111 protein-coding genes and 3 tRNA genes (1 of these 114 running past the window's edge) are annotated in these 112,850 nt (G+C 57.8%); 57 read left to right on the top strand and 57 right to left on the bottom strand.

All coding sequences use genetic code 11. The features are described 5' to 3' along the window. From ACIPY9_RS16390 to ACIPY9_RS16380, 3 genes are all read left to right on the top strand, one after another. Positions 1-133 carry the 3' portion of a 4a-hydroxytetrahydrobiopterin dehydratase gene (locus ACIPY9_RS16390; protein ID WP_400703317.1) on the top strand. 224 nt of this gene lie to the left of the window's left edge, so only the last 133 of its 357 coding nucleotides appear in the window; its start codon lies off the left edge, out of view; the stop codon is at positions 131-133. Positions 134-534: 401 nt separating this feature from the next. Further along, a complete protein-coding gene (locus ACIPY9_RS16385; protein ID WP_400703314.1) occupies positions 535-714 on the top strand; it encodes a hypothetical protein in 180 nt (59 codons plus the stop codon). Between the two features lie 150 nt (positions 715-864). After that, positions 865-2,076, top strand: coding sequence for an MFS transporter (locus tag ACIPY9_RS16380; protein WP_400703311.1), 1,212 nt, complete (start codon positions 865-867; stop codon positions 2,074-2,076). Between the two features lie 6 nt (positions 2,077-2,082). Here the strand turns inward: ACIPY9_RS16380 and arfB are convergent, their stop codons facing one another. From arfB to ACIPY9_RS16245, 27 genes are all read right to left on the bottom strand, one after another. Beyond that, complete coding sequence (arfB, locus tag ACIPY9_RS16375; RefSeq protein ID WP_400703308.1) at positions 2,083-2,496, bottom strand: alternative ribosome rescue aminoacyl-tRNA hydrolase ArfB; 414 nt, start codon at positions 2,494-2,496, stop codon at positions 2,083-2,085. A gap of 217 nt (positions 2,497-2,713) precedes the next feature. Then, positions 2,714-3,358, bottom strand: coding sequence for a CGNR zinc finger domain-containing protein (locus ACIPY9_RS16370; RefSeq protein WP_400703305.1), 645 nt, complete (start codon positions 3,356-3,358; stop codon positions 2,714-2,716). A gap of 49 nt (positions 3,359-3,407) precedes the next feature. Beyond that, on the bottom strand, positions 3,408-4,055 hold the full coding sequence (cysC, locus tag ACIPY9_RS16365) for an adenylyl-sulfate kinase (RefSeq protein WP_400703302.1): 648 nt from the start codon (positions 4,053-4,055) through the stop codon (positions 3,408-3,410). An 8-nt stretch (positions 4,056-4,063) separates the two neighbouring features. After that, a complete protein-coding gene (locus ACIPY9_RS16360) occupies positions 4,064-5,266 on the bottom strand; it encodes a nitrate/nitrite transporter (RefSeq protein ID WP_400703299.1) in 1,203 nt (400 codons plus the stop codon). A gap of 20 nt (positions 5,267-5,286) precedes the next feature. After that, complete coding sequence (locus tag ACIPY9_RS16355) at positions 5,287-6,057, bottom strand: class I SAM-dependent methyltransferase (protein WP_400703296.1); 771 nt, start codon at positions 6,055-6,057, stop codon at positions 5,287-5,289. A 9-nt stretch (positions 6,058-6,066) separates the two neighbouring features. Next, on the bottom strand, positions 6,067-7,203 hold the full coding sequence (locus ACIPY9_RS16350; RefSeq protein ID WP_400703293.1) for a hypothetical protein: 1,137 nt from the start codon (positions 7,201-7,203) through the stop codon (positions 6,067-6,069). Continuing rightward, positions 7,200-7,925 (bottom strand): SDR family NAD(P)-dependent oxidoreductase, encoded by a 726-nt coding sequence (locus ACIPY9_RS16345; protein ID WP_400703290.1) that lies wholly within the window; start codon positions 7,923-7,925, stop codon positions 7,200-7,202. The genes ACIPY9_RS16350 and ACIPY9_RS16345 overlap by 4 nt, the downstream gene beginning before the upstream one ends. A 15-nt stretch (positions 7,926-7,940) precedes the next feature. Beyond that, complete coding sequence (locus ACIPY9_RS16340) at positions 7,941-8,669, bottom strand: sulfotransferase family protein (protein ID WP_400703287.1); 729 nt, start codon at positions 8,667-8,669, stop codon at positions 7,941-7,943. After that, positions 8,666-9,745 carry a transaldolase family protein gene (locus ACIPY9_RS16335; protein ID WP_400703284.1) on the bottom strand — a complete coding sequence of 360 codons (1,080 nt, stop codon included), beginning with the start codon at positions 9,743-9,745 and terminating at the stop codon, positions 8,666-8,668. The genes ACIPY9_RS16340 and ACIPY9_RS16335 overlap by 4 nt, the downstream gene beginning before the upstream one ends. 171 nt (positions 9,746-9,916) lie before the next feature. Continuing rightward, on the bottom strand, positions 9,917-10,636 hold the full coding sequence (locus tag ACIPY9_RS16330; RefSeq protein ID WP_400703281.1) for an HAD family hydrolase: 720 nt from the start codon (positions 10,634-10,636) through the stop codon (positions 9,917-9,919). Between the two features lie 413 nt (positions 10,637-11,049). Continuing rightward, positions 11,050-11,125, bottom strand: a tRNA-Lys gene (locus tag ACIPY9_RS16325). 63 nt (positions 11,126-11,188) lie between these two features. Further along, on the bottom strand, positions 11,189-11,863 hold the full coding sequence (queC, locus tag ACIPY9_RS16320) for a 7-cyano-7-deazaguanine synthase QueC (protein WP_400703278.1): 675 nt from the start codon (positions 11,861-11,863) through the stop codon (positions 11,189-11,191). A 16-nt stretch (positions 11,864-11,879) separates the two neighbouring features. Further along, positions 11,880-12,527, bottom strand: coding sequence for a 7-carboxy-7-deazaguanine synthase QueE (gene queE, locus ACIPY9_RS16315; protein WP_400703275.1), 648 nt, complete (start codon positions 12,525-12,527; stop codon positions 11,880-11,882). Positions 12,528-12,698: 171 nt separating this feature from the next. Next, the gene (gene ybgF / locus ACIPY9_RS16310) at positions 12,699-13,514 is read right to left on the bottom strand and encodes a tol-pal system protein YbgF (RefSeq protein ID WP_400703272.1); all 816 of its coding nucleotides are present in this window, start codon (positions 13,512-13,514) and stop codon (positions 12,699-12,701) included. 6 nt (positions 13,515-13,520) lie between these two features. After that, a complete protein-coding gene (pal, locus tag ACIPY9_RS16305) occupies positions 13,521-14,018 on the bottom strand; it encodes a peptidoglycan-associated lipoprotein Pal (protein ID WP_004879156.1) in 498 nt (165 codons plus the stop codon). Positions 14,019-14,070: 52 nt separating this feature from the next. Then, positions 14,071-15,372: a Tol-Pal system beta propeller repeat protein TolB gene (tolB, locus tag ACIPY9_RS16300; RefSeq protein WP_400703268.1), complete on the bottom strand. Its 1,302-nt coding sequence runs from the start codon at positions 15,370-15,372 to the stop codon at positions 14,071-14,073. Continuing rightward, a complete protein-coding gene (gene tolA, locus ACIPY9_RS16295; protein ID WP_400703265.1) occupies positions 15,369-16,424 on the bottom strand; it encodes a cell envelope integrity protein TolA in 1,056 nt (351 codons plus the stop codon). The genes tolB and tolA overlap by 4 nt, the downstream gene beginning before the upstream one ends. Continuing rightward, positions 16,424-16,888 carry a protein TolR gene (gene tolR / locus ACIPY9_RS16290; protein WP_400703262.1) on the bottom strand — a complete coding sequence of 155 codons (465 nt, stop codon included), beginning with the start codon at positions 16,886-16,888 and terminating at the stop codon, positions 16,424-16,426. Before tolR ends, tolA begins: the two co-directional genes overlap by 1 nt. A 14-nt stretch (positions 16,889-16,902) precedes the next feature. Then, complete coding sequence (tolQ, locus tag ACIPY9_RS16285) at positions 16,903-17,598, bottom strand: protein TolQ (RefSeq protein WP_400703259.1); 696 nt, start codon at positions 17,596-17,598, stop codon at positions 16,903-16,905. After that, positions 17,588-18,055 (bottom strand): tol-pal system-associated acyl-CoA thioesterase, encoded by a 468-nt coding sequence (gene ybgC / locus ACIPY9_RS16280; RefSeq protein WP_400703256.1) that lies wholly within the window; start codon positions 18,053-18,055, stop codon positions 17,588-17,590. The genes tolQ and ybgC overlap by 11 nt, the downstream gene beginning before the upstream one ends. Positions 18,056-18,191: 136 nt before the next feature. Next, positions 18,192-19,250 carry a Holliday junction branch migration DNA helicase RuvB gene (gene ruvB, locus ACIPY9_RS16275; protein WP_400703253.1) on the bottom strand — a complete coding sequence of 353 codons (1,059 nt, stop codon included), beginning with the start codon at positions 19,248-19,250 and terminating at the stop codon, positions 18,192-18,194. Further along, on the bottom strand, positions 19,251-19,859 hold the full coding sequence (gene ruvA, locus ACIPY9_RS16270; protein ID WP_400703250.1) for a Holliday junction branch migration protein RuvA: 609 nt from the start codon (positions 19,857-19,859) through the stop codon (positions 19,251-19,253). A gap of 115 nt (positions 19,860-19,974) precedes the next feature. Beyond that, positions 19,975-20,499 carry a crossover junction endodeoxyribonuclease RuvC gene (gene ruvC, locus ACIPY9_RS16265; RefSeq protein ID WP_400703247.1) on the bottom strand — a complete coding sequence of 175 codons (525 nt, stop codon included), beginning with the start codon at positions 20,497-20,499 and terminating at the stop codon, positions 19,975-19,977. 131 nt (positions 20,500-20,630) lie between these two features. Continuing rightward, entirely contained in the window at positions 20,631-21,377 is a 747-nt protein-coding gene (locus tag ACIPY9_RS16260) for a YebC/PmpR family DNA-binding transcriptional regulator (protein ID WP_400703244.1), read from the bottom strand. Positions 21,378-21,487: 110 nt separating this feature from the next. After that, a complete protein-coding gene (aspS, locus tag ACIPY9_RS16255) occupies positions 21,488-23,263 on the bottom strand; it encodes an aspartate--tRNA ligase (RefSeq protein WP_400703241.1) in 1,776 nt (591 codons plus the stop codon). Between the two features lie 278 nt (positions 23,264-23,541). Further along, positions 23,542-23,889 (bottom strand): ribbon-helix-helix domain-containing protein, encoded by a 348-nt coding sequence (locus ACIPY9_RS16250; RefSeq protein ID WP_400703452.1) that lies wholly within the window; start codon positions 23,887-23,889, stop codon positions 23,542-23,544. A gap of 391 nt (positions 23,890-24,280) precedes the next feature. Continuing rightward, positions 24,281-24,754, bottom strand: a complete 474-nt coding sequence (locus ACIPY9_RS16245; protein ID WP_400703238.1) for a Dps family protein — start codon at positions 24,752-24,754, stop codon at positions 24,281-24,283. A gap of 459 nt (positions 24,755-25,213) precedes the next feature. Here ACIPY9_RS16245 and ACIPY9_RS16240 point away from each other — a divergent pair, with 459 nt between their 5' ends. Then, entirely contained in the window at positions 25,214-25,819 is a 606-nt protein-coding gene (locus tag ACIPY9_RS16240) for a cold shock domain-containing protein membrane protein (RefSeq protein ID WP_400703235.1), read from the top strand. 67 nt (positions 25,820-25,886) lie between these two features. Here ACIPY9_RS16240 and ACIPY9_RS16235 read toward each other — a convergent pair whose 3' ends face one another. Together ACIPY9_RS16235 and ACIPY9_RS16230 are read right to left on the bottom strand one after the other, a co-directional pair. Continuing rightward, the gene (locus ACIPY9_RS16235) at positions 25,887-26,093 is read right to left on the bottom strand and encodes a SlyX family protein (RefSeq protein WP_400703232.1); all 207 of its coding nucleotides are present in this window, start codon (positions 26,091-26,093) and stop codon (positions 25,887-25,889) included. A gap of 2 nt (positions 26,094-26,095) precedes the next feature. After that, positions 26,096-26,521 carry an HIT domain-containing protein gene (locus ACIPY9_RS16230; protein ID WP_400703229.1) on the bottom strand — a complete coding sequence of 142 codons (426 nt, stop codon included), beginning with the start codon at positions 26,519-26,521 and terminating at the stop codon, positions 26,096-26,098. A gap of 957 nt (positions 26,522-27,478) precedes the next feature. On the opposite strand from ACIPY9_RS16230, the gene ACIPY9_RS16225 reads away from it, so the two are divergent. The 3 genes from ACIPY9_RS16225 (at position 27,479) to ACIPY9_RS16215 (ending at position 31,730) form a co-directional block, all read left to right on the top strand. After that, on the top strand, positions 27,479-28,816 hold the full coding sequence (locus ACIPY9_RS16225) for an OprD family porin (protein WP_400703226.1): 1,338 nt from the start codon (positions 27,479-27,481) through the stop codon (positions 28,814-28,816). Between the two features lie 171 nt (positions 28,817-28,987). Further along, positions 28,988-30,703 (top strand): proline--tRNA ligase, encoded by a 1,716-nt coding sequence (locus tag ACIPY9_RS16220; protein WP_400703223.1) that lies wholly within the window; start codon positions 28,988-28,990, stop codon positions 30,701-30,703. A 64-nt stretch (positions 30,704-30,767) separates the two neighbouring features. Continuing rightward, positions 30,768-31,730 (top strand): hypothetical protein, encoded by a 963-nt coding sequence (locus ACIPY9_RS16215; protein ID WP_400703220.1) that lies wholly within the window; start codon positions 30,768-30,770, stop codon positions 31,728-31,730. Between the two features lie 28 nt (positions 31,731-31,758). On the opposite strand, the gene dinB is transcribed toward ACIPY9_RS16215, so the two are convergent. Beyond that, the gene (dinB, locus tag ACIPY9_RS16210) at positions 31,759-32,820 is read right to left on the bottom strand and encodes a DNA polymerase IV (RefSeq protein ID WP_400703217.1); all 1,062 of its coding nucleotides are present in this window, start codon (positions 32,818-32,820) and stop codon (positions 31,759-31,761) included. Between the two features lie 245 nt (positions 32,821-33,065). Between dinB and ACIPY9_RS16205 the strand changes: the two genes are divergently transcribed. The 4 genes from ACIPY9_RS16205 (at position 33,066) to ACIPY9_RS16190 (ending at position 37,886) form a co-directional block, all read left to right on the top strand. After that, positions 33,066-33,142 (top strand) — tRNA-Met (locus ACIPY9_RS16205). A 186-nt stretch (positions 33,143-33,328) separates the two neighbouring features. Next, a tRNA-Met gene (locus ACIPY9_RS16200) sits at positions 33,329-33,405 on the top strand. 573 nt (positions 33,406-33,978) lie between these two features. After that, on the top strand, positions 33,979-36,546 hold the full coding sequence (gene mprF / locus ACIPY9_RS16195) for a bifunctional lysylphosphatidylglycerol flippase/synthetase MprF (protein WP_400703449.1): 2,568 nt from the start codon (positions 33,979-33,981) through the stop codon (positions 36,544-36,546). Next, on the top strand, positions 36,546-37,886 hold the full coding sequence (locus tag ACIPY9_RS16190; protein ID WP_400703214.1) for a virulence factor family protein: 1,341 nt from the start codon (positions 36,546-36,548) through the stop codon (positions 37,884-37,886). The genes mprF and ACIPY9_RS16190 overlap by 1 nt, the downstream gene beginning before the upstream one ends. A gap of 64 nt (positions 37,887-37,950) precedes the next feature. Here ACIPY9_RS16190 and ACIPY9_RS16185 read toward each other — a convergent pair whose 3' ends face one another. After that, a complete protein-coding gene (locus ACIPY9_RS16185; RefSeq protein WP_400703211.1) occupies positions 37,951-39,846 on the bottom strand; it encodes a potassium transporter Kup in 1,896 nt (631 codons plus the stop codon). 258 nt (positions 39,847-40,104) lie between these two features. On the opposite strand from ACIPY9_RS16185, the gene rimO reads away from it, so the two are divergent. The 5 genes from rimO to tsaA all read left to right on the top strand — a co-directional run bounded on the left by rimO (position 40,105) and on the right by tsaA (position 44,147). Then, the gene (rimO, locus tag ACIPY9_RS16180; RefSeq protein ID WP_400703208.1) at positions 40,105-41,451 is read left to right on the top strand and encodes a 30S ribosomal protein S12 methylthiotransferase RimO; all 1,347 of its coding nucleotides are present in this window, start codon (positions 40,105-40,107) and stop codon (positions 41,449-41,451) included. A 97-nt stretch (positions 41,452-41,548) separates the two neighbouring features. Further along, positions 41,549-41,980, top strand: a complete 432-nt coding sequence (locus ACIPY9_RS16175) for a GNAT family N-acetyltransferase (protein WP_400703205.1) — start codon at positions 41,549-41,551, stop codon at positions 41,978-41,980. Between the two features lie 205 nt (positions 41,981-42,185). Next, positions 42,186-42,896, top strand: a complete 711-nt coding sequence (locus ACIPY9_RS16170) for an rRNA pseudouridine synthase (RefSeq protein ID WP_400703202.1) — start codon at positions 42,186-42,188, stop codon at positions 42,894-42,896. Positions 42,897-42,964: 68 nt separating this feature from the next. Beyond that, positions 42,965-43,426, top strand: coding sequence for a DUF1456 family protein (locus ACIPY9_RS16165; protein ID WP_400703199.1), 462 nt, complete (start codon positions 42,965-42,967; stop codon positions 43,424-43,426). Positions 43,427-43,439: 13 nt separating this feature from the next. After that, positions 43,440-44,147 (top strand): tRNA (N6-threonylcarbamoyladenosine(37)-N6)-methyltransferase TrmO, encoded by a 708-nt coding sequence (tsaA, locus tag ACIPY9_RS16160; protein ID WP_400703196.1) that lies wholly within the window; start codon positions 43,440-43,442, stop codon positions 44,145-44,147. A gap of 48 nt (positions 44,148-44,195) precedes the next feature. On the opposite strand, the gene fpr is transcribed toward tsaA, so the two are convergent. Continuing rightward, on the bottom strand, positions 44,196-44,975 hold the full coding sequence (gene fpr / locus ACIPY9_RS16155) for a ferredoxin-NADP reductase (protein ID WP_262204218.1): 780 nt from the start codon (positions 44,973-44,975) through the stop codon (positions 44,196-44,198). Positions 44,976-45,098: 123 nt separating this feature from the next. On the opposite strand from fpr, the gene ACIPY9_RS16150 reads away from it, so the two are divergent. Beyond that, positions 45,099-46,025 (top strand): LysR family transcriptional regulator, encoded by a 927-nt coding sequence (locus tag ACIPY9_RS16150; protein WP_400703193.1) that lies wholly within the window; start codon positions 45,099-45,101, stop codon positions 46,023-46,025. Between the two features lie 14 nt (positions 46,026-46,039). On the opposite strand, the gene ACIPY9_RS16145 is transcribed toward ACIPY9_RS16150, so the two are convergent. From ACIPY9_RS16145 to ACIPY9_RS16135, 3 genes are all read right to left on the bottom strand, one after another. Further along, entirely contained in the window at positions 46,040-46,408 is a 369-nt protein-coding gene (locus ACIPY9_RS16145; protein ID WP_400703190.1) for a diacylglycerol kinase, read from the bottom strand. 71 nt (positions 46,409-46,479) lie between these two features. Next, positions 46,480-47,127, bottom strand: coding sequence for a response regulator transcription factor ErdR (gene erdR, locus ACIPY9_RS16140; protein ID WP_400703187.1), 648 nt, complete (start codon positions 47,125-47,127; stop codon positions 46,480-46,482). Between the two features lie 199 nt (positions 47,128-47,326). After that, positions 47,327-48,037 carry a tRNA-uridine aminocarboxypropyltransferase gene (locus ACIPY9_RS16135; protein ID WP_400703184.1) on the bottom strand — a complete coding sequence of 237 codons (711 nt, stop codon included), beginning with the start codon at positions 48,035-48,037 and terminating at the stop codon, positions 47,327-47,329. A gap of 221 nt (positions 48,038-48,258) precedes the next feature. Here ACIPY9_RS16135 and ACIPY9_RS16130 point away from each other — a divergent pair, with 221 nt between their 5' ends. Together ACIPY9_RS16130 and ACIPY9_RS16125 are read left to right on the top strand one after the other, a co-directional pair. Then, positions 48,259-48,678: a quorum-sensing-regulated virulence factor family protein gene (locus ACIPY9_RS16130; RefSeq protein WP_400703181.1), complete on the top strand. Its 420-nt coding sequence runs from the start codon at positions 48,259-48,261 to the stop codon at positions 48,676-48,678. Between the two features lie 211 nt (positions 48,679-48,889). Continuing rightward, on the top strand, positions 48,890-49,966 hold the full coding sequence (locus ACIPY9_RS16125; protein ID WP_400703178.1) for a TIGR00730 family Rossman fold protein: 1,077 nt from the start codon (positions 48,890-48,892) through the stop codon (positions 49,964-49,966). 30 nt (positions 49,967-49,996) lie between these two features. On the opposite strand, the gene hrpA is transcribed toward ACIPY9_RS16125, so the two are convergent. Both hrpA and fadD1 read right to left on the bottom strand, forming a co-directional pair. Next, a complete protein-coding gene (gene hrpA / locus ACIPY9_RS16120) occupies positions 49,997-53,908 on the bottom strand; it encodes an ATP-dependent RNA helicase HrpA (RefSeq protein WP_400703175.1) in 3,912 nt (1,303 codons plus the stop codon). Between the two features lie 171 nt (positions 53,909-54,079). Beyond that, complete coding sequence (fadD1, locus tag ACIPY9_RS16115) at positions 54,080-55,771, bottom strand: long-chain-fatty-acid--CoA ligase FadD1 (RefSeq protein WP_400703172.1); 1,692 nt, start codon at positions 55,769-55,771, stop codon at positions 54,080-54,082. Positions 55,772-56,166: 395 nt separating this feature from the next. Here fadD1 and ACIPY9_RS16110 point away from each other — a divergent pair, with 395 nt between their 5' ends. Further along, entirely contained in the window at positions 56,167-57,111 is a 945-nt protein-coding gene (locus ACIPY9_RS16110; RefSeq protein ID WP_400703169.1) for a lysophospholipase, read from the top strand. 39 nt (positions 57,112-57,150) lie between these two features. Further along, positions 57,151-57,621: a MaoC family dehydratase gene (locus tag ACIPY9_RS16105; protein WP_025261438.1), complete on the top strand. Its 471-nt coding sequence runs from the start codon at positions 57,151-57,153 to the stop codon at positions 57,619-57,621. Positions 57,622-57,939: 318 nt separating this feature from the next. On the opposite strand, the gene ccoM is transcribed toward ACIPY9_RS16105, so the two are convergent. The 3 genes from ccoM to ACIPY9_RS16090 form a co-directional block, all read right to left on the bottom strand. Continuing rightward, complete coding sequence (gene ccoM / locus ACIPY9_RS16100) at positions 57,940-58,050, bottom strand: cytochrome c oxidase subunit CcoM (RefSeq protein ID WP_025261439.1); 111 nt, start codon at positions 58,048-58,050, stop codon at positions 57,940-57,942. A 143-nt stretch (positions 58,051-58,193) separates the two neighbouring features. Next, on the bottom strand, positions 58,194-58,352 hold the full coding sequence (locus ACIPY9_RS16095) for a hypothetical protein (RefSeq protein WP_400703165.1): 159 nt from the start codon (positions 58,350-58,352) through the stop codon (positions 58,194-58,196). Between the two features lie 94 nt (positions 58,353-58,446). Continuing rightward, positions 58,447-58,785, bottom strand: a complete 339-nt coding sequence (locus ACIPY9_RS16090) for an aspartate-semialdehyde dehydrogenase (protein WP_400703162.1) — start codon at positions 58,783-58,785, stop codon at positions 58,447-58,449. A gap of 216 nt (positions 58,786-59,001) precedes the next feature. Here ACIPY9_RS16090 and rapA point away from each other — a divergent pair, with 216 nt between their 5' ends. Next, positions 59,002-61,848, top strand: a complete 2,847-nt coding sequence (rapA, locus tag ACIPY9_RS16085) for an RNA polymerase-associated protein RapA (protein ID WP_400703159.1) — start codon at positions 59,002-59,004, stop codon at positions 61,846-61,848. Positions 61,849-61,894: 46 nt separating this feature from the next. On the opposite strand, the gene ACIPY9_RS16080 is transcribed toward rapA, so the two are convergent. Then, complete coding sequence (locus ACIPY9_RS16080; protein ID WP_400703156.1) at positions 61,895-63,268, bottom strand: spinster family MFS transporter; 1,374 nt, start codon at positions 63,266-63,268, stop codon at positions 61,895-61,897. Positions 63,269-63,499: 231 nt separating this feature from the next. Here ACIPY9_RS16080 and ACIPY9_RS16075 point away from each other — a divergent pair, with 231 nt between their 5' ends. Beyond that, positions 63,500-65,812 carry a putative bifunctional diguanylate cyclase/phosphodiesterase gene (locus tag ACIPY9_RS16075; protein ID WP_400703153.1) on the top strand — a complete coding sequence of 771 codons (2,313 nt, stop codon included), beginning with the start codon at positions 63,500-63,502 and terminating at the stop codon, positions 65,810-65,812. A 30-nt stretch (positions 65,813-65,842) separates the two neighbouring features. Here the strand turns inward: ACIPY9_RS16075 and ACIPY9_RS16070 are convergent, their stop codons facing one another. Then, complete coding sequence (locus tag ACIPY9_RS16070) at positions 65,843-66,148, bottom strand: DUF2288 domain-containing protein (RefSeq protein WP_400703150.1); 306 nt, start codon at positions 66,146-66,148, stop codon at positions 65,843-65,845. A gap of 330 nt (positions 66,149-66,478) precedes the next feature. Between ACIPY9_RS16070 and ACIPY9_RS16065 the strand changes: the two genes are divergently transcribed. The 7 genes from ACIPY9_RS16065 (at position 66,479) to ACIPY9_RS16035 (ending at position 74,084) form a co-directional block, all read left to right on the top strand. Further along, positions 66,479-67,606: a branched-chain amino acid ABC transporter substrate-binding protein gene (locus ACIPY9_RS16065; protein WP_400703147.1), complete on the top strand. Its 1,128-nt coding sequence runs from the start codon at positions 66,479-66,481 to the stop codon at positions 67,604-67,606. Positions 67,607-67,822: 216 nt separating this feature from the next. Then, positions 67,823-68,752: a high-affinity branched-chain amino acid ABC transporter permease LivH gene (gene livH, locus ACIPY9_RS16060; RefSeq protein ID WP_221608281.1), complete on the top strand. Its 930-nt coding sequence runs from the start codon at positions 67,823-67,825 to the stop codon at positions 68,750-68,752. Beyond that, a complete protein-coding gene (locus tag ACIPY9_RS16055) occupies positions 68,749-70,005 on the top strand; it encodes a high-affinity branched-chain amino acid ABC transporter permease LivM (protein ID WP_400703143.1) in 1,257 nt (418 codons plus the stop codon). Before livH ends, ACIPY9_RS16055 begins: the two co-directional genes overlap by 4 nt. Continuing rightward, positions 70,002-70,769 (top strand): high-affinity branched-chain amino acid ABC transporter ATP-binding protein LivG, encoded by a 768-nt coding sequence (gene livG / locus ACIPY9_RS16050; protein WP_400703140.1) that lies wholly within the window; start codon positions 70,002-70,004, stop codon positions 70,767-70,769. The genes ACIPY9_RS16055 and livG overlap by 4 nt, the downstream gene beginning before the upstream one ends. After that, positions 70,770-71,471, top strand: coding sequence for an ABC transporter ATP-binding protein (locus ACIPY9_RS16045; protein ID WP_400703137.1), 702 nt, complete (start codon positions 70,770-70,772; stop codon positions 71,469-71,471). Positions 71,472-71,676: 205 nt separating this feature from the next. Next, entirely contained in the window at positions 71,677-72,369 is a 693-nt protein-coding gene (locus ACIPY9_RS16040) for a COG3650 family protein (protein ID WP_400703134.1), read from the top strand. 98 nt (positions 72,370-72,467) lie between these two features. Next, a complete protein-coding gene (locus ACIPY9_RS16035; protein WP_400703131.1) occupies positions 72,468-74,084 on the top strand; it encodes an NAD(P)/FAD-dependent oxidoreductase in 1,617 nt (538 codons plus the stop codon). A gap of 60 nt (positions 74,085-74,144) precedes the next feature. Here the strand turns inward: ACIPY9_RS16035 and ACIPY9_RS16030 are convergent, their stop codons facing one another. Next, positions 74,145-75,242 carry a PLP-dependent cysteine synthase family protein gene (locus ACIPY9_RS16030; RefSeq protein ID WP_400703128.1) on the bottom strand — a complete coding sequence of 366 codons (1,098 nt, stop codon included), beginning with the start codon at positions 75,240-75,242 and terminating at the stop codon, positions 74,145-74,147. 253 nt (positions 75,243-75,495) lie between these two features. Between ACIPY9_RS16030 and nhaA the strand changes: the two genes are divergently transcribed. Continuing rightward, positions 75,496-76,671 carry a Na+/H+ antiporter NhaA gene (gene nhaA / locus ACIPY9_RS16025; RefSeq protein ID WP_400703125.1) on the top strand — a complete coding sequence of 392 codons (1,176 nt, stop codon included), beginning with the start codon at positions 75,496-75,498 and terminating at the stop codon, positions 76,669-76,671. 64 nt (positions 76,672-76,735) lie between these two features. Here the strand turns inward: nhaA and ACIPY9_RS16020 are convergent, their stop codons facing one another. The 5 genes from ACIPY9_RS16020 to dinG all read right to left on the bottom strand — a co-directional run bounded on the left by ACIPY9_RS16020 (position 76,736) and on the right by dinG (position 82,596). After that, entirely contained in the window at positions 76,736-77,200 is a 465-nt protein-coding gene (locus ACIPY9_RS16020; protein WP_400703122.1) for a glycine zipper 2TM domain-containing protein, read from the bottom strand. A 149-nt stretch (positions 77,201-77,349) separates the two neighbouring features. Next, entirely contained in the window at positions 77,350-77,997 is a 648-nt protein-coding gene (gene pdxH, locus ACIPY9_RS16015; protein WP_400703119.1) for a pyridoxamine 5'-phosphate oxidase, read from the bottom strand. A 79-nt stretch (positions 77,998-78,076) separates the two neighbouring features. Next, positions 78,077-79,054 (bottom strand): OmpA family protein, encoded by a 978-nt coding sequence (locus tag ACIPY9_RS16010; protein WP_400703116.1) that lies wholly within the window; start codon positions 79,052-79,054, stop codon positions 78,077-78,079. Between the two features lie 158 nt (positions 79,055-79,212). After that, positions 79,213-80,361, bottom strand: coding sequence for a serine hydrolase domain-containing protein (locus ACIPY9_RS16005; protein ID WP_400703113.1), 1,149 nt, complete (start codon positions 80,359-80,361; stop codon positions 79,213-79,215). Positions 80,362-80,451: 90 nt separating this feature from the next. Then, the gene (gene dinG, locus ACIPY9_RS16000; protein WP_400703110.1) at positions 80,452-82,596 is read right to left on the bottom strand and encodes an ATP-dependent DNA helicase DinG; all 2,145 of its coding nucleotides are present in this window, start codon (positions 82,594-82,596) and stop codon (positions 80,452-80,454) included. 107 nt (positions 82,597-82,703) lie between these two features. Here dinG and ACIPY9_RS15995 point away from each other — a divergent pair, with 107 nt between their 5' ends. Next, a complete protein-coding gene (locus tag ACIPY9_RS15995) occupies positions 82,704-83,168 on the top strand; it encodes a CopD family protein (protein WP_400703107.1) in 465 nt (154 codons plus the stop codon). Between the two features lie 38 nt (positions 83,169-83,206). Here the strand turns inward: ACIPY9_RS15995 and ACIPY9_RS15990 are convergent, their stop codons facing one another. Both ACIPY9_RS15990 and ACIPY9_RS15985 read right to left on the bottom strand, forming a co-directional pair. Next, positions 83,207-83,965, bottom strand: coding sequence for a collagen-like protein (locus tag ACIPY9_RS15990; RefSeq protein ID WP_400703104.1), 759 nt, complete (start codon positions 83,963-83,965; stop codon positions 83,207-83,209). Continuing rightward, entirely contained in the window at positions 83,958-84,233 is a 276-nt protein-coding gene (locus ACIPY9_RS15985) for a DUF1145 domain-containing protein (protein WP_400703101.1), read from the bottom strand. The genes ACIPY9_RS15990 and ACIPY9_RS15985 overlap by 8 nt, the downstream gene beginning before the upstream one ends. 210 nt (positions 84,234-84,443) lie before the next feature. Between ACIPY9_RS15985 and ACIPY9_RS15980 the strand changes: the two genes are divergently transcribed. After that, a complete protein-coding gene (locus ACIPY9_RS15980) occupies positions 84,444-84,941 on the top strand; it encodes a DUF6231 family protein (protein WP_400703098.1) in 498 nt (165 codons plus the stop codon). A 3-nt stretch (positions 84,942-84,944) separates the two neighbouring features. Then, positions 84,945-85,418 carry a YchJ family protein gene (locus tag ACIPY9_RS15975; RefSeq protein WP_400703095.1) on the top strand — a complete coding sequence of 158 codons (474 nt, stop codon included), beginning with the start codon at positions 84,945-84,947 and terminating at the stop codon, positions 85,416-85,418. A 94-nt stretch (positions 85,419-85,512) separates the two neighbouring features. Here ACIPY9_RS15975 and ACIPY9_RS15970 read toward each other — a convergent pair whose 3' ends face one another. After that, entirely contained in the window at positions 85,513-86,043 is a 531-nt protein-coding gene (locus tag ACIPY9_RS15970; RefSeq protein WP_400703092.1) for a hypothetical protein, read from the bottom strand. A gap of 102 nt (positions 86,044-86,145) precedes the next feature. Here ACIPY9_RS15970 and ACIPY9_RS15965 point away from each other — a divergent pair, with 102 nt between their 5' ends. The 9 genes from ACIPY9_RS15965 to ACIPY9_RS15925 all read left to right on the top strand — a co-directional run bounded on the left by ACIPY9_RS15965 (position 86,146) and on the right by ACIPY9_RS15925 (position 94,961). Continuing rightward, entirely contained in the window at positions 86,146-86,640 is a 495-nt protein-coding gene (locus tag ACIPY9_RS15965) for an LEA type 2 family protein (protein ID WP_400703089.1), read from the top strand. 62 nt (positions 86,641-86,702) lie between these two features. Beyond that, positions 86,703-86,903: an SEC-C metal-binding domain-containing protein gene (locus tag ACIPY9_RS15960; protein ID WP_117166060.1), complete on the top strand. Its 201-nt coding sequence runs from the start codon at positions 86,703-86,705 to the stop codon at positions 86,901-86,903. 107 nt (positions 86,904-87,010) lie between these two features. Continuing rightward, positions 87,011-87,655 carry a glutathione binding-like protein gene (locus tag ACIPY9_RS15955; RefSeq protein ID WP_400703084.1) on the top strand — a complete coding sequence of 215 codons (645 nt, stop codon included), beginning with the start codon at positions 87,011-87,013 and terminating at the stop codon, positions 87,653-87,655. A gap of 317 nt (positions 87,656-87,972) precedes the next feature. After that, positions 87,973-90,447, top strand: a complete 2,475-nt coding sequence (locus ACIPY9_RS15950; RefSeq protein ID WP_400703081.1) for a penicillin acylase family protein — start codon at positions 87,973-87,975, stop codon at positions 90,445-90,447. 305 nt (positions 90,448-90,752) lie between these two features. Further along, positions 90,753-91,535 carry a transporter substrate-binding domain-containing protein gene (locus ACIPY9_RS15945; protein ID WP_400703078.1) on the top strand — a complete coding sequence of 261 codons (783 nt, stop codon included), beginning with the start codon at positions 90,753-90,755 and terminating at the stop codon, positions 91,533-91,535. An 85-nt stretch (positions 91,536-91,620) separates the two neighbouring features. Next, on the top strand, positions 91,621-92,349 hold the full coding sequence (locus ACIPY9_RS15940) for an ABC transporter permease (RefSeq protein WP_400703075.1): 729 nt from the start codon (positions 91,621-91,623) through the stop codon (positions 92,347-92,349). Then, positions 92,346-93,056, top strand: a complete 711-nt coding sequence (locus tag ACIPY9_RS15935) for an ABC transporter permease (protein ID WP_400703072.1) — start codon at positions 92,346-92,348, stop codon at positions 93,054-93,056. The genes ACIPY9_RS15940 and ACIPY9_RS15935 overlap by 4 nt, the downstream gene beginning before the upstream one ends. Before the next feature lie 12 nt (positions 93,057-93,068). Next, the gene (locus tag ACIPY9_RS15930; protein WP_400703069.1) at positions 93,069-94,187 is read left to right on the top strand and encodes a succinylglutamate desuccinylase/aspartoacylase family protein; all 1,119 of its coding nucleotides are present in this window, start codon (positions 93,069-93,071) and stop codon (positions 94,185-94,187) included. A gap of 9 nt (positions 94,188-94,196) precedes the next feature. Continuing rightward, positions 94,197-94,961 carry an ABC transporter ATP-binding protein gene (locus ACIPY9_RS15925; RefSeq protein WP_400703066.1) on the top strand — a complete coding sequence of 255 codons (765 nt, stop codon included), beginning with the start codon at positions 94,197-94,199 and terminating at the stop codon, positions 94,959-94,961. A 6-nt stretch (positions 94,962-94,967) separates the two neighbouring features. On the opposite strand, the gene ACIPY9_RS15920 is transcribed toward ACIPY9_RS15925, so the two are convergent. Both ACIPY9_RS15920 and dcd read right to left on the bottom strand, forming a co-directional pair. Beyond that, on the bottom strand, positions 94,968-95,183 hold the full coding sequence (locus ACIPY9_RS15920) for a hypothetical protein (RefSeq protein WP_400703064.1): 216 nt from the start codon (positions 95,181-95,183) through the stop codon (positions 94,968-94,970). A 112-nt stretch (positions 95,184-95,295) separates the two neighbouring features. Next, positions 95,296-95,862, bottom strand: coding sequence for a dCTP deaminase (gene dcd / locus ACIPY9_RS15915; protein ID WP_017126297.1), 567 nt, complete (start codon positions 95,860-95,862; stop codon positions 95,296-95,298). A gap of 319 nt (positions 95,863-96,181) precedes the next feature. On the opposite strand from dcd, the gene ACIPY9_RS15910 reads away from it, so the two are divergent. Then, positions 96,182-96,391: a cold-shock protein gene (locus tag ACIPY9_RS15910; protein WP_002554837.1), complete on the top strand. Its 210-nt coding sequence runs from the start codon at positions 96,182-96,184 to the stop codon at positions 96,389-96,391. Positions 96,392-96,553: 162 nt separating this feature from the next. Here the strand turns inward: ACIPY9_RS15910 and apbC are convergent, their stop codons facing one another. After that, a complete protein-coding gene (gene apbC / locus ACIPY9_RS15905; RefSeq protein WP_400703061.1) occupies positions 96,554-97,648 on the bottom strand; it encodes an iron-sulfur cluster carrier protein ApbC in 1,095 nt (364 codons plus the stop codon). Between the two features lie 165 nt (positions 97,649-97,813). Here apbC and metG point away from each other — a divergent pair, with 165 nt between their 5' ends. The 8 genes from metG (at position 97,814) to ACIPY9_RS15865 (ending at position 104,658) form a co-directional block, all read left to right on the top strand. Next, positions 97,814-99,856, top strand: coding sequence for a methionine--tRNA ligase (gene metG, locus ACIPY9_RS15900; RefSeq protein ID WP_400703059.1), 2,043 nt, complete (start codon positions 97,814-97,816; stop codon positions 99,854-99,856). 132 nt (positions 99,857-99,988) lie between these two features. After that, positions 99,989-100,567: an Rnf-Nqr domain containing protein gene (locus ACIPY9_RS15895; protein ID WP_400703056.1), complete on the top strand. Its 579-nt coding sequence runs from the start codon at positions 99,989-99,991 to the stop codon at positions 100,565-100,567. Further along, positions 100,564-101,574 carry an electron transport complex subunit RsxB gene (gene rsxB, locus ACIPY9_RS15890; RefSeq protein WP_400703053.1) on the top strand — a complete coding sequence of 337 codons (1,011 nt, stop codon included), beginning with the start codon at positions 100,564-100,566 and terminating at the stop codon, positions 101,572-101,574. Before ACIPY9_RS15895 ends, rsxB begins: the two co-directional genes overlap by 4 nt. Further along, positions 101,561-102,541, top strand: a complete 981-nt coding sequence (locus ACIPY9_RS15885) for an RnfABCDGE type electron transport complex subunit D (protein ID WP_400703050.1) — start codon at positions 101,561-101,563, stop codon at positions 102,539-102,541. Before rsxB ends, ACIPY9_RS15885 begins: the two co-directional genes overlap by 14 nt. After that, entirely contained in the window at positions 102,538-103,146 is a 609-nt protein-coding gene (locus ACIPY9_RS15880; RefSeq protein ID WP_400703047.1) for an RnfABCDGE type electron transport complex subunit G, read from the top strand. Before ACIPY9_RS15885 ends, ACIPY9_RS15880 begins: the two co-directional genes overlap by 4 nt. Beyond that, entirely contained in the window at positions 103,146-103,733 is a 588-nt protein-coding gene (locus ACIPY9_RS15875; RefSeq protein WP_400703044.1) for an Rnf-Nqr domain containing protein, read from the top strand. The genes ACIPY9_RS15880 and ACIPY9_RS15875 overlap by 1 nt, the downstream gene beginning before the upstream one ends. Then, the gene (gene nth / locus ACIPY9_RS15870; RefSeq protein WP_400703041.1) at positions 103,730-104,368 is read left to right on the top strand and encodes an endonuclease III; all 639 of its coding nucleotides are present in this window, start codon (positions 103,730-103,732) and stop codon (positions 104,366-104,368) included. Before ACIPY9_RS15875 ends, nth begins: the two co-directional genes overlap by 4 nt. A gap of 107 nt (positions 104,369-104,475) precedes the next feature. Beyond that, complete coding sequence (locus ACIPY9_RS15865) at positions 104,476-104,658, top strand: PA3496 family putative envelope integrity protein (protein ID WP_400703038.1); 183 nt, start codon at positions 104,476-104,478, stop codon at positions 104,656-104,658. A gap of 105 nt (positions 104,659-104,763) precedes the next feature. On the opposite strand, the gene ACIPY9_RS15860 is transcribed toward ACIPY9_RS15865, so the two are convergent. After that, positions 104,764-105,390, bottom strand: a complete 627-nt coding sequence (locus ACIPY9_RS15860; protein WP_025261490.1) for a response regulator transcription factor — start codon at positions 105,388-105,390, stop codon at positions 104,764-104,766. Between the two features lie 1,243 nt (positions 105,391-106,633). Here ACIPY9_RS15860 and ACIPY9_RS15855 point away from each other — a divergent pair. After that, the gene (locus ACIPY9_RS15855; protein WP_400703034.1) at positions 106,634-107,161 is read left to right on the top strand and encodes a helix-turn-helix domain-containing protein; all 528 of its coding nucleotides are present in this window, start codon (positions 106,634-106,636) and stop codon (positions 107,159-107,161) included. 326 nt (positions 107,162-107,487) lie between these two features. Here the strand turns inward: ACIPY9_RS15855 and ACIPY9_RS15850 are convergent, their stop codons facing one another. Together ACIPY9_RS15850 and ACIPY9_RS15845 are read right to left on the bottom strand one after the other, a co-directional pair. Beyond that, entirely contained in the window at positions 107,488-108,705 is a 1,218-nt protein-coding gene (locus tag ACIPY9_RS15850) for an argininosuccinate synthase (RefSeq protein ID WP_400703031.1), read from the bottom strand. Positions 108,706-108,832: 127 nt separating this feature from the next. Then, positions 108,833-109,741, bottom strand: coding sequence for an OmpA family protein (locus ACIPY9_RS15845; RefSeq protein WP_400703028.1), 909 nt, complete (start codon positions 109,739-109,741; stop codon positions 108,833-108,835). A 149-nt stretch (positions 109,742-109,890) separates the two neighbouring features. Between ACIPY9_RS15845 and pyrC the strand changes: the two genes are divergently transcribed. From pyrC to bfr, 4 genes are all read left to right on the top strand, one after another. Continuing rightward, positions 109,891-110,937, top strand: a complete 1,047-nt coding sequence (gene pyrC, locus ACIPY9_RS15840) for a dihydroorotase (RefSeq protein ID WP_400703025.1) — start codon at positions 109,891-109,893, stop codon at positions 110,935-110,937. Continuing rightward, positions 110,934-111,608: a ribonuclease T gene (gene rnt / locus ACIPY9_RS15835; protein ID WP_400703022.1), complete on the top strand. Its 675-nt coding sequence runs from the start codon at positions 110,934-110,936 to the stop codon at positions 111,606-111,608. The genes pyrC and rnt overlap by 4 nt, the downstream gene beginning before the upstream one ends. A gap of 190 nt (positions 111,609-111,798) precedes the next feature. After that, positions 111,799-112,017 (top strand): bacterioferritin-associated ferredoxin, encoded by a 219-nt coding sequence (locus tag ACIPY9_RS15830; RefSeq protein WP_400703019.1) that lies wholly within the window; start codon positions 111,799-111,801, stop codon positions 112,015-112,017. A 201-nt stretch (positions 112,018-112,218) separates the two neighbouring features. Beyond that, a complete protein-coding gene (gene bfr / locus ACIPY9_RS15825; protein ID WP_025261497.1) occupies positions 112,219-112,689 on the top strand; it encodes a bacterioferritin in 471 nt (156 codons plus the stop codon). Positions 112,690-112,850: the final 161 nt, after the last annotated feature.

Here is a 112,850-nt window from a genome sequence, read left to right as displayed (position 1 = left end):
AGGCCTGTTGACCGAATGGGGCAAAGTGACCGTGACCTGGTGGAGCCATTCGATCAAGGGGCTGCATCGCAATGACTTCATCATGGCCGCACGCACCGATGAAGTGGCCAGGAGCGCCGAAGGGCGTAAATGATGCCTTGCAGGGACATCCCGGCAACCGTTTGCAAGACACTGAAAAGCCGTTTTTGTTTCGTCCGTTGAGCGGTAAATTGCAAAAAATATCCGGATTGTCATTTTCAGTGCTGTATCCTGCGGAAGCTTTTTAAAGCACGGTTCAATCTGCAAATCCTTGCGAGGTGACGACGATGCATGAAATTCCAAACTTCCCCTTCCCAAGTCAACAGGAACCCAAGCAGTCTCCACTGGCCCAACAGGAACTTGGCCAGACTGCCGCAATGAAAGCAGCCTCCTCGGCTGAAGCCAGCCAGAAAGCCCGACGTAAAGACTGAAGGCGATTGTTTTCAGGCGTATCGAAAGCCGGTCGTTCCGGGTTTCAATACGCCTGAGAAACCACCGACACATAAAAGCAGGTCCATGACTGATTTCACCGAAAACGAGGCCAAGGCGCTTATAGGAGCCGCCGAGAAAATGATCGAGATGTGGGCACGCCTCAGCCCGGAAAAACAGAGCGCCCTGCTCGCACGCTTCGGCACCCAGGAAAACGCACTGGCGGCCCTGATCACCACGCAGCTCGTGACCCCGACTCACGGATAGCCACTGCCCTGCGCTTTATTTTGCTTTTATCCCCTGTAGATCCCCCTGGATCGCTATGATGGCGACTTCGAGAGCTTGCTAAGGATTTTGCCTGCGCCGATTTCATCATCCAGCCTCTCGTCAATCCGTCGCCAGAATGGACCGCTCCCCATGCCCCAGACACACAATGCTGCCCCGCAAGCGCCTCTCAAGGTCACCTTGCAGGTCGTTTCCATCGTTTTCTTCACCTTCATCGGTTACCTGAATATCGGTATCCCCCTCGCCGTCCTGCCGGGCTATGTGCACACCGACCTTGGGTTTGGCGCCGTTGCAGCCGGCCTGGTCATCAGCATTCAGTACCTGGCAACACTCGTCAGCAGGCCATGGGCTGGCCGCGTCATCGATAACCTGGGCAGCAAGAAAGCCGTGCAATACGGCCTGGCGGGGTGCGGTCTCAGTGGCATCTTCATGTTGCTGCCGATTGCCATGCCGGGATGGCCCGTCGCGAGCCTGGTCAGTCTGTTCATTGGCCGTATTCTTCTGGGCAGCGCAGAAAGCCTCGTGGGATCAGGTGCGATCGGTTGGGGCATCGGCCGTGTCGGAGCCTCTAACACTGCAAAGGTCATCTCCTGGAACGGCATCGCCAATTATGGCGCTCTGGCAATCGGCGCACCTCTGGGTGTGTGGCTGGTCAAGTCACTGGGCCTCTGGACCATGGGAGGCAGCATCATTGCCCTCAGCGTGATCGGGCTTGTGTTGACCTTGAAAAAGCCGGCTGCGCCCATCGTACATGGCGAACGCCTGCCCTTTACCCATGTGCTGAAGATGGTTTTCCCACACGGTATGGGCCTGGCCCTGGGCGCCATTGGCTTCGGCACCATCGCAACCTTCATCACCCTGTATTACGCCAGCAACAACTGGCCCAATGCGGTTTTGTGCCTGAGCCTGTTCGGTGCCTGCTTCATCATTGCCCGCCTGCTGTTCGGCAACCTCATCAATCGTCTGGGCGGCTTTCGAGTGGCGATTGCCTGCCTCTCGGTGGAAAGTCTGGGGCTGTTGTTGCTCTGGCTTGCACCGACGCCCGGCCTTGCCCTGGCTGGCGCAGCCTTGAGCGGCTTTGGCTTTTCTCTGGTATTTCCTGCACTGGGCGTGGAAGCCGTGAACCTGGTCCCCGCATCCAGCCGTGGCGCGGCCGTCGGCGCCTTTTCGCTGTTCGTCGATCTGTCACTGGGGATTACCGGCCCGCTGGCCGGCGCCATTGCGGCCGGATTCGGTTTTGTCTCGATCTTCCTCTTTGCGGCCCTTGCCTCTATGAGCGGCCTGGCCTTGAGCATCTATCTATACAGACAGGCGCAGGTCATGCGCGAGCAGAGAAACCAGTGAGCTTGCTCAAAAATCGACTTTTCCCCGCCCGGCCTTGATCGAACCCCGCTTGCTCTTGGCATCCAGGCGCCGCGTTCTGGACCCCAGCGTCGGCTTGGTCGGCCGGCGCTTTTTTTCGACCTTGCCGGCGCTGACGATCAACTCACTCAAACGCAACAACGCATCGGCCCGGTTCTGCTCCTGCGTACGGTACTGCTGCGCCTTGATCACAATCACACCCTCACCGGTAATGCGATGATCACGCAGCGCCAGCAGCCGCTCCTTGTAGAACGGCGGCAGCGACGAGGCGTTGATATCGAAGCGCAAATGAACCGCACTCGACACCTTGTTGACGTTCTGCCCACCCGCGCCCTGGGCACGAATGGCCGTCCACTCGATTTCCGAGTCAGGTAAATGGACGTTATTGGAGATGATTAACATCGGGCTCTCATGGAAAGTTGCAGAATCGGATCGCGCTTATCAGGACATCCTGCCATCGCAAGAGCTGACGACCGAACACATAAACTCATTCATGAAGGCTTGCGAAACATTGATAGCACGGACAGGCATCTCGATTGCCGACGTACAAGGGTGAGTTCTTCATGCATATCCAACAATGAGGCATTTGCTGGAAACGAGGGCAAGAAAACAAAGCCTCTTACAGAGCACCGCCAGCGTGTTTCAGCCGGTTGAGTTTCTCCCGGCTTCCACACACACTCATCTGGCACCATCGGCGCTGTTTGTTTTTGGAGCTGTCCAGAAACAGCCAGTCACACTCCAGCGAAGAACAGCATTTCAGGTGTTGCAGGTCAGGGCCAGTCAACAGGCTTTCGGCCTGAACCGCCAGACGCCCCACCAGCATCGTGGCCAGTTCATCAACCGTCGAGCAGTGCTTCCAGCCCCATGCCGGCAAACCGTTCTTGACCGTCAACACCCGCCAGGCATTGCCTCGTTCGAGTGCATCATTGAGTGGTTGCAACACCTCCGGGGTCACGGGTTGTTCTTGTGACAAGGCGTAGAAGATCCGGAACAGGCTTTCACGAAAATCCACGACCGATTTCAGGCACGGCTGGAACGGAAACACCGAATCCAGAATGGAGGATTTGTATGCCTCGTATTCGGCATGGGTGATCAATGAGGCATGTAACGCCCACTCAAAAAAGAACTGGAAGCTATTGAGCCTGTCCTGTGGTGCATCCAGGGACGAATTCGGACGGCGGCCGTTACAGGTATTGATGAAGTCCAACACCACAGCCCCGCCGATCAGGCGAATCATTTTTACAGCACTGAATGCGTGTGACATCCACCCTCCCCCAACTGCCGATTATGCGGTCAGGGGAGGATAACCTCTTTTACCCGGATGCAGGGCGTACGCTGTCCGAATCAGTAAAATCTGTCTGGGCACTGGAAATCCAGGTATGCACCTGCTGGACTGACTGCTCGATCGACAGCTCGTGGGTCTTCAGATGAATCTCCGGGAAGACAGGCACATCGTAGCCGGAATCAATGGCGGTGAAGTTCTGGATCAACCCCGCCCGGGCTTTCTTGTACAATCCCTTGGGATCTCTCGACTCCGCCGTATCCAGCGGAGCATCGACATAGACTTCCACGAAACGGTCGGTCCCGATAATGGAGCGGGCATAGTGCCTGCTTGCAACGGAAGGTGATATCAGCGCCACAATGACAATCAGGCCAGACTCCGCCATCAAACGGGCCACCTCTGCCACACGGCGTATATTTTCGTCTCTGTCGGAGTCTGTGAACCCGAGGTCCTTGCACAGACCGTTTCTGACCGAGTCGCCATCGATGATGTAGGTAAAACGGCCTGCTGCTCTCAACTCAACCGCCAGTGCATCGGCGATAGTCGACTTGCCGGAAGCCGAGATGCCCGTCATCCAGATCACCAGCGGCTTTTGTTTCATCTGTGGATGTTCAGGCCTCAGGTAGCTGAACGCAAAACCATGGAGATTCTGACTTCCGGGGATAGGGAAATAGCTCATGATCGCTCTCACTCAGATGCTTTGCTTTTACGCAGGATGAACACCATCGCGAACTGCAGGAACAACAGCAGCGACACCGCGATATAGACCGAGGAAAAAGAGCCCGTCATGTCCTTGGACAGCCCCCCGAGGAAGTTACCGCACACACCGCCCAGGCCGATGAGCACATTGGCAATCCCGAAGGCCTGGGTCAGGCGGCTGACAGGAACAATTTGCCCGATATAACTCGGAACAAGGCCAAAGATGGGGTAGAACGCCAGCGCGAAGAGGAATGCCGACACGTAAAACACGGCAACGTCACTGAAAGCAAACACCAGAAGGCTGGCCAGACCGGCACTGAAGAAACACATCAACAGCGCTGTGCGTACGCCCACTTTATCGGCGATCCAGCCGACCAGAAAACCGGATGCCATGCCAACGGCACCGATCGTGGTCCAGATGAAGCCGGTCGTGGCGACCGAAACACCCAGTTCGTCCCGAAGATAAGGAGCCAGATATGTTTGAAACGGCAGAAGCGTAACCCCATTCAAGAATGCAATGGCCCAGATCGAATAGAGCGATTTGCTGAGCCACGATCCCTCCGCAACCGGCTGCGCAGCGCTCTGCTTCTGTACATCGACGGAGGGCTCGCCCCCCATGTTGCGCAACAGAAAAAATGCGATGAAACACAGCGCCAGAGAAATGAGCCCGGCGGTCAGCCAGATGGAGCGCCAGCCACCATGTAACGTCAGGAATGAAACCAGCAGCCCGTTAATGAACACACCGTAGCTGGTGCCACTGGAAATCAATCCCATGACCCTGGAGCGATTACCGGGACTGAACCCCTTGGTCACGATTTCAGCCAACGGGATATAGACCGAAGCCGAACATCCCCCCAGCAGAATCAGTAAGCCGCCGGACAACCAGATATCATTGCTCACGCTCAAGCCCAGCAAGGCCAGGGTCGTTATAACGGTAGAAACAAGACTGATCTTCCAGCCTTCAAAGAAACGGCTGATGTAACTGGTGACCGATGAAAACACCAGAAACCCGATTTGTGCGCCGCCTGTGATAATCCCCACGGTGGTGTAGTCGAAGCCGATATCTCTTCGCATGTCCACCACAAGGTTTGCAAACAGGTACACACCAAAGCCGTAGGTACTTGCCACAAACCCCGTCAACACCACGGCCAGAATGGCGCTGTCCATTGCCCGGACAGGAGAGTGAGCCATCGTGCCTATCGCTTCACCTTTCATAGAGCCACCGCCGTATGGATAACGAAATCTGCACTCAACATATCGAAAGGGCGTTTGAAATCGCCGTACATATCCCGATAGGAGAACCCTGAAGCGTTAAGTTCAGACTTCAATTGCTCGGGCAATAACGGATACACCTTGAGCGAATAACGTTCGTCATCCTCAAAGGTATATATGAACTCACAGAGTTCAGAATTGACTTCGCCCAGGGTCACCGAAGCATTGCCACCGCAGTAATAGTACTGGCCGCTCGACTTGTACCGACCGGCACAAATGGCAAAGAAGTTTCGTTGATCGACCACCAGCAGGCCGCCGGGCTTGAGCAAGGCCTTGAAGTTGGCCAGCACTTTCAAGCGATCGATTTCTTCAAACACATGGCACAAGGAGCTTCCCAGACAGACAAGCGCGTCGAAGGTACCGAGAACCGAAGGGTCCAGCGCCAGCCAGTCCAGATGATGGGTTTCGATGTCCAGGCCATGCTTCTGGAAGTTATGCCTGGCCTTGGTCAGCATGGTAGGGCTGCCATCGGTTGCAACGACGTTCAGACCGGCCTTTTTCAGTTGCACGGAATGAAAACCGCTTCCAGTGGAAACATCGATGACCCTTCGCGCTCCTGCGCGCTTGAGCAGGTTCTCGAAAAAACCGTTCTCGCCTTCTTTTCTCAAATCCCAGTCAATTAACTCATCCCAACGACTAACGAAGTCGGATGAATATTGCGAGGCATAATCTTCAACGGTCTGAGGATGTTGAACGAGGTATTGATTCATAACTGTCTCCTACCCGTTAGAGTTTCTGAACGCCGCATAATGGCTGGCCAGTTCTTTTGAAAACGCTTCGGACTGTGAAAGTGACATGTGCCTTTTCGAGTAGCCCAGGAGCTTTCCGAAAATCGACATGCAGGCAGGATTGAACGTCACTGAACCATCGTCGTGGATCTCATCGATCCCATCCTGACGTTGGCACAGGCTATTGATCTCTATTGCCTCCTGACGGGTACAGGAGGGCGAGAATTGCACCTCCACTTGCCCGTCATGCAACTTGACCGGGTAGCCACCGGGCAATCCCAAAGGCCCCGGCGCGTGCACAACCACAGGTGTTGCAGAGAACAGACCCTCGAGGACTGTCACGGCAGAACAGGCTGTCAGGTATTGGCCGTCGATCCCACCCAGCCGACGGAACTCCGTTCTGACCGTATCGAAAATAGCGGCAGGCAATAACCGGTCGGACTGGGGTTCTCCCCTGACGCTATACAACAACTTGTAATGTGCCTCTCGAGGCAGGCCACCGCGGGGCACGTAATGACTGAAATAATGCTGGGTATACAGACTGACACTCACCTCTTCCGGCGGTTGTTCCAGCAGGCGGGCAATGGATAAACGAGTAGCCGGAATCAGATTGGCTACGTTTCCGATCCCCAGGTCCGGTGCCAGCCCGACCTTGCTCAAGATAGGATTCACGGCATCGGGAAAGGCGGCATTGACGGTTTTAGTCACCACTCCCGAAGCCTTTACCGCCCGCATCAGGCTGTGCATCAACGTGAGATGCATCGGCAACCAGGGGCCAAACTGTGCCTTGTCCAGCTCTTCGAATCGATGCTTCGGCAACTGAGTGATAATCCGCCACGACTGCAGCGACGCACAGTTCATGACAATGTCAGGATTATGTTTTTTCAGGACATCGGTCATCCTGTCCACATCCATCACATCTGCAACGACAGGCTCAATCGAGATGTAGGCTCCCAACTGAGCCGCCGACAACGCGACCAGATTACAGAAACGGACCGTTGGTTCTTCCTGCCGTCCAACGACAACAAATTGAAAGTTATTCCGGGGAGCCAGTATTTTCAGAATCTGCAAACACAGATTCCCGGCCCCGACCAACATCAACTTCTTTTTTTCAGGCAGGTTTTTCATCGTGGGTAGGCTCCGTTATCGACGGGAATGACCTTGCCCGTGATATGCCGGGTGGCTTCGGAGATGAACAGCAATATGACGTCTGCGACTCCACCAGGCCGGATCGGGTCCTTGAGAATCTCCTGGCGTGCATACTCGTCACGCCGATAGGCAGGAATCGTGTCGTAGATGGCCGTGTCATGGATCAGTGCAGGTGAGACAGCGTTCACCCGGACAAAAGGCGCAAAGTTCCAGGCATTCGCCTTGGTCAGGCCGATGACAGCTGCCTTGGTGGCACCATAAAGAGCATCACAACTTCCGACCTCTCCGGCAACCGAGGAAATATTGACGATGCACCGCGGTGCTTCGTGCTTCATTTCTCGCTCGGCAAAATCCTTGGAGAGGTAGATCAGCGCCTTGACGTTGACATTCATGATCTCCTCTATCTCTTCATCGGAATAGAGATAAACACTCTTGCCGTGATAAAGGCCCGCGTTATTGATCAAGGCATAAATTGTCGAATGGCGCTCGTACAACGCAGGAATAAAGCCTTTGATCGTGCGGGGGTCCGAGAAATCGGCATGATGGACTTCAAGTGCATCGGGGCCATAGGCCTTCTGTAGCGATGCCAGCCCGACAGCGTCCTTGTCGACGGCAATCACAAAGTAACCCTGCTCGATGGATTTTTCGACGGTGGCCCGACCAATACCGTTAGCAGCTCCCGTAATAATGATCTTCTTCATGGAGACTCCTTATCCTTATTGGCAAAATGCGTTCATGCGCTCATAGAAAGGGCGGTGATATTCATGCAACGCCTTGAGTTTCGAGTTCTGATTGAAGGCCTGCATATCGATGTCCGGTTCTGGCGAACCCACGATCTGTTCACTCTGCTCGGCTGCGGTGTGCCAACTTCGCCAGGTCTTCCATTGCGAAGGACACTCACGCTTCCAGGACATGGCCTGAGGCATGTGCTCAATGCCGAGAAACTCACAGAGTTTCCGTATCACTGTTTCAGGATCGCGGGCCAAATGATCGGCATTGATGACATAAGGAATATGTCCGGTCAGCTTGGTCACCGTGCAGAAAATTTCATACATCGCCTTGTGGCCTATCGCTTCCAAAGGCATATCAGGAAAAACAGCATGGTGAGAGAGAATGCTGCGCACCGGTTCTCTTATCAGAAAGATATTGGTTTGTTGAGAAAGAAAAGCCTCATCCTTCTTTAAATCTTCAACACAGTGATAACACATGTCCTTATGAAAAACGTTGCGCGTTTTCGTGGCTTCGACAAGGACCTCTTTTATGCCTTCATAAGTATGTGGAAACTGATCATCCCAGTCATCGGAAGGAATGGAAGACGAGGGAGTAAAGGCCATGTGTGCAAAAGGCTCGTGAAACACCTCGAAGTCCTTGCGTTCAATGAATACACGCTCCAGCACAGTTGATCGGGAACGAGGATGCGCCCAAAGTCCAACCATCCTATTCATAGTGCCACTCCATATTCTGCGGCCATGACCGAATTGAGGGTGGGTTCAAAACTGTTTTGTATCGGGCTTAATCGGGTGCAGTAATCGACAAGACGGCGATAAGCCATACTTGCTTCATTACAGGTATTGATAAAAGCTTCATGATTGCAGAAATCATACGGTTCAATACCGCCGACACGAAAGGCATCGGTAAAGTAAGGGATCTGCATGAGTTTGCTGACAGTTGAAGGCGGGGGCTGAATAACTTCTGCACCAGGCGATACAGGATGACCGTGGCTTTCACGCTCAATAAGAAACTCGACAACATCAGGGGTCAATGTGTAGCAGGTTTGATACTGACCGGTTTTCTCCAGATGCCAGGAGTGTTTTCGCCCGTATTCGTCGACATCTATCTTGATGCTGGAGAGCAGTGTCTTGATCCTTGCCGAGGAAGCACGGACAAGCGTCTGAATCTCCTGATAGATCATGAGTTCGGCCCAACGCTTGTCCTCATCGCTCAGATCGATATTTCTTTCTGACGCCTGCAGAGACAATTCAGGCTGACAGGAAAAACGCCCGATCATGAACGTGATGACGTATTTGCAATGAGACGTTTCAATACCATTTTCAAGGGCCATGGCCCTGCCCCGTTCAATCGCACTGATCCCGGCCTGGAACTGTGAAACCGTAAAACAGAAAGTGATATTGATCGAACAGCCACAAGCAACAAGATTCTGTACGGCTGCCAGCCCTTCCGGACTGCCAGGCACCTTGACCATGACATTTCCGGCCAGCTCGTGAAGCTCAAGCCCACGCGCAGTCATTCGGTCGGCACAACGCACATCGACAGGGTCTACTTGAGCGGAAATCCAGCCGTTGACCTGCTCGGAGTGATTCCACAACCTGGTCAGGGTTGCAGCCCCCTCACTGATGACAAGATTGCAGAGGCTCTTCTGTAATGCACGGGGTGCCAGATCCGATGCATCGAAGCGTGAAATCCAGTAATCCTTTTTCTGTAAAATTGCCGCTGCCACCAGACGCGGGTTGGTCGTGACGCTGCTTAAACCCTTACCTGGAACAGAAAAATTATCAGGCATCAGCTGTTCAATATGAGCCCGAACCGAAGGGTATTTTTCAAGAAGCTTTCGTTTATGCGAGGGGTATATTATTGGAGAGGAATCCCACCACACCTCTGAAACATGGTCGTTTGCCTGTAGTCTTTCTATATATCCTATATAGCTCAAAACACAGCCTCCCTAATTGTTATCTTACCAGTGCAACATCCCTGGCAATTCACGCATATTAGAAAAGGGCAGAGCGCCAGCATTGGCCAGCATCAAATGTCGATCCACAGGACCAAAACCCAGGACCTTGATATTTGCCGCGATAGCTGCCTGTATCCCGGACAGACTGTCCTCGATAACAAGCGCCTCGTTGGTTTTTATGTTGTAGTGCTCACAGGCCGTCAAGAATACTCGCGGATCCGGTTTCCAGGCACCCAACTCATAACAACTGAAAATGCGACCTTCAAAATAAGAAAACAGTTCCGTCAATTTAAGACAGTGTTCAATCTTTTTTCTGGGCGCACTAGAGGCCACACAGTATGGGGTGTTCAATCCTTGAAGAACTTCAATTATTCCATCAGTAGCCTTGAGATGTAAGTTCAGCGCCTCAAACGATCTCTCCCTATACTGACGTTCAAAACAGCTATCCAACCGAAGACCGGTTATGCGCTCCACCTCCAATAAACAATCGCCAATCTTGCGACCACGGTATCGGCTCACAAATTCAACGACATCAAAGTATTCAGAAACATTCAACAACACACGCAATCGATCATTCAGCATGGATGCCAATAACGTAAGTGTTATTTCTTCGCTCTGAACAAGCACTCCATCACAGTCAAAGATAATCAGTTTTGGAGGCTTGATTTTTTCGGATATGGCTTCATGGATGGTGTTATTTTTCTTGATTGCCAATTCATTCATAGGCATTCCCGGTATGACGTCTAAATTGACAATGACCCGAGAGTCGCACACGCGTACAAAACCTGTCAAACCATTTTAAGCGGATTTAATATAATTAATAGGAATATATTTATAACCATAAATCCATTTTCGCGATAAAAAACAATACTCAATCGGCAAGAAAAACGCTCTGGCTCAACGCGTAGGGAGATGTCATCGGCAAAGGCAGGGACAGAGTGAAAAGCAGCCGTTACAGGGCTCAAGATGAGTGAATAACATCAAATAGATATCACTCTCTCAGCGACGCACCAGTGCCAACGGACACGTCATGCAGACAGCCTCTCAAACGCTGTTTCAGGAGCTACATATCAAAAACGCTGAATGCAAAAAAGCCGGAAATCCTTGTTCAGGATGTTCCGGCTTTCTCTATAAGATGGTGGGTCGTGTAGGATTCGAACCTACGACCAATTGGTTAAAAGCCAACTGCTCTACCAACTGAGCTAACGACCCTCTGTTGCTTGGCGCGTATATTACTGATTTCTATGAGTAATTCAACACCTTTCTGTAAAAAAATTAAAAATAACGTGTCGGGTCTTCTACACCGGCCGCTGCGAAGCCTTCTGCACGCAGGCGGCAGCTGTCGCATTTGCCGCATGCACGGCCATCATCGTCGGCCTGATAGCATGAAACGGTCAGCGCGTAATCGACCCCCAGAGCCACGCCCGCCTTGACGATGTCGGATTTGCTGAGGTTTTGCAGCGGGGCACGGATCGTGAAGCCCTGGCCCTCGACACCCGCCTTGGTCGCCAGGTTGGCCATACGCTCGAACGACTCGACAAACTCAGGGCGACAATCCGGATAACCCGAATAATCCACGGCATTGACGCCGATAAAGATGTCACGCGCTTCAAGCACCTCTGCCCAGCCCAGAGCGAGGGACAGGAACACGGTATTGCGCGCGGGCACATAGGTGACCGGAATCCCCTCAGAGGGCGCCTCAGGGACCGCAATGGAGCTGTCGGTCAATGCCGAGCCACCGATGCCGTTGAGATTGAGGCCAATGACCTTGTGCTCGACAGCCCCCAGATCGCGTGCGACACGCGCAGCAGCGTTCAGCTCGGCACGATGGCGCTGGCCATAGTCAAAACTCATGGTGTAGCAGGCATAGCCTTCTGCACGGGCCATTGCCACTACCGTGGCTGAATCAAGGCCGCCGGACAGCAGGATTACGGCTCGTTTCTCGGTCATGGTCAATTCACTCATTTCAGCGCCCCGGCTCGTCATCCCAAAGAATTTTGTGCAACTGCATTTGCAGACGGACAGGAAGGTTGTCGGCAACGATCCAGTCCGCCAGGTCACGCCCTTTCAGCTCATGGTGGCTGGCCGAGAAAAGCACTTCGCCAGCTCGCTTGTCCAGGCTGTATTGAATCAGCTTGGAAACCGCCCAGTCATAGTCATCCCTGGAACAGATCACAAACTTGACCTGATCGTTGGGCGTGAGCAGCTCCATGTTTTCATAGCGGTTACGCGCCACCTCCTTCGAGCCCGGGGTCTTGAGATCGACCACACGGCTGACACGAGGATCGACGGCCGATATGTCCAGGGCACCACTGGTTTCCAGCGATACCTCGTAGCCCGCGTCACACAGACGCTCAAGCAATGGAATGGCGTTGGGCTGAGCCAGCGGCTCACCACCGGTTACGCAGACATAGCGTGGGCGATAAGCAGCCACCTGCTCAAGGATGTCATCCAGCGTATGGATCTTGCCACCGCTGAACGCATAGGCACTGTCACAATACTGGCAACGCAAGGGGCAGCCGGTGAGACGCACGAATACGGTGGGCAGCCCAGCCGTACGGGTTTCACCCTGCAACGAGTAAAATATTTCGGTGATGCGTAATGTGTCTTGCATATCAGCCACGGGCGTAACAGCTAAACAGGCCGTCCGCCTCCGTCAGGCACTTCAAAGCACCCTGCAATCGCAGAATCCAGCGAAGCGTAATAATTACCGGAATTTCGGGTGCGAAATTCTAACGAAAAAAGCCGCGACAAGCGCGGCTTTCTTGAATCTCGGGTCAACGCATCAGAGACGCTGAAGATCCCGTTGTGCCAATTGCGCAGCGGAAGTCCCCGGATACTGGGAAACCACCTGCTGAAGAATGCCCTTGACCTTGTCGGAGTGACCCAGACGGCGCTCGACATCAGCCAGCTTGTAAAGGGAATCAGGCACCTTGGCGTGCTTCGGGTACAACTGACTCACCTTGGCGAAGGCCTGGCCTGCACCCTGAAGGTCGCCTTTGGCCAGATTGACTTCGCCCAGCCAGTATTGGGCATTGCCCGCATACGAGCTGTTCGGGTATTTGCGCAGGAAAGCGGTAAATGCCTGACTGGCTTTATCGAAATCCTTGGCCTTGATCAAATCGAAGGCAGCTTCGTAGTAAAGCTTTTCCTTCGCCGGATCAGCGGGCTCTGTGCCTGCTGCCGGAGCCTGGGCCGCAGGGGCCGAAGGCGTCCCGCCGGCGTCGATGGCGCCGCCAGAGGGTTGGGAATTATTGGTAGCTGCAGCGGCTGCGCCACTGGAGATACGCGAGTCGAGATCCTGATAACGCTCCAGCGCTTCCTGCTTCATGCGCTGAATATCGTTTTGCTGGACCTCAAGAAGACCACGCAAACGCGCGATTTCTTCCTGCATTTGCTGCAGTTGCATGAACAGCTGACCGTTTGCCGAGGTCGGGGCCGAAACCCCTCCCCCGGCATAGGCGCCGGACGTGCCATAACCCGCTGGCGGATAACTGCTGCTGCCAGAGCCAGAATTGTCATCGACCACAGGAACCGCACCCCACGCTGAAAGCGGGAGGGTGAGGGCCAAAACGGTTAGAGCACGTCGGCACGTTCGCATGTCAAATTACTTACGCAGTTCGACGCGACGGTTTTGAGCCCAGGATTGCTCGTCGTTGCCGGTAGCAACTGGACGCTCTTCACCGTAGGAAACCAGTTCCAGCTGAGCTGGGGAAACGCCTTGCAGAACCAGGTAGCGTTGAACGGCTTTCGCACGACGCTCGCCCAGAGCCATGTTGTACTCACGAGTACCACGCTCGTCGGTGTTGCCTTCCAGAACGACGCGAGCGCCGTTTGCTTTCAGGTCCTTGGCATGCACGTCCAGGGAGCGCATTGCTTCTGGCTTCAGATCCGAACTGTCGTATTCGAAGTAGAAGGTGGTGATTGCGCGCAGAGCTGCTTCTTCGCTCAGGCTGCCGTCAACAGCGCCAGTGTTGGCACCGTAGCCAGCGTTAGGGTCAACAGCGCCAGCGCCAGCGTTATCGCCGCCTTTGGACGAGCAACCAACAGCTACAGCCATGGCCAGAGCCAGCGCAGCAAACTTACCAAACTTCAACATTTCCATCTTGAAACTCCTAATGAACCCCAGTGTGTTAAGCAAATCGTGTAGCGCCGCGTCAGTTCAGGTAAGGGGACCAGGAAGGTTCTCTGACTTCGCCTTGAGCGGTAGGAAGCGGGAGCCTTACGCGTCCGTTAATGGACACGAGCATCAAGACTCCCCGGCCCTGCTGGCGGGTGGCGTAGATTACCATGGTGCCGTTGGGCGCAACAGTAGGCGACTCATCAAGGTTGCTATCTGTGAGGATTTTTACACTTCCGCGAGCCAAATCCTGCACTGCCACCTTGAAATTGGTGAAGCCGTCCTGCCGGTGAATCATTACCAGCGTCTTTTCATCCGCTGACAATTTCGGGTTGGCATTGTAGTTACCCACGAACGTTACACGTTCGGCACCACCGCCATTGATGTTCGTCTTGTAGATCTGTGGCTTGCCGCCACGGTCCGACGTGAAATATAGCGTAGATCCGTCCTTGCCGAAGAAAGGTTCGGTATCGATGGACGAATCGTTGGTCACGCGAGTCAACTGACGGGAAGCCAGATTGATCATGTAGACCTCAGGGTTACCGTCCTTGGACAGTACGAACGCCAGCTTGCTGCCATCGGGCGACCATGCAGGCGCACCGTTGAGACCTTCGAAGTTGGTGATCTGCTCACGACGGCCGGTATCGATATGCTGGACAAAGATACGCGGACGCTTCTGCTCGAACGAGACATAGGCGATACGCTTGCCATCGGGAGCAAAGCGTGGCGACAGGATCGGCTCGCGCGATTGCAACAGCGTGACCGCACGGGCACCGTCGTAGTCCGAGCGTTGCAGGGTGTAACGGGTGTTGCTTTCCGAGAAGCGCTCGGCCGTCACGTACAGCATGCGGGTGGAGAAAGCGCCCTTGATGCCGGTCAGTTTCTCGAACGACTGGTCGGCGATGTAGTGCGCCATGTCCCGCAACTGGTCATTGGTACCCGATACGCTACCAGCCAGAACCTGTTGTTCGGTGGCCACGTTGAACAATGCGTACTGGATCTGCAGACGACCGCCCGCCGGGACGATGTTGCCCACCATGACGTATTGCGCGCTCAGGGCTTTCCAGTCACGGAAGATGATTTCGCTGGCCTGGGTCGGCAGGCTGATCATGTTCTGTCTTGGAATGGGTGAGTAATAACCCGAGTTGCGCAGGTCATTGCTCACGATATCCGCCATGTCTTCCGGCAGCACATTGCCGCCCTGCCAGCCAAAAGGCACGACAGCAATCGGAGTGGCGCGGTCACTTCCGCTGGTGACCATGATGTTCTTTTCTTCTGCGACGGCTAATCCCGCCGCACAGCAAAGAACCAAAAGCAGTCCTCGAAGAAGGTTAATCACAAGGCTAGATCCTCAGGTGTGAATGTCATCTTGAATGAACGATAGGGCGCGAAGTCCGCTGGCTTCAAACCCTGCATTTCTGTCAAACGACCAATATTCTTGACCGCTGCCACTGCCGAACTGTCGAACGGCCCGTCACCACTGGACTTGGAAACAGTCACCGAAGTCACTGTACCGTCCGGCAACATACCGATCTGCAGCACCACTGCCATACCCTTGCGCGCAGACGGTGGGCGAGCCCAACCTTCGGACGCACGCAGACGAATCAGGTCGTCGAAATTACCCGCAGTCTGGTCACCGACTTCATCGGCCAGCGCCTGTTGCCGTTCCGTTTTATCGGACAGCAGATCAGCCAGAGCCTGAGCCTTTTTATCCTCGGCAGACTTGCGAGCCGCTTCCTGCGCCTTCTTCGCAGCCGCATCGGCAGCCGCTTTCTTCTTGGCGTCCTCGGCAGCCTTTTTCTTCGCCTCTTCAGCCGCCTTTTTCTTCGCTTCATCGGCAGCCTGTTTCTTGGCTTCCTCGGCGGCGGCCTTTTTGGCGTCTTCCTCGGCTTTCTTCTTCGCGTCTTCTTCGGCTTTCTTCTTGGCTATATCCGCCAACTGTTTCTCTTCGGCCTTTTTCGCATCGGCAGCTTTCTTGGCTTCGTCAGCCTTCCGGGCCTCCTCGGCTTTCTGCTCGGCTTTTTTAGCCTCTTCGGCGGCCTTCTGTTCTTCGGCTTTTTGAGCAGCCTCTTCTTTCTTTTGTTCCGCAGCCTTTACAGCTTCCTGCTTCTGCTGCTCGATCTTCTTCTGTTCCAACTGCTCGACTTCAGTCTGTCGTGCAGCGGTCTTCTTTGCCTCGCCCGCAATCTTCTGGTTGGTCTGGGTGGTCGCCTGACTCTTGGACTTGAGCTGATAAAGCGTAGCCTGAACGACAGGTTTGGCCTCCGGCAACTCGGGAGTCATGGCAAAACTGACGAAAAGCATGCCAAAAATCAGGATATGCAGTGCCACAGCCCAGACGGAGGGCCAGAAGTAGCTTTCCGAGGCAGACGGCTCTCGAATCGGCTGCATCAGGGGGCCTCAGTAATCAAACCAACGTTTCCTACCCCAGCCTTCTGCAGTCCACCCATCGTGCCCATGACAGAACCGTAGTCAACGGACTTGTCACCACGAATGAAGACCTGCGTCTGCTTGCCGGCATCACGACCGGCAGCGACGATCTTGGTCACGGCCGCGGTCAGTTGCGGCAGGGTCATTGCCTTGTCCATCTGCTTGTCGGTATCGACTTCGCTGCCAAGGTTCCAGTAATAGGTCTTGTCAGCCTTGATCGAAATGGTCAGGACCTGATTGTTGTTGTCTTGCGGCAAAGCCTCGCTGGAGACCTTGGGCAAGTCGACCTTCACGCCCTGGTTGATCATGGGAGCGGTCACCATGAAGATGACGAGCAGCACCAACATCACGTCGATGTAGGGCACTACGTTCATTTCGGCGACCTGCTTGCGTTTTCTGCGACGATCTCGAGCGATTAAAGCCATGGGGAATTACCTGCTCACTCTTCGCTGGTATGCACTTTACGGTGCAGGATCGCCTGGAATTCATCGGCGAAGGTGTAGTAACGGCCGATCAGGGTCTCGCTGCGAGCGGAAAAACGGTTGTAGGCGATGACCGCCGGAATGGCTGCGAACAGGCCGATGGCGGTTGCAATCAGTGCTTCGGCAATACCTGGAGCCACAGTGGCCAGGGTGGCCTGCTGTGCAGTGGCCAGGCCGCGGAAGGAGTTCATGATCCCCCAGACCGTACCGAACAGACCGATATAAGGACTGGTGGAACCTACGGTTGCCAGGAACGGCAGGCCGGTTTCCAGTTTTTCCTCTTCGCGGGAAATGGCCACGCGCATGGCACGGGCAACACCTTCCATCACCGCATCAGGGTCTACACCGGCCTGCTGGCGCAGACGGGAGAATTCCTTGAAGCCGGCACGGAAGATCTGCTCTACGCCGGAATCCGGATCAGGGTTGCTGCCCGCCTGACGATAGAGCTTGGACAGGTCGATACCCGACCAGAAACGCTCCTCGAAGCTGTCCAGGGCGCGTCGACCGGCGCGCAGCATATTGCTGCGCTGAAAAATCACGATCCACGAAGTGACTGAAGCAGCCACAAGCATCAGCATTACCAACTGAACAACAATGCTGGCATTGCTGACCAAACTCCACATGGAGGAATGGTCGACGACGTTAGCTTCCACGCTTTATCTCCTGCTCTGAATGTATGCCCGCGCCGCTCTGGTCGGCAAAGGCCGCTCGCAAAGCTTCGGGAATGGCCCGGGGCTTCAAACTATCGGCGCGTACACACGCCACCAAAAACTGCCCCTCACAGAGCAGCGTTGCATCCGATGCCAGCCTGACTTGCTGTCTGAAGCACAGACTGGCACGGTTCAATTCGATCACTTCTGCGCTGACCAGCAGTTCATCGTCCAGTCGCGCCGGCTTGTGGTAACGAGCCTCGCTGGAATGCACGACAAACAGCAGGTCCTCCTTCGCCAGCACGGATTGGGCAAACCCCAACTCCCGTAGCCGCTCGGTACGAGCCCGCTCCATGAATTTCAAATAGTTAACGTAGTAGACGATGCCGCCTGCATCGGTGTCTTCGTAATAAACGCGACAGCGATGCGCGAACGACTGAACCCCGTTTTGCGCGCGCATACTCTAGTGCTTACTCCTCGGGTTGCCAATCGGGTCAGGCAACTGTTTTTCAACGTTTTGCCACTTATTGAATGCTTCGCCTGTCAGGCTGGCAATCTGACCACTGAAACGGGAAATAAATCGGTAGTCGCCACGATTAATCGGTTGCGTCATCAGCCAAACCCTCCGATGCAGACATCTCCCCCATTCTTGAGGGAATGTTCAACCCAAAGTGCAGGTAGGCATGCCGGGTAACGACCCGTCCACGCGGCGTACGCATGATATAGCCCTGCTGGATCAAATACGGTTCCAGCACATCTTCAATCGTATGCCGTTCTTCACTGATGGCAGCGGCAAGGCTGTCGACCCCCACCGGCCCACCGTCGAACTTTTCGATCATGGTCAGCAGAAGACGTCGGTCCTGATGATCGAAACCGTGCTCGTCGACATCCAGCAGGTTCAGAGCCTTGTCGGCCGTCTGCCGGGAAATATGGCCATTGCTGCGCACTTGCGCAAAATCCCTCACACGCCTTAACAGTCGATTGGCGATACGGGGCGTGCCGCGGGCGCGACGGGCGATCTCATAGGCGCCTTCCGGCTCGATGGCCAGCCCCAGAATACCGGCCGAGCGCGACACGATGGTCGACAGATCCTCCGTACTGTAGAACTCCAGGCGCTGGACGATACCGAAACGGTCGCGCAACGGATTGGTCAGCATACCGGCACGCGTGGTCGCGCCCACCAGTGTGAATGGCGGCAGATCAAGCTTGATCGAACGAGCCGCAGGCCCTTCCCCGATCATGATATCGAGCTGGAAATCCTCCATCGCCGGATACAGCACTTCTTCAACGATAGGCGACAAACGATGGATCTCATCGATGAAGAGCACGTCATTGGGTTCAAGATTGGTCAGAATCGCGGCCAGGTCACCCGGGCGTTCCAGCACCGGCCCGGAGGTACTCTTGATCGACACCGACATTTCCTGGGCAATGATATTGGCCAGAGTGGTCTTGCCCAGCCCCGGCGGGCCGAAGATCAAGGTGTGATCCAGAGACTCGTCGCGCCCGCGCGCAGCCTGAATGAACAGCTCCATCTGCTCGCGCACGGCAGGCTGGCCGATATAGTCAGCCAGACTCAGAGGGCGAATCGCACGATCCAGTTGTTCTTCACGATCACGACCGCTGCTGGCGGTGATCAGACGATCGGCTTCAATCACTTACGCCATCCCCTTCAAAGCACGTCGAATGAGGTCTGCACTGCTCAAGTCTTTTTCCTTGATCGCCGAGACGGCCTTGCTCGCCTCTTGAGGTTTGTAACCCAGGGAAATCAGTGCGCTGACCGCGTCGGACTCGGCCGAGGCCACCGGCTCTGCCTGATTCGGGCCGTTGGAAACCAGCGTAAAGGTCCCCGGCAACGCTTCCCAGGCCTTGAAGCGGTCCTTGAGTTCAACCAGAAGACGCTCGGCAGTCTTCTTGCCCACCCCCGGAATCCGGGTCAGGGCCGAGGTGTCCTGCGCCTGAACGCAGCGTACCAGCTCATCGACCTCCAGGCCCGACATCAGCGCCAGCGCCAGTTTCGGCCCCACGCCATTGAGACGGATAAGCTCACGAAACAGCTCGCGCTCGCGTTTTTCAAAAAACCCATAGAGCAGGTGTGCGTCCTCGCGAACCACCAGATGGGTATGCAAGGTCACGGGCTCGCCGACATGAGGCAACCGATAAAGGGTTGTCATGGGCACTTCCAGCTCATAACCGACGCCATTGACGTCCAGTACCAGATGCGGCGGCTGTTTCTCGGCGAGAAAGCCACGTAAACGTCCAATCACGTATCAGATCCTTTCGTGTTGCCAATCGTTGGCGTCGCCAGCGTGAAAATTGTGGACACCATCATCACAGGACTCAACAGACCTGCAAGTAAAAATATGCATGCGGATGATGCAGTCAGAGACGCAACCGCCCACCGCGACTGCGAGCAGTCGCCAACCCATGAGGAATCAGGCTTGAACGTGTGTGCGCATGGCACAAGGCAATCGCCAGGGCATCGGAAGCATCGATCTGTGGTTTCTGGGTCAACTTGAGCAAATGCATGACCATCATCATCACCTGCTCTTTATTGGCACCACCGGTTCCGGCAACCGCCTGCTTGACCTGGGTCGCCGTGTACTCGGCAATCTCCAGCCCCTCCTCGGCACCGGCCACAATCGCGGCCCCCCTCGCCTGCCCCAGCTTCAAGGCCGAATCGGCGTTGCGTGCCATGAAGACCTTTTCGATGCCCATCGTCACCGGCTCATAGGTCTGGATGACTTCACGCACACCACGAAACACGATCTGCAAACGCTCGTGCAACTCACCGCTACCCGTCCGGATACACCCCGAAGCCACATAGACACAGCCACGCCCGGTATCACGTACAACGCCATAGCCGGTGATTCGCGAACCGGGGTCGATACCAAGAATAAGAGTCATAACGCCTGCAGCTTGAGAAGAAACACGGAACAATGAATGCAGCATAAAGGCAGAAGCCGGGAGCCGACAGCAGTGTGATGATCACTCCGCTTCCAGCCCCCGGCCTCCAATGTACAGCCGACAACAAGCGATCAGCCAAGCTGCTCCATGATGTCGTCAGGAATTTCCGCATTGGAATAGACGTTTTGCACATCATCCAGGTCTTCAAGCATGTCGATCAGCTTGAGAACCTTCTCTGCGGTCTCCAGGTCAAGCACGGCACTGGTCGAAGGCAACATGACGATTTCCGCATCGGACGCCTTGAACCCTGCTGCTTCCAGCGTATTACGCACGGCATAGAAGCTGGAGAACGAGGTGAACACGTCGATGGAGCCATCCTCATTGGTCACGACGTCATCGGCATCCGCCTCCATCGCCGCTTCCATCAGCGCATCTTCATCGACACCGGGAGCAAAGGAGATCTGCCCCTTGCGGTCGAACAGGTACGAAACGGAACCATCGGTCCCCAGGTTCCCGCCGCATTTGGTAAACGCATGGCGAACGGCCGCTGCGGTACGGTTGCGGTTATCGGTCATGGCCTCGACCATGATAGCCACGCCCCCAGGACCGTAACCTTCGTAGCCCAGTTCCTCGACATCATCACCATCGGCCGCACCAACACCGCGAGCAATGGCACGGTCGATGGTGTCGCGGGTCATGTTGGCGCCAAGCGCCTTGTCCAGGGCCAGACGCAGACGGGGGTTGGAACCGGGATCACCACCACCCTGACGGGCAGCGACTGTCAGCTCACGGATCCACTTGGTGAAAATCTTGCCTTTCTTGGCATCCTGACGCTCTTTGCGGTGCTTGATGTTCGCCCACTTAGAATGACCAGCCATTTCTCGCTCCGGATTCTTCTGAAACACATAACCTTTCACCCGTACGGGACGGGTGAAAGGCTTTACTCATAAGGCGCAATACAGGGCATAAAGATTACGCCCTGCCCGCATCACTCGGCCTTTTGCTGCTCGCGCAGGCGAATGTGCAGCTCACGCAGAGCCTTGGCATCCACGACACCAGGTGCCTGGGTCATGACATCGGCAGCACTCTGGGTTTTCGGGAAGGCGATCACTTCACGGATCGACTGCGCGCCGGTCATCAGCATCACCAGACGGTCCAGGCCGAAAGCCAGACCACCATGAGGCGGCGCACCGTACTTCAGGGCATCGAGCAGGAAGCCGAACTTCTCTTGCTGCTCGTCTTCCTCGATACCCAGCAGACGGAATACAGCCTGCTGCATTTCCTTGCGATGGATACGGATCGAACCGCCGCCCAGCTCGGTGCCGTTGAGCACCATGTCGTAGGCACGGGACAAGGCCTTGCCCGGGTTGGCTTCCAGCTCTTCAGGCGTGCATTTCGGCGCGGTGAAGGGGTGGTGCAATGCGCTGAAGCTGCCGTCGTCGTTTTCCTCGAACATCGGGAAGTCGACGACCCACATCGGAGCCCACTCGCAGGTGTGCAGCTTGAAGTCGTTACCAACCTTGATACGCAGCGCGCCCAAGGCCTCGCTGACGATCTTGGCCTTGTCCGCGCCGAAGAACACGATGTCGCCGTCAACCGCGCCAACGCGATCGAGGATTACATTGAGGTTGGCTTCCGGGATGTTCTTGACGATTGGCGATTGCAGGCCATCAACGCCGTTGGCGCGCTCGTTGACCTTGATGTAGGCCAGGCCCTTGGCACCGTAGATGCTGACAAACTTGGTGTAATCGTCGATCTGTTTGCGCGGAATGCTTGCTCCGCCGGGAACGCGCAATGCGGCAATCCGGCACTTCGGATCGTTGGCAGGACCGCTGAACACCTTGAACTCGACGTCCTTGAGCTGATCGGCAACATCGACCAGTTCCAGGGGAATGCGCAGGTCCGGCTTGTCGGAACCATAGCGGCGCATGGCCTCTTCAAAAGGCATGTGCGGGAATTCGCCGAATTCCACATCCAGCACTTCCTTGAACAGCTGACGAACCATTTTCTCGGTCAGACCGATGATGTCCTCTTCGTTGAGGAAACTGGTCTCGATGTCGATCTGAGTGAACTCAGGCTGACGGTCGGCACGCAGGTCTTCGTCACGGAAGCATTTGGCGATCTGGTAGTAGCGGTCAAAGCCAGCCACCATCAACAGTTGCTTGAACAGTTGAGGCGATTGCGGCAGGGCAAAGAAGCTGCCGGGGTGTGTGCGGCTTGGTACCAGATAGTCGCGGGCACCTTCAGGGGTGGCGCGGGTCAGGATAGGCGTCTCGACGTCGAGGAAGCCATTGTCATCCAGGTAACGGCGGATGCTGCTGGTAATGCGCGAACGCAGACGCAGCTTCTCGGCCATTTCAGGACGACGCAGATCGATGAAGCGATAGCGCAGGCGGGTTTCTTCGCCCACGTCGGAGTATTCGTTGAGCGGGAACGGAGGTGTCTCGGACTCGTTCAGGACTTCCAGCTCGTAACCGAGAACCTCGATGGCGCCAGAAGCCATATTGGCATTGACAGCCCCCGCAGGACGGGCACGCACCTTGCCGACAACCTTGACGACGTATTCGCTGCGAACGCGGTCGGCAGCGGCAAAAGTATCGGCACGATCGGGATCGAACACCACCTGGGCCATGCCTTCACGGTCGCGGATATCGAGGAAGATCACGCCCCCGTGGTCACGACGACGGTGGACCCATCCGCAAAGGGTAATTTCCTGACCTTCCAGACTTTCGTTCAGTTGGCCGCAATAGTGGCTGCGCATCATGATGGTGTTTTCACTTCTCGTAATTCGAAATTCAGTGGGGCTTCCGCTCCTGGCCTGCGCTCAATAGTGCAAGGCACCGGCATACAGTTCAAGCCAGTCCCTGCCACGCAGAGTCGTGCCCGCCAGCAAGGCGAAGGATTATATAGAGTTAATCGAGGCCTTGCAGCCGAACGAACTCATCCTGCGGGGATAAGTTCGCATCCACCCGGACCACAGCCCCGATACACCGCCCCACGTGACTCGCCGCAAACTCGCCCCTGAAAAATGCGCGGACAGAATCAGGCTTGTACCTGCTCCAGGCGATCGGCTTTCAAGAGATGGGCCACACACACCACACGGATGAGCCCGCTGAAATTCTTTACACCGCCGTAACGCAGATGAACCTCCCTGTCGATGTAGGACAGCACGGCATTCACGGAGCAATTATTGGATCGTGCAATAGCCGAGAGTATGTTCCAGTAAACCTTTTCCAGTCGCAGGCACGTCGCAAGACCATTGAGCCGGACAGATTTCGAGTACGGCTGCGCCAGCGTCATATTGAAATCCTCGACAAAAGGGTCATTGCGTATCGACGACTGTCGACTTAAATCTTTGACCTCACGTTCAACACCTCTAACCATGACAATATCCACCTCTAGAAATCAATTCGGAATCCCGGCAAGAAACATTTAAAAATAAATAAATGCAATGCCTATAAAGCCCGAATAAAACCCTCATAACCAGTGGAACTTACACCCTGACATCGTAGGAGATGACCACAGAAAAACCAGGAATATGAAACATGTTTAAAGTCATAACTTAAACACGGCATTCAATTGCGTTTAATATTTATAGCTTTTAGACAGATTCACACTCAACAGGCATCAACCAAGACAACCCGAGCCCTGCATAAGCGGAAGTGGAAACGGAAGGAAACGAAGCCAGCCTGATGGAGCAGCCCCGAAGGCAGCACCTGCAGCACTGTTCACGTCATACCGGGAAACGGCAGTCAGTGAAGGCCACAGGCGCCCGGAATGATTACTTGGATTCAAGCATCGAACGCAGCATCCATGCCGTTTTTTCATGAACCTGCATACGCTGCGTCAACAGGTCAGCGGTTGGCTCATCACTGGCCGTCTCCAGCAAAGGAAAGAGACTACGAGCAGTGCGGACAACAGCTTCTTGCCCCTGAACCAGACTTTTGATCATGTTTTCAGCACTTGGTACACCTTCCTCTTCCTTGATCGAAGAAAGACGCGCATAAGTCGAGTAAGTGCCTGGTGCCGGGAAACCCAGCGCACGAATACGCTCTGCAATAGAATCGACCGCCAGGGCCAGTTCGTTATATTGCTCTTCAAACATCAGGTGCAGTGTACGAAACATCGGCCCACTGACGTTCCAGTGAAAGTTGTGAGTCTTGAGGTAAAGTACATAAGTATCTGCAAGCAGATGCGAAAGACCGTCTACGATCGACTTGCGGTCCTCTTCACTGATACCGATATCAATTGCCATGTTTCATGCCCTTTTCAATGAGAGTTGGAAGCAGTAACGGGGACTACTCTATCAAGAGACGTCAACAGGTGCAGCAATCCATTGGTGCGCCCTCCCGACAAGGCACATACCTACAGGAAAGCAGCCATCGAATCGTCAGAGGGGTCTGACCTCGGGGTGACAGAGGCGGTTCCCCGACACCTTGAAGCCATCAGAAAAGGCTCTGCTTCAAGGCTGCCAGCCCAACCCTGAAGCGTCATTCAAATGACGTCAATAAATCGCGCCAACCCGCACAGGCACTTGATTTGAGTAGGCTCAGGCTTTGCTGTTAAATACGCAATGTTCGCTACTGATTAAGCCATCCGACTGTAGCGCATAGGCTGGCCCACCGTTCGTGCATCACGCCTCCACTTTTTCAGAAGCGTACCGGGCGTTACCAGCTATTTCCTTGTGATCCTTCTTACACGTGAGCTTTTTAAAATGTTGAAAATCGTCCACCTGGTAACGGGAGCAGCAGCCCTGCTGCTTTCCTTCATACCCAGCCTGCGCAGCGAAGCCCTGTCTTCCTATCTGTTGCAACCCGACGCGCTTTACCTGGCTTTCTTCGGGCTGATCAATCTGGTACTTGCCCCAGTGATTCCCTACTGGAACCGAGGACCACGCCACACCCTGCAAAACCTGGTCAGCGCATTACTGGTCCTGGCCGTCGTCGTGCAGACGCTTGTCCTGCTCGTTCCACTACAGAGCATCGCAGGGCTGCCAGCCATCGCGTTCAGCCTGATTACCATCATCGTCGCAGTAGCCTTGCATCTGGCAGTCAGTTTTTACAGATCGTCTCCTTCTCCAGCCCCTCAAAGCCACGACATGGGTAACCGTGATACTGGCACCGTGAAGTGGTTCAACACGTCCAAAGGCTTCGGCTTTATCTCGCGCGACTCCGGCGACGATATCTTCGTGCACTTTCGCGCCATTCGCGGCGAAGGCCACCGGGTACTCGTAGAAGGACAGCGCGTCGAGTTTTCCGTTATGAACCGTGACAAAGGCCTGCAAGCCGAAGACGTTATCGCGGCCCTGCCGCGTCGCTGATCCCCGGCAGCCATAAAAAAACCGCGCATTCCCTCGGGAAGCGCGGTTTTTTTTCATTCAAGATCCATCAGTAATGGGGCGGAGGAACATCCTCGGCGAACATTTCAAACTGATTGCCCAACTCCTCCTGACGCTTGAGCATGGCCGCCACCTGCAATTGCATTCGGTCCAGCTCACGCCGATGCGTCACCAGCACATCATTGAGTGCCTGAATCGTATCGTCCTGAAATGCCAGACGACTCTCCAGCTCCATGACCCGCTCTTCAAGGCTCATGATCATTTACCCTCGAATCGAAAATCTTTTGGCAATACCGGCTTCAAACGCTCGACAATGACAGCGAATTGCTCGTCCGTATAAGGAAGAGCCGGATGCTTGCCCCACACCGGCGCCGGCCAGGCTGCATCATCGCGATGACGAACGATGACATGCATGTGAAGCTGGCTGACGACATTCCCCAGCGCCGCGACATTAAGCTTATCAGCCTCGAACACATCTTTCAGGATGCGAGACAGGACTGTGGTTTCCTGCCACAACTGCAACTGATCCTGCTCCTCCAGCTGAAACACCTCCATGATGTCCGCCCGACGCGGGACAAGAATGAACCATGGGTAACGCGCATCGTTGGACAACAGCAGTCGGCACAAAGGGAAGTCACCGATCGACAACGTATCCTGCTTAAGACGTGAATCCAGAACGAACAAGATAAAAACTCCTGACTGCCAGGTTGAGGGGCCTGCCCCACACATCAGGGCGTCTCATTAATGTCGGCAGGATACGCCGGTTTGGACCAGGCTTCACCTTGAACGCATTTCATCATCGCCCGGCCATCGAGCCCGCCTCGCACCAACCTGCACCCACCTGATGCCAAGCGCACCAACTTACAGCCTGAAGATCATTCGCGATCAGAAAGCCTTTCGATGATTCATTCCTTTTTCAAAAGGCACATGCCGACAAAAGCCCGGATCCAGACATAAAAATGAAACGACAACATGCCAACCATATTGACCGATAAGGACAACGACTCAGGTTATTGCAGCACACAGGGCAAATGCACCAAAACAACCCATCGCCACTAACAGGGAAAGGACACCCATACACGTTTTACTCAAATACCCTCGCTTCTCAGTAACACTCTTGCGTCAACTGCCCCACTGCCTGCCCTGACGAATCGGCATGACCGAACTTTCCACGAAAAATAAACTCCATAAAAATCATTTGCTTAAAAGAAAAAATACACCCACGACGTGAATTTTCAGTTTTTTTCTCTTCCACCCGGAACTTTGTGCACGCTTGTTGCTACATCCCTGCATGGTCACGATGCTCCTGGCGGAAAACAGGGCTTCAGGATCAGAAAAACAACAGCGCAATACTCTAGAGCCAATAGCCCGAAGAGGCGTGTCTATAGAGATGTTATTTCAATCCGGATACAAAACCTGAAGAGGTCAGTACAACCTGCTTAATGACGGAAATGATTCATTTACGACGCTGATGAAACGTTTAGCGACATCGCCGTAAAGATTCCGAAAAGACAGGTCTGCAACTATCGCAACCCCGGTCAGCGTGAGATAGATTTTTCGCCGACAAAAAAAGAAAGAGCCGCCCAGATAAAAAAACAGGTGGGACGGCCTGAACCTTCTAAAACCAAAGGAGCAATCACGATGAGAGTGATGAAGTGGAGCGCAATCGCACTGGCAGTGACAGCAGCCAGCGCCCAGTTGGCAACAGCGGCACCGTTTGTCAGTGACCAGTCTGAAGCCAAGGGCTTTGTAGAAGGCAGCACTCTTGACCTGAAGTTGCGCAACTACTATTACAACCGAGACAAGAAAGAGACCGCTCAGGACGATCGCGACTGGACTCAGGGGCTCTGGGCCAACTTCAGCTCTGGCTACACTCAGGGCACCGTTGGCGTTGGCGTAGAAGCATTCGGCTACTTTGGCCTGAAACTCTGGGGCGACGACAAATACTCAGGCTCCGGCAACCTGGTCACCAACAGCCAGGGCAAAAACGAAGACACCCTCGGCAAGGTCGGTGGCGCCGTCAAGTTCCGCATTTCCAAGACCGAGCTGAAAGTGGGCGACATGCAACCTACCAGCCCGGTCTTTGCAGTCGGCGGCTCACGCCTTCTGCCTCAGACCGCCAGTGGTATCAGCCTGCAAAGCAGCGAGATCAAAGGCCTCGATCTGGAAGCGGGTCACTTCTACTCTGGCACCAGCCAGGATGACACCAGCCATGGCGGCAGCATTTATGCCAACTACGCCAATGCTGGTGACGGCGTCAAAGCCAGCAGCGCCGACTTCGTGGGTGGTAAATATGCCATTACCGACAATCTGGGCGTAGCGTTCTACGGTGCCAAACTTGAAGACATCTGGAACCAGTACTACGCCAACGTGAACTACGCCCTGCCGCTGAGCAACGGTCAGGCCGTGGCTTTCGACGCCAATATCTACCGCACCCTGGATGAAGGCAGCGCCAAGGCAGGCTCGATCAACAACACCGCCGCTTCCGGCTCGGTGGCGTACTCGTTCGCAGCCGCCCATACCGTGACCCTGGCCTTCCAGAAAATCGACGGTAACACTCCGTTCGACTACATCGGCATTGGCGACAACAACCGAGTGGGCGACTCGATCTTCCTGAACAACTCTGTTCAGTACTCCGACTTCAACGCCCCCAACGAGAAATCCTGGCAGGTTCGCTACGACCTGAACATGACGCCTTACGGTGTTCCAGGCCTGAGCTTCATGACCCGCCATGTTCGTGGTTATGACATTGACGGCACCAAGACACCGACCGGCAGCGCCTATGCCGGCATGTATGGCGACAATGGCAAGCATCAGGAAACGGACTTCGAAGCCAAGTACGTTCTGCAGAGCGGCCCGGCAAAAGACCTGTCCTTCCGGATTCGTCAGGCCTGGCACCGCGCTAACGCCGGTAACAGCTACGACGGCGACGTCAACGAGTTCCGCCTGATCGTCGACTACCCGATTTCGGTTCTGTAATCGACAACCCGAGCGTTGCAACACGAAAAAACCCGGCCAATGCCGGGTTTTTTCATGCACTCATATAAGTACGTCCAGACTCCACTCCTGCCCTCGTACCCTGTACGCGACCGGCACACCGCCGTACAATGCCGGGTCATTTCCAGTCCCAGCAACCGACAACGGCCAACCATGCGCACCAGTCAATTTTTGCTCGCCACACAGAAAGAAACCCCTTCGGATGCCGTCGTGGTCAGCCATCAGCTGATGCTGCGTGCCGGCATGATCCGCAAACTGGCTTCCGGCCTCTACACCTGGCTGCCCATGGGCCTGCGTGTTCTGCGCAAGGTAGAAGCCATCGTTCGCGAGGAAATGGACGCCGCCGGCGCGCTTGAAATACTGATGCCGGGTATCCAGCCTGCCGAACTGTGGCAGGAATCTGGCCGCTGGGAGCAATATGGCCCTGAACTGATGCGTCTGGTCGACCGTCATCATCGCGATTTCTGCCTGGGCCCGACCCACGAGGAAGTCATCACCGATCTGGCACGCAACGAGCTCAACAGCTACAAGCAGTTGCCCATCAACATGTACCAGATCCAGACCAAATTCCGTGACGAGATCCGCCCACGCTTCGGCCTGATGCGCGGCCGCGAGTTCGTCATGAAGGACGCCTATTCGTTCCACGCCGATCATGCCTCGTTGCAGGAAACCTACGACCGCATGCATCAGGCCTACAGCAATGTGTTCACCCGCCTGGGCCTGAAATTCCGTCCGGTCGAGGCCGACAACGGTTCCATCGGCGGTGCCGGCTCGCACGAGTTCCACGTACTCGCGGACTCCGGTGAAGACGACATCGTATTCAGCAATGGCTCCGATTACGCCGCCAACATCGAGAAAGCCGAAGCCGTGCCGCGCGAGAAAAGCCGTGGCGCAGCCACCGAAGAGCTTCGTCTGGTCGATACCCCTGACGCGAAAACCATCGCGCAGCTGGTCGAAGGCTTCAACCTGCCAATCGAAAAGACCGTCAAGACACTGGTTGTCCACGCCGCCGAAGAAGGCAAGCTGATTGCGCTGATCATCCGTGGCGACCACGACCTCAACGAAATCAAGGCCGCCAACCTGGAACAGGTTGCCAGCCCGCTGGTGATGGCATCCGAAGCCGAACTGCGTGACGCCATCGGTGCGGGTGCAGGCTCCCTGGGCCCGCTGAATCTGCCTCTGCCTTGCGTCATCGATCGCTCGGTAGAACTGATGAGCGACTTTGCCGTAGGTGCCAACATCGACGACAAACACTACTTCGGCGTCAACTGGGAACGCGACCTGCCTGTCCCGGCCGTTGCCGACCTGCGCAACGTCGTTGCCGGCGACCCGAGCCCGGACGGCAAGGGCACGCTTGAAATCAAGCGCGGCATCGAAGTCGGTCATATCTTCCAGCTGGGCACCAAGTACAGCGAAGCCATGAAATGCCAGGTGCTGGGCGAAAACGGTAAACCCGTCAACCTGACCATGGGTTGCTACGGTATCGGTGTTTCCCGTGTCGTCGCCGCTGCCATCGAGCAGAACAGCGATGAAAACGGAATCATCTGGAACGACACCCTGACGCCTTTCCATATCGCACTGGTTCCACTGCGCTATGAAACGGATGCCGTCCGTGAAGCGACAGACAAACTGTATGCCGAGCTGACTGCCGCAGGCTTTGAAGTGCTGCTCGATGACCGCGACAAGAAAACCAGCCCCGGCATCAAGTTCGCCGACATGGAGCTGATCGGCATTCCTCACCGCATCGTGGTCAGCGATCGTGGTCTGGCCGAAGGCAATCTGGAATACAAGAGCCGCACCGAATCGCAACCACAATCCATTGCGGTCGCAGACGTGCTGTCCTTCATCCAGAATCGTGTGAAGCGCTGAGTTACAGGCGCGCCTGCAACAACAGGCGCGCCTCTCATCTGCCCAATCCGCATCAAGAGATCCCATGCTCAAACGAAGCACCCTAAGTCTCGGCAGCGCCGTCTTAAGCAGCGCCCTCCTCGTCAGCGGTTGTGCCAACCAGTTGTCACAGCGCAGCGAGCATGAAGAGCGCGTAGAACGAAAACTGCTCGAACACACCCTGCAGATCGATATCGGCGAGCCCAAGACCCTTGAGTTGCCACAGCGCCGGATACGGATCCACGAACACAAATCCTTCGAGGTCACCGACTTTGAAGTGACCCGTCATTACGACCGCTACACCCCTTATCAACCCTGGCGGGAAATCTACGAGATTCCTCTGGGGGCCGTTGCAGTGGTTGCCGGTGTCGGCGCCAACATCGTGAACGTCTTTGCGCTGGGAAGCCTGCCCGACAGCGTCACCAAGGACTGGATCAATTACGGTGTGGCCGGCCTCAACCCGTTCATGAACGCACCGTCTCATGGCAGGGCCCAGCAAAACCTGGCCAGCATCGATGAAGTCCAGAAGGACAAGAGAATCGAGAACTCCACCCTGCCCTGGAATGAACGTCCGGTCATGGTGAAGGCCGGCAACGAAACCCACGAACTGAACACGGACCGCAACGGCGTCCTGCGTCTCAACCTGCTTGAAAGTCCGTTTGCCGAGCAGGACCTGAGCCGGGTCACGCGCCTGTACTTCAATATCGAGGACGAGCAGGACAACGCTCACGCCAATGCCAGCCTGCCGATCAGCCATTCGTTGCGAGGCAAGTTGCTTGAAGCTCACGACCTGATCTACGACGACCTGGAAGACGACGAAGTCAGCCAGTGGGTCCACAGGGTCAAGCGCCTTTCGGAACTGGGCCTGGAAGAAGAAGCCAGCGAGCTGGAACAAAGCCTGATCGAACTGACGCGCAACGATCCCCAGTTGCAAGGCGAATTTCTCAAGCTATTGGCCAAGGATGCCGGACGTCTCGTTGCCCCCAGCACAGACACTGACAGCGAATGACAACCAGGCTCCTCACCGGAGCCTGCAACTACCGGGCAAACAGCTCCAACTGCTCATGAGTGCCCCGCAGATCATGCAGGCGCACCCCGACACCCAGCAATCGCACCGGCTTGGCCCCACGGGCAAATGCCTGAGCCAGCAATTGCTCATAACTGCCCAGATCCCGTCCGGCTCCGGATTGCTCAAGCGTCGTCTGGGTAAAGTCATGAAACTTGACCTTCACGAACGGCTTGCCCGGACGATACTGACCCGCCATGCGCTCCATGCGAACCGCCAGTGTTTCCAGCAAGGCGGGCAGCTTCTCCAGGCAACTGGCCAGATCGGGCAGGTCGGTATCATAAGTATTTTCGACACTGACAGACTGACGCCTGCTGTCCGTCTGCACAGGACGATCATCGATCCCGTGGGCCAGACTCCAGAGTCGTTCGCCAAAACTGCCAAACTCACGCACCAGCGCCAGCTTGTTCCAGCGCCGCAAATCCATGCAACTGAGAATACCCAGCCGCCCCAGCTTGTCAGCCGTGACCTTGCCGACACCGTGTAGCTTGCTGACCGGCAAGTCCGCCACGAAATCTTCGACCTGATCAGGCGTGATCACAAACAATCCGTTGGGTTTCTTCCAGTCACTGGCGATCTTGGCCAGAAACTTGTTGGGAGCCACACCCGCCGAAACCGTGATATGCAACTGGTTCGAGACCCTTCGCCTGATGTCCTGGGCTATACGGGTCGCACTGCCGGAAAAGTGGCTGGCATCGGACACATCCAGGTAAGCCTCATCCAGCGACAGCGGCTCGATACGGTCGGTGTAATCGCGAAAGATGCCCTGGATTTCCCTGGACGCCTCCTTGTAGGCCTCCATCCTCGGCTTGACGATGGTCAGTTCCGGACACAACGTCAACGCGTGACGGGAAGACATCGCCGAACGCACACCGTAGGCCCGCGCTTCATAGTTACAGGTTGCAATCACCCCTCGCCTGTCCGCAGCACCACCGACAGCCAGAGGCCTGGAGGCCAGGCTCGGGTCGTCTCGCATTTCGATGGCCGCATAAAAGCAGTCACAGTCGATATGGATGATTTTACGTTGCGTCATGGTGAGAGGTTTTGAATCCAATGGCTGTGCAGTATCGCACTGGTATCCCGAAGTAACACTCATGATGCCAAATGAATGCACCATAAAGCCGGATCAGCCCTGACACACGTGAGCGCCAGCCGGTCAGATACCCCCCACCCCTTGTGTATCCTTCTTCTTACAGTGCTAACCATTTGATGAAAAAAGCTTTTTTATAAAAAATGATTGACAAGACTGAACGCTTCTGTAGAATCCGCCACATCAGACGCGGGATGGAGCAGCCTGGTAGCTCGTCGGGCTCATAACCCGAAGGTCGTCGGTTCAAATCCGGCTCCCGCAACCATATGCAGTACCGTAGAAGGCCCGCCCACAAAGCGGGCCTTCTGCTTTCTGGAGCATTCTACGAAGGTTATCCCTACAGCAAGGTCCATCCGGACCTCGCTCAATCGGCGAAACAGGATTAATTTTCTGACTTTCGGATTTTCTGGTTGACACGTAAGGATTTGGCTGTAGAATGCCGCCCCACAGACGCGGGATGGAGCAGCCTGGTAGCTCGTCGGGCTCATAACCCGAAGGTCGTCGGTTCAAATCCGGCTCCCGCAACCAAACATCAGAAAAGGCCAATCGAAAGATTGGCCTTTTTTGTGCCTGATGAAAAAGCATTCATGCAGCAATGCTAACTCTCTGACAAAAAAGACTATTTCCCCCGCCTCCTGAAACCCTATCATCACGTACGTAACGTAATGTTTCCGTTTCCGACAGTTTTTGAATGGGCTGCCGATAGCATTATCACAGCGCCGCTGTACCAGAATCGGCAAACGACGGTCATGCAGAACGGTTGCAGGTGCACTCAGGTTGTCGGATTTCAACCAGCCAATCCGAGCAAAGTCGAGCACCCGCCCGTGTTCAAAACCGCATGAACCTGCGTAGTCATTTTTGTTACATACGCCTAAGCTGAATCAAAGCTGAACGGTGCCTGCTCAAGCCATTCGCTGTTCGCCCGTGAGACGTTGACGCGATAACATCTCGAAATATTTTTTGCGTAGGGATTGGTAACTTGGCTGTATACCTCCATCCTGTCGCGCACGATCCAAGGAGTGATTGATGCGCGACAAATCGTCAGATACCAACGAAGCAGTTGCTGAAAATAGCTCGACCAAACCGTTCTTCCTCCACTGGATGGAACTGCTGAGCAAGTACCGCCAGGCCATAGGACTGGCGGTCATGCTGCTGCTTTTCGGCATGGCCCTGATTGCCTGTCGACACATGCTGATAGAAATGGACTTCTATGCATTGCGCGACTCATTGTTTGCCGTGCCCCTGCCCTCTCTGGGCGGAGCCTTGCTGGCAGCCGTGATCGGCTACGTCATTCTCATGGGTTATGAGCTGTCCGCCAGCCGCTATGCCAACGTCAACCTGCCGACCCGAACCTTGCTGCTCGGCGGCTTTACCTCGTTTGCCATCGGCAATGCCGTAGGGTTGTCGATGCTGTCGGGGGGGTCCGTACGCTATCGACTGTATTCACGCCACGGCGTGGGAGCGATGGAAATCGCCCGCATGACGCTGTTCGCCAGCCTGTCACTGGGCTGTGCCTTGCCGCCGCTGGCGGCAGTGGCCACCCTGAGCAACCTGTCCGGCGCCTCCCTGGCACTCAAACTCCCGGTCGACGTCCTGGCAGGCATCGCCATTGCGGTACTGATCGCAAGTGCCCTGCTGGCCGTTGCGGTCTATCGCCGTCGCCTGCCGGAACAGACCATTCCGCACAACATTCTGGTCAGGGCCGGCCGACGCACCCTGCGCCTTCCCGATCTGCGCCTGACACTGATCCAGCTGGTCATTACCGCTCTGGACGTGGCAGCAGCGGCATTGGTGCTCTACCTCCTGCTTCCGCAGGCACCGCCCCTGGGCGCCTTCATGCTGATCTATCTGCTGGCCCTGGCGGCCGGTGTGCTCAGCCATGTCCCAGGCGGGGTCGGTGTTTTCGAGGCGATTCTGTTGGCGGCTTTCGCCAATGAGCTGGGTGCGGCGCCCTTGGCTGCTGCCCTGCTGCTGTATCGTCTGATTTATGTGGTGCTGCCGCTGCTACTGGCCTGTCTGACCCTGCTCTTCACCGAAGCCCAGCGTTTGCTGCCTACCCGTCAGGCCATGCGCGTGGCCTCCGGACTGGCCGCGCCCATCCTGGCACTGCTGGTATTCCTGTCGGGCGTTGTATTGCTGTTCTCCGGCGCCACACCGGAAATCGATACCCGGCTTGAAAATGTCGGCTTCATGATCCCTCACCGCCTGATCGATGCTTCGCACTTCGGTGCCAGCCTGGTCGGCGTGCTTTGCCTGTTGCTGGCTCAGGGCCTGCGTCGTCGCTTGTCGGCCGCCTGGATGCTGACCGTGATCCTGTTGCTTGTCGGTGCTGTCCTGTCGATGCTCAAAGGCTTCGACTGGGAAGAGGCCAGTCTGCTACTGCTGACCGCTTGCCTTCTGGCCACCTTCCGCCGCTCGTTCTATCGCCCCAGCCGCCTGCTTGAACTGCCCTTCTCGCCTCTTTACCTGATCGCGAGCGCCTGCGTGGTCGGCGCATCGATCTGGCTGCTGCTGTTTGCCTATCAGGATGTGCCTTACAGCCATCAACTCTGGTGGCAGTTCACCCTCGACGCCGATGCCCCTCGCGGTCTGCGTTCAGCCCTGGGCAGCGCCGTACTGTTGGTGGTCGTATCCCTGACCTGGCTGCTGCGCACGGCACGACCGGTCATCAAGCTGCCGGACGCCGCAGAACGGGACAAGGCTGCCGAAATCCTCAAGGCCTCCAGCCAGCCCGATGGCGGGCTGGTACTGACTGGCGACAAGGCCATTCTGTTCCACCCGGAAGGCAATGCTTTCCTGATGTACTCCCATCGCGGCCGCAGCCTCGTGGCGCTGTATGACCCTATCGGGCCGACCCAGCAGCGCGCCGAACTGATCTGGCAATTCCGCGACCTGTGCGATGTTCACCACGCCCGCCCGGTGTTCTACCAGGTACGGGCAGAGAACCTGCCGTTCTATATGGACATCGGCCTGACGGCGATCAAGCTGGGCGAAGAAGCCCGGGTCGACCTGCGGCGCTTCGATATCGACGCCAAGGGCAAGGAGATGAAGGACCTGCGCTACACCTGGAACCGGGGTGGTCGCGACGGCCTGTCACTGGAGATCTACGAAGCCGGTCAGGCGCCGCTCGACGAACTCAAGGCCATTTCCGATGCCTGGCTGACCGGCAAGAATGTGCGCGAAAAAGGCTTCTCGCTCGGTCGATTCAGCCCCGAGTACCTGAAGTATTTCCGCATTGCCATCGTTCACTTCGAAGGCAAGCCGGTGGCATTTTCCAACCTGCTGGAAACCAGCAGCCTTGAGCTGGCCAGCCTGGACCTGATGCGCTCACACCCGGATGCGCCAAAGCTGACCATGGAGTTCATGATGGTCGGCCTGATCCTGCATTACAAAGCCCAGGGGTATGCCCGCTTCAGCCTCGGCATGGTGCCCCTGTCCGGCCTGCAACCACGACGCGGAGCACCGCTGACCCAACGACTGGGTGCCATGGTTTTCCGCCGCGGAGAACAGCTGTACAACTTCCAGGGCTTGCGACGCTTCAAGGACAAGTTCCAACCCGACTGGGAACCCCGCTATATGGCCGTGCCTGCCGGACTCGATCCGCTTGTGGCACTGGCTGATACTGCCGCCCTGATTGCAGGCGGCCTGACTGGATTGGTGAAACGCTAATGATTCGACGCTTCCGGCGCTTTCGGCGTCTTTTGCTCGCTGCCCTGATAACCGTTGTCGTCGCTGCATTCGGCGTCTGGATATCGACCCGACCTGCGCCACCCGCCACACTCGAGCACCTCAATCTCGACGATGGAACGCCTCTGACCAGCGTCACCCCGCCGAACAAGGCCAAGACATTCGTTGCCCTGGCCGTCACGGCCGATGAGATGCTGAGCGACAAACAACTGCTGGCGATCGGCAAGGACGCATCGGCACGCATCGTTCAAGTCGTACTGCCCAAGGACGACTGCGTCCTGCAACAGAAAACCTTTCAGGCTGCCCTCGGCAAGCTCGAAGCCCCGGCCCAGATAGTCGGCGGTATCGGTCCAGGCGCTACGCTGGCCTGGCGCTGGCTGGCAGGACAGACCAATGACAAGGCCCAGGCCATCTCCGTCGGCTTTGCCCTGGAACACGTCTCCAATCCTCCACCTGTCGTGGAGCAGGATGAAACGCCACCCCGTATTTGTGACGTTCCCCTGCCACAGAGCGCTCCGCATGGTCACTGGCTGGCCGCCTGGAACGACGCTCCTGATGATCCGAGCGCGGCCTTCGTGCGCGATCAGACAAACGCCGACACCAGCATCAGCGACTACGACATTCGCCTGCCACAAGTGCTCAACACCGAGCTGCGCCACCTTCTGCTCGGCGAAAACGACAGCGGCGGCCTGGGCATTCCGGTCGTGGAAGTGCCTTCCAGCCAGCCTTCGGACACCGTAACGCTGTTCATGTCCGGCGACGGCGGCTGGCGCGACCTGGACAAGGTCGTGGCAGGCGATATGGCGAAGATGGGTTACCCCGTGGTCGGCATCGATGTGCTGCGTTACTACTGGGAGCGCAAGTCACCGGAACAGACGGCGGTGGACCTCACCGACCTGATGAATCACTACCGGCAGAAGTGGGGCACCAAGCGTTTCATTCTGGCTGGCTACTCCTTTGGTGCCGACGTCATGCCTGCGGTCTATAACCGCCTGTCTGCGGATGACCAGAACCGCATCGACGGCATCATCCTGCTGGCGTTCGCCCGCTCCGGCAGTTTCGAGATCCACGTGGATGGCTGGCTCGGCAATGCCGGCAAAGAAGCGACCACCGGCCCGGAAATGGCCAAGCTGCCTGCCGCCAAAGTGCTGTGTGTGTATGGCGTCGAAGAGAAGAAAGACAGTGGATGCACCGACACCACTGTGGTCGGTGAAGTGATCCAGCTTCCTGGTGGCCATCACTTCGATGAAAACTACCCGGCCCTGGCCAAGCGTCTGATCAGCGCGATCAACAAATGGCAAGGCAAGACCACTGCCCAGTAAGCAGAACGAAGGCAAAAAAAATCCCGGCACCTTGAGGTAGCCGGGATTTTTTTGTCTCGCGATTCTACATTTCCACCTGCGTGCCCAACTCGATCACCCGGTTGAACGGCAGCTTGAAGAAGCGCAGGTTGCCGTTGGCGTTCTTGAGCATGAACGCGAACAGAGCCTCGCGCCAACGCGCCATGCCCACCATCTTGGAAGGAATGACCGTTTCGCGGCTGAGGAAGTAGGTCGTGCGCATCGGGCTGAAATCCAGCTCATCCAGGTGGCACAGTGTCAGCGCAGCCGGGACATCCGGCTCATCGATAAAGCCGAAATGCAGAATCACCCGGTAGAAACCTTCACCGTAGGCCTCGACCTCAAAGCGTTGCTCGGTCGGCACACGCGGCCGGTCTTCATAAACCACCGTCAGCAAGACCACCTGCTCATGCAGTACCTGGTTGTGCAACATGTTATGCAACAGTGCATGAGGCACCGCATCGCTGCGTGCGGTCAGGAACACTGCAGTCCCCTGAACCCGATGCGGTGGCTGCACGCGAATACTGCCAATAAAGATCGGCAGCGGCAGCCCACCCTCATCGATGCGCTCGGCCAGCAACTGCTTGCCACGCTTCCAGGTCGTCATCAGGATAAACAGCGCAGCACCGGCCAGTACCGGGAACGCGCCACCCTGAACGACTTTCGGTACGTTGGCGGCAAAGAACAGACCGTCCACCAGCAACAGCCCCAGCAGCAGGGGAATCGCCAGTACGGCAGGCCACTTCCAGAGCAGGAGCATCACCGACGACACCAGAATCGTGGTGCACAGCATGGTCCCTGTCACGGCAACGCCATAGGCTGAAGCCAGGGCACCGGAAGACTCAAAGCCGATCACCAGCAATACAACACCGATCATCAGCGCCCAGTTCACGGCACCGATGTAGATCTGGCCCTGAGCATCGCTGGAGGTGTGCTGGATGTACATGCGCGGGATGTAACCCAGCTGGATCGCCTGCAGGGTCATGGAAAACGCCCCGGAAATCACCGCCTGGGACGCGATGACCGTCGCCAGTGTCGACAGACCGATCAGCGGCAGCAGCGCCCAGCCGGGAGCCAGCATGTAAAAGGGATTTCGTATGGCTTCAGGGTTTTCCAGCACCAGCGCACCCTGACCAAAGTAATTGAGCAGCAGCGCAGGCAGCACCAGGATGAACCAGGCCCTTGAGATCGGCTTGCGTCCGAAGTGCCCCATGTCGGCATACAACGCCTCGGCACCGGTCAGCGCCAGCACGACGGCACCGAGAATGGCGACACCGATTCCCGGATGCAGAATGAAGAACTGCACCGCCCATACTGGGTTAATCGCCTTCAACACTTCCGGCGTGTGCACAATGCCGTAGATACCCAGCGCGCCCAGTACCAGAAACCAGGTCACCATGACCGGACCGAACAGCACGCCGATGCGAGCCGTGCCGTGCTTCTGAATCAGGAACAGTCCGATCAGCACGATCAGCGCCATGGGCACGATCCAGTGCTCAAGCCCGTCAAAGGCCAGCTCCAGGCCTTCCATGGCAGAGAGCACCGACACCGCCGGGGTAATCATGCTGTCGCCATAGAACAGAGCGGCACCGAACAGGCCGAAGACCACCATCAGCATCTGCAACTTCGGGTATTGGGTCGTGGCACGCCGGGCCAGCGCAGTCAGCGCCATGATTCCGCCCTCGCCCTGGTTGTCCGCACGCAGGATGAAGACCATGTACTTGAACGAGACCACCCAGATCAGCGACCAGAAGATCAACGACAGGATGCCCAGTATGGCGTCATGGGTGACTTCGACCCCGTACCCTCCCTGAAAGACTTCCTTGAGCGTATACAGCGGGCTCGTACCGATATCCCCATACACCACGCCCACGGCTGCAATCAGCAACCCCAGTGGCTTTGCAGTGCTTCCAGTCTCAGCATGACTGCTTGCTTGACTCATCCAATACTCCTGAAACAAGACTTGAGGCCCAAAGCACGTTGAACTTCACAGCACGTAACAATTCAGGGCACGCCAATTATTGACATGCCTGGGTGCAACGCCGCGAAGCATAGCGCAGCACTCGTCGTAATTCTCTGTTTACCACTGGTCATTGCGTGCACTGATCGCTAGAATTGCGCACTTTTTGATCAGAGGCGCACCAAGCGCCCAATCGGTGCCCGCGTATTGAGCCAGGCACCCTTCACGCCGAGGTTTGCCATGTCCACCGTCACCACGCCTGCCACGCCAAAGGTTGGCTTCGTTTCTCTGGGTTGCCCCAAGGCCCTTGTAGACTCCGAGCGCATCCTGACCCAGCTGCGCATGGAAGGTTATGAAGTCGTTCCGACCTATGAAGACGCCGACGTCGTTGTCGTCAACACCTGCGGCTTCATCGATACCGCCAAGGCCGAATCGCTGGAAGTGATCGGCGAAGCCATTGCCGAAAACGGCAAGGTCATCGTGACCGGCTGCATGGGCGTTGACGAAGGCGTCATCCGCAACGTGCACCCCAGCGTTCTGTCGGTCACCGGCCCGCAGCAATACGAGCAGGTGGTCAATGCAGTGCATGAGGTTGTACCACCGAAGCTGGACCACAACCCGCTGATCGATCTGGTTCCACCGCAAGGCATCAAGCTGACACCGCGTCACTACGCCTACCTGAAGATTTCCGAAGGCTGCAACCACAGTTGCAGCTTCTGCATCATCCCTTCGATGCGCGGCAAACTGGTCAGCCGTCCGGTGGGCGACGTGCTCGATGAAGCCCAGCGTCTGGTCAAGTCCGGCGTGAAAGAGTTGCTGGTGATCTCCCAGGACACCAGCGCCTACGGCGTCGACGTCAAGTACCGCACCGGCTTCTGGAACGGCCAGCCGGTCAAGACCCGCATGACCGAACTGTGCCAGGCCCTCAGCTCTCTGGGCGTCTGGGTCCGCCTTCACTATGTCTATCCTTACCCGCACGTTGACGAGCTGATCCCGTTGATGGCCGCCGGAAAGATCCTGCCGTACCTGGACATTCCGTTCCAGCACGCCAGCCCGAAAGTGCTCAAGCTGATGAAGCGTCCGGCCTTCGAGGACAAGACCCTGGCGCGCATCAAGAACTGGCGCGAGCAGTGCCCGGACCTGATCATCCGTTCGACCTTCATCGTCGGCTTCCCCGGCGAGACCGAAGAAGACTTCCAGTACCTGCTGGACTGGCTGACCGAAGCCCAGCTCGACCGCGTCGGCTGCTTCCAGTACTCCCCGGTCGAAGGCGCACCCGCCAATCTGCTGGATGCCGAAGTCGTGCCGGACGACGTCAAGCAGGATCGCTGGGATCGCTTCATGGCCCATCAACAGGCCATCAGCGCTGCCCGTCTGCAGATGAAGATCGGCAAGGAAATCGAAGTCCTGATCGATGAAGTCGACGAGCGCGGTGCGGTCGGTCGTTGCTTCTTCGACGCTCCGGAAATCGACGGCAACGTCTATATCGGCCTGGAAGACGACAGCTCGGTCAAACCCGGCGACAAGATCATGTGCCGCGTGACCGATGCCGATGAGTATGACCTCTGGGCCGAAATCATCGCCTGACGCCTGATACCGAATCAGCCCCGCCCTTGAAAGACGGCGGGGCTTTTTTATAGGCGTAGACTGTCTACCCATGCAGACAAGCCAGACGAGCCTTCACATGGATCTGTACACGCCAGACAGAAACGACTATCCCCAGCTGACCCGCCTATGGGAGCGCTCGGTACGCGCCACCCACGACTTTCTGCCGGACGCCTATATCTCGACACTCAAGAACCTGCTGCTGATGCAGTATCTGGACTCGGTCACGCTGTTCTGTACCCGCGACGCACAGTTGAACATCACCGGCTTCGCAGGCATCGACCGGTTCAAGCTGGAAATGTTGTTCATCGACCCCGAGCACCGTGGTCAGGGACTGGGCAGGCAACTGCTCAGGCATGCCATCGAGCATTTCCAGATCAGTGAACTGGACGTCAACGAGCAGAACCCGCAGGCCCTCGGGTTTTACCTCAAACACGGCTTCAAGGTGATTCGCCGGAGTGAAGTCGATGGACTGGGGCAGCCCTACCCCATCCTGAGAATGCGCTTATAACTCGTGTAGCAAAACCTGTGGGAGCGAATTCATTCGCGAGACGTCATTAAAGGCTATACGTTTTCTTCAGTTTCACGGGCCTCTCGCGAATCAATTCGCTCCTGCAGAAGGGCTTGTAACAGGCTGACGCGCAGATCCGTTCCCCCCCAATCAATCCCATCGCAGGTACAATGTCGCCTTTCTCATCAATAACGGCTTTATTTTCATGACAGACCCCATCCGCCTTTCCAAACGCCTTATCGAGCTGGTCGGCTGCTCGCGTCGCGAGGCCGAGCTGTACATCGAAGGCGGTTGGGTGACCGTAGATGGCATCGTCGTCGAAGAGCCGCAATTCAAGGTCGATACCCAGAAGGTCGAACTCAGCCCCGATGCCAGGGCCGAAGCACCGGAGCCGGTCACGATCATTCTGCACAAGCCTGCCTCGACCAGCCTCGACAGCGCCCTGCAATCGATTACACCGGGAACGCTCTCGCCGGAACACAGCTTCGGCAAACGCCCGCTCAAAGGCCACTTCATGCGCCTTGAAGCGATCTCGACCCTGCAAGCCAATGCCAGCGGCCTGACGGTGTTCAGTCAGGACTGGAAAATCCTGCGCAAGCTCACCGACGACCGCAGCAAGATCGAGCAGGAATACATCGTGGAAATCTCGGGCGAGATGGTGCCCCATGGCCTCAACCGCCTGAACCACGGTCTGACGTACAAAGGCAAGGAACTGCCCGCGGTCAAAGCCAGCTGGCAGAACGAGAACCGCCTGCGCTTTGCCATGAAGAACCCGCAACCCGGTGTCATCGCGCAACTGTGCGAAGCCGTTGGCCTGAAGATCGTCGCGATCCGGCGCATCCGCATTGGTGGCGTGTCCATGGGCAAGCTGCCTGAGGGACAATGGCGCTACCTGACAGCCAAGGAAAAGTTTTAAGCCTTATTCTTCACAGCGCACGGCACCGTTCGTGCGCCGTTACAACGACTTATCAGGACTCATGCAGCATGATGAACAACGATGTATTGCGCAGCGTGCGCTATATGCTGGATATCAGCGACAGCAAAATGGTCGAGATCACCCGGCTCACAGGCTTCGAGATCACCAAGGCCGACGTGATCGCGTTCACCAGGAAAGAAGACGAAGAAGGCTATCAGGTCTGCAGCGATGAGGTCATGGCACACATCCTCGATGGCCTGGTGATCTTCAAGCGTGGCAAGGACGACAGCCGTCCGCCGCAACCCATCGAACTGCCGATCACCAACAACATCGTGCTCAAGAAACTGCGTGTTGCCTTCGAGCTCAAGGAAGACGACCTGCACGCCGTTCTCAAGTCCGTGGGCTTCCCGGTGTCCAAGCCGGAACTGAGTGCCCTGTTTCGCAAGGTAGGCCATAACAACTACCGCGAGTGCGGCGACCAACTGCTGCGTAACTTCCTCAAGGGCCTGACCCTGCGCGTACGCGGCTGATCCGGCTGGCACCATGACCTATAACGTCTCCCCTGTCGGCTTCGTGCGCTCCTGTTTCAAGGAGAAATTCGCGATCCCCCGCCAGCCACGACTGGCTCCTGCCGCCCGCGGCTGCCTGGAACTGGTCGCACCGTTTGATCAGGGTGAAGCCGTTCAAGGGTTGGAGCAGGTCAGCCATGTCTGGCTGCTGTTCCTGTTCCATGAGGCACTGGAAGACAAGCCGCGACTCAAGGTACGCCCGCCGCGCCTGGGCGGAAACCAGTCGATGGGCGTCTTTGCCACCCGGGCAACCCACCGACCCAACGGTATCGGCCAATCCGTGGTCAGGCTGGACAAGGTCGAAGCCGGGCGACTATGGATTTCCGGCATCGATCTGCTGGATGGCACCCCCGTGCTGGACATCAAGCCCTACGTGCCTTATGCCGACGCCATTGCAGATGCGAGCAACACCATCGCCAGTGCAGCGCCGGACTTGATTCCCGTCATCTGGCAGGACAACGCACTGGCACAGGCCCATGAGCATGCCCGCCGTCTGGGCGAACCTCTGGTCGAACTGATCGAACAATGCCTGGCCCAGGACCCACGCCCGGCCTATCAGGTGCCGCCACCGGAACGCCGTTATGGTGCCCGGTTCTGGGACATGGATGTGCGCTGGCACTACCCGCAGCCCGGACAGATCCGCGTGCTGGAAGTCGTTCCGGCCACAAATTCCGCCCAATAAAAAACCGCCTTGCCCCACGAAGGACAAGGCGGCTTCTGTCAGACCGGATTACTTCTCGACGAACGCACGCTCGATCAGGTAATCGCCCGGCTCACGCATACGCGGGGAAACCGTCAGGCCGAAACTGTTGAGCACTTCGCTGGTTTCATCGAGCATGCTCGGGCTGCCGCACAGCATGGCGCGGTCATCCTGAGGATTGATCGGCGGCAGACCGATGTCGCTGAACAGCTTGCCGCTGCGCATCAGGTCGGTCAGGCGGCCCTGATTCTCGAAAGGCTCGCGTGTCACGGTCGGGTAGTAGATCAGTTTTTCACGCAGCGCTTCGCCGAAGAACTCGTTCTGCGGCAGATGCTCGGTGATGAACTCGCGGTAGGCGACTTCGTTCACGTAACGTACGCCGTGGCACAGGATGACCTTCTCGAAACGCTCGTAGGTTTCAGGATCCTGGATGACGCTCATGAAAGGCGCCAGACCGGTACCGGTGCTCAGCAGGTACAGGTGCTTGCCAGGTTTGAGGTCGTCCAGCACCAGCGTGCCCGTAGGCTTCTTGCTGATGATGATCTCGTCGCCTTCCTTCAAGTGCTGCAGTTGCGAGGTCAGCGGACCATCCGGCACCTTGATGCTGAAGAATTCCAGATGCTCTTCCCAGTTCGGGCTGGCAATCGAGTAGGCACGCATGAGCGGGCGACCGTTGGGTTGCTGCAGACCGATCATCACGAATTGACCGTTCTCGAAACGCAGACCCGGATCGCGGGTGCACTTGAAACTGAAGAGAGTGTCGTTCCAGTGATGGACGCTGAGGACACGCTCGTGATTCATGTTGCTCATGTACGTGGAAACTCCTGAAAAATTCGTCTGCGCTGGGCATAAGCGCTATTGCGCGACATTCTAGTGGCAGACACAATATCTGTTAAGTTAATTATCAAGATATGGGTTATCGGTTATATAGATATGCGATTTACTCTTCGTCAGCTTCAGGTCTTCGTCGCCGTCGCCCAGCAGGAAAGCGTGTCCAGGGCGGCCATCATGCTTTCACTGTCGCAATCTGCGGCCAGCACCTCCATCACCGAACTGGAGCGGCAATCCAGCTGCCAGCTGTTCGACCGTGCCGGCAAACGATTGAGCCTGAACGCAACCGGGCGACAGCTCTTGCCACAGGCCGTCGCCCTGCTCGACCAGGCCAAGGAGATCGAAGACCTGCTCAACGGCAAGTCCGGGTTCGGCTCGCTGGCAGTCGGCGCAACACTGACGATCGGTAACTATCTGGCGACCCTGCTGATCGGCGGCTTCATGCAGAAGCACCCGGAAAGCCAGGTCAAGCTGCATGTCCAGAACACTGCGCATATCGTGCAACAAGTGGCGCATTATGAAATTGATCTGGGTCTGATCGAAGGCGATTGCAGCCACCCCGACATTGAAGTCCAAACCTGGGTCGAGGACGAACTGGTGGTGTTTTGCGCCCCTCAGCACCCCTTGGCCAAACGTGCCCACGCCAGCCTCGAAGAACTGACCCATGAGGCGTGGATTCTCCGCGAACAGGGTTCGGGCACACGGCTGACCTTCGATCAGGCCATGCGTCATCACCGCAACGGTTTGAATGTGCGCCTGGAGCTTGAACACACGGAAGCCATCAAGCGCGCCGTGGAATCGGGCCTGGGCATCGGCTGCATTTCGCGGCTGGCCCTGCGCGATGCCTTCCGGCGTGGCAGCCTGGTAGCCCTGAACACGCCCGAGCTGGACCTGTCACGGCAGTTCTACTTCATCTGGCACAAACAGAAGTACCAGACCTCTGCCATGCGTGAATTCCTCGACCTGTGCCGCGCCTTCACCGCCGGGGTCCAGCGCAGCGACGAAATCGTGATCCCCAGCCTTTACTGATAATCGCGCCTGAGTCAGCCCAGCAGGATCACGCCCCAGACCACGGCAATCATGCTCAGTGCGACCAGTTGCGCCGCACTGCCCATGTCCTTGGCATTCTTGGACAGCGGATGCAGGTCCAGAGAGATGCGGTCGATGGCCGCTTCCACAGCCGAGTTGAGCAGCTCGACGATCAGGGCCAGCAGACAGACTGCAATCAGCAAGGCCTGCTCGCCCCGGCTGACATTGACCACGAAGGACAACGGAATCAGCACCACGTTCAGCAGTACCAGCTGGCGAAAGGCAGCCTCACCCTTGAAGGCAGCCGACAGGCCGTCAATGGAATAACCTGCGGCATTGAAGATACGTTTAAGGCCGGTTTGACCTTTGAAGGGCGAAGGCATAGATAGACTGCTGTGTCGAAAAGATGAAGAAAGCTAAAGCAGAGCAGGTCAAAAAAGCGTGAACACGGTTGTCACGAGGCAGAAACCGATTCCAGCTGTTGCAACAGCAGAGCCGCCTGGGTCCGCGTGCGAACACCCAGCTTGCGGAAGATCGCCGTGACATGCGCCTTGATGGTGGCTTCCGACACACTGAGCTCATAGGCAATCTGCTTGTTCAGCAAGCCTTCGCAAACCATGGTCAAGACCCGGAACTGCTGGGGTGTCAGGCTGGCCAGACCGGCGCTGGCGGCCTTGGCTTCGTCCGAGACGCTGACCACTTCATTGACCTGCGGCGGCCACCAGACATCTCCTTCGAGCACGGTCCGCACCGCCTGCTGAATGGTTTCCAGCGAGCTGGACTTGGGAATGAAACCGCTGGCCCCGAACTCTCGGGAACGCACGACGATAGAGGCTTCTTCCTGAGCCGAAATCATGACAACCGGGATCTGCGGGTACTGCCCTCGCAGCAGGACCAGACCGGAAAAACCGTAGGCACCCGGCATGTTCAAATCCAGTAGGACCAGATCCCAATCGGCCTTTTGCGCCAGATGGGCCTCGATCTGGGCAATGCTTTCCGCCTCGACCAGTCGTGCATCAGGCCCCAGGCCAAGGCTCAACGCCTGATGCAACGCGCTACGAAACAGCGGATGATCGTCGGCGATCAGGATGTCGTAGGTCATGTTTTGATCCTGTCTTTTATAGTGAGCGCAGATTCATTCAGTCGCTCATCAAGGCATCGGTCAGATGCCAGCAAGTTCACATTGGGCCATCACTGCGCTCAAGCGGCGCCAAGCATGCCCAGCCAGGCAGTGGTGGTCAAGCTTGATACACCCCTGATTCCGAGCAGAGCTGGCAATCGGCCTTTATCTGCTCGCAGCATCACAAAAAAGCCTTCAGATAACTGTGGGCCGCATCGTCCGGGTCAATCGGATTCTGGAACTTGGCCCCCAGATAATGAGCGCTGAAAACGTCCAGATAAGCATCCAGTACGGCACTGGCATTGACGTCTTCGGCCAGCTCCAGACACAACGCAGCCACCTCGGCCGTGCAGAAATGGTCATCGCGCCGGGAGCGACGCAGCCGGTAACGCGAAATCTGCTCAGGCTCCAGGCTCAGCACCGGAAAACGTTCCAGGTACGGGCTCTTGCGAAACATCTTGCGCGCTTCTGTCCAGGTGGCATCCAGCAGAATGAACAGCGGACGCTTGCCCTCTTCACGGCTCACCTGGGTCACGACCCGCTCTTTGGCGACGAACTCCCCCGGAAACACGATATAAGGCTGCCACTGCGGGTCGTCCAGCAATGCCAGCAGTTGCTCGTCGACGTCGATACGCGACCAGCCGAATGCATGGGTATCCTCGATGACATCAGCAATCAGCCAGCCGGTATTGGTCGGCTTCAACGGCTCGGTGTCATACATCAGCAGGCACATGCCCGACGTCGCCGCGACGGTCGGTCGCCAGGCACACAGGCAGTAACTGAATATCACCCGGCAATCGGGACAGCGCGGTGCCCGGGAGCCACGAGCGATGAAAGGCTTGGTACTACGAGCCAGGCGTTGATCGCGCAGGCGGGAAACAGCATGGCTCATGGAAAGATACGCCATCTGAAGAAAGGCATCGACACAACAGAAACTCGGCAGGGTAAAAAGTCCGCGCAGTTTACCAGAGCCCCGCCGGTTCAACCTGCTTTCGAGCCCGATACTCCTGACCTATACTGGCGCGCCATTGAATCAGCGCCTTGAGCGGGTAACCCGGAACACACCATGAAGTTGCTGGTCAAAACCGCCAGCAACCGAACCAGGAGACTTTAATGCTGCGCCTCATCGCCCCAACCCTTACGCTTCTGCTCGCGGCACCGTTGTGCGCACAGGCCGCGTCAAAGCAGGAATTCGAGCTCAGCAAGATGCTGGAAAAAGTCGCTCAGGAAAGCAGTGTCGGTACACCAAGGGCGATCAACGAAGACATCCTGGACCAGGGCTATACCGTCAACGGCAAGGAATTGATCAACCACCTGAGCGTGCGCGAAAGCCAGGCCCGGCAAATGCGTGCCAACCCCGATGCCGTGCGCAGCCAGCTGGGAAACAGCGTCTGCCACAACAACGGCTACCGCCAGTTGATGACCAAGGGCGCGGTGCTCAAATATCAATTCAGTGAATACAAGACCAACCGGCCGATTGTCACCCAGACCTTCCAGGCCTCGGACTGCACGGTCAAGAAACCGAAGAAATAAACCGCTCCCCTCGCGTCATGGCGCGCTGTCATCCGGGCAGCGCGCACCAGATTCCCTTCCCTGCTCAGCCCTCTGCGCCCCTCTGCGCATCATGGATAATCGATAGCGTTTTAAAAGCGGAACATTATCGAGCCATCATGTAACCTGAAAGAAGACTTTCATCATCGGCAAAGTACGATGCTTTGTGATTCTGCAGGAGGAGAAATCCTGAATGCCGTATGTACCTAATGAAGCTCTCACGCAACACTTTCAAAGCAATGGCCTGGACATCACCCGCAAGATCGAGGAGCACATCCAGCAAGTCGCTCCTGACAGCCCCAACCTGCCGCTGTACCGGGACATGATCCTGACCGTCCTGCGCATGGCCGAGGACGACCGCAATCGCTGGAACGCCAAGATCACCCTGCAGACCTTACGGGAGCTGGACAGCGCCTTCCGGGTTCTGGAGCGCTTCAAGGGACGCCGCAAGGTGACGGTGTTCGGCTCGGCACGCACCCCGGCAGAACACCCTCTTTATGCCCAGGCCCGGGAGCTGGGCGAAAAACTGGCGCGCTCCGAGATGATGGTGATTACCGGTGCCGGTGGCGGCATCATGGCCGCGGCACATGAAGGCGCCGGGCGTAAAAACAGCCTGGGTTTCAACATCACCCTCCCCTTCGAGCAGCATGCCAATGCGACGGTCGAAGGCACTGAAAACCTGCTGCCTTTCCACTTCTTCTTTACCCGCAAGCTGTTCTTCGTCAAGGAAGCCGATGCGCTGGTGCTCTGCCCGGGCGGCTTCGGCACACTGGATGAGGCACTGGAAGTGCTGACGCTGATCCAGACGGGCAAAAGCCCGCTGGTCCCGATCGTCCTGCTGGACACACCGGGCGGAAGCTTCTGGCAGGGAGCGCTGGACTTCATCAAGAACCAGCTGGAGGACAATCGCTATATTCTGCCCGCCGACATGAAACTGATGCGGCTGGTCTACAGCACCGACGAAGCGGTCGAAGAGATCAACCGGTTCTACAGTAACTTTCATTCCAGCCGCTGGCTGAAGAACACGTTCGTGATTCGCATGCATCGCCCGCTGGGCAGCCAGGCACTGGAGCACATACAGCAAGCCTTTGCCGACCTATGCAGCAGCGGAGACTTTCATCAGCACACGTATCAGGGAGAGGAGCATGACGAGGCTCAATTCAGCCACCTGACACGCCTCGCCTTTGCGTTTACAGGACGCAACCAGGGCAGGCTGCGCGAGCTGATCGACTACATCAACCTGCCGGAAAACAGCGCCAGCCCTCTCTGACTCAGCAAACAGCCAGGACGGGAGCGACCTCTACGCCTCCACCTGGCTCCATTGCTTGCCCAGACGCTTGTCCGAGACGGGTATTTTCGTTCCCAACTGCTGCGCGAACAGGGACACGCGATATTCCTCCAGCCACCAGCGATAGGTCACCAGTTCCGGATCGCGCTTGCCTTCCTGGGCATGCTTGGACGCACGGGCCTGATACTGAGCCCAGAGCCCTGACAGTTCGATACTCCAGACCCGGTCCTTCTGCACTTGGGCAGGCAGTTTCTCAAGACGCAGTTCGATGGCCTTCAGATAGCGTGGCAGCTCCTTGAACCACTGGGCCGGTGTTTCACGTACGAATCCCAGGTACACCAGCTGCCCGAGTTGTGACTTGATGTCGTTCAAGGCCACGGCCTGGGACAGGTCGATCTTGCCCTTGAAGCGCTTTTGCAGGCCGTGCCAGAGCTTGAGAATCTCCAGCGTCAGCTTCGCCAGACGCTCGGCATGTTCAGTCCAGGTGCCCCGCTTGCGCTCCGCCAGCGACAACAGCCCGGCACCGTCGCGAGGCAGGTCGGTTTCACCCTCCAGTACACAACTATCGAGACTGGCCAGCAGAATGTCTTCCACCAGCGCATCGATACGTCCCAGTTCACGATGCAACAAGGCAAGCTCGGTCTGTCCCGGTAATTTGCTGCGCAGGAATTTGGCCGGCTCGGCCAGTTGCTGCAACAACAGGCGCTGCAATGCACGGCGATGCTGATACTCCGCCTCGGCCTGGGTCGAAAAACGTCCTTCCTTGACCGTCCCGGCTTCTTCGACCAGCGCCGGATACACCGTCATGGAAAGCCCGGCAATGTTCTGCTGGGTCTTCTGCGCCACCGGGGCAAAGACCTTGGCCTCCACCGGTTGCTGGCTCCTGGCACTTTGCGGCACGGCCAGCGCCGCCTGACTCGCCTCGGCAAAGCGCGCCGTCAACTCGGCCAGATCGCGCCCCTCGCCCAGAAACTTTCCGCTCCCGTCGAGGATTTCCAGGTTCATCCTCAGGTGGCTTTCAAGCTGTTGGGCCGCCTCGGCCCAGGCTTCGTCCGCAACCCTTGCGCCAGTCATGCGCAACAATTCGCGCCCCAACGCCTGAGGCAACGAACCTTCGCCAAAGGTGATCCGCTGCAAGGCCGCTTTCACGAAATCGGGCACCGGCACGAAGTTCTTGCGAATGGCCTTGGGCAGGTTACGGACCAGCGCAATGCACTTGGTTTCCAGCAAGCCCGGCACCAGCCATTCCAGCCGCTCGACAGGCAGCGACAGCAGCAAGGGGGCCGGTACGCGCAAGGTCACGCCATCACGCGGATGACCGGGCTCGAAGTGATAAGTCAGCGCCAGGCTCAACTCACCCAGGCGCAAGGTGTCGGGGTACTGCGCAGCCGTCACCTCATTGGCTTCACGTGCGAGCACATCTTCTTCACGCATGATCAGCAATTGCGGGTTCTTCTGGCTGTTGACCCGGTACCAGCTATCGAAGGTGGCCGTCTGGTGAATCTCGGCCGGAATGCGCGCCTCATAGAAACTGTAGAGCGTGTCTTCGTCGGCCAGAATGTCACGCCGACGCGCCTTGGCTTCCAGTTCGTCCAGTTGCTCCAGCAGGCGAGTGTTGGCGCTCAGGCATTTGGCCCGAGACTGAATGTCGCCACGCACCAGACCTTCCCGAATGAACAGCTCACGCGAGACCACCGGATCGACCGGGCCGTAATGCACCGGGCGACGCCCGACAACGATCAGGCCGAACAGGGTGATCTGCTCGAAAGCCACCACCTGGCCGCGCTTTTTCTCCCAGTGCGGCTCGAAATGGTTTTTCTTGACCAGATGCCCGGCCAGCGGCTCGATCCAGTCGGCATCGATCTTGGCCACCATGCGGGCGTACAGCTTGGTGGTTTCCACCAGTTCGGCCGTCATCAGCCATTGCGGGCGCTTCTTGCCCAGTCCCGAGGACGGGTGTATCCAGAAACGTCGCTGGCGGGCCCCCAGGTAATCGCCCTCTTCCGCCTTCTGACCGATCTGGCTCAGCAGGCCGGAAAGAATGGCCTTGTGGAATTTGGGGTAGTCGGCCGGCTCTTTATTGACGGTCAGTTGCAGGTCACGACAGATCAGGCTCAGCTGCCGATGCGAATCGCGCCACTCGCGCAGGCGCAGGTAATTGAGAAAGTTACGGCGGCACCAGTTACGCAACGGGCTGGCCGTCAGGGTCTGGCGCTGCTCCTCGAAACCACGCCACAGATTGACCAGCCCGGCAAAGTCGGAATCGGCATCCTTCCATTGCGCATGAGCCTGATCGGCTGCCTGCTGACGCTCGGGCGGACGCTCTCGCACATCCTGCACCGACATGGCACTGGCCACGATCAGCACTTCCTGAAGGCTGCCCTGCTTCGCGGCTTCCAGCAGCATGCGCCCCATGCGCGGGTCAACCGGCAGGCGCGCCAACTGCCGCCCCAGAGGCGTGAGCTGGTTTTCGCGATTGACGGCCGACAGCTCCTGCAACAGGTTGAAACCGTCGCTGATGGCCTTGCCGTCCGGCGGTTCGATGAAGGGGAATGCGTTGATTTCACCCAGACGCAGATGCAGCATCTGCAGAATGACCGCTGCCAGGTTGGTGCGCAGGATCTCCGGGTCCGTAAACTCCGGGCGGCCGTTGAAATCCTCTTCGCTGTACAGCCGCACGCACAACCCCGGCTCGACCCGACCACAACGACCCTTGCGCTGATTGGCACTGGCCTGGGAAATCGCTTCGATCGGCAGACGCTGGACCTTGGCCCGATAGCTGTAACGGCTGATACGCGCCGTACCGGTGTCGATCACGTAACGAATGCCGGGCACCGTCAACGAGGTCTCGGCCACGTTGGTCGCCAGCACCACACGCCGTCCGGGGTGCGATTGAAAGATCTTCTGTTGCTCGGCCGGAGTCAGGCGCGCATACAGCGGCAGGATTTCAGTGTGCTTGAGCTGGGCCTTGCGCAGCACTTCCGCCGCGTCGCGGATTTCCCGCTCACCGGGCAGGAACACCAGCACATCGCCTGGGCTCTTGCGCTCACTGCGCTCGAAGGCGGCCAGTTCGTCCAGAGTGGCGAGAATGGCCTGATCGACCGTCAGGTCCTCTTCGACACTATTGCCTTCTTCGTCCTGCTCGCTGGTCAGCGGGCGATACCAGGTGTCCACCGGGAAGGTTCGGCCGGACACTTCGACAATCGGCGCACCGTTGAAATGCTCGGAGAAACGCTGCAGGTCGATGGTCGCCGAGGTGATGATGACCTTGAGGTCCGGACGACGCGGCAACAGGGTTTTCAGGTAGCCCAGCAGGAAGTCGATGTTCAGGCTGCGTTCGTGGGCTTCGTCGACGATGATCGTGTCATAGCGTTCCAGAAAGCGATCATGCTGGGTCTCGGCCAGCAGAATACCGTCGGTCATCAGTTTGATAAGGGTATTGCTGTCGCTCTGGTCCTCGAAACGCACCTGATAACCGACCAGCGCGCCCAACGGCGTTCCCAGTTCTTCTGCCACCCGACTGGCTACACTGCGCGCCGCGATGCGACGTGGCTGGGTATGACCGATCAGCCCGTGCTGCCCGCGGCCGATTTCCAGACAGATCTTGGGCAACTGAGTGGTTTTACCCGACCCGGTCTCACCGGCAATGATCAACACCTGATGCTTGAGCAGCGCCTCCTTGATCTCATCGCGCTTGGCGGCAATCGGCAGGTTTTCGTCATAACGGATCACCGGCATGCTGTCGCGCCGCGACGTCACCTGAGCAAACGATGCCTGAACCTTCTGGGCCCATTGCGCCAGCTTCGCTTCGTCGGGCTTCTTGCGCAGCTCGTGCAACTGACGACGCAGACGATGGCGGTCGCTGATCATCGCGTGGTCGAGGTTTTTCAACAGTTGGTCGACGGAGGGAGATTGTTCGGTCATCAGGCGCGCAGGGTCTTTTTGAAGATGCGGGGCGCGGATTGTCGCAGATTTGGCGGGGGGATGCTTTTGTAGGAGCGGATTCATCCGCGATGAGGCCCGTGAAGCTCTTCAATGGCGTCTCGCGAATGAATTCGCTCCTACAGCGCAGGAGCGGATTCATCCGCGAAGGCGTTACTTCTTGATGCCCAGCTTCTTCAGCTCTTCGTCACGCAGCTCACGACGCAGGATCTTGCCGACGTTGGTGGTCGGCAGAGTGTCGCGGAACTCTACCGTGCGCGGCACCTTGTAGCCGGTGAGGTTCGCACGCATGTGCTCCATGACCTGATCCTTGGTCAGGGTCACACCTGGCTTGACCACCACGAAGACCTTGATCGCTTCGCCGGACTTCTCGTCCGGTACACCAATGGCCGCACACTGAAGCACGCCCGGCAACGTTGCCAGCACGTCTTCCAGCTCGTTGGGGTAGACGTTGAAACCGGAGATCAGAATCATGTCTTTCTTGCGGTCAACGATGCGCATATAGCCGTCGGGCTGAATGACGGCAATGTCACCGGTCTTGAGCCAGCCGTTGGAATCGAGCATTTCATCGGTGGCGTCCTGGCGCTGCCAGTAGCCTTTCATGACCTGAGGCCCCTTGACGCACAATTCGCCCACTTCACCCAGTGGCAACTCGTTGCCGGCGTCGTCGATGACCTTGCACAGGGTCGAAGGCACGGGAATACCGATGGTGCCTATCTGGATTCTGTCGATCGGGTTGACCGTCGCCACCGGGCTGGTTTCGGTCATCCCGTAACCTTCGCAGATCGAGCACCGGGTGACTTCCTTCCAGCGTTCGGCAACAGCCAGTTGCAACGCCATGCCACCGGACAGGGTGACCTTCAGGCTGGAGAAGTCCAGATTGCGGAACTCCTGGTTATTGCACAGCGCAACGAACAGGGTATTGAGCCCGACGAAACCGCTGAACTTCCACTTCGACATCTCCTTGACCATCGCGGGCAAGTCACGAGGGTTGGTGATCAGGACGTTGTGATTGCCGATCAGCATCATCGACATGCAGTGAAAGGTGAAGGCGTAGATGTGATACAGCGGAAGCGGCGTGATGACGATTTCACACCCTTCATGCAGGTTAGAACCCATCAGGGCCTTGCATTGCAGCATGTTGGCGATCAGGTTGCGGTGAGTCAGCATCGCCCCCTTGGCCACCCCGGTCGTACCGCCGGTGTATTGCAGCACCGCCACATCGCTACCCACTGGCGAGACTTCTTTCACGGACTGCCCACGTCCCTTGCTCAGGACATCGTTCAGCCTGACGGCGCTGGGCAGGTGATAGGCCGGCACCATCTTTTTCACGTACTTGACGACGCTGTTGATCAGCAGCCGCTTGAGTGGCGGCAACATGTCGGCCACTTCGGTGATGATGACGTGCCTGACCTGGGTCTTGGGCACGACCTTCTCGGCCAGGTGCGCCATGTTCGCCAGACAGACCAATGCCTTGGCACCGGAGTCATTGAACTGGTGTTCCATCTCGCGCACGGTGTACAGCGGGTTGGTGTTGACCACGATCAGGCCGGCCCGCATGGCACCGAATACAACGACAGGGTATTGCAGCAGGTTGGGCAACTGGACCGCGATACGATCGCCCGGTTGCAGGTCGGTATGTTGCTGAATCCAGGCAGCGAAAGCACCCGAGAGCTCGTACAGCTCACCGTAGGTCAGGGTCTTGCCCAGGTTGCTGAAGGCCGGTTTATTGGCGAAGCGCTGACAAGACTGCTTCAATACCGCCTGGACGTTTGGATACTCATCGGGATCGATATCGGCAGCGATGCCGGACGGGTATTTATCCTTCCAGAAGTTTCCGATCATGCAAGCCAGCTCCGTAGCGATAGCGAATTCTTCACATCGCTTTAGGCGATGATTTTCTTGTGTTTTGGAATTATGCAGTTCCCGCTTTTTTCAGCTTCATGACTGGTCAAAAAGCGGGCCGAGAGTAGCAGCTTTACCAAAGGCCGACTAGGGGCAAAAAAGCCCCTACCAGTCACATTCATGACTCTTGAATACTGACGAGTCACTTTTAGAGCAATAATTCTATTCAGCGACACCCAACCCGAATCACCACTCCGATTCGCCCAAGCTACGGCCGACTCCCCTCTCCAATTACACACTACATGCCTTGTGACAAAACAAGCCGCCATTTGTCATCGGTTATACACTTGTCGAATACCTCATCCAGGCCTTGGCTCCAGTCTCGGGAAACAGTCATGAATCACGAAGCCTTCTGGCTCGACGCCAGTGATCACAGCCGTCTCTATGTCAATGCCTGGCTACCGATAAAACAACCCAAGGCCATTGTGATGCTCTCCCATGGCATGGCCGAGCACAGTGGTCGCTATGAGCGACTGGGGCAGGCGTTGAGCGCTGCCGATATCGCACTCTATGCCCATGACCAGCGTGGCCATGGTCTCACAGCCGGACAGGGCACCTCCGGGCACTATGCCGACGAAGATGGCTGGAGCAAGGTCGTGGGCGATCTGGCAACCCTGAGCCAGTCCATCGGCCAGAAACATCCGGGGCTGCCGCTGTTTCTGCTGGGTCACAGCATGGGCAGCTACATTAGCCAGGCCTATCTGGTACACCATGGTGCCAGCCTGCAGGGGGCGATTCTCAGCGGTTCCGACTTCAAACCGACGCTCATCTATCGCTGCGCTCGCCTGATCGCCCGCCTGGAGCGTTTTCGTCAGGGAGCCAGAGGCCGGAGTGCGCTGATCGAATGGTTGTCGTTCGGCGCGTTCAACACCGCCTTCAAACCGACGCGCACACGATTCGACTGGCTCAGCCGTGACCCGGAAGAGGTCGACAAGTATATTGCCGACCCGCTTTGCGGCTTTCGTTGCACCAATCAGTTATGGCTGGACCTGCTGGGCGGGCTGCAGAAAATCAGCAAGCCTTCCAATCTCGCACAGATCGATTCGGGTCTGCCCTTGCTGATTATTGGCGGTGAATGTGATCCGGTGAGCAACGGGAAGCGTCTGAAGGATCTTGCCCGGGCATTGGCAGAGGCAGGCCATCAGGCATTGAAGCTTGAAATCTACCCCCAGGCCCGGCATGAACTGCTCAATGAAACCAATCGCGACGAAGTGACCCGTGACCTGCTCGACTGGCTGCAACACGCTCTCGAACAACCACGACCCCACCGGGCCGAATGATTTGCCCCGGTTTTACTCATTCACATTCAGGACTGCCACATGACCCAGGTCACCAACACACCTTACGAAGCACTTGAAGTCGGCCAGACCGCCAGCTACAGCAAAACAGTAGAAGAGCGCGACATTCAGTTGTTCGCCGCGATGTCGGGCGACCACAACCCTGTCCACCTGGACGCCGAATATGCTTCCAAGACCATGTTCAAGGAGCGCATCGCTCATGGCATGTTCAGTGGTGCGTTGATCAGTGCCGCCGTAGCCTGCGAACTGCCTGGGCCGGGCACTATCTATATCGGTCAGCAAATGAGCTTCCAGAAACCGGTAAAACTGGGCGACACCCTGACCGTGCGCCTGGAAATCCTGGAGAAGCTGCCGAAATTCCGCGTGCGCATCGCCACCCGCGTCTTCAACCAGAACGACGAACTGGTCGTGGATGGCGAAGCGGAAATCCTTGCGCCTCGCAAGCAGCAGACCGTTGACCTGACCGTGTTGCCGGAAATCACGTTTGGCTGAGGCCAATCGCTAGGCTCTGTACGAAATGTATCTGCGCTCGGTGATACTGCGTTGAAAACAGGCTCGGAATGCTCATTTACACCCAGTAAAGTCGAGCGCGACTCCGACCGTTCCTCGCCTGTTTTCGCCTTGCCTCACCTTCGCTCGAAAACATTTCGTACAGAGCCTAGAGTAGGAGCGGATTTATCCGCGAACCGGTTGTTCGCGAATGAATTCGCTCCTACGGGGTTGCGCCCCGGTATTTTTTCGGCACAAAAAAATGGGCGACCGAAGTCGCCCTAAATGCCTTGCGTGCTCTTGTTATGGAAGGCTCAAGCCTTACTTGCGTTTCTGCGAGTCCTTCCAGATAAATAGTCCGAAGCCTGCGAAGAAAACGAGCATCAGGCCAACGGTGACGACACCTGCGACCACTACATTGTCCAGAAACATATCCTCGCCTCCTGCTTCGTCGTGATTCGATGGACGTAGATTAACCAGAACGGCACGCAAAAAAATTGACCCAGATCAGTTGTCCACAAGCCCGGCAAGGGAGCGTGTCGCCAACTGATCTGGGTCAACAGATAGAGGGGATATCAGCGTTTTTTCGGCTTTTTTCCGGGCTTTTTCTTGCCGTTCAATGGCATGGCCTGTTCAAAGGCATTGCGCACTTCATTGAGGCGCTTGTCGTTCAGGTCGTGAATGCGTCTGGCACGCTCGGCATTCAGATCGATCAGTTTCTCTTCTTCGCTCATGACTCGCAGCTCTCGGACACTCGGTATCTGGGTCCATAATGCTCAATCGCAGCGGTGATGACCAGCCAGGATACGCACCGGCCATCCCCCGGCATCAGACCTCGACATCCACCCACAACCCCTGGCGCGGTTCGTTGTCGATCAAGGGCACGACCGGCACGGTGTTATCGGCATTCAGGGAAGTGCCGGGAATGGCCAGATGCTCGGGATGCTCACCCTCTTCTTCATGATGCTGGCGTTGTTGCTGCTGGCGCTGCTGCTCTTCACGCAGCATCAAGGCGCTTTTCTCGGTGTCTTCGTTGCGAAGATCGATGGTGGTTTCACTGGAGCTCTGTTGAACCGGTGCGACAGGCGGTATGTCCGGCATGCGCTTGGCCGGGTCCAGTTGCGACGTCACGGGTACCACACTCACGGGAAGCGTCGGTTGCAGCATGATTTTTCATCTCCTGTTATCGGGCTTTCGGCTGCCGCTCCGTCGACTTGAACATCTTTCGTGAAAACTTTTCGACCCGGTTTCGGGCAATAAGTGCCCACAGGGACGTTTTTGTCATGATGACGGCCAATTACAGGTGTTTTTTCACTCCCGCCTTTGGCTTCAGGGCGTGTTCCGTTAACATAGGCGGCTTTTCAAAAGTGGGAGTCAGGCAGCATGGCGCAGCAGTATCAACCGGGGCAACGCTGGATTAGCGACAGCGAAGCCGAGCTGGGTTTAGGCACCGTTCTGGCACAGGATGGCCGCTTATTGACCGTGCTCTATCCGGCCACTGGCGACACGCGTCAATACGCACTGCGTAATGCCCCATTGACCCGGGTACGTTTCTCTCCGGGCGATGTGATCACCCACTTCGAGAACTGGAAGATGACCGTTCGCGAAGTCGAGGACGTCAACGGCTTGCTGGTCTATCACGGCCTCAATACCCAGAACGAAACGGTGACCCTGCCGGAAACCCAACTCTCGAACTTCATCCAGTTCCGCCTGGCCACCGACCGCCTGTTTGCCGGGCAGATCGACCCGCTGGCGTGGTTCTCGCTGCGCTACAACACCCTGGAGCACACCAGCCGTCAATTGCAGTCTTCGCTCTGGGGACTGGGTGGCGTACGTGCGCAACCGATCGCCCACCAGTTGCACATTGCCCGCGAAGTGGCCGACCGCATCGCCCCACGGGTCCTGCTGGCCGACGAAGTGGGTCTGGGCAAGACCATCGAGGCAGGTCTGGTCATTCACCGCCAACTGCTTTCGGGTCGCGCCAGCCGCATCCTGATCCTGGTTCCGGAAAACCTTCAGCACCAGTGGCTGGTTGAAATGCGTCGCCGCTTCAACCTGCAGGTCGCCCTGTTCGACGCCGAGCGCTTCATCGAAAGCGATGCCGGCAACCCTTTCGAGGACACTCAGCTGGCGCTGGTCGCCCTGGAGTGGCTGGTCGAGGACGAAAAGGCCCAGGACGCCCTGTTTGCCGCCGGCTGGGACCTGATGGTCGTCGACGAGGCCCACCACCTGGTCTGGCACGAAGACAAGGTCAGCCCCGAATACTCGCTGGTCGAGCAACTGGCTGAAGTCATTCCCGGCGTCCTGCTGCTGACCGCAACACCTGAGCAACTGGGCCAGGACAGCCACTTTGCACGCCTGCGCCTGCTGGACCCTAACCGTTTCCATGACCTGCAAGCCTTCCGTGCCGAAAGCGAAAACTATCGCCCGGTCGCCGAAGCCGTGCAGCAACTGCTGGACAAGGGCCAGCTGTCTGCCGAAGCCCACAAGACCATCCATGGCTTCCTGGGCGACGAAGGCGAAACCCTGCTGAACGCCGTGAACGCAGGCGACGAAGAAGCCAAGGCCCGCCTGATACGCGAGCTGCTGGACCGCCATGGCACAGGCCGCGTGCTGTTCCGTAACACCCGCGCCGCCGTTCAGGGTTTCCCCGAGCGCCAGTTGCATCAATACCCGCTGGCCTGCCCGGTCGAATACCTGGAACTGCCCGTTGGCGAACATGCCGACCTGTACCCGGAAGTCAGCTTCCAGTCGCAGCCGGAAATCACTGAAGACGAACGCTGGTGGCGCTTCGACCCACGGGTCGACTGGCTGATCGACACCCTCAAGATGCTCAAGCGCGTCAAGGTGCTGGTCATCTGCGCCCACGCCGAAACCGCCATGGACCTGGAAGACGCCTTGCGCGTGCGCTCCGGCATTCCGGCCACCGTGTTCCATGAAGGCATGAACATTCTGGAGCGTGACCGCGCGGCGGCCTATTTCGCCGATGAAGAGTTCGGCGCACAGGTCCTGATCTGCTCGGAAATCGGCAGTGAAGGCCGCAACTTCCAGTTCTCCCATCATCTGGTGCTGTTCGATCTGCCATCGCATCCGGACCTGCTGGAGCAACGTATCGGTCGTCTGGACCGTATCGGCCAGAAGCACACCATCGAACTGCACGTGCCGTTCCTGGAGACCAGCCCGCAGGCGCGCCTGTTCCAGTGGTATCACGAAGCGCTCAATGCGTTCCTCAATACCTGCCCGACCGGCAACGCCCTGCAACACCAGTTCGGCCCACGCCTGCTGCCGCTGCTTGAAGGCGGTGACGACGATGAATGGCAAAACCTGATCACCGAAGCCCGCACCGAACGCGAGCGCCTGGAAAGCGAACTGCACACCGGTCGCGACCGTCTGCTGGAGCTCAACTCCGGCGGCGCAGGCGAAGGCGAAGCCCTGGTGGAAGCCATTCTGGAACAGGACGACCAGTTCACCCTGCCGATCTACATGGAAACCCTGTTCGACGCCTTCGGTATCGACAGCGAAGACCATTCGGAAAACGCCCTGATCCTCAAGCCGAGCGAAAAAATGCTCGACGCCAGCTTCCCGCTGGGCGACGACGAAGGCGTGACCATCACTTACGACCGCAACCAGGCCCTGTCTCGCGAAGACATGCAGTTCATCACCTGGGAGCATCCGATGGTCCAGGGCGGCATGGATCTGGTGCTGTCCGGCTCCATGGGCAACACCGCCGTCGCGCTGATCAAGAACAAGGCACTCAAGCCAGGCACCGTGCTGCTGGAGCTGATCTACGTCAGCGAAGTGGTTGCGCCACGCTCGCTGCAACTGGGCCGCTACCTGCCACCGGCTGCGCTACGCTGCCTGCTGGATGCCAACGGTAACGACCTGGCCGCCCGCGTCTCGTTCTCCACCCTGAACGACCAGCTTGAAAGCGTGCCACGGGCCAGCGCCAACAAGTTCATTCAGGCGCAACGCGACGTACTGACGCCCAAGATCAACGCCGGTGAAGAAAAGATCGCGCCGAAACACGCCGAACGTGTGGCCGAGGCTCAGCGTCGTCTGGCCGCCGACACCGAAGAGGAGCTGGCACGTCTGACCGCCCTGCAAGCCGTCAACCCGACCGTACGCGACAGCGAGCTGGTCGCCTTGCGCACCCAGCGCGAACAAGGCCTGGCCATGCTTGAAAAGGCAGCGCTGCGCCTGGAAGCCATCCGGGTGCTTGTAGCAGGCTGACCTGTTCGCGAATGAATTCGCTCCTACGCGGCCTGTAGGAGCGAATTTATTCGCGAAGCCCCTGTGGATCGGACTCATCCGCCACACCCGTTCCCGCCATTCTCTCGGTCATTCGCTTCGCATCCCGGCCGAAACATCGCGACGCCTGAAGCAGAAACAACAGGGTCAAACCCAGTGCCACCGGGATCAGGTACATGGCATCGTGCAACCCGACGGCCTTGAAACCTTCGCTCATCTGCCCGGCACCCGCCTCCAGCATCGCCGCATGGGCGAAATGATCGGACAACCCGCCGACAACAACCGGCCCAAGCCCGCCCCCCAGCAGATAAAGCCCGGCAAAGAACAACGCCATGGCCGTCGCCCGCAGACGCGGTTCGACCACGTCCTGAATCGCGGTGTAAACACAGGTGTAGAAGTTATAGGCAAACAGCCAGCCAATGCTGAATACCGCCACGAACACCCCGATCTCTACCCGACCCGCGTGCAAGGCATAGCCCGTTGCCAATGTGGCGACCAACATGCTGAAAGCCGCAAACAACAGCCGACCGTTAGGCGAGCGCTGATGCAGTTTGTCGGCGATCAAACCACCCAGTGTCAGGCCGATCAGCCCCGTCACTCCGACAATGATCCCGGTGGCCACCGCCGCTTCCTGCAAGGGCAACAGAAAGTAGCGTTGCAGCATCGGCACCATGAATGAGTTGCAGGCATAAGTCGCGAAGTTGAAGGTCAGCCCGGCCAGCACCAGCCAGCAGAAAGTCGGAACCGCCAGGACCCTGCGCAAGGGCTTCTCGATCTTCTCCTCGGACATCCGCACACTTTCAGCCGCTCCACGTGCGGGCTCCCGGATCAGAAAGATGAACACGGCCAGTATCAACCCCGGGACCGCTGCGATGAAAAACGGTGCCCGCCAACTGTCGAACGCCTTGACCATCGCGCCGATGGTAAAGAACGCCAACAACAACCCAAGAGGCAGGCCCAGCATGAAAATGCCCACGGCACGTGAGCGGCGGTGGGCCGGAAACAGATCGCCGATCAATGAATTGGCCGCTGGTGCATAACTGGCCTCACCAATGCCGACCCCCATGCGCACCAGCAGAAACGTCCAGAAACTGCCCACCATGCCGTTGACCGCCGTCAGCCCGCTCCAGGCGGCAAGCCCCCAGCCCATCAGCTTCTTGCGTGATCCGGTGTCGGCCATGCGCCCCAGCGGCAACCCGGCGATTGCATAAACCAGCGTAAAGGCCGTTCCCAGAATGCCCAGCTGAAAGTCGCTCAGGTGCCATTCCATCCGAATGGGTTCGGTGATGATCGCGGGAATGGTTCTGTCGAAGAAATTGAACAGATTGGCCAGAAACAGCAGAAACAAGACACGCCAAGCATTGGCGGCTTGCACAGGAGCGTCGATCGCGGGCTTGGTCATGGAGGCCTCCCTTCCTTTTTCTGCTTACTGTAGAAGCCGACGGCCAGCCCCACTGTAAACATTCGTAAACGCCCCCGAAAGCAGGCACCCATGCCCTATAAAGAGGCGCTATCCGGCCCGTTCCACTTTTTTCCGTATCAACCCTGACAAGCTTTTAACAGCTTCTATACTCAGCTCTATTCGCCAGACGTATGTCTCGGCGACCCTGGCAGTGAACACATAGGGCTCGCTATGGAATGGCTCGGTTTGAATGTGTTTGTCGGTTTTCCGACAAACGGGCAATTACTGATCAACTGTAGTCATAACCTGTTTCTGGTAGCGCTGGCCTACGGGGTGGCATGCGCAGCATGCTTCGCAACGCTGGACATTTCGGATCGGGTCATTCAGGTCGAAGCGACCAAGAATCGCCGCATCTGGAAGATTCTGGCCGCGCTGTGCCTGGCGGGTGGGGTGTGGGCCATGCATTTCATCAGCATGCTTGCCTTCCAGGCCCCGCTGAAAATCAGCTATGACCTGCCCATTACCGTCTCGTCCCTGCTGATCGTGCTGGGTGCCGCCCTGCTGGCCATCAAGGCCTTGAGCGCTGAAACCCTTTCCATCACGAGCTGCCTGCTCAACGCTGTGATCATGGGGCTGGCCATCAGCACCATGCATTACGTCGGCATGGCGGCCATGCGCTCCGACGCTACCCAGTATTACGAACCCGGCATGTTTGCCCTGTCGATCGTGGTCGCCATCCTCTCCAGCCTGGCGCTGCTGACCCTGTCTCGACACCTGCGCCAGCGCAGCGGCATGTTTCATCAGATGTTCAGGTACGGAGTCAGCCTACTGCTGGGTGCCGGCCTGCTGACCATGCACCTGATGGGGATGGAGTCCCTGAAACTGGTCCTGCCTCCCGAAGCGCAACTGCAGATCCCCAATACCGAAAACAGTCAGCAATTGGGGCTGACGGTCGCCATCATCACCTTGCTGATCATCGCCGGGAGCATCAGCGCGGCAATGGCCGACAAGAAGCTGCAAAGCAAGGAGCATGACCTGCAGCGGGTCAATGCACTGCTCAGCCAACTGGATCAGGCGCGGGTGTCCTTGCAGCAAGTGGCCCACTACGATCCCCTGACCAATCTGATCAACCGACGGGGCTTCAATCAGATCTTCGCGGAAAAACTGCTGGAGCACAGCCACAGCAACGGCATGCTGGCGGTGATGTTTCTGGACATCGACCACTTCAAGCGCATCAATGACAGCCTGGGCCATGATGCCGGGGATGAACTGCTCAAAGTGATTGCCGAACGCATCCGCAGCGCCACACGGATACAGGATGTCGTCGCCCGGTTCGGCGGTGATGAGTTCTGCATTCTTCTCAGCATTCCCGATTACGAAGAAGCCCGGCATCTGGCCTATCGGGTCATGCAGAAGATGAAAGAAACCATCGCCCTCGCAGGACGGCGCATGGTCATGACCACCAGTATCGGCATCGCGGTCTTTCCCCGTGACGGCTCGACCTGCGACGAACTGCTCAAGCATGCCGACCTGGCGCTTTATCAATCCAAGGGCAATGGTCGTAACCGGGTCAACTTTTTCAGCCCCGCCCTCAAGACCAAGGCCAGCCTGGAACTGCATCTGGAAGAGGAGTTGCGCAATGCCTTGCGCGAAGAAACGGGTCTACAGGTGTATTACCAGCCCATCGTCGATCTGCGCACCGGGCATGTCGCCAAGCTTGAGGCTCTGGTCCGCTGGCACCACCCACAGCATGGCCTGCTGATACCCGACCGCTTCATTGGCATTGCCGAAGCCAACGGACTGATCGCCGAACTGGACAACTGGGTCTTGCGACGGGCCTGCAAGGACCTGGGAGCCCTGCGCCTGGACGGATTCGACAAGATGATCATTGCCGTGAACTGCTCGGCACTCAATCTGGCCCGGGACGAACTGGCCGATGAGGTCGAGCAGGCCTTGAGCGAGGCCAATGTCTCCCCCGGCCGGCTTGAACTGGAAGTGACCGAAAACGCCCTGATGGGCAATATCAGCAACACGATAGTGATGCTCAAACACATTCGCAGTCTGGGCGTGTCGCTTTCCATCGACGACTTCGGCACCGGCTACTCCTCGCTGGCCTACCTCAAGCGCCTGCCGCTGGACACGCTGAAGATCGATCGTTCCTTCATCATCGACATTCCCAAATCGCCGCAGGACATGGAAATCGTGCAGGCGATTATCGTCATGGCCCATACCTTGCGCCTGAAAGTCGTGACGGAAGGCGTGGAGACCCCGGCCCAGCTGGAGTTTCTCAGCCAGTTCGGCTGCGATTACGTGCAAGGTTACCTGTTCAGCAAACCCCAGCCTCTGGAGCGTCTGTTACCGCTGGTCAAACAGATGAACCAGCGCGAACCCGCCAGCCTCTGGCCCACCTCGCTCACGCTGGAAACCCGAGACCTGGATGCCGACACCCCCAGGTCGCTCGATCTGTTCAGCGAGCTGCCTTCCAGTGAAAGCCTGGCCACTCGCAACGCCATACGAACCAAACGCTCACGCTGGTCGGACTGACTACAGAATCGCACCATAAAGGCGCATAGATTACTCGCTCGCCCTGTTCTGGATCAGAACCCAGGGTGCCACCACCACGGCCCACAGCAGTGGGTCGCTCTCCACCAGTTCCATGGCCTTTGATTCAGACACCTTGCCAACCTGTCCACCGGCCAGCCAGGCCGAAACCCGGGCAGCGTCATTTTCGGCCATGGCTTCGGCAACTTCGATCAGATCCAGAGGTTCTTCGACCCACAACAGGGCACCTTTGGCAAAGAATGGTTGCAATTCTTTCCAGGTAATCGAAGCCGTCTCGCCAAGCAGTTTGGCATAGAGGGTGCTAGGTTCTTGCGTCATGGGTTTCACCAAAAAGAAAATCGGCGCAATGATAGCGCCGCCTTTTCCGCAGACAAACCCAGAAGCACATGATTGATCTTGGGAAGGTGCATGCAAAGCCATGGAATCGAGGATAAATTCACAGACGCTATCGGCTGGATTCTGTATCTTTCTTTCAATTAAGCGACACACATCGATTTCCTTCCCTGCCCCCAGCTTTTCAAGCCATCGACCGGCGCTCTAAACTGTTCCGGTACAGTTGGCAGAGCAGGGAGGCGATCGGCTATCGAATCCGATCCTGCAGCTTTGGCCATCAGGATTATAAAAACTACAACGCAAGAGTGGAGCATCATGACTAAGGGTACCAAGAAGCTTTCCAAGCTGTTTGCCGCATTGGTTATGGCGGGAGTTGCCAGCCATTCGTTCGCAGCAGATACCATCAAGATCGGCATCGCAGGCCCCAAGACCGGCGCAGTTGCTCAATACGGCGACATGCAGTTCAGCGGTGCAAAGATGGCCATCGAACAGATCAACGCCAAGGGCGGCGTTGATGGCAAGAAGCTTGAAGCGGTTGAATACGACGACGCCTGCGACCCGAAACAAGCGGTTGCCGTGGCCAACAAGATCGTCAACGACGGCGTGAAATTCGTCATCGGTCACCTGTGCTCCAGCTCCGCCCAACCGGCTTCGGACGTCTACGAAGACGAAGGCATCATCATGATGACTCCGGCGGCCACCAGCCCCGACATCACTTCCCGCGGCTACAAGCTGGTGTTCCGCACCATCGGTCTGGACAGCGCTCAAGGCCCGGCTGCCGGCAACTACATCGCCAAGCAGATCAAACCGAAAGTCGTCGCTGTCGTTCACGACAAGCAGCAATACGGTGAAGGCATCGCCACTGCCGTCAAGCAGACCCTGGAAACAGACGGCGTGAAAGTCGCCCTGTTCGAAGGCATCAATGCCGGCGACAAGGACTTCTCCTCGCTGATCGCCAAGATGAAGCAAGCCAACGTGGACTTCGTCTACTACGGCGGCTACCACCCTGAGCTGGGCCTGCTGTTGCGTCAGGCGCAGGAAAAAGGCCTGAAAGCCGGCTTCATGGGTCCGGAAGGCGTGGGTAACGCATCGATCTCGCAGATCGCTCAGGACGCCTCCGAAGGTCTTCTGGTAACCTTGCCCGCCTCGTTCGACCAGGACCCGGCCAACAAGGCTCTGGTCGAAGCGTTCAAGGCCAAGAAGGAAGACCCGAGCGGCCCGTTCGTGTTCCCTTCCTACGCGGCGGTTGAAGTGATTGCCGAGGCCATCAAGATCGCCAAGAGCGAAGACACCGACAAGGTTGCTGCCGCCCTGCGCGCCAACACCTTCAAGACTCCGACCGGCGACCTGGCATTCGATGCCAAGGGCGACCTGAAAGACTTCAAGTTCGTGGTCTACACCTGGCACAAGGACGGCACCAAGACTGAAGCGCCTGTGAAGTAAACACGCGCCTTCGATCGACACCAGAGCCCACTGCAACCGCAGTGGGCTTTGTTTTACGAGGCGCACGGATACCACAAGCATCCTGGCACCCCTGAATATCTTGAAACCGTTACCCGTGATTCGCTGGGCTTGTACCAACATGGACCCAGACCATGACGTGCAGCCGGGGAAAGACTTCGACAGTGAAACACCGAGCAGGTTTTTAGGAGCCCTGTAATGCCCGAGATAGACATCTATCACTTTTTCCAACAGCTGGTTAATGGCATGACCATTGGCAGCACCTATGCCTTGATTGCCATTGGCTACACCATGGTCTACGGCATCATCGGCATGATCAACTTCGCCCATGGCGAGGTGTACATGATCGGTTCCTACGTGGCCTTCATCGCCATCGCAGGCCTGACCATGATGGGCCTTGGCAGCCTTCCGTTGCTGATCACCGCCGCCTTCGCCGCAAGTATTGTCGTGACCAGCGCCTATGGGTATGCCATCGAGCGTGTGGCCTACCGGCCATTGCGTGGCAGCAACCGCCTGATCCCTCTGATTTCCGCCATCGGCATGTCGCTTTTCCTGCAGAACACCGTATTGCTTTCGCAGGACTCCAAGGACAAGTCGATCCCCAACCTGATTCCCGGCAACTTCGTGTTCGGCTCTGCCAGCACCCATGAAGTCGTGATCTCGTACATGCAGGTGCTGATCTTCATCGTGACGGTCGTCGCCATGCTGGGCCTGACCTGGTTCATCTCCCGCTCTCGCCTGGGTCGCGCCTGCCGCGCCTGTGCCGAAGACATCAAGATGGCCAACCTGCTGGGCATCAACACCAACAACATCATTGCCCTGACCTTTGTCATCGGCGCAGCTCTGGCGGCCATTGCAGCCGTGCTGCTGAGCATGCAGTACGGCGTGATCAACCCCAACGCGGGCTTCCTGGTCGGTATCAAGGCGTTCACCGCCGCCGTACTGGGCGGTATCGGCAGCATCCCCGGCGCCATGCTCGGTGGTCTGGTGCTGGGCGTGGCCGAAGCCTTCGGCGCCGACGTCTTTGGCGACCAGTACAAGGATGTCGTTGCGTTCAGTCTTCTCGTATTGGTGCTGTTGTTCCGGCCGACCGGCCTGCTGGGCCGTCCGGAGGTTGAAAAAGTATGACCAAGAATCTCAAGTCGGCGTTTTTCAGCGCCTTGCTGGTGCTGGCTGTCGCTTATCCGGTACTGGGTCTGAAACTGGAAATTGTCGGTGTGAACCTGGCCGTCATGGGTGCCAGCACCTCCACCGTGGCGATCATCCTGGGCTGCGCCGCCCTGATGTTCGTCCGCGTGCTGTTCCATGAGCAGATCTCCGCCGCCTGGCGCGCATCGCCCAGCCTGCCGGGTGTTTCTGCCAAAACCAGCAACTTCCTGACCCTGCCGGGCACCCAGCGCTGGATCATTCTGGGCCTGGTGCTGGTCGCTCTGGTCTGGCCGTTCTTCGGCTCGCGCGGCGCGGTAGACATCGCGACCCTGATCCTGATTTACGTGATGCTGGGCCTGGGCCTGAACATCGTGGTCGGTCTGGCCGGCCTGCTGGACCTGGGCTATGTCGGTTTCTATGCCGTCGGTGCCTACAGCTACGCCCTGCTCTCCCATTACTTTGGCCTGGGTTTCTGGATCTGCCTGCCGATTGCGGGAATGATGGCGGCGCTGTTCGGTTTCCTGCTGGGTTTCCCGGTCCTGCGCCTGCGTGGCGACTATCTGGCCATCGTGACCCTGGGCTTCGGTGAAATCATTCGTCTGTTGCTGCGCAACATGACCGAGTTCACCGGCGGCCCGAACGGTATCAGCAACATCGAGAAGCCATCCCTTTTCGGCCTGTCCTTCGAGCGCAAGGCCGCTGAAGGCATGCAGACCTTCCACGAGTTCTTCGGCCTGCCCTACAACTCGATCAACAAGGTGATCTTCCTTTACCTCGTCGCCCTGTTGCTGGCACTGGCCGCGTTGTTCGTCATCAACCGCCTGCTGCGCATGCCGATCGGCCGTGCCTGGGAAGCGCTGCGTGAAGACGAAATCGCCTGCCGTGCACTGGGCCTGAATCCGACCGTCATCAAGCTGTCGGCCTTCACCCTGGGCGCAGCCTTCGCCGGTTTCGCCGGGAGTTTCTTTGCGGCTCGCCAGGGGCTGGTGACACCGGAATCCTTCACCTTCATCGAGTCGGCAATCATTCTGGCCATTGTGGTACTGGGCGGAATGGGCTCGCAGCTGGGTGTGATCCTGGCGGCCATCGTGATGATCCTGCTACCTGAACTGATGCGTGAATTCAGCGAATACCGCATGTTGATGTTCGGCGCCATGATGGTGCTGATGATGATCTGGCGTCCTCAAGGTTTCCTGCCTATGCAGCGCCCTCACATGGAGCTGCGTAAATGAGCCGTCCATTACTGCAAGCCTCGGGTCTGTGCATGCGCTTTGGTGGCCTGCTGGCCGTCAACGGCGTGGGTCTGACCGTCAACGAAAAACAGGTCGTGTCGATGATCGGCCCCAACGGTGCCGGCAAGACCACGGTCTTCAACTGCCTCACCGGTTTCTACAAGCCGACGGCAGGCACCATCCTGCTCGACGGTGAGCCGATCCAGGGCCTGGCCGGTCACGAGATCGCTCGCAAGGGCGTAGTGCGTACCTTCCAGAACGTGCGTCTGTTCAAGGAAATGACCGCCGTGGAAAACCTGCTGGTCGCCCAGCATCGCCACCTGAACACCAACTTCCTGTCCGGCCTGTTCAAGACCCCGGCGTTCCGCAAAAGTGAACGCGAGGCCATGGACTATGCCGAGCACTGGCTGGAAGCGGTCAACCTCAAGGAGTTCGCCAACCGGGCGGCGGGGACTCTGGCTTACGGTCAGCAGCGCCGGCTGGAAATCGCCCGTTGCATGATGACCCGTCCGCGCATCCTGATGCTCGACGAACCGGCAGCCGGCCTGAACCCCAAGGAAACCGAAGACCTCAAGGCCCTGATCGGCGTGCTGCGCAACGATCACAACGCCACGGTCCTGCTGATCGAACACGATATGAAACTGGTCATGAGCATTTCCGACCATATCGTGGTGATCAACCAGGGCACGCCTCTGGCCGACGGCACGCCACAAGAGATCCGCGACAATCCTGAAGTGATCAAAGCCTACCTGGGGGAAGCGTAAATGCTGCAGTTTGAAAACGTTTCCACCTTCTACGGCAAGATCCAGGCGCTGCACGACGTCAACGTCGAAGTACGCAAGGGCGAGATCGTCACCCTGATCGGGGCCAACGGCGCAGGCAAGTCCACGCTGCTGATGACCCTGTGCGGATCACCCCGCGCCCACAGCGGCAGCATTCGCTACATGGGCGAAGAACTGGTGGGGCTGGAATCTTCGGTCATCATGCGCAAGAGCATTGCTGTCGTGCCGGAAGGCCGTCGCGTGTTCGCCCGCCTGACCGTCGAAGAAAACCTGGCCATGGGTGGCTTCTTCACGGAGAAAGGTGACTATCAGGAGCAACTGGACAAGGTCCTGCACCTGTTTCCGCGCCTCAAGGAGCGTTTCACCCAGCGCGGCGGCACCATGTCCGGCGGCGAACAGCAGATGCTCGCCATCGGCCGTGCGCTGATGAGCAAGCCCAAGCTGCTGTTGCTGGACGAACCGTCGCTGGGCCTGGCACCGATCATCATTCAGCAGATCTTCGAGATCGTCGAACAACTGCGTCGTGATGGCGTGACCGTCTTCCTGGTGGAACAGAACGCCAACCAGGCCTTGAAAATCGCCGACCGGGCCTATGTGCTGGAAAACGGTCGCGTGGTGATGCAAGGCACCGGGGAAGAACTGCTGGTCGATCCGAAAGTCCGGGACGCCTACCTGGGCGGCTGATCGTTCACGGTGTGGGGCGGATTCATTCGCGAATGAATTCGCTCCTACGGGCCAGTTCAATCTGTGAGAGCGGTTTTAACCGCGAAGAGGCCGGTGTATCCGCAAGAAATATCGGAGCAGGTATGCCGTCTTCGCGAATGAATTCGCTCCTACCAGCGGTATCCTCCTTGTAGTAACGTGGCGGCTCTTATCTGGAGACCCCCACATGTCCGCTGTTCGTTCCGCCGTTATATTCGCTTTCCTGCCGCTGTTCGCCGGGTGCCAGATGCTCGGTCTGCCATCAGGCATGTCGCAGGATGCGCCCAAGGTTTCCATGGCGGGCATGATCCGCATGCAAGGCGACCTGACCGGTGAAGGTGGACAACTGCTCTTCAAACCCTGCCACGAGCAACGCCGCTATGTGGTCAAGGATCGCGGCAATACCGGCATCCTTCAGGAAGCCGCCTCTCTGGCTGACAGCAACGGCAAGGTATTTGCCGATCTGCGCGGCAACTTTGCCGCCAGCAAGGCCGCCAACAGCGATGGCCAACTGGACCTCTATCAGTTCTACCGTGTCGAACGCCCCGACCAGTCCTGCGAAGACCTCAACTTCAAACGCCTGACCCTGCACGCCAGCGGCAACAAACCGGCCTGGAACGTCAATGTCGGCGGCAAGGGCATGGTGCTGGAACGCGAAGGTCAGGAGCCGCTGGCCTTCCCTTATCTTGAAGAACAACTGCCCGATGGCAGCTTCAGCGTCAGCACCGAAGCCAACAATCAGCGCATCGAACTCTGGGTAACGCCTCAACGCTGCGTCGACAGCGTCAACGGCTCCGTCCAGCACCTGACCGCCGAGCTGCGCGTCAACGGCCAGACCCAGCGTGGCTGCGGGTATTACGGCGGCTCGCGTAACGATTGAGTCCGGCCGACTCGCCGTGACAGGGGTTCAGCGCTTATAATCGCCGGTTCTTGTAGCGCTGTCGGGCTGAACCTGCGGCCCGAAAACTGGACCCCTTAATGTTACGAATCACCGAACTCAAGCTGCCGATCGATCACCCGGACGAAGACCTGCGTGCTGCCCTGTTGCAGCATCTGGGTATCGACAGCAGCGAACTGCTGGACTTCACCCTGTTCAAGCGCAGCTACGATGCGCGCAAGAAGTCCACCGAGCTGTTCTTCATCTACACCATCGATTTCCAGGTACGCGACGAACAGGCCCTGCTGAAAAAGCTGGCCAATGATCGCCATGTCGGCCCGGCACCGGATGTCAGCTACAAGTTTGTGGGGCACGCCCCTGAAAACCTGAGCGAACGACCTGTGGTCGTAGGCTTTGGCCCCTGCGGTATCTTCGCCGGGCTGCTGCTGGCCCAGATGGGCTTCAAGCCGATCATTCTCGAACGCGGCAAGGAAGTGCGCCAACGCACCAAGGACACCTGGGGCCTGTGGCGCAAGAAAATCCTCAACCCGGAATCCAACGTCCAGTTTGGCGAAGGGGGTGCCGGAACGTTTTCCGACGGCAAGCTGTACAGCCAGATCAAGGACCCGAAATTCCATGGCCGCAAGGTCCTGAACGAGTTCGTGAAGGCCGGCGCGCCGGAGGAAATCCTCTACGTCAGCAAGCCACACATCGGCACCTTCCGCCTGACGGGCGTGGTTGAGAACATGCGCCAGCAGATCGAGGCCCTGGGCGGCGAAGTACGCTTCCAGCAGCGCGTTACCGACCTGTTGATCGACGATGGCCAGTTGCAAGGCGTAGAACTGGACAGCGGCGAACGCATCGAATCGCGCCATGTGATCCTGGCCCTGGGCCACAGTGCCCGGGATACGTTCCGCATGCTGCACGGCCGTGGCGTGTACATGGAAGCCAAGCCGTTCTCGGTGGGCTTCCGTATCGAACACCCGCAATCGCTGATCGACCGCGCCCGCCTGGGCAAATACGCCGGTCACCCGAAACTGGGCGCTGCCGACTACAAACTGGTTCACCATGCCAGCAACGGTCGTTCGGTCTACAGCTTCTGCATGTGCCCTGGCGGCACCGTTGTGGCGGCGACTTCAGAGCCGAACCGCGTAGTCACCAACGGCATGAGCCAATACTCGCGCAACGAGCGCAACGCTAACTCGGGCATTGTGGTCGGCATCACGCCGGAAGACTACCCGGGCGGCCCGCTGGCCGGTATCGAGCTGCAGGAACGTCTGGAGTCACATGCCTACCTGATGGGCGGCAGCACCTATGAAGCCCCCGCACAGCTGGTCGGTGACTTCATTGCGGGCAAGGCTTCCACCGAGCTGGGCAGCGTCGAGCCGTCCTACAAGCCGGGTATCAAGCTGATGGACCTGGCCGATGCCCTGCCCGCCTACGCCATCGAAGCGATTCGCGAAGCCCTGCCTGCGTTCGACAAGCAGATCAAAGGCTTTGCCCAGCACGACGCCGTTCTGACCGGTATCGAAACCCGTACCTCGGCCCCGCTGCGTATCACCCGCGGCGCAGACATGCAGAGCCTGAACGTCAAAGGCCTGTACCCAGCGGGTGAAGGTGCCGGTTATGCCGGCGGCATCCTGTCGGCAGGCGTGGACGGTATCCGCATTGCCGAAGCACTGGCGCGCAGCATGCTGGGGATTGATCCCGTCGCATAACCCGTAGGAGCGGATTTATCCGCGAAGGCTTTTTAACGGCCTTCGCGAATGAATTCGCTCCTACAAGATGCCTTCGCTCAACACGCCATCGGGCAAGGCCTGACCTTGCTCGGCGCAGGCCGCAACGGCCTCGATCAATCCGGCCAGCTCATAGCCCTGAGCCTTGAGCCAGGCCTCATCGTAATACGTGCTGGCATAACGTTCTCCGCCATCGCACAGGATTGCCACGATGGAGCCTTGCTCGCCCGCTTCGACCATTTGCCGGGCCGCCATCAGCGCACCGATCAGGTTGGTGCCACTGGAACCCCCGACCTTACGCCCCAACCGCCGTGCCAGGTAATGCATCGCCGCCAGTGACAACGCATCCGGCACCTTGACCATGGCATCGATCACTTTCGGCAGAAACGAGGCTTCGACACGCGGCCGCCCAATGCCTTCAATACGCGAACCACATTCCAGGCGCAGGCTGGCATCACCACTGCGGTAATAATCGAAGAACACCGAACGCTCGGCATCGGCACACAACACACGCGTAGGGTGCTGGCGATAACGGACGTAACGTCCCAGCGTCGCCGTGGTTCCCCCCGTCCCCGGGCTGGAAATCAGCCAGCTTGGTTCCGGGTATCGTTCAAAGCGAAGTTGCTGAAAGATCGATTCGGCGATGTTGTTGTTCGCTCGCCAGTCAGTGGCCCGCTCGGCATAGGTGAATTGATCCATGAAGTGCCCGCCCGTTTCCCGCGCCAGCCTTTCGGACTCGGCATAGATCTGCGTCGGGTCCTGAACCAGATGGCTTTTACCCCCATAGAACGCAATCTGGTCGATCTTGGCCTGAGAGGTCGTCGCAGGCATCACCGCCACAAAGGGCAACCCCAGCAAACGGGCGAAGTACGCTTCGGAAATGGCCGTGGAACCACTGGACGCTTCAATCACCGGCGCACCGGCCTTGAGCCAGCCATTGCACAAGGCATACAGAAACAACGAACGCGCCAACCGATGCTTGAGGCTGCCGGTCGGGTGGCTGGACTCGTCCTTGAAGTACAACTCGACACCGGGCAATCCGGGCAACGGCACGGGAATCAGATGGGTATCGGCACTGCGTTGAAAGTCGGCTTCGATGATGCGAATGGCTTCACGGGACCAGGGACGGTTATCGATCATTTATTGACTTCTCTTTGATTCCAGAACATTCGGAAGTTACATAAAGATTATGAGAGCGACATTTTAGGAAATGACCTACAGCCACAACAGGCACAGTTATGAATTAATAAGTTACATAATTGTTAGAATTTCAAGGCTAAAAATGGGCTGTCATCTTTAGAACAAAAACGAATATAACTTTTGTTTTAACTGTTCCGGGTAAACGGTAGGGTAACGGGCCTTTCTTTAAAAACGACGGAGAATAACCACGTCGATGCGAAATACAATCATACGGTTCTTTCAACTTGAGGCGGCTGGTGGCCTGCTGCTGATTGCCGCCGCGGCCCTGGCGTTGATCATCAACAACTCTCCCTTGTCCTGGCTGTACAACGAATTCCTCGATATTCCGGTCGTCGCCCAGATCGGCGCACTCAAGATCGCCAAACCCCTGCTGCTCTGGATCAACGATGGCCTGATGGCCCTGTTCTTTCTGGTCATCGGGCTGGAGGTCAAACGCGAAGTGCTCGAAGGGCATCTGTCGCGACCGTCACAGATCGTATTGCCCGGTGCCGCAGCCATTGGCGGCATGGTGGTGCCAGCCCTTATCTATTTCGTGCTCAACAAGGACAACCCGGCAGCCCTGGGTGGCTGGGCCATTCCCATGGCGACCGACATCGCCTTTGCCCTCGGCGTGCTTGCACTGCTCGGCAAGCGCGTACCCGTATCGCTCAAGCTGTTCCTCATGACGCTCGCCATCATCGACGATCTGGGCGCGATCATTGTCATTGCCCTGTTCTATTCGGGCGAGCTGTCGCACCTGTCACTGATCCTGGCCGCAGCCGCCATCCTGGCACTGATCGCCCTGAACAGGCTGGGTGTCACGAAACTCGGGCCTTACATGCTGGTGGGGCTGGTGCTCTGGGTTTGCGTACTCAAGAGCGGGGTCCATGCAACGCTGGCGGGCGTGGTCCTGGCCTTCTGCATACCGTTGCGCACGCAATCCTCAGGTCATTCGCCGCTGCTGATGCTGGAACATGGACTGCACCCTTGGGTCGCCTATGGAATCCTGCCACTTTTCGCATTCGCCAATGCCGGGGTTTCACTGACAGGCGTCACCCTGGAAAGCTTCACGCATCCGGTCCCCATGGGGATTGCGGCCGGTCTGTTGCTGGGCAAGACACTGGGTGTATTCGGTCTGACCTGGCTGGCCATACAAACCGGTCTGGCAAAACTGCCGAGCGAGGCCAACTGGGGGCAAGTGCTGGGGGTTTCGATACTGTGCGGTATCGGCTTCACCATGAGCCTGTTCGTGGGCTCACTGGCCTTCGAGGCCGGTGCAAGTGATTACGCGGGAGAAGATCGCATGGGTATTCTCACCGGCTCCCTTCTGTCGGCCCTGATCGGTTATACCGTCATGCATCTGTGCAGCAGAAAGAAACAACAGAAGTAGAACGCCATAACCACAAAACCCGGGCAAGGCCCGGGTTTTGTGTCACAACGATCCAGAAAGCGGATCAGTGTGCTACGCGGCTCGTACCATTGACGGTCATGATGCGCACACGTTCGCCAACACGGAAAATCTCGTTTTCCTGAACCTGCTGCACGTAGGCACGCATGCTGCCGTCATCTTCACGCACGGTGATTTCAACACCCTGCGTGCGAGTCAGGCCTTCTTCAGTCGCGGAGCCAAGCAGACCACCGGCTACCGCACCGATCACGGCGGCAACCACACTGCCACGTCCGCCGCCAATGGCACTACCACCCACACCACCGACAATTGCACCGGCACCGGCACCGATCGGGGTCTTGGTACCTTCGATTTTTACGGGTCGCAGGGATTCGACAGTACCCAGGCGAACGGTCTGTACAGTCCGGGCTTCGTCACGGGAGTAGGAATCACCAGTGAGATTCGAGGTACAGCCGCCCAGTGCCAACGCCATCGCTGTGAACGAAGCAACCAGAAGAGCAGACTTACGCATAAAGGCATCTCCAGAGGAACAAGTGGCCATTAGACTCCGCGCCATCGACGCTGTCACGGCCCCGCTCCTGCAATTTAATTTCATTCAGGCGTCATACAGCGATGCCGCATGTAACGCTATGACGATCTGGTAACAGAATAATTCACACTTCAAGGTGCCAGACGTTCACGCGTCCATTGATCGTTTATCAAACGGTAGTTCAAACGATCATGCAAACGGCTTGGACGCCCCTGCCAGAACTCGATCCGTTCGGGCAGAAGGCGGTAGCCGCCCCAATGCTCCGGACAGTGAGGCTGTGTATCGAGGAAACGCTGTTCGGTCTGCTTGATCATGCCTTCAAGCTCTGCACGATCAGCAATGACCCGGCTCTGCGGCGATGCCCAGGCTCCCAGGCGACTGCCCAGCGGGCGAACCTGATAGTACGCATCCGACTCTTGCGCACTGACCTTGACCACACGCCCTTCAATACGTACCTGACGCTCCAGGGTCGGCCAGAAAAACGTCATGGCTGCAAACGGGCGAGCGGCCAGTTGCTGCCCCTTGGCGCCGTCATAATTGGTGAAGAACGTGAAACCTTGAGCATCCAGCCCTTTGAGCAGCAGAACCCGGCAATGCGGACGGCCGTCTTCATCGACGGTCGCGAGCATCATCGCATTGGCTTCTACCGGGGGCTGTTCGGTCTTGACCGCATCGTCGAACCACTTGTGAAACAGAGGAAATGGCTCATCGGGAGCTTGCGCTTCGGTCAAACCGTCGCGGGTATACTCACGGCGCATATCGGCCAGAGATTGGGTCATGACAGGTTTCCTTCACCGAAATAATGCGAAGTCTGACCCGCATCTCCTTATCTGGGAATGATGCGGGTCAGTCAGGCGATCAGTTGCTGGCCTGATCGCTGGTTTTCTTGGTGTCCTTGGCAGGAGCAGCCTTGGCTGGCGTGGCCTTTTTCGCGGCGGTCTTGGCCGGAGCAGCCTTGGCCTTGGCGGGTGCCGCCTTCTTGGCCGTCTCTTTCTTGGTAGCGGCTTTCTTGGCGGGAGCCGGTGCCGGCGGAACGACAGGCTTGACGTCCTGGGTCGCAACCATGGTCGGTGCAGTCGGCGGCAAGGCGTATTTACTCATCAGCGCGACCATGGTTTCCTGAGGGGTCAGGAGGATTTCGACACGACGGTTGAGCGAACGGCCCTGGGCGCTGTCGTTGGCGGCGCGTGGCATCACGGCTCCCATACCGCGCAGGCTCAGGCGATTACGCGCCAGACCGCTGAGGCGGAAGATCGCGGCCACGGACTGCGCACGCTCCAGACTGATCTTCTGATTCGCGGCCATGACACCTGTGGTATCGGCGTGACCAAGCACCAGTACGGCTGTCCTGGGGTCGCCTTCGACGATCTTGGCCAGACGAGTGATCGGACCGAGGGTCACGGGCAACAACATGGCCGGGCGATCAGGGTTGAAGGAGCCGTCGACCGGTGCAGTGATGATCAGCAGGTCTTCACGTCGCTCCAGCTCGAAATGGCTGTCCTTGATGGCTGTACGCAGGCGAGGCTCATACTCGTCGAGCCATGCCTGGGTGATTTTCGGGTCAGGCATCGGAAAAGCCTTGGGCTCTTCCTTCTTGCTCTCGCTACTGCCGAACGGCCAGTACCAGGGGTTGCTCTTCTCGGTCTTGGCGATCGAGTCCACAACGACAGGTTCTTTTTCGGGCGTTGGTGCCTTGGCAACCTCGGCATCAGCCTCCTTGCCAAAGCCAAACTGCCACCAATGGCCGCCCGTGTCGGCAGAGTCGGTCCTGGGGGTTTGAGCACAGCCCGTCACGGCGATACACAGAGCGAAAGCGAGGCTTTTATTGAATGACATGAATGACCCACAACAGTATTGATGACAAGGGACGTATGAACGTGGCTACGTCCGTATAACACGCATAAAGACACAGTTGGAAAAAGAAACCGTCGTACGGTTCCTGTTACACCCCTTTAACTGACAGTCGGTATGAAACAAGCACTTATGAGTGATAGTTATTGCAAACACTCACGCAGTGTCCTGACCAGTTTTTGAGCCCGAGGGTCCATCAGCACATAAGGTCCCAGCGTGTGGGTAACGAAGCCGAAAGCGACCTCGTAGTCGGGGTCGGCAAAGCCTACGGAACCGCCCGCTCCCGGATGCCCAAAGGCTTTTGGCCCCAGGCCATAGGTCGCGTTGGACACGGTTGGCTGGTCGAGCATGCACCCCAGGCCAAAGCGCGTGGAGGTCATCAGGGTCTTGTCCTGGCCGACGCTGTGCTCACGGGTCATTTCATTGAGCAACTCGGCTTCAAGCAGGCTGCCGTCGAGCAGGCCGCTGTAGAACCCGGCCAGACTGCGCGCGTTGCCATGCCCGTTGGCGGCCGGTTGCTGCATGCGGCGCCACTCGGGTTTGTTGGTGCTGGTCATGATCGAAGGCGGGTTGGTAAAAGCCTTGGTGGCAATTGCCTCGGGTTCGCGCATGAGTGCCTGAAGCATTCGCTGGGCGGCCTCATCACCGGCATTGCCCTTGCTGCGGGCGACATGCGCCACACGGTCAAACTCCTCATCGGCCAGCCCGATATGGAAGTCGAGCCCCAATGGCCGTGCAACACGCGCCACGATGGATTCACCCGGCCCGCGACCATCGGCGCGACGCAGCATCTCACCGATCAGCCAGCCATAGGTGATTGCGGCATAACCATGACCCTGACCGGGCGTCCACCAGGGTTGCTCGGCCGCCAGGGCCGCCGTCATGGTGTCCCATTCATACAGAGCCGTAGCAGGCAGTTGCTCACGCAGGGCGGGCAAGCCTGCTTGATGGCACAGTAGCTGACGCAGGGTAATCGAGGCCTTGCCCGCAGCGGCAAACTCGGGCCAGAGCCTGGCAACGGGTTCATCCAGTTTCAGCTTGCCTTCGTCGACCAGTTGCAGGGCCGCTACGGCTGCAAATGCCTTGGTGCAGGAAAACAGGTTCACGATGGTATCGGTGTGCCAGGCCTGAGTGCCGTCCTTGTCGGCGGTACCGGCCCAGAGATCGATGACGGTTTCGCCGCCGACCTGAATGCACAACGCCGCGCCGCGCTCCTGGGGGTCGTCGAAAAGCGCGGCAAAGGCTTCGCGCACTGCTTCAAATTTAAGCTCGAAATGGCCCTGGATCTGCACCCGCTGACTCCCGCACGACTGTTGCCTGAAAAGGCGTGCATTGTTTCAGCGATTGGTCGCTTTGGGAACAGGACTCATCCGACGCATCTATCAGGAAATTTCCCGATGAAACGGCGGCAACGCATTGAGAATCGCCTTCCCATAGCGTTGCGTCACGACACGCCGGTCCAGCAGCGTGATGGTGCCGCGATCCGCCTCGGTACGCAGTAATCGGCCGCAGGCCTGAATCAGACGCAGCGAAGCATCGGGCACGGCGATTTCCATGAACGGGTTGCCACCACGGGCTTCGATCCATTCCGCCAGGGCCGCTTCCACCGGGTCGTCCGGCACCGCGAAAGGAATCTTAGCGATGACCACGTGCTCACAGTACGCACCGGGCAGGTCCACCCCTTCGGCAAAACTGGCCAGCCCGAAGAGCACGCTGGATTCGCCGCTGTCGACCCGGGCCTTGTGCTTGTTGAGGGTTTCCTGCTTGGACAGGTTGCCCTGAATGAAAACCTGCTTGCGCCAGTCGCGATCCAGACCATCGAAGACGTCCTGCATCTGCTTGCGCGATGAGAACAGCACCAGCGTACCGCGAGAACCCTCCACCAGGTTCGGCAACTCACGAATGATGGCCGCCGTATGCGCCACGGCATCGCGGGGATCGGCCTTGAGGTCCGGCACCCGCAACACACCGGCATCGGCATGATGGAAAGGGCTGGGCACAACCGCCGTCACCGCATCTCTGGGCAGGCCGGCACGCATGCGATAACGGTCGAACTTGCCCAGCGCGGTCAGGGTCGCGGAAGTGACCAACGCGCCATAAGCAATGTTCCAGAGGTTACGGCGCAGCATCTCGGCCGCCAGGATCGGGCTGGCGTTGACCTCGATATCGAACAGTGCGCCGCTGTCCGCCAGAGTCAGCCAGCGAGCCATCGGCGGGCTGTCTTCCGGGTCCTCGGCAGTAAAGGCGGTCCACAGCTCCCAGTTGCCATGGGCACGGGCCAGCAGGCTGCCGAACAACGGGTACCATTCTTCGGCCTGATGGCTGGCAATGCCGATATTGACCTCGCCATCCATACCTTCCTTGAGCAGTTCGGTCAGGCGCGTGAACAGGTCGTCCAGGCGCGCAAAACCTTTTTTCAGCTCAATGCCCATCTCGCGGATATGTTCGGGAACGACGCCACCGACAAAGCGATGGCGCGGGCGTTCGCGGCCTTCCATGTCTTCCCCGGCACGGAAATCGGCCAATTGCTCGCAGGCGCCGAACATGAATTGCTGATGCCCCTTGATCTCCCGGGCCAGCTCCGGCACCTGCTCGATCAACTTGCCCAGATCGCCGGGCAACGGATGCTGGGCCAGGAGCTTGGAAAGGTTCTTGGCCGTCTGCTCCAGCCAGTCGGCCGTGGAGCGAAGCCGGGTGTAGTGGGCAAAGTGGCCGATAGCCTTGTCCGGCAGATGGTGCCCTTCGTCGAATACGTACATGGTGTCACGCGGGTCGGGCAGTACCGCACCACCGCCCAGCGCCAGATCCGCCAGGACCATGTCATGGTTGGTGACGATGATGTCCACCTTGCCCATGCCTTCACGGGCCTTGTAGAACGCGCATTGCTGGAAGTTGGGACAATGCCGGTTGGTGCACTGGCTGTGATCGGTGGTCAGGCGAGCCCAGTCCTGATCGGCCAGTTCCTGAGGCCAGCTGTCTCGGTCGCCATCCCATTTATTGCCGGCCAGCTTCTGGAGCATGCTGGTGAAAAGCTTCTGGCTGGCTTCATCGACCTCGATCTTGAAGCCTTCTTCCTCGAAAAGCTGGGCGGTCGCGTTGGTGGCCTCGCCTTCCTGCAACAGCATGTCGAGCTTGGACAGGCACATGTAGCGCCCACGCCCCTTGGCCAGCGCAAAACTGAAATTCAACCCGCTGTTACGCATGAGGTCGGGCAGATCCTTGTGAACGATCTGCTCCTGCAAGGCGACGGTGGCCGTGGCGATGACCAGCCGCTTGCCCGCTGCCTTGGCCGCCGGAATCGACGCAATGGCATAGGCCACGGTTTTCCCGGTACCGGTCCCCGCTTCTACCGCCACCACCGCCGGATCGCCCGAGCGCCGGCCTTCTTCGTCGGTCTCGACATCGCCCAACACCTTGGCGACCTCCGCGATCATCAAACGCTGTCCATAGCGCGGCTTGAGGCTCTTGGCTTCGAGGAAACGCGAGTAGGCTCCCTGTATCTGGGATTTCAATTCGGTACTGATCATGGGTTCGGGTTCGGCGGCACGGCAAAAAAGGCTGGATAAATTTTCAGTGGTTCTGAGTGGGCGCTATCATACCTCGCTAAATCCATCCGCGCAGAACGGAGTACCTGATGAGTCCTTTCGCCCCTGTCTACACACTGCATGTTCTGGCCGCCCTGGTCTGGGTGGGCGGGATGTTTTTCGCCTGGATGGTGTTACGCCCAGCCATCATTGCAGCACTGGAAGGCCCGGCCCGCCTGAAATTGTGGGTCCAGGTGTTTCCACGGTTCTTTGCCTGGGTCTGGGCGGCGGTGGTCGTGTTGCCGATTACCGGGGTCGGCATGATCCAGTTGAACTTCACCAGCTTCGAGACCGCTCCACGCTATGTGCAGGTCATGATGGGGCTGTATGTGGTGATGGTTGCGTTGTTTCTGCGCATCCAGTCGTTACAACTGCCGGAGCTGCAACGCTCCGTAGAGGCCGAGCAATGGGCTGAAGGCGCTGCGACGCTGGGCAGGATCAGGCGTCTGGTGGGGGTCAACCTCAGCATTGGCCTGCTGGTGGTGGCCATTGCGGCACTGAGGCCGACGTTCTGAGGAGCAAGGCCAACATCGCCGGCCTTGCTAAAGCACGATTACAAACGCTGTAGTGTCACCGTACCGGCAGGGCCAGCCATGCCGGGCTGCCCGGCCAGTCCGGGCTTACCCGGTTTGCCGCCATCGGCCCGATAGACGATGCAGCCTCTGGATTCGCCTCCCTTGCCCGGCTTGCCGCCCTCACCGCCCGGTCCGGCGGCACCGCCTTCGACATTGACCTTGATACGCTCGGCAGCAAAGCTCTGGGGCAACTCCAGACGCACCTGAGCACCCGCCGCGCCGTCATGGCCATGACCGCCGGCATCTCCGTCATACCCGCGCCCCGCTTGCCCCATGATGCAACCCGGAGCCTGCCCATTACCGCCATCCAGCCCCACGTAACCCGGTGCTCCCGAACCACCCCGGGCATCCACCGACAACTGCTCTGCATTCAGGCTTTGTAAACGCAGGATCAGATTACGCCCCGGCAACGCGGCCTTTTCATAAGTGCCCGGTGCGCCACGCGCCGTGATCTGGCTGCCTGTCCCCAGTTCGCCATGGCTCACCACAAGGTTGAAGGTCTGTGAGCCCGGTACCAGGGCAATACGCGCTTCATGCCCCAGCACCAGTTCGCCGACCTTGACCTCGGTCACGACGGAAGGAATCAGCAACGTCCCGTAATCCGCCACTTCCAGACGGTCGATCTGCAACATACTGCTGTTACCGGGCAGGCGCATGAGGGAGTGAGATTCGACACTGATCGTCTGTGCCATGGCCATCGGGCTGGACAGGGCTGCCAACAGAAGAAGCTTACGCATGACTGGACTCCGCTGAGCGGCGACCGATGGCCTGCACATGGAAGATACCGAAGATGAGAATCTTGCCCCGGTCACGCCAGGGGTGCTTGCGACCGCGCAGGCTGCCATTGAACAGAATCAGTTCCAGGCAATGAGTCAGCAGCACCAGGCTGCCAGCCATGTCGATCATGACCCCGAACGGACTGGGTGCCTCGATGACCGCATTGATCAGCACCACCAGCCAGAACCCCAGCGTCAACACCTTGCCCAGCCCCCAAAACAGCTTCATTGCCTGCCCCTGCTCATGAACGTTTGCGAATACTTGTTGTTTTTGCACATGTTTGCGCTCACACAGTAAACGTCTTGCATCGGGAATATGCCAGTAGCCCGGGAAAATTCATGGTCATTCAGAGACTCGATATCGCTGCAGGCCCGATGGCTCGCCCTTTTCAGGGGCAACCGGGCAGGCTAGGCTTGCCAGTCAGACTGAGGATTATTGATGACCATCGGCTTTTCCACCCGCACCCCGCAGCAAGCGCTGGCCGCCCTGCTCGACCGCTATACGCCACAACGCCTTCTGCTGGTCGGGGCGCAGGAGTTTCCTGCGCTGCACGCCTTTCGGGAGGCACATCCAGGAACCGAGCTGGCCCTGGCAACACCCGGTAACCTGCCTGCTGCCCTGGCCGCCCAGCGTTTCGACCTGGCCCTGGTGGTCGATTGCCTGGAACACATTCCCAAACGCACAGGCCTGGAACTGTTGGGCGGCATCCGCAACCTCAACGCCAGTCGCATCGCGGTACTGGCCGACCTGCAGGCCTGCGGCTGGCAGGAAACCGACTTTTTCTCGCTGGCCCTGCAAGCCAGCGAACGCTTCAGCCGCGATGAACAGGTCCTGACCCTGTTCACCTATGACCTGCGCGAATACAAGCAAGTCCCCGACTGGCTGAACGCGAAGTTCTGGGCCAACCCGGAGAATTTCGGCAAATACTGGTGGTGAATCATGAGTAGTGCTATTTGCCCCTGCGGCAGCGGGGATCTGTTGTTGGCCTGCTGTGGTCATTTTCATGCGGGCCAGCCTGCGCCCTGCGCGGAAAAGCTGATGCGCTCGCGCTACAGTGCTTATGTACTGGGGCTGGTCGATTACCTGGTCGACACCACCCTGCCGGCCCAGAAGAAAAGCCTGGACCGCGAAGCCATTGCCCAATGGAGCGCGCAAAGCACCTGGCTGGGGCTTGAAGTGGAAAGCTCGGAGGTTTTCGGCGGCAAGCCTGAACATGCCTTCGTCACCTTCACGGCTCGCTGGCATGACGAGGCCGGCGAACACAGTCACAGGGAACGCTCTGCATTCGTACAGAATCAGGGCCGCTGGTATTTCATCGACTCCACCACACCGCTCAAGGCCGGACGCAACGACGCCTGCCCCTGTGGCAGCGAGCAGAAGTTCAAGAAATGCTGCGCGAGTTACGTTGCCTGATAAACCGGCGTAGGAGCGAATTCATTCGCGAGAGGCCTGTACAGCCGATGAATCTTTACCGGCAGAAATACAGTTTTCGCGAATAAATTCGCTCCTACAGCAGCTTCAGGTGCGAGGTATCAGGGGTAACGGCGTTAATGGCTGGCCTGGCCTGCCCCATGTCGCTGCCGGCAGGTGCCAGGCTCAACCCGGAAAGGTCCAGATTTGGGGCGGGTTGGCGGGGTCGGGCATCCTGCATGTCGCTGCCGACCTCGGCAACGGAAAAGTCCGGGGCATCGACATCCACGAAAGCCGCCATGTACACATCCCGGGGTTCGACCTGCAAACGCCCCGGAACCGGCTGAGGGTGGCCCGATTCGGCAGGCGGCGGTGCCAGCTCCACCTCTTCGACCGGCAGGTTCATGTCCAGCACTTCGACCAGGGCACCGGCACGCTCCAGGGTCGAGCGGTATTTCTCCGCCGCCTCGGCATCGAGGTTGTTCTTGAGTACCAGCCTTCGCCCCGAAAACAGCAGCGCCAGACGCTGTTCATCGGCCTGAAACAGCTTGCCCAGATTGGCCTGTACCCTGTCGAGCTGGGCACCTGGAATCAACTGACCGCAAAAGACAATTTCATAGAAGCTCATGCAAGGACACTCAGGCTGCGTATGGCGGGGAGTATGGCGTAGCGTCGGCAGCCCCAACAAGCCAGCCAGTTGCTAAACTCTGCCTTCAACCGGAGCATTGCCATGTTTCCTCAAGCGCCGATGACAAGATTCATAAGCCTTGCGCTGCTGTTACTGGGGCTGTCCGGGTGCTCGTCCTGGCATTTCAGCACCTTCCAGGACCCGGCCATACACCTGCTCAAAGTCCAGGTCGTCAAGGCCAGGCTGGTACAACAAGAATTCAATCTGCATTTCATTCTCGACAATCCCAACGACTCACGCCTGCTGGTACGCGGTTTTCGCTACAAGGTAATGCTCAACGATGTGCTGCTGGCAGAAGACAGTTCCAGCGACTGGTTTTTCGTGGCGGCACGCAGCCGGAAGACCTTTGTCGTGCCGGTCAGGACCAACCTCTGGCGACATGTGAGGTACATTGCCCAGTTGCTCAAAGACCCCGAAGACGAGGTTCGCTATCGACTGGAAGGCAGGCTCAAGACCGGGCTCATTTTCCGGCACAGTACGCACATCGAACGCAGCGAAACGATAAAACCCCGGGAATTGTTGCTCAAGAATGGCTAAAGATACTGCTGCACGCTCATTTGCGAGATAATGCGCGCCGATTTAATTGCGGAGTACCCCCGATGAACCAGCACGCCCATGTCCATGGCCCTGATTGCAACCACGACCATGACCATCACGATCATCAGCACGGCCATGTCCACGGCCCGAACTGCGGTCACGCTCACCAGGAGCCGGTGCGCAATGCCTTGAAGGACGTTGGCCGCAACGATCCTTGCCCATGCGGCAGCGACAAGAAATTCAAGAAGTGCCACGGCGCGTAAACGCCGAGCCTTCTGCCAACGGCCTGCATCGCAGGCCGTTTTCATTTGTGCGAAGGGTTCAGGGAAGAGTAAAACAGGCGGTTCCGGCACATCACATGGAGCCCTCAATGATCGACCTTCATTACTGGACAACGCCCAACGGACACAAGATCACCCTGTTTCTTGAAGAGACCGGCCTGCCTTACAAGCTATTCCCCGTGAACATTGGCAAGGATGAACAGTTCAAACCCGAGTTTCTGAAAATCGCCCCCAACAACCGCATTCCGGCCATTGTCGATCATGAGCCTGCCGATGGTGGCGAACCGCTGAGTCTGTTTGAATCCGGTGCAATCCTGCTGTATCTGGCGGACAAGACCGGTCAGTTCATACCCCAGGATTTCCGGGGGCGCCAGGAAACGCTGCAATGGCTGTTCTGGCAGATGGGAGGCCTGGGGCCGATGGCAGGCCAGAATCACCACTTCAATCGCTTTGCCAAGGAAAAGGTCCCTTACGCGATCAAGCGCTACGTGGATGAAACCGCCCGCCTGTACGGCGTGCTGAACAAGCGCCTGGCCGATCGGGCGTTCGTGGCCGGTAACACGTACAGCATTGCGGACATGGCCATCTACCCCTGGATCGTGCCGCACACCTTCCAGCAGCAGAATCTGGATGACTTCCCGAACCTGAAATGCTGGTTCGAGAGCATCGCCAGTCGGGAAGCGACCCAGCAGGCCTATGCGCTGGTCGAGCAGATCAATCCGCCGAAGGCTTGAGTTTCTTGCCTGCTCAGCCCTGTAGGACCGGACTTATCCGGGAAGGCGGTGTTCCAGGCGGCTCCTGGATGCACTTGCCTTTCGCGAATGAATTCGCGCCTACGGGCAGTTCATTCCGTGGGAGCGGTTTTAACCGCGAATGGGCCTGTAGCCCCCGCAAAAAACGTCGCAATGGGCATGCGGTCTTCGCAAACTCATTCGCGAACCCGGCCCCCTTGTAAAATCCTGAAATAAACTCCGTTTCCTGTCTTGCATGGCGCCTGTCCGCTCTCTAACGTAGCGACCTTTACATACGCCATCCCTGCGGGAGTTTCGCCATGGCCTCGCCAGCCCCTTCGTATTTCATGACCCGATTCAGCGCTGCCGCCATGGCAGTGGGTTTTCTGAGCCTTGCGGGCTGCCAGTTGGGTGGTGGCGACAGTGAAACACTCCTGCCCGTTTCCGGCGTATTTCCGGTCAAGGGGCTGGCGCAGAACGTCTCGGTGCGCCGCAACAACCTCGGCATGCCGCTGATCGAAAGCAGCACCTATCACGATGCGCTGTTCACCCTGGGCTATGTGCATGCCGGTGATCGCCTCGCCCAGATGTTGAGCATGCGCCTGCTGGCGCAGGGTCGTCTGGCGGAAATGGCCGGTGCCGATGCACTGGAGGTCGACCGTCTGATGCGTTCGGCCGACCTCAAGCAACGTGCCAGCGAGCTGTACAACGCTTCGTCGCCACGCCTCAAACGTTTCTTCGAGGTGTATGCCCGTGGCGTGAACGCCTACATGTTCCGTTATCGCGACAAGCTGCCTGCCGATCTGGCCAGCTCCGGCACTCGCCTGGAATACTGGCAACCCGAAGATTCGGCACTGATCTTCAGCCTGTTGAGCTTCAACCTGTCGGTGAACCTGCAGGAAGAACTTTCGGCACTGGTACTGGCGCAGAAAGTCGGGGCCGACAAACTGGCCTGGCTGCTGCCGACCTACCCCGACGAAGCGTTGCCATTCGCCGAAGCCGACAAGCTCAAGGGCCTGAATCTGGCCAATCAAGTGCCCGAACTGAACGACCTGAACAAGGTTGCCCTGCAACTCACCGACCTGAACATGCTGGGCGTTGCCGCCTCCAGTAACTGGGCCATCGCCCCGCAACGCAGCCGCAACGGCAAGAGCCTGCTGGCCAGCGATATGCAATTGCCTGGCGGCATGAATTCGGCCTGGAGCTTCGTGCAGTTGCGCGCACCGAAATACCAGGCCTCAGGTGCTTCGATTGCCGGTTTGCCTCTGGTCCTGAGCGGCTTCAACGGCAAGCTGGCCTGGAGCCTGAGCAACGTCAAGGGCGACAACCAGGACCTGTTCCTGGAAAAACTCAAGCGTGAGAACAATCGCCTGTTCTACATGGCCGACGGCAAGTGGCAGCCTGCTCTTGCCCACGAAGAGACCTTCCTGATCAAGGGCGGCCGCCCGATTCGTGAAACCGTCTACGCCACTCGCCACGGCGCACTGCTCAACGCCAGTGCCACACCGCCGGGCAACGGCCTGGGGCTGGCGCTGCAAACCGTGGATTTCAAGGACGACAAGAGCCTCGATGCCTTTTTTGACCTGTCCCGTGCGCCCAACGTCGAGAAAGCCTTCGACACCACTCGCGAAATTCGTGCAATCACACTGAACATGGTGTTCGCCGATGCCTCGAACATTGGCTGGCAGGTCACGGGCCGCTTCCCGAATCGTCGCGAAGGCCAGGGCCTGCTGCCTTCGCCGGGCTGGGAGGGTCAATACGACTGGGACGGTTTTGCCGACTCGATGCTGCACCCTTACGACCAGGACCCGCGCCAGGGCTGGATCGCGACCGCCAATCAGCGCACGGTGCCTAAAGGCTATGGCATGCAGTTGTCCAACTCCTGGGGCTACCCGGAACGGGCCGAGCGCATTGCCGAGCTGGCCAACAGTGGCAAGCAGGACGCCCGCAGCACCATCGCCATGCAGTATGACCAGACCACGACCTTTGCCGCCAAGCTCAAGAACATGTTCGAGGCGCCGGGCATGGCCAAACCGCTCAAACAGGCCATCGAGGCCCTGCCTGAAGCCGAACGGGCCAAGGCGCGGGAAGCCTATACCCGTCTGATGGCCTTCGATGGCAGGCTCACCCCGACCTCGGCTGATGCAGCGCTGTATGAGCTGTTCCTGCAAGAAAGCGCCAGGCTGACATTTCTCGATGAACTCGGCCCGGAAAGCAGCCCGGCCTGGCAGGCGCTGACCGCCAATGCCAGCTCGTCCTATTCGCCGCAGGCCGATCATTTGCTGGGCCGTGAAGACAGCCCGTTCTGGGATGACGTCAAAACGCCGCAAAAAGAAGACAAGCCTGCAATTCTGGCCCGCAGCCTTGCGGCGGCCATCACCACGGGCGACAGCCTGCTGGGGAGTGATCACAAGGCCTGGCAATGGGGCAAGCTGCATCACGATAACTGGAGCGCATCGGGCACCCCGTTGGTCAAACAGCTGGGCAGCGACTTCAATCGCGGCCCGAGTCCGGCTGGCGGTGACCACAGCACCTTGAATGTCTCGGCCTATGAGTGGGGCAAAGGCCTGGATACTCACGCCGTACCGGCGATGCGCATGATCGTCGATTTCAGCCAGGTTGAACCCATGATGGGGCTGGTCAGCACCGGTCAGTCAGGCAACCCGGCCAGCCCGCACTACGCCAACAGCATCGAGCCGTGGCTCAAGGCGCAGTACCAATCGATTCCGCTCCAGCAGCAGAACTACGAAAAAGGCTATGGCAAGCAACGCCTGACCCTGACACCGGGCAAGTAACCGTTCGGAACACTCAAGGCACCAAAATGGAGCGCCACACCCGTGACGCCCCATTTTGGACACGCCTGTTGAGCGACAATAGCCCTCATTCCTTTTGCTGAAACGGCGTGCTCATTCCGGCACATTCCGAGTGCCGCCGCCTCGACAACCATGGTGGCACTCTAATTCAGCATTGCGACAACTGCTTATATTTAAAACGCACGTTCGCCTCCTTGGTTCGGAAATTGCTACTTCTTGCCGGTCTGGCATCCGCCGGTAGCAAGCCTGGCGTGTTCTCTACGCTCAATTTGGTTAAGGACTGAACAATGAAAAAAGCATGGCTGACCCTTTCCGCACTGGCTCTGTGCCTGGCCGCCGGTAACACCATGGCCAAGGAATACAAGGAGCTGCGTTTTGGCGTCGATCCTTCCTACGCTCCTTTTGAATCGAAAGCCGCAGACGGCAGCCTTCAGGGCTTCGATATCGATCTGGGCAATGCGATCTGCAAAGAACTGAACGTGACCTGCAAATGGGTCGAAAGCGATTTCGACGGCATGATTCCGGGCCTGAAAGCCAAGAAATTCGACGGCGTCATTTCGTCCATGACCGTGACCCCGGCCCGCGAGAAAGTCATCGACTTCTCCAACGAGCTGTTCTCCGGCCCGACCTCGCTGGTGTTCAAGAAAGGTGCAGGCTTCACCGCCGACCCGGCCAGCCTGAAAGGCAAGAACGTCGGCTATGAGCAAGGCACCATCCAGGAAGCCTACGCCAAGGCCGTTCTGGACAAGGCCGGTGTAAACACCAAGGCCTACGCCAACCAGGATCAGGTGTACGCAGACCTGACCTCCGGCCGTCTGGATGCCTCCATCCAGGACATGCTGCAAGCCGAACTGGGCTTCCTGAAGTCGCCGGCCGGTGCAGGCTATGAAGTCAGCGAGCCTGTCGACAGCCCTCTGTTACCTGCCAAGACCGCTATCGGTATCGCAAAAGGTAACAAAGAGCTCAAGGCTCTCCTGGATAAAGGTATCAAAGCGTTACACGATGACGGCACCTACGCCGAAATCCAGAAGAAACACTTTGGCGACCTGAATCTGTACAGCGGTAAATAACACCCCGACGCCCATCGATTTCGGCGATGATCCGCCGCCGCTTTCGATGGGCGTTTCTGTTTGTTGACCGCTCAAGGCTTTATCCATGCTCGATGCGCTACTGCAAAACCTGGGACTCTCTGCATTCAGCTTGAAAGGCTTCGGCCCGTTGCTGCTTCAGGGCACCTGGATGACCATCAAATTGTCGGTACTGTCACTGTTCCTGAGCATTGTGCTCGGGCTGATCGGTGCCAGTGCCAAGCTGTCCAGTTCCGCACTGCTGCGTGTTCCGGCGCAGATCTACACCACCCTGATCCGCGGTGTTCCGGACCTGGTACTGATGCTGCTGATCTTCTACAGCCTGCAAACCTGGCTGACCAGCCTGACCGACGCCCTGGAATGGGAATACATCGAAATCGACCCGTTCAGTGCAGGCGTCATCACCCTCGGTTTCATCTATGGGGCCTATTTCACCGAAACGTTCCGCGGAGCCATCCTGTCCGTGCCCCGCGGCCAGGTCGAAGCGGCCATCGCCTACGGCCTCAAGCGTGGCCAGCGTTTTCGCTATGTGGTCTTTCCGCAGATGATGCGTTACGCCCTGCCGGGCATCGGCAATAACTGGCAAGTGCTGCTCAAGGCCACCGCCCTGGTGTCGATCATCGGGCTGGCCGATCTGGTCAAGGCCTCTCAGGATGCGGGCAAGAGCACCTATCAACTGTTCTACTTCCTGGTACTGGCCGCCTTGATCTATCTGGTCATCACCAGTGCCTCGAACATTGCCCTGCGCTGGGCCGAACGGCATTACGCCGCAGGCAGCCGGGAGGCACAGCGATGATCGAATTGCTTCAGGAATACTGGCAGGCCTTCCTCTACACGGACGGCGTCAACGTGACCGGTCTGGCAATGACCATGTGGCTGCTCAGCGCCTCCATCGCCATTGGTTTCTGCCTGTCCATCCCGCTGTCCATCGCCCGCGTGTCGAAAAAACGCTGGGTACGCTGGCCGGTGCAGTTCTACACCTACCTGTTTCGCGGTACACCGCTCTATATCCAGTTGCTGATCTGCTACACGGGCATCTACAGCATTGCCGCAGTACGCGAACAACCGCTTCTGGATGCGTTCTTCCGTGATGCGATGAACTGCACGATTCTGGCCTTCACCCTGAACACCTGTGCCTACACCACCGAAATCTTCGCCGGCGCGATACGCAGCATGGCCCACGGAGAGGTCGAGGCAGCCAAGGCCTATGGCCTGACGGGCTGGAAGCTCTATGCCTACGTGATCATGCCCTCGGTGCTGCGGCGCTCGCTGCCGTACTACAGCAACGAAGTGATCCTGATGCTGCATTCGACCACGGTCGCCTTCACGGCCACGGTACCGGACATTCTCAAGGTCGCCCGCGATGCCAACTCGGCAACCTTCATGACCTTCCAGTCCTTCGGCATTGCCGCGGTCATGTACCTGACCGTCACGTTCATTCTGGTCGGACTGTTCCGACTGGCCGAACGTCGCTGGCTGGCCTTCCTCGGCCCGGCCCACTAGACAGGATTCCCCATGGATCATCAGACCCACGACCTGCTGTCGCCGGTGCCCGGCACTGCGCGGCAGGTCCACAGCTTCCATTACGGCCCGCAGGACGGCACCTGCCGGATCTACATCCAGGCCTCGCTGCATGCCGACGAACTGCCGGGCATGCTGACAGCCTGGTACCTGAAGCAGCGTCTGGCCGAGCTGGAAAATGCGGGCCTCCTACGGGGAGAAATCATCGTCGTTCCGGTGGCCAACCCCATCGGCCTGGAACAGATCCTGATGGACACCCCGCTGGGGCGTTACGAGCTGGAGAGCGGGCAGAATTTCAATCGCTGGTTTACCGATCTAGGCGAACAGGTCGGCGATGAAATCGAAAGCCGGCTCAGTGACGACCCGGCGCACAACGTTGCCCTGATCCGCACCAACCTGCGCATGGCACTCGATGCACAGATCGCCACGACACAATTGCAGTCGTTGCGGCTGACCCTGCAAAAACTGGCCTGCAATGCCGATATGGTGCTGGACCTGCATTGCGACTTCGAGTCGGTCGAACACCTTTACACCACGCCCGAGGCCTGGCCGAAGGTCGAACCGCTGTCACGCTATCTGGGTGCACAGGCCAGCCTGCTGGCCACGGATTCGGGCGGGCAATCCTTCGATGAATGCTTCACGCTGGTCTGGTGGCAATTGCAGCAGCGCTTCGGCGAACGTTTCCCGATTCCGATGGGCAGTTTTTCGGTGACTCTGGAACTGCGCGGACAGGGCGACGTCAATCACGCCCTGGGCAGCCGCGACTGTCAGGCGATCATCAACTACCTGATCGACTTTGGTGCCATTGCAGGCGAAGCCCCCGAGCAACCCGAACTGCTTTATCCGGCCACACCACTGGCGGCCGTCGAACCGGTCATGACACCGACAGGCGGGCTGCTGGTGTTCTGTGCCCTGCCCGGCGAGTACGTCGAGGCCGGGCAATTGATCGCCGACGTCATCGACCCGATCAGCGACGCCGTCACTCCCGTCCACACGCAAAATGCAGGTCTGCTGTATGCCCGCTCGTTACGACGCATGGCAACGGCAGGCATGGTCATCGCTCATGTCGCTGGCACTCAGGCCTATCGCAGCGGCTATCTACTTTCTCCTTGAGGACCCGACATGTACAAACTGACCATCGATGGCCTGCACAAGAGCTATGGCGACAACGAGGTACTCAAGGGCGTATCGCTCAAGGCAAAGAGCGGTGATGTGATCTGCCTGATCGGCGCCAGCGGCTCGGGCAAGAGCACCTTTCTGCGCTGCATCAACTTCCTGGAGCAGCCCAACGACGGGGCCATGAGCCTGGACGGCCAGCAGATACGCATGGTCAGCGACAAGGAAGGCATGCGGGTCGCCGATCCGGACGAGCTGCAACGCATTCGCACGCGACTGGCCATGGTGTTCCAGCACTTCAACCTGTGGGCACACATGACCGTACTGGAAAACATCACCATGGCACCACGCCGGGTGCTGGGCATCTCCAAGGCCGAAGCCGAAAAGCGTGCCCGCCTGTACCTTGAAAAGGTCGGTCTGCCGGAGCGGGTCGCCGATCAGTACCCCGCCTTCCTGTCCGGCGGACAACAGCAGCGCGTGGCCATCGCCCGTGCACTGGCGATGGAGCCGGAGATCATGCTGTTCGACGAACCCACTTCGGCACTGGACCCCGAACTGGTCGGGGAAGTGCTCAAGGTCATTCAGGGTCTGGCCGAGGAAGGCAGGACCATGATTCTGGTCACCCACGAGATGGGCTTTGCCCGCAAGGTCGCCAGCCAGGTGGTGTTTCTGCACAAGGGCCAGATCGAAGAGTCCGGCCATCCGGACGATGTGCTCAACAATCCCCAGAGCGAGCGCCTGCAGCAATTCCTGAGCGGGAACCTGAAGTAATCGTCTTCATGCAACGGGAACAGGTGGAGGCTCGTCCGGCAAGGTCGGCTCACCGGGTTCCGGCGGCTGCGGGGGATAAGGTGTGTCCGGACCGGGATCGCCAGGGATCCCGCCGCCCACCATATTGAGCTGCGAATCGGCCATCAATGACCAGGCAAGAAGGCCTATCTCATTGAGCTGAGGAGGTTTTTCCCGGTCGGAGGGTTTGAAATCTGTCTTCATAGGGCACTCCCGATCATCGGTCCCGCACACGCAATGTGTGAGGGGGACAGTCAGGAAGATAGAGTGCGGAAACAGGTATTAATTCAATTGCCCGTTTCCGCGCCCTGAAAAATCATGTGCGAGGCAGTGTCACGCCGCGCTGGCCCTGATATTTGCCGCCGCGGTCCTTATAGGACACTTCACATTCCTCATCGGACTCCAGGAACAGCATCTGCGCCACGCCTTCGTTGGCGTAGATCTTCGCCGGAAGTGTCGTGGTGTTGGAGAACTCCAGCGTCACATGGCCTTCCCACTCGGGCTCGAGCGGCGTGACGTTGACGATGATCCCGCAGCGCGCATAGGTGCTCTTGCCCAGGCAGATGGTCAGGACATTGCGCGGGATACGGAAGTATTCGACGGTACGGGCCAGGGCAAAGGAGTTCGGCGGAATGATGCAGACATCGCTCTTGATATCGACAAAGCTTTTCTCGTCGAAATTTTTCGGATCGACGGTCGCCGAGTTGATGTTGGTGAATACCTTGAATTCATCGGCGCAACGCACGTCGTAGCCGTAGCTGGAAACCCCGAAGGAAATCAGTCGGTCAGCGCCTTCGCCACGCATCTGGCGCTCGACGAAAGGCTCGATCATGCCGTGCTCTTGCGCCATGCGGCGAATCCACTTGTCCGATTTGATGCTCATGGCGATGTCCTGAATAGCGAGGTGAAAAAAGTTGTCCGGCATCTTACCGGGCCGAGGCGTCCGGTTCAAAGGCAACAGATCCAGAGTTTACGGGACCTGCATGCCGGTTGAGCGGTAATGGAAATAATCCTCATCAGCCCATTGGCACGTCCCGTAAAAAGGGTTAAGGTGGCGCCACTGTGTTGCTTGTGTCACTGAGAATCTCTACACGATGTTGAATTTCGATCCAACCATCTCCATGAATTTTCCAGCTCTTTGCACTCAGTCTCGGCCAGGGCTCTTCCTGAACCGCAGTTAACTTTGTCCAAGGAGATATATTATGTCCAATCGCCAAACCGGTACCGTCAAGTGGTTCAACGATGAAAAAGGCTTCGGCTTCATCACTCCACAATCCGGTGACGACCTGTTCGTACACTTCAAAGCTATCCAGTCCGACGGCTTCAAAAGCCTGAAAGAAGGCCAACAGGTTTCTTTCATCGCTACTCGCGGTCAGAAAGGCATGCAAGCTGAAGAAGTTCAAGTTATCTAACTTGTCCTGATTCGCTTAAAAAACCCCGCCCTCAAAAGCGGGGTTTTTTTATGCCTGTAGGGCTTTGGCGCTACAAGCTACAAGCTACAAGCTACAAGCTACAAGCTACAAGCTACAAGCTTTTGACTTGAAGCTTGCGGCTTAAAGCTTGCTGCTCCCGCCTCAATCGTCACTGATGGAAATCGTCGGCATCGCCGGGCTCGCAGCTTCCTGCAAGACAATCCGTGCACCGACATGCCGCGCCAGTTCCTGATAGACCATCGCAATCTGGCTTTCCGGTTCGGCAATCGCCGTCGGCTTGCCACCATCGGCCTGCTCGCGAATCAACATCGACAACGGCAGCGAGGCCAGCAGTTCGACGTCATATTGCGAGGCCAGCTTCTCGCCTCCGCCTTCGCCGAACAGGTGCTCGGCATGCCCGCAGTTCGAGCAGATGTGCACCGCCATGTTCTCCACGACGCCCAGCACCGGAATGTTGACCTTGCGGAACATCTCGACGCCCTTCTTCGCGTCCAGCAGAGCCAGATCCTGAGGGGTCGTGACAATCACAGAGCCGGCCACCGGGACTTTCTGCGCCAGGGTCAGCTGGATATCGCCAGTGCCCGGCGGCATGTCGATGACCAGATAATCCAGATCGTTCCAGGCCGTCTGGGTCACCAGTTGCAGCAAGGCACCGGACACCATGGGCCCGCGCCAGACCATCGGCGTGTTGTCATCGGTCAGGAAGGCCATGGACATGACTTCGACACCATGCGCCTCGATCGGCACGAACCACTTCTGGTCCTTGATGCGCGGCCGGGTGCCTTCAGGGATACCGAACATCACCCCCTGGCTCGGACCATAGATATCGGCATCCAGAATCCCGACCCTTGCACCCTCTCGGGACAAGGCCAGCGCCAGGTTGGCGGCGGTCGTGGATTTACCGACACCGCCCTTGCCCGAAGCGACCGCAATGATGTTTTTCACATTGGCCAGCCCCGGAACCTGAGCCTGGGCCTTGTGAGGGTTGATGGTGCTCTGGATATCAACCCTGGCCGAGGCAACGCCATCAAGGCCTTCGATTGCCGTTTTCAGCACCTGTGCCCAACCGTTTCTGAACAGGTCGGCGGCATAACCCAGTTCAAGCTGCACGGTGACTTGTGCGCCCTGAATATCGATGGACCGGACACAACCGGCGCTGACCGGGTCCTGGTTCATGTAAGGGTCGGTGTACTGGCGAAGAATCGTCTCCACCGCTGCGCGGTTAACAGCGCTCATGGGCTTACTCCGATAAAGAGACTGACTAAAACAGGCGGCTATCCTACCCGTTATGTCGAATGCCGACATGGTTTCACTGCATTTACAGGGGCACGGCAAGGTGAAAAAAATCGCTCAGACCTTTATAGTGGCCGACCTCCGTTTCACTTCAAGTAGCCGAGCCCCATGTCCGAGCCACGCAAGATCCTCGTTACCAGCGCCCTGCCCTATGCCAATGGTTCCATTCACCTTGGCCACATGCTCGAGTACATCCAGACCGACATGTGGGTACGCTTCCAGAAGCATCGCGGCAACCAATGCACCTATGTCTGCGCAGACGATGCCCATGGCTCGGCAATCATGTTGCGCGCGGAAAAGGAAGGCATCACGCCAGAACAACTGATCGACAACGTCAAGGCCGAACACAGCGCCGACTTTGCCGACTTCCTGGTGGACTTCGATAACTTCCACTCGACGCACGCCGAAGAAAACCGCGAGCTGTCGAGCATGATCTACACCCGTCTGCGCGATGCCGGGCACATTGCCACTCGCTCGGTCACCCAGTATTTCGACCCGGAAAAGAAAATGTTCCTGGCCGACCGCTTTATCAAGGGCACCTGTCCGAAATGCGGCACTGAGGACCAGTACGGCGACAACTGCGAGAAATGCGGTGCCACCTACGCGCCGACAGACCTGAAAGACCCGAAATCGGCGATTTCCGGCGCTACGCCCGTCCTGAAGGATTCCAAGCACTTCTTCTTCGACCTGCCGGCCTTCGAGGAGATGCTCAAGGGCTGGACCCGCAGCGGTACCCTGCAGGACGCCGTCGCCAACAAGATCGCCGAATGGCTGGACAGCGGCCTGCAACAATGGGACATCTCCCGTGATGCGCCGTACTTCGGCTTCGAGATTCCGGACGAACCGGGCAAATACTTCTATGTCTGGCTGGATGCCCCGATCGGCTACATCGCCAGCTTCAAGAACCTGTGCGCACGTCGCCCGGACCTGGATTTCGATGCCTTCTGGGCCAAGGACTCCACCACCGAGCTGTACCACTTCATCGGCAAGGACATCGTCAACTTCCACGCCCTGTTCTGGCCAGCCATGCTCGAAGGCGCAGGCCTGCGCAAGCCGACCGGCATCAACGTCCATGGCTACCTGACCGTGAACGGCCAGAAGATGTCGAAGTCCCGCGGCACGTTCATCAAGGCTCGTACCTACCTGGATCACCTGTCGCCCGAGTACCTGCGTTACTACTACGCTGCAAAACTGGGCCGTGGTGTCGACGATCTGGACCTGAACCTCGAAGACTTCGTGCAGAAGGTCAACTCCGACCTGATCGGCAAGGTGGTCAACATCGCCAGCCGTTGCGCCGGCTTCATCCACAAGGGCAACGCGGGCGTACTGGTCGAAGGCAATGCCGCGCCAGAGCTGACCGACGCCTTCCTGGCGGCTGCACCCGGCATCGCCGAGGCTTACGAGGCACGCGACTTTGCCCGTGCCATGCGTGAAACCATGGCCCTGGCCGACCGCGCCAACGCCTTCATCGCCGACAAGGCTCCGTGGGCCCTGGCCAAGCAGGAAGGCAAACAGGATGAAGTCCAGGCCGTCTGCGCCCTGGGTATCAACCTGTTCCGCCAACTGGTGATTTTCCTCAAGCCCGTCCTGCCACTGCTGGCCGCCGACGCCGAGAAATTCCTCAATGTCGCGCCACTGACCTGGGACGATCACAAGACCCTGCTGGGCAATCATCAGCTCAATCCGTTCTCGGCCCTGATGACTCGCATCGATCCCTCGAAAGTGGAAGCCATGACCGAAGCCTCCAAAGAAGACCTGGCCGCCAGTGCCACCGACACCGCCCCACAAGGCAACGGTGAACTGACCAAGGATCCACTGTCGGCGGAAATCGATTTCGATACTTTCGCCGCCGTCGACCTGCGGGTTGCGCTGATCCTGAAAGCCGAACATGTGGAAGGTGCCGACAAGCTGTTGCGCCTGACCCTGGATATCGGTGACGAGCAACGCAACGTGTTCTCCGGCATCAAGAGCGCTTACCCGGACCCGAGCAAGCTGGAAGGTCGCCTGACCATGATGATTGCCAACCTCAAGCCTCGCAAAATGCGCTTCGGCATCTCCGAAGGCATGGTGATGGCAGCCGGCCCCGGCGGTGAAGAAATCTACCTGCTGAGCCCCGACAGCGGCGCAAAACCAGGCCAACGCATCAAGTGATGCAACCGAAGGCCCGATAGCCGTTGCAACACGACGGCTATCGGGCCTTCGTCTGTCCGCAAGTCATCTTCTTGCCGGATACTGTCTACCCTTGAAAGAGGCTCGCCAGCCTGTTCGCCACCCGGCAAGATCATGACCGATTTCATCTACACACTCTTGAGTGCCGCCCTGATCAACAACTTTGTGTTGCAGCAGCCGCTGGGCGTCGATTCATTGCCCCAAGCGAATGCTCTGGCACGGCACCGCCTGCATGCCCTGGGCATCGCCACCTGCTGGCTGATGCTGGCAAGCAGCGTCATCAGTTACCTGATCCTCGAGTATGTGCTGTCGCCCCTGAACCTGACCTACCTGCGACTCTTCGTATACCTGCCGGTGATCGTGCTTTTGATTGCCCCCAGCCTGACAGGGCTGAGCACGCTGTTCCCTCGACTGGACTTCAGCGGTCTATGGCCCTTGTTGCTGGGCAATGCAGGCATTGCTGGCGTATTGCTGATCGGCCTGGCCACTGAACGAGGCTTCGGGCACCTGATTGCCTTGAGCCTCGGTGCAGGCCTGGGCTTCTGGTTGGTATTGAGCCTGCTGGACGATCTGATGCAAAGGGTTCGATCCGAGGACATTCCCCAGGCATTTCGCGGCATGCCGATCCAGTTGATTGGCACAGGCCTGATGGGGCTGGCGTTTCTGGGCTTCAACGGGTTGATCAAAGCATGAACCTGATCCAGCGTATCGACGCCCTTCTGCCACAGACCCAGTGCGGCAAATGCGGCCACCCCGGCTGCAAGCCCTACGCCGAAGGCATCGCTCAGGGTGAAGCCATCAACAAATGCCCGCCCGGCGGCGCAGAAACCATCGAGCAACTGGCGCAACTGCTGCAAGTCCCGCCTCTGGCACTGGATACCGAACGCGGCTCGGCACCGGCACAGGTCGCCTTCATCCGTGAAGCCGAATGCATCGGCTGCACCAAGTGCATTCAGGCCTGCCCGGTCGATGCCATTGTCGGGGCTGCCAAGCAGATGCACACCGTCATCATCGACGAATGCACCGGCTGTGACTTGTGCGTTGCACCCTGCCCCGTGGACTGTATCGAGATGCACCCATTGCCGCTGGCAACCGTCATACCGATCGTGAGCGGCCTGGCCTTGACGGCCGAACAGCAACAGGCCCGCGCCCAGAAGCGCAATCATGCCCGTCACCGTTTCGAGTCACGCAATGCCCGCCTGCGTCGCGAACAGGAACAACGCACCGCCGAACGGCTGGCTCGCACACAGAAGCCGCTGACCGCCTCTGCCGGTTTGCCTGCATCGCCTCACATCGATAAGGCCAGCGTAGAAGATGAGACGCTGAAAAAGGCGCGCATTGCCGTGGCCATGAGCCGTGCGCAGTTGAACAAATCGCTCAAGGCTTTCGGCCATCCCCCCATCGCGGAACAGGCTGCCCGGCTGGTGGAACTGCAACACGAGTTCGAGGCAGCCGAAAAGGCGCTTGAGACGTTGCTGTCCGCGGCTCCCGCCCCCTCGACAAAACCGGTCGCCAAAGTCGACAACGGTGCCGTCAAGCGCGCCAAGATCCAGTTGGCCATGGCCCGTGCCGCCCTGAAGAAAGCCCAGACTGCCGAAGCCGGCACCGAACAGATCGCCGCCTTGAGTGCCGAACTGCAACAGGCCGAAAAGGCTCTGGCTGACGCTGAAGAAGCGACCCTGACCGATGCCCACGCCTGAAGCGACGTTACAGAAGTCCATGGGGATGGTGCTGCTGGCCATACTGCCGGGCGCACTGACATTGCTGTGGCTCTATGGCTGGGGCGTATTGATGACCTGGCTGCTGGCAACGGCGACAGCCCTGATCGTCGAATTCGCCTGCCTCACCCTGCGCAAACAGCCTGCCCGCCCAAGACTCATGGACGGCAGCGCACTGGTCAGCGCAACGTTGCTCGCCCTCGCTCTGCCCCCTTACGCTCCCTGGTGGCTGACATGCCTGGCCAGCAGTTTCGCCATGACGTTTGGCAAACACCTGTATGGCGGCGTCGGCAAGACCCCCTTCAATCCGGCCATGCTCGGTTATGCCTTTGTGCTGGTGTGTTTTGCGCAGCAGATGAACCATTGGCCTGCGAGCCATGGCTTGAGCCTGATGGGTGGCTTACAGCAGATTTTCGGCTTCAGCCCCAACGGCCCGGATGCCTGGGTCCAGGCAACGGCGCTGGACACCCTGCGCATCAATAACAACCTGACCCTCGATGAACTGTTCGCCAGCCACCCGGCCTTTGGAGGCCTGGGCGGTCGGGGCTCGGAATGGGTCAATCTGGCATTTCTGGCCGGAGGAGCCTGGTTGCTGCAACGCAGGATCATCAGTTGGCACGCTCCGCTTGGCATGCTGGCCAGCCTGTTTGCAATCAGCCTGCTGTGCTGGAACGGCTCCGGCTCGGACTCCAACGGCTCTCCGGTCTTTCACCTGTTGACCGGGGCCACGATGCTGGGGGCTTTCTTCATTGCCACCGAACCGGTATCGGGCCCTTCAAGCCCACGCGCACGCCTGATGTTCGGGGTCGGCATCGGCCTGATGACGTATGTGATCCGCACCTGGGGCGCCTACCCGGACGGCCTGGCGTTTGCTGTCCTGCTGATGAATCTGGCTGTACCGGCCCTGGAGCGACTGGCGATGCGTTCCCCGACGGAGGCCGCCTCGTGAAAGCGCCGGGCGTGATCGTGATCATCGCCATCGCGGGCCTGGGCATTGGCCTCAGCATGCTTCTGCAACACTCTGCCGCACCGGCCATTCAGGCCGCTCGCGAGGAAGTCCGCCATCAGGAATGGACAAGCGTTCTGCCGACCGGCAGTTACGACAACCAGCCATTGAAACACCCTTTGACCCTACCCTCTACACCCGATGAAACCCCGGTACTCGGCGCTTTTCTCGCAACCCGTCAGGGTCAACCCTGCGCCGTGATCTTTCACAGTCGCAGCCAGGGTTATGCCGGGGCCATCGACCTGTTGATCGGCCTGTCGACAGAAGGGCGTCTGATGGGCATCAAAGTGCTGGAACAGCATGAGACACCCGATATCGGGGGCCGCCTCGTCACTCGCCCTCAATGGCTCAACGGCTTTTCGGGCAAGTCTCTGGATGACCCGGAAGACAGTCGCTGGGCAGTCAAGACCGATAACGGCACGTTTGACCAGATCGCCGGAGCAACGATCACCTCAAGGGCCACGGTCAAGGCCCTCCATGAAACCCTGCGCTATTTCGACACCCACAAGGTACAGCTTCTGGCCGCAGACAAAGGAGCACATCCCTGATGCTGCGCACCCCGTCCCCGGTTCTGGCCGGCACGTTGAGCCTTGTTCCGCTGATTGGCGTTACAGACTCGCTGATCAAGGCGCTGGCTTTCCTGTTGATATTCGGCGCACTTGGCACACTGCATCACCGACTGCTGAAGGGACTGACGCCCTTACTCAACACAGGCCAGACATGGATTGCCAGCGCCCTCATTGCCGCCACGCTGGTCACCTGCGCAGATACCGGCCTGCAGTTTCAGTTTCCCGAGCTTCATCAGGCCCTGGGTATCTACCTGCCCTTGATTGCCCTTCATTGCATGCAGACTCACACAACCCGTATCGGCAAACGCACTCTCGGCGGCTATGCAGCCTTGATGCTGATAATGGGGCTCATCCGCGAACTGGCGGGCCAGGCAACCATTCTGAGCGACGCCCACTGGCTGTTTGGCAATCAGGCGGCAGAGTGGCAAATTAGCCTGTCTTACCTGCCTCAAACCTTGCACATGGCAACCCTGGCCCCCGGAGGCTTCATTCTTCTGGGCCTTCTTCTTGCCGCCTACAATGCCCTCAACAGGCCGACACCCCCGAAGGACACACCCTCTTCATGAATGCCGCCAAACGTCTGGAGATCTTCCGCAGGCTCCACGAAGACAATCCCGATCCCAAAACCGAACTGGCCTACACCACGCCGTTCGAGTTACTGATATCGGTGATCCTGTCAGCGCAAGCTACCGATGTGAGCGTCAACAAGGCCACTGCACGGCTCTATCCCGTGGCCAATACGCCAGAGACCATTCATGCGCTGGGCGTCGAAGGGCTGTCCGAATACATCAAGACCATCGGGCTCTATAACAGCAAGGCCAGGAACGTCATTGAAACTTGCCGTTTGCTGATGGAACAGCACAACAGCGAAGTGCCACAAACTCGTGAAGCCCTGGAGGCCTTGCCAGGTGTCGGACGCAAGACGGCCAATGTGGTGCTGAACACGGCTTTTCGGCAAGTCGCCATGGCGGTCGATACCCACATCTTTCGTGTCAGTAACCGTACAGGGATTGCACCCGGCAAGAATGTCGTGGAAGTGGAAAAACAGTTGATGAAGTTTGTACCAAAAAACTACCTGCTGGATGCTCACCATTGGCTGATCCTGCATGGGCGTTATGTATGTCAGGCACGCAAGCCCCGCTGTGGCAGTTGCCGAATCGAAGACCTTTGCGATTACAAGGAAAAAACCTCGGACGATTGATCAATAGAGGCTTTCTTGCCTGATCGATTGAAAAAATCTTTTTTACCGGCATCGGGATTATCGATATAAGGTGCGCCAATGACAGCCCACGCCTGGAGTCAACTTTCATGAGTACTGGCAAAGAGCAATTGGACGTAGACGACGATTTTACCGCTGTCGACTCAGACGAAAGCGAGCAGCCCCCTGTCGAACCGGCAAAGACCAATCTGAGCAAGAGACGCACCATCGATAACATGCTTGAAGAGCGTCGCCTGCAGAAACAACTGGCCGATTACGACTTCGACCTCTAAACGACGCCCTTGTGGTGTACGGCATTCAAAGCCTCTCATCGGGAGAGGCTTTCCTTGGTGCAGGCTTGCTCATCTGAAACCCGGCAAGCCCTCTAAACATACGCGTCAGACCAGACCGTTGCGCTGTGCAAGTTCGATCAGATCGACCAGTGAATGTGCATTGAGCTTGAGCAGCAGACGCGTCTTGTAAGTACTGACCGTCTTGTTGCTCAGGAACATACCGTCCGCAATTTCCTTGTTGGTCTTTCCTCGGGCAAGTTGTTGCAACACCATCATCTCTCGGCCCGAGAGACGATCGACCATATCAGCCTCACTCGCATTCCCCATGCTTGAGCGAACGGTATGCAAGGCCTGGTTGGGAAAGTAGCTATACCCGGACAATACCGCCTTGATGGCACTCAGCAGTTCGGTCAGGTCCTGCTGCTTGCAGACGTACCCGGCCGCTCCCGCCTGCATGCAACGCATGGAGAAGTGACCAGGAGCCTGGGATGTAAGAATCAGGACCTTGAAGGGCAAGGTCATGGCAGACAAGCGGGCAATGACTTCCAGGCCATCGAGTTTGGGAATCCCTATATCGAGAATGACAATATCGGGCAAATGTTCGCGAGCCAGTTGCAACGCGTCCACTCCATTGTCCGTCTCCGCAATGACCTCATAGCCATGGCGCTCCATCAGCATGCGTACAGCAAGGCGAATGACAGGATGATCATCCACGATCAGCACTTTATTCATGGGCAGTCCAATTTTCGCTATTCGAGTTTTCAGAGTCAGCACAATAGCTTAGTCGTTTAGTGCTTTGCATGACGCTCACCCCTGAGGAGTAACAGGCAAAGACCATTCCTACATATACAACAGAAAATTCCTACAGTTTTCGATATTAACGAACTATTTTTTATGTTTTTCATAGAGCCTCCCCTTCGGAATTCGATGAAACCATTAGCGCCTGGAGTGCTGGAATAGAGCATCGCAATTCAGGTAAAACAATTATTGCCATGAGGTCAAGTACAGACCTTATACCCACTCCGTCAACCATCCTCCTTTCGATGAACATGAAGCCACAATGATGGCAAATCAGACCCTAGCCATCTGACTATAGAAACAAGACGTCCCCCCTATAGCCTCTTGCCATTCTTCATGAAATGGAAGGCAGACCAAAAAGGATACCCGGGGCACTAAGGTACAAACATTATCCTGTCTGCGACGGCCATCATTAAACGCCCATACTTTCAAACCAATGACGTGTGAATGCATTCATCAATATAGCCTCAGGATCATGCCTTGGCGCAATGTTGAAAAAATACACACATAATTACGTTTTTATTTTACATGCTTACATTCAAAGACAAAAACCACAAATCTATAGGAATATTCCTACAGAACACTCACCAACACTTAGTACATGCCAACCTGAAAGACAACAGCATTCAAGACATTGACTCTACGCTATCACTCATACAAAAGTGGTACATAAATACTTCCAACACTCGCCTCTTAAGCTTTTCTTCATAGACGTCATACAGTTGCGATCCAACAATGGCTCATTCGACAAGTAGCTAATACTATATTTTGCCCCGCCTCCATCCCTGCCTACCCAAAGAGGAAATGTACTACACGACTAACAGACGGTAAAAATCCACATGTAAGACCGCATCAACTTCAACACGCCATTTCATGTAGCGCGCCGTTTTTTCACTTGCAAATTCTATTACCAGTCGTTACTTTTTTAACAACGACCGCATTACTTCTTGCCAACAAACATGCGCAATTAGATGGCACCTCTCACAACCGACGCCACTTCAATGACGTCATGAATGACACTGCTTTATATGGACTCGGCTTATCTAGAGAGTCGAAAGGATTCGGGCAACATGAACATGGCCGATCAAGAACACCCTCCCTTTGACAAGCCCGACACGGGCCTGACAATTCTTTTGAATTGGCCATGTGTATAACCATGTTCAAAAAGGGATATACCATGAACAACAAGTCTTCTCACTCGTCTTCACACAACACAACCCCTCTTGATCTGAGCGCTGCGGTGGAACAGTTCGTTGCGCAGGGAGGCGTGATTGCCGTAATACCGGATGGTGAAACCGCAGAATCGCCCATGCATCTGGTCGCGGAAGAAACTCCCGTTATTGAACCGGACCTTGAAAAGAGTTCCAAAGTTGAACTATTGAAAAGCCTGGCGGCCAAGGGGGCCGGGGTCTCGGCCCTTCAATATTCCTTGCGGATGAACAAGAAGGACATCCGTCAACTTGCCATGGAAAATGGCGTAAAGATAAACTTCAGCCGCCCGATAAAAGAACCTAAAAAGGAAACACATTATGACACTGCGGATATTGATGATGCCGTAGCAGGCCACGCCATGCATTATTCCAGCCTGGGTTATACCGTACCGGAAATTGCACAACTACTTGATCTCAGTATTCGTCAGGTCTGGAATATCGGGAAAGCCTATCGATTTGAATTCAAACAATACAGGGACGGCGATACCCCCTGAACATGATTGCCTTTAAAAGCGACAACGGTATCGATTCAGTCAGCATCGATACCGTTGTTTCTCTCTTCTTCCGATCGCGCATCTTTACAGCCACGGCTCTGCGCCGACAATATCCCTCTGCCCCATGCGTGAACCCTTCATGACCATTAAAAGACATCCCTTTCCGAATGGACGGGGCGGGTGCGGGGGTAGGAAATGAAACCAGGGGAACCCTATGCCGTGCATTGCACAACGGCGGAGAAACAACGTGTTGGAATCCTGAACACACTATCCCCGATGCACGTGCAGCCCCGGGTGGGGCTACACGTTCAAGCAACAGGCCGGACTCAGAAGAACTTGCGGCCCTTGTTCGCAGCGATACGCATGCGCAGGGCATTGAGCTTGATGAAGCCCGCTGCATCCTCCTGGTTGTAAGCACCGCCGTCCTCTTCAAAGGTGGCGATGTTCGCGTCGAACAGCGACTCTTCGGACTTGCGACCGGTAACGATCACGTTGCCCTTGTACAGCTTCAGGCGCACGACACCGTTCACGTGAACCTGGGAAGCGTCGATCATCTGTTGCAGCATCAGACGCTCCGGGCTCCACCAGTAGCCGGTGTAGATCAGGCTGGCGTACTTGGCCATCAGCTCATCCTTGAGGTGAGCGACTTCGCGGTCCAGAGTGATCGACTCGATGGCGCGGTGGGCACGCAGCATGATGGTGCCGCCCGGGGTTTCGTAGCAGCCGCGGGACTTCATGCCGACATAGCGGTTCTCGACGATATCCAGACGACCGATACCGTTTTCGCCACCGATGCGGTTCAAGGTAGCCAGAACCGTCGCAGGCGTCATTTCCACGCCGTCCAGCGCGACGATATCGCCATTGCGGTAGGTCAGCTCAAGGTAGGTCGGCACGTTCGGTGCGGCTTCCGGGGACTTGGTCCAGCGCCACATGTCTTCTTCGTGCTCGGTCCAGGTGTCTTCCAGCACGCCGCCTTCATAAGAGATGTGCAGCAGGTTGGCATCCATCGAGTACGGGGACTTCTTCTTGCCGTGACGCTCGATCGGGATGCCATGCTTCTCGGCATAATCCATCAGCTTTTCACGGGACAGCAGGTCCCACTCACGCCATGGAGCGATCACTTTCACGCCTGGCTTGAGGGCATAGGCACCCAGCTCGAAACGAACCTGGTCGTTACCTTTACCGGTCGCACCGTGGGAAATGGCGTCAGCGCCGGTTTCGTTGGCGATTTCGATCAGGCGCTTGGCGATCAGCGGACGAGCGATGGAAGTACCCAGCAGGTACTCGCCTTCGTAGACAGTGTTGGCACGGAACATCGGGAACACGAAATCACGCACGAACTCTTCGCGCAGATCGTCGATGTAGATCTCTTTCACGCCCATGGCCTGAGCCTTGGCACGTGCCGGTTCGACCTCTTCACCCTGACCCAGGTCAGCGGTAAAGGTCACCACTTCGCAGTTATACGTATCTTGCAGCCACTTCAGAATCACCGAAGTATCCAGGCCACCGGAATACGCGAGAACTACCTTGTTTACGTCCGCCATGCCATCACTCCACCGGGTTGTACGGAAAACCAACGATTCTACCGTTCAAACCAGCAAATTTACAGGGGCGCGACAGCTTGTGACGACGAGGCGACAGGTTCTGCCAGCCTCGTGAGGAAAGGTTTGATTACGAAGTGCGGGCAGCAGTGGCGGCCGTGGCGACAGGAACAGGCTTCTCTTCGGGTGGAACGCGCTCCAGATGCACGTTCACGCGGCGGTTGCGCGCCCGGTTGGCCTCGTTGGTATTGGGGACCAGCGGATAGCGTTCGCCATGGAAACGCAAGGTGATCTGCTGCTCCGGAATGCCTTGGGCCTTCAGGTAATCCATCACCGCCAGCGCACGGCGACGGGAGAGATCGCGGTTGGTCAGCCGGTTGCCGCTGTTGTCGGAGTGACCGTCCAGTTCGATATGGTTGACCGTCGGGTCGGCGCGCAGATAGGCAATCATGTTATCCAGACGGGCCTTGGCCTTGGCATCCAGCTCGATACCGCCGCCAGGGAAACCGACTTCAGCCTGCTTGATCTGGTCGAAGTTCATCGGCAGAAGCTTGGCCGTGCACAATTGGTAATCGTTGAACGCCTGGCTGAACTTGACAGGCAGCAAGCGCACTTCAAGCGCACCACCGCCATCACGGGCGCTGTGACGGATAAGCGGACTGCGACCTTCCATCAGACCGCTGATCAGGCGACCAGCCTGTACCTCGGAGCTGTTGAACGGAATTTCGCCATTGCTGACACGGACCGAACCCAGATTGATATCACCGCGCCCTGGCTGCCAGGGTGCAGCGGCAGCCAGCAACGTAGCAGAGCCATTGCCCAGCATGTTGTAAGACGGTTTCAGACGGAACGTGGCCTGCTCGCCGGCACGGCGCACAAACTCACCGACACCGAAATCCGTGATCGGCTGGCTCAGACGACACTCGAACTGATCCCCTTCGACCTTCCACTCGATGCTTTCCAGACGCGTCTGGAAACTGATGGCCATCGCAGGGAGGCTGGCGAATACGCTGAGCAGGGCGATATATAGCTGGCGCACGGGAGGCTCCACTTATAAAAATAAACGCGAAACAAAAATGCTTCCTGATGCCGGGCTATCGGTTGCTTCCTACAAAACTTGATAGCGAGTGCCTGAGAGAGTCTTTTCCGGTAGGATTCCCAGCGAGTTTGACCCGCCTGGAATCCCCAATGTCTGACCGCCTGACCCTTCTGCGTCCCGACGACTGGCACATCCACCTCCGTGACGGAGCTGTTTTGCCTCACACCGTTGCTGACGTTGCGCGCACTTTTGGCCGCGCAATCATCATGCCGAACCTGGTGCCCCCTGTACGCAACGCGCAGCAAGCCGATGCCTATCGCCAGCGCATCCTGGCTGCACGCCCGGCCGGCAGCCGCTTCGAGCCGCTGATGGTGCTTTATCTGACCGACCAGACCACGCCCGAGGACATTCGCACGGCCAAGGCCAGCGGATTCGTCCATGCGGCCAAGCTGTACCCGGCCGGAGCGACCACCAACTCCGACTCTGGCGTCACCAGCATCGACAAGATCTTCCCGACCCTGGAAGCCATGGCCGAAGTTGGCATGCTGCTTCTGGTCCACGGTGAAGTCACCCGTGGCGAAATCGATGTTTTCGACCGCGAAAAAATCTTCATCGACGAGCATCTGCGTCGTGTCGTCGAGCGTTTCCCGACGCTGAAAGTGGTTTTCGAGCACATCACCACCGGCGAAGCCGTGCAGTTCGTCAACGCGGCCTCGGCCAACGTGGCGGCGACCATTACCGCACATCACCTGCTCTACAACCGCAACCACATGCTGGTCGGCGGTATCCGGCCGCACTTCTATTGCCTGCCGATCCTCAAGCGCAATACGCACCAGACGTCCCTGCTCGATGCCGCCACCAGTGGCAACGGCAAGTTCTTCCTGGGCACGGACTCGGCACCTCACGCCCAGCACGCCAAGGAAGCGGCCTGCGGCTGCGCCGGTTGCTACACGGCTTACGCGGCGATCGAGATGTATGCCGAAGCCTTCGAGCAACGCAACGCGCTGGACAAACTGGAAGGCTTCGCCAGCCTGCACGGCCCGGCGTTCTATGGCCTGCCAGCCAACCAGGACACCATCACCCTGGTGCGTGACGAATGGACTGCCCCTGCCAGCCTGCCCTTTGGCGAGCTGAGCGTAATCCCGCTGCGCGCCGGAGAAAAACTGCGCTGGCGCCTGCTGGAGGAAAGCGCGTGAGCGAAGATCATTACGACGACGAACAGGACGGCCACGGCGGCTCAGGTTCGCGCCATCCAATGGCAGAGCGCTTTCGTGGCTATCTGCCGGTGGTCATCGACGTGGAAACCGGTGGTTTCAATGCCGCCACCGATGCCCTGCTGGAAATTGCAGCCGTCACGATCGGCATGGATGAAAAAGGGTTCGTGTTCCCGGAACACACCTACTTCTTCCGTGTAGAACCGTTTGAAGGCGCCAATATCGAACCGGCTGCTCTCGAGTTCACCGGCATCAAGCTCGATCACCCGCTGCGCATGGCCGTCAGCGAAGAAACCGCGCTGACCGACATCTTTCGTGGCGTACGCAAGGCACTCAAGGCCAACGGCTGCAAACGCGCCGTGCTGGTCGGCCACAACGCCAGCTTTGACCTCGGCTTCCTGAACGCCGCCGTTGCCCGTCTGGACATGAAGCGCAACCCGTTTCACCCGTTCTCCAGCTTCGACACCGCCACGCTGGCTGGCCTGGCTTATGGCCAGACTGTTCTGGCCAAGGCCTGTCAGGCGGCCGGCATGGACTTCGACGGACGCGAGGCCCACTCGGCCCGCTACGACACGGAGAAAACCGCCGAGCTGTTCTGTGGCATCGTCAACCGCTGGAAAGAAATGGGCGGCTGGGAAGACTACGACGACTGAGGCCTGGCCTCATGATTGAATGAACCGGCCTTGTGCCGGTTTTTTTATTTATATTTCCTACGCGACAGCCACACACCAGAACGACCGCTCATCGGACTCGATAAACGGTATCCAAAACAGTTTTGACAAGCATTCTCATTAAGATTAACCTCCTCGGCACAAAGCAATAACCAACGACGGTTACCGACTTATGTATGTTTGCCTCTGCCAAGGTGTCACTGACGGCCAGATCCGGGATGCAATCCTTGAAGGCTGCTGCAGTTATCGTGAAGTGCGTCAAACGTTGGGTGTTGCCACAAAATGCGGAAAATGCGCCTGCCTGGCCAAGGAAGTGGTGCGTGAAACCCTGACAGAACTGCAAAGCAGTCAGGTAGCGCTGGCCTATCCAGCAGAATTTTCAGCCGCCTGAATTCCCCCATTTCAAAGAACCGGACCTTGAGTCCGGTTTTTTTATGCCTGTAATTCAAGTGCTTAGCGTCAAGATGCGGAACTCAAACATTCTTATTCTTATTTAATTTCACTTATTATTCAATAACTTAGGTTTGACAGGCTTATAAGTGCAGCTCAAACTCGCGCTTTATATACACAAGCCATCGGCAGGACCTCGAACATGAAAGGCGACATTACAGTCATCCAGCATCTCAACAAGATCCTCGGAAACGAGCTGGTCGCGATCAATCAATACTTCCTGCATGCCCGCATGTACGAAGATTGGGGTCTGAAAAAGCTGGGTGCTCACGAGTACCGTGAATCCATCGACGAGATGAAGCACGCCGACAAGCTCATCAAGCGCATCCTGTTCCTCGAAGGCCTGCCTAACCTGCAAGAGCTGGGCAAGATCCTGATCGGCGAGCACACCAAGGAAATGCTTGAGTGCGACCTGAAGATTGAAAAGAAAGGCCTGGCCGACCTGAAAGCAGCCATCGCTCACTTCGAGACCGTTGGCGACTTCGGCAGCCGTGAACTGCTCGAAGACATCCTCGAGTCCGAGGAAGAGCACATCGACTGGCTGGAAACCCAACTGGGCCTGATCGAGAAAGTCGGTATCGAGAACTACCTGCAGTCGCAGATGGGCGATTAAGCCTCTCGGGACAGCGACCAACAAAAAGCCCCGCTCTCGTTAGAGGCGGGGCTTTTTGTTGGTCTGTGTCCCGTCCTGAATAAGGTTTACACCTCCCATCCCGAATTTCCGGAGAGTCAGATGGAGCAAGGTGTAAAGCGCACACAGCGTGATTACTCACT

Source organism: Pseudomonas sp. NPDC089734, assembly GCF_044748865.1.
Taxonomy (GTDB): domain Bacteria; phylum Pseudomonadota; class Gammaproteobacteria; order Pseudomonadales; family Pseudomonadaceae; genus Aquipseudomonas.
The sequence above is the reverse complement of the archived record's forward strand: the minus strand, read 5'-3'. Positions and strand labels throughout refer to the sequence as shown.

Excerpts from the sequence above, each read along its gene's own strand:
- ACIPY9_RS16380 (WP_400703311.1), top strand. The coding sequence starts at position 865 with ATGCCCCAGACACACAATGCTGCCCCGCAAGCGCCTCTCAAGGTCACC.
- ACIPY9_RS15860 (WP_025261490.1), bottom strand. The coding sequence starts at position 105,390 with ATGAATAAAGTGCTGATCGTGGATGATCATCCTGTCATTCGCCTTGCT.
- ACIPY9_RS16090 (WP_400703162.1), bottom strand. The coding sequence starts at position 58,785 with ATGCTGCAACCGACGCTTCCCGTGAGTGTGGTACCCGTGACGTCGCAA.
- nth (WP_400703041.1), top strand. The coding sequence starts at position 103,730 with ATGAATGCCGCCAAACGTCTGGAGATCTTCCGCAGGCTCCACGAAGAC.
- rimO (WP_400703208.1), top strand. The coding sequence starts at position 40,105 with ATGTCCACCGTCACCACGCCTGCCACGCCAAAGGTTGGCTTCGTTTCT.
- ACIPY9_RS15875 (WP_400703044.1), top strand. The coding sequence starts at position 103,146 with ATGCTGCGCACCCCGTCCCCGGTTCTGGCCGGCACGTTGAGCCTTGTT.
- tsaA (WP_400703196.1), top strand. The coding sequence starts at position 43,440 with ATGACCTATAACGTCTCCCCTGTCGGCTTCGTGCGCTCCTGTTTCAAG.
- ACIPY9_RS15975 (WP_400703095.1), top strand. The coding sequence starts at position 84,945 with ATGAGTAGTGCTATTTGCCCCTGCGGCAGCGGGGATCTGTTGTTGGCC.
- ACIPY9_RS15945 (WP_400703078.1), top strand. The coding sequence starts at position 90,753 with ATGAAAAAAGCATGGCTGACCCTTTCCGCACTGGCTCTGTGCCTGGCC.
- ACIPY9_RS15850 (WP_400703031.1), bottom strand. The coding sequence starts at position 108,705 with ATGGCGGACGTAAACAAGGTAGTTCTCGCGTATTCCGGTGGCCTGGAT.
- ACIPY9_RS15985 (WP_400703101.1), bottom strand. The coding sequence starts at position 84,233 with ATGAAGCTGTTTTGGGGGCTGGGCAAGGTGTTGACGCTGGGGTTCTGG.
- ACIPY9_RS16095 (WP_400703165.1), bottom strand. The coding sequence starts at position 58,352 with ATGAGCGAAGAAGAGAAACTGATCGATCTGAATGCCGAGCGTGCCAGA.
- ACIPY9_RS16350 (WP_400703293.1), bottom strand. The coding sequence starts at position 7,203 with ATGAAAAACCTGCCTGAAAAAAAGAAGTTGATGTTGGTCGGGGCCGGG.
- ACIPY9_RS15830 (WP_400703019.1), top strand. The coding sequence starts at position 111,799 with ATGTATGTTTGCCTCTGCCAAGGTGTCACTGACGGCCAGATCCGGGAT.
- ACIPY9_RS16055 (WP_400703143.1), top strand. The coding sequence starts at position 68,749 with ATGACCAAGAATCTCAAGTCGGCGTTTTTCAGCGCCTTGCTGGTGCTG.
- ACIPY9_RS16330 (WP_400703281.1), bottom strand. The coding sequence starts at position 10,636 with ATGAATGAATTGGCAATCAAGAAAAATAACACCATCCATGAAGCCATA.
- ACIPY9_RS15965 (WP_400703089.1), top strand. The coding sequence starts at position 86,146 with ATGTTTCCTCAAGCGCCGATGACAAGATTCATAAGCCTTGCGCTGCTG.
- ACIPY9_RS16145 (WP_400703190.1), bottom strand. The coding sequence starts at position 46,408 with ATGCCTTCGCCCTTCAAAGGTCAAACCGGCCTTAAACGTATCTTCAAT.
- livG (WP_400703140.1), top strand. The coding sequence starts at position 70,002 with ATGAGCCGTCCATTACTGCAAGCCTCGGGTCTGTGCATGCGCTTTGGT.
- ACIPY9_RS15955 (WP_400703084.1), top strand. The coding sequence starts at position 87,011 with ATGATCGACCTTCATTACTGGACAACGCCCAACGGACACAAGATCACC.
- ybgF (WP_400703272.1), bottom strand. The coding sequence starts at position 13,514 with ATGCGAACGTGCCGACGTGCTCTAACCGTTTTGGCCCTCACCCTCCCG.
- ACIPY9_RS16170 (WP_400703202.1), top strand. The coding sequence starts at position 42,186 with ATGACAGACCCCATCCGCCTTTCCAAACGCCTTATCGAGCTGGTCGGC.
- ACIPY9_RS16010 (WP_400703116.1), bottom strand. The coding sequence starts at position 79,054 with ATGTCATTCAATAAAAGCCTCGCTTTCGCTCTGTGTATCGCCGTGACG.
- pdxH (WP_400703119.1), bottom strand. The coding sequence starts at position 77,997 with ATGACCCAATCTCTGGCCGATATGCGCCGTGAGTATACCCGCGACGGT.
- ACIPY9_RS16065 (WP_400703147.1), top strand. The coding sequence starts at position 66,479 with ATGACTAAGGGTACCAAGAAGCTTTCCAAGCTGTTTGCCGCATTGGTT.
- ruvC (WP_400703247.1), bottom strand. The coding sequence starts at position 20,499 with ATGACTCTTATTCTTGGTATCGACCCCGGTTCGCGAATCACCGGCTAT.
- ACIPY9_RS16185 (WP_400703211.1), bottom strand. The coding sequence starts at position 39,846 with ATGAGTCAAGCAAGCAGTCATGCTGAGACTGGAAGCACTGCAAAGCCA.
- ACIPY9_RS15895 (WP_400703056.1), top strand. The coding sequence starts at position 99,989 with ATGACCGATTTCATCTACACACTCTTGAGTGCCGCCCTGATCAACAAC.
- dinG (WP_400703110.1), bottom strand. The coding sequence starts at position 82,596 with ATGATCAGTACCGAATTGAAATCCCAGATACAGGGAGCCTACTCGCGT.
- ACIPY9_RS16040 (WP_400703134.1), top strand. The coding sequence starts at position 71,677 with ATGTCCGCTGTTCGTTCCGCCGTTATATTCGCTTTCCTGCCGCTGTTC.
- dinB (WP_400703217.1), bottom strand. The coding sequence starts at position 32,820 with ATGACGCAACGTAAAATCATCCATATCGACTGTGACTGCTTTTATGCG.
- ACIPY9_RS16335 (WP_400703284.1), bottom strand. The coding sequence starts at position 9,745 with ATGCCTGATAATTTTTCTGTTCCAGGTAAGGGTTTAAGCAGCGTCACG.
- ACIPY9_RS15910 (WP_002554837.1), top strand. The coding sequence starts at position 96,182 with ATGTCCAATCGCCAAACCGGTACCGTCAAGTGGTTCAACGATGAAAAA.
- ACIPY9_RS16175 (WP_400703205.1), top strand. The coding sequence starts at position 41,549 with ATGGATCTGTACACGCCAGACAGAAACGACTATCCCCAGCTGACCCGC.
- ACIPY9_RS16260 (WP_400703244.1), bottom strand. The coding sequence starts at position 21,377 with ATGGCTGGTCATTCTAAGTGGGCGAACATCAAGCACCGCAAAGAGCGT.
- ACIPY9_RS16125 (WP_400703178.1), top strand. The coding sequence starts at position 48,890 with ATGCCGTATGTACCTAATGAAGCTCTCACGCAACACTTTCAAAGCAAT.
- ACIPY9_RS15930 (WP_400703069.1), top strand. The coding sequence starts at position 93,069 with ATGGATCATCAGACCCACGACCTGCTGTCGCCGGTGCCCGGCACTGCG.
- ACIPY9_RS15950 (WP_400703081.1), top strand. The coding sequence starts at position 87,973 with ATGGCCTCGCCAGCCCCTTCGTATTTCATGACCCGATTCAGCGCTGCC.
- ACIPY9_RS16150 (WP_400703193.1), top strand. The coding sequence starts at position 45,099 with ATGCGATTTACTCTTCGTCAGCTTCAGGTCTTCGTCGCCGTCGCCCAG.
- pal (WP_004879156.1), bottom strand. The coding sequence starts at position 14,018 with ATGGAAATGTTGAAGTTTGGTAAGTTTGCTGCGCTGGCTCTGGCCATG.
- ccoM (WP_025261439.1), bottom strand. The coding sequence starts at position 58,050 with ATGTTTCTGGACAATGTAGTGGTCGCAGGTGTCGTCACCGTTGGCCTG.
- ACIPY9_RS16370 (WP_400703305.1), bottom strand. The coding sequence starts at position 3,358 with ATGTCACACGCATTCAGTGCTGTAAAAATGATTCGCCTGATCGGCGGG.
- rapA (WP_400703159.1), top strand. The coding sequence starts at position 59,002 with ATGGCGCAGCAGTATCAACCGGGGCAACGCTGGATTAGCGACAGCGAA.
- nhaA (WP_400703125.1), top strand. The coding sequence starts at position 75,496 with ATGCGAAATACAATCATACGGTTCTTTCAACTTGAGGCGGCTGGTGGC.
- ACIPY9_RS16105 (WP_025261438.1), top strand. The coding sequence starts at position 57,151 with ATGACCCAGGTCACCAACACACCTTACGAAGCACTTGAAGTCGGCCAG.
- ACIPY9_RS16030 (WP_400703128.1), bottom strand. The coding sequence starts at position 75,242 with ATGATCGATAACCGTCCCTGGTCCCGTGAAGCCATTCGCATCATCGAA.
- ACIPY9_RS16190 (WP_400703214.1), top strand. The coding sequence starts at position 36,546 with ATGATTCGACGCTTCCGGCGCTTTCGGCGTCTTTTGCTCGCTGCCCTG.
- mprF (WP_400703449.1), top strand. The coding sequence starts at position 33,979 with ATGGAACTGCTGAGCAAGTACCGCCAGGCCATAGGACTGGCGGTCATG.
- ACIPY9_RS15935 (WP_400703072.1), top strand. The coding sequence starts at position 92,346 with ATGATCGAATTGCTTCAGGAATACTGGCAGGCCTTCCTCTACACGGAC.
- ACIPY9_RS15865 (WP_400703038.1), top strand. The coding sequence starts at position 104,476 with ATGAGTACTGGCAAAGAGCAATTGGACGTAGACGACGATTTTACCGCT.
- ACIPY9_RS16045 (WP_400703137.1), top strand. The coding sequence starts at position 70,770 with ATGCTGCAGTTTGAAAACGTTTCCACCTTCTACGGCAAGATCCAGGCG.
- ACIPY9_RS15995 (WP_400703107.1), top strand. The coding sequence starts at position 82,704 with ATGAGTCCTTTCGCCCCTGTCTACACACTGCATGTTCTGGCCGCCCTG.
- tolR (WP_400703262.1), bottom strand. The coding sequence starts at position 16,888 with ATGGCTTTAATCGCTCGAGATCGTCGCAGAAAACGCAAGCAGGTCGCC.
- pyrC (WP_400703025.1), top strand. The coding sequence starts at position 109,891 with ATGTCTGACCGCCTGACCCTTCTGCGTCCCGACGACTGGCACATCCAC.
- ACIPY9_RS16135 (WP_400703184.1), bottom strand. The coding sequence starts at position 48,037 with ATGAGCCATGCTGTTTCCCGCCTGCGCGATCAACGCCTGGCTCGTAGT.
- ACIPY9_RS16360 (WP_400703299.1), bottom strand. The coding sequence starts at position 5,266 with ATGGCTCACTCTCCTGTCCGGGCAATGGACAGCGCCATTCTGGCCGTG.
- livH (WP_221608281.1), top strand. The coding sequence starts at position 67,823 with ATGCCCGAGATAGACATCTATCACTTTTTCCAACAGCTGGTTAATGGC.
- fpr (WP_262204218.1), bottom strand. The coding sequence starts at position 44,975 with ATGAGCAACATGAATCACGAGCGTGTCCTCAGCGTCCATCACTGGAAC.
- ACIPY9_RS16345 (WP_400703290.1), bottom strand. The coding sequence starts at position 7,925 with ATGAAGAAGATCATTATTACGGGAGCTGCTAACGGTATTGGTCGGGCC.
- ACIPY9_RS16070 (WP_400703150.1), bottom strand. The coding sequence starts at position 66,148 with ATGACGCAAGAACCTAGCACCCTCTATGCCAAACTGCTTGGCGAGACG.
- ACIPY9_RS16355 (WP_400703296.1), bottom strand. The coding sequence starts at position 6,057 with ATGAATCAATACCTCGTTCAACATCCTCAGACCGTTGAAGATTATGCC.
- ACIPY9_RS16215 (WP_400703220.1), top strand. The coding sequence starts at position 30,768 with ATGCTCAAACGAAGCACCCTAAGTCTCGGCAGCGCCGTCTTAAGCAGC.
- queE (WP_400703275.1), bottom strand. The coding sequence starts at position 12,527 with ATGCAAGACACATTACGCATCACCGAAATATTTTACTCGTTGCAGGGT.
- ACIPY9_RS15960 (WP_117166060.1), top strand. The coding sequence starts at position 86,703 with ATGAACCAGCACGCCCATGTCCATGGCCCTGATTGCAACCACGACCAT.
- tolA (WP_400703265.1), bottom strand. The coding sequence starts at position 16,424 with ATGCAGCCGATTCGAGAGCCGTCTGCCTCGGAAAGCTACTTCTGGCCC.
- ACIPY9_RS15980 (WP_400703098.1), top strand. The coding sequence starts at position 84,444 with ATGACCATCGGCTTTTCCACCCGCACCCCGCAGCAAGCGCTGGCCGCC.
- arfB (WP_400703308.1), bottom strand. The coding sequence starts at position 2,496 with ATGTTAATCATCTCCAATAACGTCCATTTACCTGACTCGGAAATCGAG.
- aspS (WP_400703241.1), bottom strand. The coding sequence starts at position 23,263 with ATGATGCGCAGCCACTATTGCGGCCAACTGAACGAAAGTCTGGAAGGT.
- hrpA (WP_400703175.1), bottom strand. The coding sequence starts at position 53,908 with ATGACCGAACAATCTCCCTCCGTCGACCAACTGTTGAAAAACCTCGAC.
- metG (WP_400703059.1), top strand. The coding sequence starts at position 97,814 with ATGTCCGAGCCACGCAAGATCCTCGTTACCAGCGCCCTGCCCTATGCC.
- ACIPY9_RS16245 (WP_400703238.1), bottom strand. The coding sequence starts at position 24,754 with ATGGCAATTGATATCGGTATCAGTGAAGAGGACCGCAAGTCGATCGTA.
- ACIPY9_RS15925 (WP_400703066.1), top strand. The coding sequence starts at position 94,197 with ATGTACAAACTGACCATCGATGGCCTGCACAAGAGCTATGGCGACAAC.
- ACIPY9_RS16080 (WP_400703156.1), bottom strand. The coding sequence starts at position 63,268 with ATGACCAAGCCCGCGATCGACGCTCCTGTGCAAGCCGCCAATGCTTGG.
- cysC (WP_400703302.1), bottom strand. The coding sequence starts at position 4,055 with ATGAGCTATTTCCCTATCCCCGGAAGTCAGAATCTCCATGGTTTTGCG.
- ACIPY9_RS16110 (WP_400703169.1), top strand. The coding sequence starts at position 56,167 with ATGAATCACGAAGCCTTCTGGCTCGACGCCAGTGATCACAGCCGTCTC.
- ACIPY9_RS16340 (WP_400703287.1), bottom strand. The coding sequence starts at position 8,669 with ATGAATAGGATGGTTGGACTTTGGGCGCATCCTCGTTCCCGATCAACT.
- ACIPY9_RS16235 (WP_400703232.1), bottom strand. The coding sequence starts at position 26,093 with ATGAGCCTTGAAGAGCGGGTCATGGAGCTGGAGAGTCGTCTGGCATTT.
- ybgC (WP_400703256.1), bottom strand. The coding sequence starts at position 18,055 with ATGCGCGCGCAAAACGGGGTTCAGTCGTTCGCGCATCGCTGTCGCGTT.
- ACIPY9_RS15885 (WP_400703050.1), top strand. The coding sequence starts at position 101,561 with ATGCCCACGCCTGAAGCGACGTTACAGAAGTCCATGGGGATGGTGCTG.
- ACIPY9_RS15940 (WP_400703075.1), top strand. The coding sequence starts at position 91,621 with ATGCTCGATGCGCTACTGCAAAACCTGGGACTCTCTGCATTCAGCTTG.
- queC (WP_400703278.1), bottom strand. The coding sequence starts at position 11,863 with ATGACCGAGAAACGAGCCGTAATCCTGCTGTCCGGCGGCCTTGATTCA.
- ACIPY9_RS16165 (WP_400703199.1), top strand. The coding sequence starts at position 42,965 with ATGATGAACAACGATGTATTGCGCAGCGTGCGCTATATGCTGGATATC.
- bfr (WP_025261497.1), top strand. The coding sequence starts at position 112,219 with ATGAAAGGCGACATTACAGTCATCCAGCATCTCAACAAGATCCTCGGA.
- ACIPY9_RS15855 (WP_400703034.1), top strand. The coding sequence starts at position 106,634 with ATGAACAACAAGTCTTCTCACTCGTCTTCACACAACACAACCCCTCTT.
- erdR (WP_400703187.1), bottom strand. The coding sequence starts at position 47,127 with ATGACCTACGACATCCTGATCGCCGACGATCATCCGCTGTTTCGTAGC.
- fadD1 (WP_400703172.1), bottom strand. The coding sequence starts at position 55,771 with ATGATCGGAAACTTCTGGAAGGATAAATACCCGTCCGGCATCGCTGCC.
- ACIPY9_RS16225 (WP_400703226.1), top strand. The coding sequence starts at position 27,479 with ATGAGAGTGATGAAGTGGAGCGCAATCGCACTGGCAGTGACAGCAGCC.
- ACIPY9_RS16130 (WP_400703181.1), top strand. The coding sequence starts at position 48,259 with ATGCTGCGCCTCATCGCCCCAACCCTTACGCTTCTGCTCGCGGCACCG.
- ACIPY9_RS16385 (WP_400703314.1), top strand. The coding sequence starts at position 535 with ATGACTGATTTCACCGAAAACGAGGCCAAGGCGCTTATAGGAGCCGCC.
- ACIPY9_RS16020 (WP_400703122.1), bottom strand. The coding sequence starts at position 77,200 with ATGCGTAAGTCTGCTCTTCTGGTTGCTTCGTTCACAGCGATGGCGTTG.
- ACIPY9_RS15970 (WP_400703092.1), bottom strand. The coding sequence starts at position 86,043 with ATGAGCTTCTATGAAATTGTCTTTTGCGGTCAGTTGATTCCAGGTGCC.
- dcd (WP_017126297.1), bottom strand. The coding sequence starts at position 95,862 with ATGAGCATCAAATCGGACAAGTGGATTCGCCGCATGGCGCAAGAGCAC.
- ACIPY9_RS16075 (WP_400703153.1), top strand. The coding sequence starts at position 63,500 with ATGGAATGGCTCGGTTTGAATGTGTTTGTCGGTTTTCCGACAAACGGG.
- rsxB (WP_400703053.1), top strand. The coding sequence starts at position 100,564 with ATGAACCTGATCCAGCGTATCGACGCCCTTCTGCCACAGACCCAGTGC.
- ACIPY9_RS16240 (WP_400703235.1), top strand. The coding sequence starts at position 25,214 with ATGTTGAAAATCGTCCACCTGGTAACGGGAGCAGCAGCCCTGCTGCTT.
- ACIPY9_RS15920 (WP_400703064.1), bottom strand. The coding sequence starts at position 95,183 with ATGAAGACAGATTTCAAACCCTCCGACCGGGAAAAACCTCCTCAGCTC.
- ACIPY9_RS16035 (WP_400703131.1), top strand. The coding sequence starts at position 72,468 with ATGTTACGAATCACCGAACTCAAGCTGCCGATCGATCACCCGGACGAA.
- apbC (WP_400703061.1), bottom strand. The coding sequence starts at position 97,648 with ATGAGCGCTGTTAACCGCGCAGCGGTGGAGACGATTCTTCGCCAGTAC.
- ACIPY9_RS16220 (WP_400703223.1), top strand. The coding sequence starts at position 28,988 with ATGCGCACCAGTCAATTTTTGCTCGCCACACAGAAAGAAACCCCTTCG.
- ACIPY9_RS15990 (WP_400703104.1), bottom strand. The coding sequence starts at position 83,965 with ATGCGTAAGCTTCTTCTGTTGGCAGCCCTGTCCAGCCCGATGGCCATG.